The organism is Photobacterium nomapromontoriensis, assembly GCF_050336815.1.
Classification (GTDB): domain Bacteria; phylum Pseudomonadota; class Gammaproteobacteria; order Enterobacterales; family Vibrionaceae; genus Photobacterium; species Photobacterium nomapromontoriensis.
In genome coordinates this window covers 115,344-210,422 of record NZ_JAKJSL010000019.1, presented here as the reverse complement: position 1 = coordinate 210,422, position 95,079 = coordinate 115,344, and the positions used below count along the sequence as shown (strand labels likewise).

General features: G+C 46.3%; 84 protein-coding genes, 2 tRNA genes and 1 other RNA gene. 43 read left to right on the top strand and 44 right to left on the bottom strand.

The genetic code is table 11. The features are described from left to right. Positions 1-99: 99 nt before the first annotated feature. Positions 100-184: transfer RNA gene (locus tag L4D12_RS06100), tRNA-Tyr, on the bottom strand. A gap of 147 nt (positions 185-331) precedes the next feature. After that, positions 332-416, bottom strand: a tRNA-Tyr gene (locus L4D12_RS06095). Between the two features lie 236 nt (positions 417-652). Between L4D12_RS06095 and L4D12_RS06090 the strand changes: the two genes are divergently transcribed. The 4 genes from L4D12_RS06090 to aroC all read left to right on the top strand — a co-directional run bounded on the left by L4D12_RS06090 (position 653) and on the right by aroC (position 7,701). Continuing rightward, positions 653-1,738 (top strand): efflux RND transporter periplasmic adaptor subunit, encoded by a 1,086-nt coding sequence (locus tag L4D12_RS06090; protein ID WP_428446931.1) that lies wholly within the window; start codon positions 653-655, stop codon positions 1,736-1,738. Beyond that, entirely contained in the window at positions 1,738-4,872 is a 3,135-nt protein-coding gene (locus tag L4D12_RS06085) for a multidrug efflux RND transporter permease subunit (RefSeq protein WP_428446930.1), read from the top strand. The genes L4D12_RS06090 and L4D12_RS06085 overlap by 1 nt, the downstream gene beginning before the upstream one ends. A gap of 263 nt (positions 4,873-5,135) precedes the next feature. After that, entirely contained in the window at positions 5,136-6,347 is a 1,212-nt protein-coding gene (gene rluF, locus L4D12_RS06080; protein ID WP_428446929.1) for a 23S rRNA pseudouridine(2604) synthase RluF, read from the top strand. A gap of 268 nt (positions 6,348-6,615) precedes the next feature. Further along, the gene (gene aroC / locus L4D12_RS06075) at positions 6,616-7,701 is read left to right on the top strand and encodes a chorismate synthase (RefSeq protein ID WP_428446928.1); all 1,086 of its coding nucleotides are present in this window, start codon (positions 6,616-6,618) and stop codon (positions 7,699-7,701) included. Between the two features lie 180 nt (positions 7,702-7,881). Here aroC and L4D12_RS06070 read toward each other — a convergent pair whose 3' ends face one another. From L4D12_RS06070 to L4D12_RS06050, 5 genes are all read right to left on the bottom strand, one after another. Continuing rightward, entirely contained in the window at positions 7,882-8,526 is a 645-nt protein-coding gene (locus tag L4D12_RS06070) for a trimeric intracellular cation channel family protein (RefSeq protein ID WP_428446927.1), read from the bottom strand. A gap of 410 nt (positions 8,527-8,936) precedes the next feature. Further along, positions 8,937-10,244: an outer membrane protein transport protein gene (locus tag L4D12_RS06065; protein WP_428446926.1), complete on the bottom strand. Its 1,308-nt coding sequence runs from the start codon at positions 10,242-10,244 to the stop codon at positions 8,937-8,939. 346 nt (positions 10,245-10,590) lie between these two features. Next, positions 10,591-11,853: an outer membrane protein transport protein gene (locus L4D12_RS06060; RefSeq protein ID WP_428446925.1), complete on the bottom strand. Its 1,263-nt coding sequence runs from the start codon at positions 11,851-11,853 to the stop codon at positions 10,591-10,593. 292 nt (positions 11,854-12,145) lie between these two features. Next, entirely contained in the window at positions 12,146-12,862 is a 717-nt protein-coding gene (locus L4D12_RS06055; RefSeq protein ID WP_428446924.1) for a DUF3379 domain-containing protein, read from the bottom strand. Then, positions 12,855-13,421, bottom strand: a complete 567-nt coding sequence (locus tag L4D12_RS06050) for a sigma-70 family RNA polymerase sigma factor (protein WP_428446923.1) — start codon at positions 13,419-13,421, stop codon at positions 12,855-12,857. Before L4D12_RS06050 ends, L4D12_RS06055 begins: the two co-directional genes overlap by 8 nt. A 607-nt stretch (positions 13,422-14,028) precedes the next feature. Here L4D12_RS06050 and fadI point away from each other — a divergent pair. Next, positions 14,029-15,339 carry an acetyl-CoA C-acyltransferase FadI gene (gene fadI / locus L4D12_RS06045; RefSeq protein WP_428446922.1) on the top strand — a complete coding sequence of 437 codons (1,311 nt, stop codon included), beginning with the start codon at positions 14,029-14,031 and terminating at the stop codon, positions 15,337-15,339. Beyond that, complete coding sequence (fadJ, locus tag L4D12_RS06040) at positions 15,339-17,456, top strand: fatty acid oxidation complex subunit alpha FadJ (RefSeq protein ID WP_428446921.1); 2,118 nt, start codon at positions 15,339-15,341, stop codon at positions 17,454-17,456. The genes fadI and fadJ overlap by 1 nt, the downstream gene beginning before the upstream one ends. A gap of 88 nt (positions 17,457-17,544) precedes the next feature. Here the strand turns inward: fadJ and L4D12_RS06035 are convergent, their stop codons facing one another. Further along, a complete protein-coding gene (locus L4D12_RS06035) occupies positions 17,545-20,310 on the bottom strand; it encodes an insulinase family protein (protein ID WP_428446920.1) in 2,766 nt (921 codons plus the stop codon). 241 nt (positions 20,311-20,551) lie between these two features. On the opposite strand from L4D12_RS06035, the gene sixA reads away from it, so the two are divergent. Together sixA and L4D12_RS06025 are read left to right on the top strand one after the other, a co-directional pair. After that, a complete protein-coding gene (gene sixA / locus L4D12_RS06030; protein WP_428446919.1) occupies positions 20,552-21,025 on the top strand; it encodes a phosphohistidine phosphatase SixA in 474 nt (157 codons plus the stop codon). A 101-nt stretch (positions 21,026-21,126) separates the two neighbouring features. Next, complete coding sequence (locus L4D12_RS06025) at positions 21,127-21,486, top strand: hypothetical protein (protein WP_428446918.1); 360 nt, start codon at positions 21,127-21,129, stop codon at positions 21,484-21,486. A 112-nt stretch (positions 21,487-21,598) separates the two neighbouring features. On the opposite strand, the gene smrB is transcribed toward L4D12_RS06025, so the two are convergent. Further along, complete coding sequence (gene smrB / locus L4D12_RS06020; protein WP_428446917.1) at positions 21,599-22,129, bottom strand: endonuclease SmrB; 531 nt, start codon at positions 22,127-22,129, stop codon at positions 21,599-21,601. A 53-nt stretch (positions 22,130-22,182) separates the two neighbouring features. Here smrB and prmB point away from each other — a divergent pair, with 53 nt between their 5' ends. Continuing rightward, a complete protein-coding gene (gene prmB, locus L4D12_RS06015) occupies positions 22,183-23,115 on the top strand; it encodes a 50S ribosomal protein L3 N(5)-glutamine methyltransferase (RefSeq protein ID WP_428446916.1) in 933 nt (310 codons plus the stop codon). Between the two features lie 98 nt (positions 23,116-23,213). Here prmB and queC read toward each other — a convergent pair whose 3' ends face one another. Continuing rightward, a complete protein-coding gene (gene queC / locus L4D12_RS06010) occupies positions 23,214-23,912 on the bottom strand; it encodes a 7-cyano-7-deazaguanine synthase QueC (RefSeq protein WP_428446915.1) in 699 nt (232 codons plus the stop codon). Positions 23,913-24,279: 367 nt separating this feature from the next. Between queC and L4D12_RS06005 the strand changes: the two genes are divergently transcribed. The 3 genes from L4D12_RS06005 (at position 24,280) to L4D12_RS05995 (ending at position 28,452) form a co-directional block, all read left to right on the top strand. After that, positions 24,280-24,741: an Lrp/AsnC family transcriptional regulator gene (locus tag L4D12_RS06005; RefSeq protein WP_428446914.1), complete on the top strand. Its 462-nt coding sequence runs from the start codon at positions 24,280-24,282 to the stop codon at positions 24,739-24,741. Between the two features lie 148 nt (positions 24,742-24,889). Then, positions 24,890-26,629, top strand: a complete 1,740-nt coding sequence (locus tag L4D12_RS06000) for an ABC transporter transmembrane domain-containing protein (RefSeq protein ID WP_428446913.1) — start codon at positions 24,890-24,892, stop codon at positions 26,627-26,629. A gap of 23 nt (positions 26,630-26,652) precedes the next feature. After that, complete coding sequence (locus L4D12_RS05995) at positions 26,653-28,452, top strand: ABC transporter transmembrane domain-containing protein (RefSeq protein ID WP_428446942.1); 1,800 nt, start codon at positions 26,653-26,655, stop codon at positions 28,450-28,452. 53 nt (positions 28,453-28,505) lie between these two features. Here the strand turns inward: L4D12_RS05995 and tesB are convergent, their stop codons facing one another. Then, positions 28,506-29,375 (bottom strand): acyl-CoA thioesterase II, encoded by an 870-nt coding sequence (gene tesB, locus L4D12_RS05990; protein ID WP_428446912.1) that lies wholly within the window; start codon positions 29,373-29,375, stop codon positions 28,506-28,508. A 143-nt stretch (positions 29,376-29,518) separates the two neighbouring features. Between tesB and L4D12_RS05985 the strand changes: the two genes are divergently transcribed. After that, positions 29,519-29,938 carry a YbaY family lipoprotein gene (locus L4D12_RS05985; protein ID WP_428446911.1) on the top strand — a complete coding sequence of 140 codons (420 nt, stop codon included), beginning with the start codon at positions 29,519-29,521 and terminating at the stop codon, positions 29,936-29,938. 29 nt (positions 29,939-29,967) lie between these two features. Here L4D12_RS05985 and L4D12_RS05980 read toward each other — a convergent pair whose 3' ends face one another. Then, the gene (locus tag L4D12_RS05980) at positions 29,968-30,273 is read right to left on the bottom strand and encodes an MGMT family protein (protein WP_428446910.1); all 306 of its coding nucleotides are present in this window, start codon (positions 30,271-30,273) and stop codon (positions 29,968-29,970) included. A gap of 104 nt (positions 30,274-30,377) precedes the next feature. Here L4D12_RS05980 and L4D12_RS05975 point away from each other — a divergent pair, with 104 nt between their 5' ends. Both L4D12_RS05975 and ffs read left to right on the top strand, forming a co-directional pair. Beyond that, positions 30,378-31,112, top strand: coding sequence for a VP0952 family biofilm-associated protein (locus tag L4D12_RS05975; protein ID WP_428446909.1), 735 nt, complete (start codon positions 30,378-30,380; stop codon positions 31,110-31,112). A 164-nt stretch (positions 31,113-31,276) separates the two neighbouring features. Then, positions 31,277-31,373: signal recognition particle sRNA small type (ffs, locus tag L4D12_RS05970), an RNA gene on the top strand. Positions 31,374-31,750: 377 nt separating this feature from the next. Here the strand turns inward: ffs and L4D12_RS05965 are convergent. From L4D12_RS05965 to L4D12_RS05955, 3 genes are all read right to left on the bottom strand, one after another. Continuing rightward, the gene (locus L4D12_RS05965) at positions 31,751-32,302 is read right to left on the bottom strand and encodes an outer membrane protein (protein ID WP_428446908.1); all 552 of its coding nucleotides are present in this window, start codon (positions 32,300-32,302) and stop codon (positions 31,751-31,753) included. A gap of 653 nt (positions 32,303-32,955) precedes the next feature. Further along, positions 32,956-33,423 carry a hypothetical protein gene (locus L4D12_RS05960; protein WP_428446907.1) on the bottom strand — a complete coding sequence of 156 codons (468 nt, stop codon included), beginning with the start codon at positions 33,421-33,423 and terminating at the stop codon, positions 32,956-32,958. Next, positions 33,423-34,190, bottom strand: a complete 768-nt coding sequence (locus L4D12_RS05955) for a M15 family metallopeptidase (RefSeq protein ID WP_428446906.1) — start codon at positions 34,188-34,190, stop codon at positions 33,423-33,425. The genes L4D12_RS05960 and L4D12_RS05955 overlap by 1 nt, the downstream gene beginning before the upstream one ends. 649 nt (positions 34,191-34,839) lie before the next feature. Here L4D12_RS05955 and L4D12_RS05950 point away from each other — a divergent pair. After that, complete coding sequence (locus L4D12_RS05950; protein WP_428446905.1) at positions 34,840-35,091, top strand: hypothetical protein; 252 nt, start codon at positions 34,840-34,842, stop codon at positions 35,089-35,091. 176 nt (positions 35,092-35,267) lie between these two features. On the opposite strand, the gene L4D12_RS05945 is transcribed toward L4D12_RS05950, so the two are convergent. From L4D12_RS05945 to L4D12_RS05935, 3 genes are all read right to left on the bottom strand, one after another. Then, positions 35,268-35,717: a MarR family winged helix-turn-helix transcriptional regulator gene (locus L4D12_RS05945; protein ID WP_428446904.1), complete on the bottom strand. Its 450-nt coding sequence runs from the start codon at positions 35,715-35,717 to the stop codon at positions 35,268-35,270. Positions 35,718-35,848: 131 nt separating this feature from the next. Further along, positions 35,849-38,998 carry an efflux RND transporter permease subunit gene (locus L4D12_RS05940; RefSeq protein WP_428446903.1) on the bottom strand — a complete coding sequence of 1,050 codons (3,150 nt, stop codon included), beginning with the start codon at positions 38,996-38,998 and terminating at the stop codon, positions 35,849-35,851. A 2-nt stretch (positions 38,999-39,000) separates the two neighbouring features. After that, complete coding sequence (locus L4D12_RS05935; RefSeq protein WP_428446902.1) at positions 39,001-40,137, bottom strand: efflux RND transporter periplasmic adaptor subunit; 1,137 nt, start codon at positions 40,135-40,137, stop codon at positions 39,001-39,003. Positions 40,138-40,396: 259 nt separating this feature from the next. On the opposite strand from L4D12_RS05935, the gene L4D12_RS05930 reads away from it, so the two are divergent. Next, positions 40,397-41,023, top strand: a complete 627-nt coding sequence (locus L4D12_RS05930) for a DUF305 domain-containing protein (protein WP_428446901.1) — start codon at positions 40,397-40,399, stop codon at positions 41,021-41,023. A 99-nt stretch (positions 41,024-41,122) separates the two neighbouring features. On the opposite strand, the gene L4D12_RS05925 is transcribed toward L4D12_RS05930, so the two are convergent. Further along, entirely contained in the window at positions 41,123-41,404 is a 282-nt protein-coding gene (locus L4D12_RS05925; RefSeq protein ID WP_428446900.1) for a hypothetical protein, read from the bottom strand. Positions 41,405-41,742: 338 nt separating this feature from the next. Here L4D12_RS05925 and hflX point away from each other — a divergent pair, with 338 nt between their 5' ends. Together hflX and L4D12_RS05915 are read left to right on the top strand one after the other, a co-directional pair. Beyond that, positions 41,743-43,083 (top strand): GTPase HflX, encoded by a 1,341-nt coding sequence (gene hflX / locus L4D12_RS05920; RefSeq protein ID WP_428446899.1) that lies wholly within the window; start codon positions 41,743-41,745, stop codon positions 43,081-43,083. Between the two features lie 96 nt (positions 43,084-43,179). Next, complete coding sequence (locus L4D12_RS05915; RefSeq protein ID WP_428446898.1) at positions 43,180-43,461, top strand: hypothetical protein; 282 nt, start codon at positions 43,180-43,182, stop codon at positions 43,459-43,461. Between the two features lie 105 nt (positions 43,462-43,566). Here L4D12_RS05915 and L4D12_RS05910 read toward each other — a convergent pair whose 3' ends face one another. From L4D12_RS05910 to L4D12_RS05890, 5 genes are all read right to left on the bottom strand, one after another. Then, a complete protein-coding gene (locus tag L4D12_RS05910) occupies positions 43,567-44,112 on the bottom strand; it encodes a prepilin-type N-terminal cleavage/methylation domain-containing protein (RefSeq protein ID WP_428446897.1) in 546 nt (181 codons plus the stop codon). A gap of 30 nt (positions 44,113-44,142) precedes the next feature. Then, complete coding sequence (locus L4D12_RS05905) at positions 44,143-44,553, bottom strand: hypothetical protein (RefSeq protein ID WP_428446896.1); 411 nt, start codon at positions 44,551-44,553, stop codon at positions 44,143-44,145. Positions 44,554-44,860: 307 nt separating this feature from the next. Beyond that, complete coding sequence (locus tag L4D12_RS05900) at positions 44,861-45,868, bottom strand: DUF6929 family protein (protein WP_428446895.1); 1,008 nt, start codon at positions 45,866-45,868, stop codon at positions 44,861-44,863. A 307-nt stretch (positions 45,869-46,175) separates the two neighbouring features. After that, positions 46,176-46,847 (bottom strand): CatA-like O-acetyltransferase, encoded by a 672-nt coding sequence (locus tag L4D12_RS05895; protein ID WP_428446894.1) that lies wholly within the window; start codon positions 46,845-46,847, stop codon positions 46,176-46,178. A gap of 116 nt (positions 46,848-46,963) precedes the next feature. Next, on the bottom strand, positions 46,964-47,308 hold the full coding sequence (locus L4D12_RS05890; RefSeq protein WP_428446893.1) for a hypothetical protein: 345 nt from the start codon (positions 47,306-47,308) through the stop codon (positions 46,964-46,966). Positions 47,309-47,483: 175 nt separating this feature from the next. Between L4D12_RS05890 and nifW the strand changes: the two genes are divergently transcribed. After that, complete coding sequence (gene nifW, locus L4D12_RS05885; RefSeq protein WP_428446941.1) at positions 47,484-47,759, top strand: nitrogenase-stabilizing/protective NifW family protein; 276 nt, start codon at positions 47,484-47,486, stop codon at positions 47,757-47,759. 14 nt (positions 47,760-47,773) lie between these two features. On the opposite strand, the gene L4D12_RS05880 is transcribed toward nifW, so the two are convergent. Continuing rightward, entirely contained in the window at positions 47,774-48,586 is an 813-nt protein-coding gene (locus L4D12_RS05880; protein ID WP_428446892.1) for an enoyl-CoA hydratase/isomerase family protein, read from the bottom strand. 135 nt (positions 48,587-48,721) lie between these two features. Here L4D12_RS05880 and L4D12_RS05875 point away from each other — a divergent pair, with 135 nt between their 5' ends. Continuing rightward, entirely contained in the window at positions 48,722-49,699 is a 978-nt protein-coding gene (locus L4D12_RS05875; protein ID WP_428446891.1) for a LysR family transcriptional regulator, read from the top strand. A 438-nt stretch (positions 49,700-50,137) separates the two neighbouring features. Next, positions 50,138-51,409 (top strand): dicarboxylate/amino acid:cation symporter, encoded by a 1,272-nt coding sequence (locus L4D12_RS05870; protein WP_428446890.1) that lies wholly within the window; start codon positions 50,138-50,140, stop codon positions 51,407-51,409. Between the two features lie 61 nt (positions 51,410-51,470). Here L4D12_RS05870 and L4D12_RS05865 read toward each other — a convergent pair whose 3' ends face one another. Further along, entirely contained in the window at positions 51,471-52,043 is a 573-nt protein-coding gene (locus L4D12_RS05865; RefSeq protein WP_428446940.1) for an HdeD family acid-resistance protein, read from the bottom strand. A gap of 274 nt (positions 52,044-52,317) precedes the next feature. On the opposite strand from L4D12_RS05865, the gene L4D12_RS05860 reads away from it, so the two are divergent. Beyond that, a complete protein-coding gene (locus L4D12_RS05860; protein WP_428446889.1) occupies positions 52,318-52,851 on the top strand; it encodes a peroxiredoxin-like family protein in 534 nt (177 codons plus the stop codon). Positions 52,852-52,871: 20 nt separating this feature from the next. On the opposite strand, the gene L4D12_RS05855 is transcribed toward L4D12_RS05860, so the two are convergent. Then, positions 52,872-53,759 (bottom strand): LysR family transcriptional regulator, encoded by an 888-nt coding sequence (locus L4D12_RS05855; RefSeq protein WP_428446888.1) that lies wholly within the window; start codon positions 53,757-53,759, stop codon positions 52,872-52,874. 168 nt (positions 53,760-53,927) lie between these two features. On the opposite strand from L4D12_RS05855, the gene L4D12_RS05850 reads away from it, so the two are divergent. Next, positions 53,928-54,440 carry a lactoylglutathione lyase family protein gene (locus L4D12_RS05850; RefSeq protein ID WP_428446887.1) on the top strand — a complete coding sequence of 171 codons (513 nt, stop codon included), beginning with the start codon at positions 53,928-53,930 and terminating at the stop codon, positions 54,438-54,440. Positions 54,441-54,508: 68 nt separating this feature from the next. Next, a complete protein-coding gene (locus L4D12_RS05845) occupies positions 54,509-56,143 on the top strand; it encodes a phosphoethanolamine transferase (RefSeq protein ID WP_428446886.1) in 1,635 nt (544 codons plus the stop codon). Between the two features lie 272 nt (positions 56,144-56,415). On the opposite strand, the gene L4D12_RS05840 is transcribed toward L4D12_RS05845, so the two are convergent. Continuing rightward, a complete protein-coding gene (locus tag L4D12_RS05840; protein ID WP_428446885.1) occupies positions 56,416-57,411 on the bottom strand; it encodes a LacI family DNA-binding transcriptional regulator in 996 nt (331 codons plus the stop codon). 177 nt (positions 57,412-57,588) lie between these two features. Between L4D12_RS05840 and nhaC the strand changes: the two genes are divergently transcribed. From nhaC to L4D12_RS05820, 4 genes are all read left to right on the top strand, one after another. Beyond that, entirely contained in the window at positions 57,589-59,031 is a 1,443-nt protein-coding gene (nhaC, locus tag L4D12_RS05835; protein ID WP_428446884.1) for a Na+/H+ antiporter NhaC, read from the top strand. Positions 59,032-59,112: 81 nt separating this feature from the next. Further along, positions 59,113-60,282, top strand: coding sequence for a MalY/PatB family protein (locus L4D12_RS05830; RefSeq protein ID WP_428446883.1), 1,170 nt, complete (start codon positions 59,113-59,115; stop codon positions 60,280-60,282). Positions 60,283-60,309: 27 nt separating this feature from the next. Further along, a complete protein-coding gene (locus L4D12_RS05825) occupies positions 60,310-61,212 on the top strand; it encodes an ROK family protein (protein WP_428446939.1) in 903 nt (300 codons plus the stop codon). 152 nt (positions 61,213-61,364) lie between these two features. Then, complete coding sequence (locus L4D12_RS05820; protein WP_428446938.1) at positions 61,365-62,306, top strand: Dyp-type peroxidase; 942 nt, start codon at positions 61,365-61,367, stop codon at positions 62,304-62,306. Between the two features lie 153 nt (positions 62,307-62,459). On the opposite strand, the gene L4D12_RS05815 is transcribed toward L4D12_RS05820, so the two are convergent. After that, entirely contained in the window at positions 62,460-62,840 is a 381-nt protein-coding gene (locus L4D12_RS05815; RefSeq protein WP_428446882.1) for a YgiW/YdeI family stress tolerance OB fold protein, read from the bottom strand. 545 nt (positions 62,841-63,385) lie between these two features. Between L4D12_RS05815 and L4D12_RS05810 the strand changes: the two genes are divergently transcribed. Beyond that, positions 63,386-63,877 carry a hypothetical protein gene (locus L4D12_RS05810; RefSeq protein WP_428446881.1) on the top strand — a complete coding sequence of 164 codons (492 nt, stop codon included), beginning with the start codon at positions 63,386-63,388 and terminating at the stop codon, positions 63,875-63,877. Positions 63,878-64,234: 357 nt separating this feature from the next. Further along, entirely contained in the window at positions 64,235-64,747 is a 513-nt protein-coding gene (locus L4D12_RS05805) for a glycine cleavage system transcriptional repressor (RefSeq protein ID WP_428446880.1), read from the top strand. Positions 64,748-64,897: 150 nt separating this feature from the next. On the opposite strand, the gene lpxM is transcribed toward L4D12_RS05805, so the two are convergent. From lpxM to dinG, 10 genes are all read right to left on the bottom strand, one after another. Beyond that, on the bottom strand, positions 64,898-65,836 hold the full coding sequence (gene lpxM, locus L4D12_RS05800; protein ID WP_428446879.1) for a lauroyl-Kdo(2)-lipid IV(A) myristoyltransferase: 939 nt from the start codon (positions 65,834-65,836) through the stop codon (positions 64,898-64,900). A 260-nt stretch (positions 65,837-66,096) separates the two neighbouring features. Then, positions 66,097-66,684: a cupredoxin domain-containing protein gene (locus L4D12_RS05795; protein WP_428446878.1), complete on the bottom strand. Its 588-nt coding sequence runs from the start codon at positions 66,682-66,684 to the stop codon at positions 66,097-66,099. A gap of 58 nt (positions 66,685-66,742) precedes the next feature. Continuing rightward, positions 66,743-69,871, bottom strand: a complete 3,129-nt coding sequence (locus L4D12_RS05790) for an efflux RND transporter permease subunit (RefSeq protein ID WP_428446877.1) — start codon at positions 69,869-69,871, stop codon at positions 66,743-66,745. Further along, the gene (locus L4D12_RS05785) at positions 69,868-71,436 is read right to left on the bottom strand and encodes an efflux RND transporter periplasmic adaptor subunit (protein ID WP_428446876.1); all 1,569 of its coding nucleotides are present in this window, start codon (positions 71,434-71,436) and stop codon (positions 69,868-69,870) included. Before L4D12_RS05785 ends, L4D12_RS05790 begins: the two co-directional genes overlap by 4 nt. Positions 71,437-71,444: 8 nt before the next feature. Then, on the bottom strand, positions 71,445-72,758 hold the full coding sequence (locus L4D12_RS05780; protein WP_428446875.1) for a TolC family protein: 1,314 nt from the start codon (positions 72,756-72,758) through the stop codon (positions 71,445-71,447). Between the two features lie 71 nt (positions 72,759-72,829). Next, the gene (locus L4D12_RS05775) at positions 72,830-73,264 is read right to left on the bottom strand and encodes a hypothetical protein (RefSeq protein WP_428446874.1); all 435 of its coding nucleotides are present in this window, start codon (positions 73,262-73,264) and stop codon (positions 72,830-72,832) included. A 240-nt stretch (positions 73,265-73,504) separates the two neighbouring features. After that, positions 73,505-74,791 carry a hypothetical protein gene (locus L4D12_RS05770; protein ID WP_428446873.1) on the bottom strand — a complete coding sequence of 429 codons (1,287 nt, stop codon included), beginning with the start codon at positions 74,789-74,791 and terminating at the stop codon, positions 73,505-73,507. A gap of 296 nt (positions 74,792-75,087) precedes the next feature. Then, positions 75,088-75,258 carry a pleiotropic regulatory protein RsmS gene (gene rsmS, locus L4D12_RS05765; protein ID WP_428446872.1) on the bottom strand — a complete coding sequence of 57 codons (171 nt, stop codon included), beginning with the start codon at positions 75,256-75,258 and terminating at the stop codon, positions 75,088-75,090. 78 nt (positions 75,259-75,336) lie between these two features. Further along, positions 75,337-75,888, bottom strand: a complete 552-nt coding sequence (priC, locus tag L4D12_RS05760) for a primosomal replication protein PriC (protein WP_428446871.1) — start codon at positions 75,886-75,888, stop codon at positions 75,337-75,339. A gap of 50 nt (positions 75,889-75,938) precedes the next feature. Then, a complete protein-coding gene (dinG, locus tag L4D12_RS05755; RefSeq protein WP_428446870.1) occupies positions 75,939-78,017 on the bottom strand; it encodes an ATP-dependent DNA helicase DinG in 2,079 nt (692 codons plus the stop codon). Between the two features lie 542 nt (positions 78,018-78,559). Here dinG and L4D12_RS05750 point away from each other — a divergent pair. After that, the gene (locus L4D12_RS05750) at positions 78,560-79,573 is read left to right on the top strand and encodes a porin (protein WP_428446869.1); all 1,014 of its coding nucleotides are present in this window, start codon (positions 78,560-78,562) and stop codon (positions 79,571-79,573) included. Between the two features lie 104 nt (positions 79,574-79,677). After that, positions 79,678-80,319, top strand: coding sequence for a YccT family protein (locus L4D12_RS05745; RefSeq protein ID WP_428446868.1), 642 nt, complete (start codon positions 79,678-79,680; stop codon positions 80,317-80,319). A gap of 114 nt (positions 80,320-80,433) precedes the next feature. Here L4D12_RS05745 and L4D12_RS05740 read toward each other — a convergent pair whose 3' ends face one another. After that, positions 80,434-80,802 carry a conjugal transfer protein TraR gene (locus L4D12_RS05740; protein WP_428446867.1) on the bottom strand — a complete coding sequence of 123 codons (369 nt, stop codon included), beginning with the start codon at positions 80,800-80,802 and terminating at the stop codon, positions 80,434-80,436. A gap of 279 nt (positions 80,803-81,081) precedes the next feature. Here L4D12_RS05740 and L4D12_RS05735 point away from each other — a divergent pair, with 279 nt between their 5' ends. Next, positions 81,082-81,462, top strand: a complete 381-nt coding sequence (locus L4D12_RS05735; protein WP_428446866.1) for a YbaN family protein — start codon at positions 81,082-81,084, stop codon at positions 81,460-81,462. Here L4D12_RS05735 and L4D12_RS05730 read toward each other — a convergent pair. After that, positions 81,457-81,594 carry a hypothetical protein gene (locus L4D12_RS05730; protein WP_428446865.1) on the bottom strand — a complete coding sequence of 46 codons (138 nt, stop codon included), beginning with the start codon at positions 81,592-81,594 and terminating at the stop codon, positions 81,457-81,459. The genes L4D12_RS05735 and L4D12_RS05730 overlap by 6 nt on opposite strands. 54 nt (positions 81,595-81,648) lie before the next feature. On the opposite strand from L4D12_RS05730, the gene apt reads away from it, so the two are divergent. The 4 genes from apt to recR all read left to right on the top strand — a co-directional run bounded on the left by apt (position 81,649) and on the right by recR (position 85,483). Next, positions 81,649-82,194: an adenine phosphoribosyltransferase gene (apt, locus tag L4D12_RS05725; protein WP_428446864.1), complete on the top strand. Its 546-nt coding sequence runs from the start codon at positions 81,649-81,651 to the stop codon at positions 82,192-82,194. A 139-nt stretch (positions 82,195-82,333) separates the two neighbouring features. Then, positions 82,334-84,520 carry a DNA polymerase III subunit gamma/tau gene (gene dnaX / locus L4D12_RS05720; protein WP_428446863.1) on the top strand — a complete coding sequence of 729 codons (2,187 nt, stop codon included), beginning with the start codon at positions 82,334-82,336 and terminating at the stop codon, positions 84,518-84,520. 27 nt (positions 84,521-84,547) lie between these two features. After that, the gene (locus tag L4D12_RS05715; protein WP_428446862.1) at positions 84,548-84,877 is read left to right on the top strand and encodes a YbaB/EbfC family nucleoid-associated protein; all 330 of its coding nucleotides are present in this window, start codon (positions 84,548-84,550) and stop codon (positions 84,875-84,877) included. A gap of 3 nt (positions 84,878-84,880) precedes the next feature. Then, complete coding sequence (recR, locus tag L4D12_RS05710; RefSeq protein ID WP_428446861.1) at positions 84,881-85,483, top strand: recombination mediator RecR; 603 nt, start codon at positions 84,881-84,883, stop codon at positions 85,481-85,483. A 110-nt stretch (positions 85,484-85,593) separates the two neighbouring features. On the opposite strand, the gene L4D12_RS05705 is transcribed toward recR, so the two are convergent. Together L4D12_RS05705 and L4D12_RS05700 are read right to left on the bottom strand one after the other, a co-directional pair. Then, positions 85,594-86,142 carry a regulatory protein ToxS gene (locus L4D12_RS05705; protein WP_428446860.1) on the bottom strand — a complete coding sequence of 183 codons (549 nt, stop codon included), beginning with the start codon at positions 86,140-86,142 and terminating at the stop codon, positions 85,594-85,596. Beyond that, positions 86,133-87,005: a winged helix-turn-helix domain-containing protein gene (locus tag L4D12_RS05700; protein WP_428446859.1), complete on the bottom strand. Its 873-nt coding sequence runs from the start codon at positions 87,003-87,005 to the stop codon at positions 86,133-86,135. Before L4D12_RS05700 ends, L4D12_RS05705 begins: the two co-directional genes overlap by 10 nt. A 228-nt stretch (positions 87,006-87,233) precedes the next feature. On the opposite strand from L4D12_RS05700, the gene htpG reads away from it, so the two are divergent. From htpG to L4D12_RS05675, 5 genes are all read left to right on the top strand, one after another. Further along, positions 87,234-89,132: a molecular chaperone HtpG gene (gene htpG / locus L4D12_RS05695; RefSeq protein WP_428446858.1), complete on the top strand. Its 1,899-nt coding sequence runs from the start codon at positions 87,234-87,236 to the stop codon at positions 89,130-89,132. A 203-nt stretch (positions 89,133-89,335) separates the two neighbouring features. Beyond that, positions 89,336-89,980, top strand: coding sequence for an adenylate kinase (gene adk / locus L4D12_RS05690; RefSeq protein ID WP_428446857.1), 645 nt, complete (start codon positions 89,336-89,338; stop codon positions 89,978-89,980). Positions 89,981-90,138: 158 nt separating this feature from the next. Then, positions 90,139-91,134, top strand: a complete 996-nt coding sequence (hemH, locus tag L4D12_RS05685) for a ferrochelatase (RefSeq protein ID WP_428446856.1) — start codon at positions 90,139-90,141, stop codon at positions 91,132-91,134. 200 nt (positions 91,135-91,334) lie between these two features. After that, a complete protein-coding gene (locus tag L4D12_RS05680; RefSeq protein ID WP_428446855.1) occupies positions 91,335-92,639 on the top strand; it encodes an inosine/guanosine kinase in 1,305 nt (434 codons plus the stop codon). Between the two features lie 141 nt (positions 92,640-92,780). After that, positions 92,781-93,317 carry an outer membrane beta-barrel protein gene (locus L4D12_RS05675; protein ID WP_428446854.1) on the top strand — a complete coding sequence of 179 codons (537 nt, stop codon included), beginning with the start codon at positions 92,781-92,783 and terminating at the stop codon, positions 93,315-93,317. 82 nt (positions 93,318-93,399) lie between these two features. Here the strand turns inward: L4D12_RS05675 and asnB are convergent, their stop codons facing one another. Next, on the bottom strand, positions 93,400-95,070 hold the full coding sequence (gene asnB, locus L4D12_RS05670) for an asparagine synthase B (protein WP_428446853.1): 1,671 nt from the start codon (positions 95,068-95,070) through the stop codon (positions 93,400-93,402). Positions 95,071-95,079: the final 9 nt, after the last annotated feature.

Genomic DNA, 95,079 nt, shown 5'->3' with positions numbered 1-95,079 from the left:
ACAGTCTGATCCCTTTGGCCACTCGGGAACCCCTCCACGGGGTATTGCTAATTGTCTTGGCTTTACAGCCAGAAACGCCGGAGCATTTCTTTAGAAAGATGGTGGAGGGAGAAGGATTCGAACCTTCGAAGGCGGAGCCGTCAGATTTACAGTCTGATCCCTTTGGCCACTCGGGAACCCCTCCACGGGGTGTTTCGTTTTTTGGCAAACCATTGCTGGTTAAATCACTATTGGATAAAACCATCATTGTACAATCAATCATGGCTAATGACCGATTACTTTGCCGGAAAGACGTACCATACACCAAGTAAGGAACAGCTTTCAAGAATAATGGTGGAGGGAGAAGGATTCGAACCTTCGAAGGCGGAGCCGTCAGATTTACAGTCTGATCCCTTTGGCCACTCGGGAACCCCTCCACAAGTGCGGAGCGAATAGTAGCAAACAGATTGGAACTGTAAACCTTTTTCCGTCCTATTTTTGTCTGCTTGCTGCTATTTTCACCATATTGTTGATTGAGATGCCGTTATTTGATGTGGCAGCCGTTTATGCTGGTCACACGTAAACGGAATATTGCTTTTCTTTACACTTCTTTACCCTGCATTAGCCTTGGTTCAGATATTATTCCGGCAGTTTATATTTTATGGATAAAAGCATGAAAAAAGTCCTTGTTGCGGCCTTGGTAACGGCGGCGCTATCGGGTGGTGGTTATTTTTATTTTCAGGGCACATCTGTTGCTGCTGAACCTAAGCCTGGTCCGGGAGCAACCCGTCAGATCCCTGTGACTATTGGCGAGGTGATGGCACAGCCAGTGGCGCAGTCTCTGTCATTGGTGGGCAAGCTTGAAGCACAGCGTTCGGTGAATATCGCCACCCAAGTGGCCGCAAGAGTGGATCGCATCGTGGTTGGGATAAATAGCACGGTGGAAAAAGGGGACTTACTTATCCAGCTTGATGATGCTCGAGGGCAGGCAACGTATGCCGAGGCGCTGGCGTATTTCAATGATGAAAAGCGTAAGTTAGGTGAATTTAAACGCCTTGCTAAGCGTGGTGCGATCACTCAAACGGAGATCGATGCGCAGCTGGCAAGTGTGAATATTGCCCAAGCGCGTTTGCAAGCCGCAAAAGCCGATTTAGATGATCATGCTATTTTAGCGCCATTTTCAGGGACTGTCGGCCTGATTGATTTCAGTGAAGGTCATATGCTCAATGTGGGTAGTGAACTGTTTTCGCTTGATGATCTCTCTTCGATGCGACTGGATATTCAAGTACCCGAGCAGTATCTCTCTTTTTTGTCTGCCGGTATGACAGTAAAGGCCAGCAGTCAGGCATGGCCAGATCACGAATTTAGCGGTGAAATTCAAGCCATTGATTCTCGTGTTCAGGCCGATTCACTCAATATTCGTATTCGGGTGATCTTCGATAATCGCGACGGAAAACTGAAGCCGGGCATGCTGATGGCGGCCAATATTGGTTTTGTGCCGCAAGACGCGGCGGTGATCCCAGTACAGGCATTGGAGTATTCCGGTACTAAACGTTTTGTCTACTTGGTGGATGCGGTCGGCAAGGCACACCGTACAGAGGTGACATTGGGGGCTCGGGTTGATAATGAAGTGGTGATTGAATCGGGTATCACTGTTGGTGACCGAATTGTGGTGCAGGGGTTAGTGAACATGCGCGATGGGGTACAGGTGAATGACTTAACGGCCAGCACGCCTAAACTGGCTGGAGATAAAGCCTAATGTGGTTGTCGGATGTGTCTGTTAAGCGGCCTGTGGTCGCGATTGTACTGAGTTTGCTGCTCTGCGTGTTTGGTTTAGTCTCTTTTAGCAAACTGTCTGTACGGGAAATGCCGGACGTTGAAAATCCGGTTGTTAGTGTCTCGACCAGTTATAAAGGCGCGTCAGCGTCGATCATGGAAAGTCGGATCACCACGGTTTTAGAAGATCAATTATCCGGGATCAGTGGCATCGAGAATATCACCTCGACCACGCGTAATGGATCATCGTGGATCAAAATTGAATTTGAGATGGGCTGGGATCTGACAGAAGGGGTCAGTGATGTCCGTGATGCCGTCTCGCGTGCTCAGCGCCGTCTACCGGATGAAGCTAATGATCCTGTAGTGTCAAAAGATAATGGTTCTGGTGAGCCGGCGGTGTACGTCAACTTGACATCGAGCACCATGGACCGTTCTCAGTTGACCGATTACGCCGAACGGGTATTGATGGATCGGTTTAACCTGATCAACGGCGTCAGCTCGGTAGATTTGAGTGGTGCACTATACCGCGTGATGTATATCAAGCTACAACCCGCACTGATGGCCGGGCGGGGCGTGACCAGTAGCGATATCGTCAAAGCCCTTAATGATGAAAACGTTGAGTTGCCGGGCGGTGAAGTGCGTAATGACACCACTACCATGTCAGTGCGAACGGCGCGTCTTTATCGTACTGCGGCGGATTTTGAGTATCTGGTTGTGCGTACTGCAGAAGATGGTTCACCCATTTATTTAAAAGATGTTGCTAACGTCGCGATTGGTGCGCAGAACGAGAACGCCACCTTTAAAAATAACGGTATTGCAAACCTTAGCCTGGGTATCGTTGCCATGAGTGATGCTAACCCGCTGAATGTCGCTGCAGATGTTTATGCCGAAGTGGATCGCATGCAGCGTTTCTTACCAGCAGGTACATCGTTGTTTGTTGATTATGACTCAACGGTGTTTATCGACCGTTCTATTGAGGAAGTGTATAGCACCTTATTTGTCACCGGTTTGCTGGTGGTGTTGGTACTGTATATCTTTATCGGACAAGCTCGGGCGACCCTGATCCCAGCTGTGACCGTGCCAGTGTCATTGATCTCTGCGTTCATGGTGGCGTATTTCCTTGGTTTCTCAATAAACCTGTTAACCCTGATGGCATTGATCCTGGCTATCGGGCTGGTGGTCGATGACGCCATTGTGGTGGTTGAAAATATTTATCACCACATTTCAAATGGTGAATCACCGCTATTAGCAGCCTATAAAGGCACCCGAGAGGTTGGATTTGCGGTCGTTGCGACGACCGTGGTGCTGGTGATGGTGTTCCTGCCGATTTCCTTTATGGATGGCATGGTCGGCCCACTGTTCACCGAGTTTTCGGTATTGCTGGCGATGGCGGTGATCTTCTCATCAATCGTGGCCCTAACGTTAAGCCCAGTAATGGGCAGTAAATTACTGAAAGCCAATGTGAAGCCAACCCGATTTAACCTCTGGGTTGATCGGATGTTTGGTAAGCTCGAACAAGGCTATCGCAAAGTGGTGACAGCCTCGGTGCGTTACCGTTATGTGGCACCATTGATCATTCTGGTGTTCATTGGCTTGAGTGTGGTGATGATGAAAATGGTGCCAGCGCAGTTGGCTCCGCAGGAAGATCGCGGCGTTATCTTTGCTTTTGTTAAAGGGGCAGAGGGCACCAGTTATAACCGCATGGTGGGTAACATTGAAGAAGTAGAAGGTCGTTTACTACCGATGGTGGGTAAGGGCGTTCTGAAATCAGTGTCTATCCAGACGCCTGCCTTCGGCGGTCGAGCCGGAGATCAGACAGGTTTTGTTATTATCCAGTTGGAAAACTGGGAAGATCGTGACGTAAGTGCCGCTGACGCTTTGGCGATGGTCCGTAATTCGTTACAGGGGATCCCAGATATTCGTGTTTGGCCATTTATGCCGGGTTTCCGTGGCGGCTCATCAGAGCCAGTGCAGTTCCTGCTTAATGGTGCTGATTATGTCGAACTGTTCAAGTGGGCAACCAAGCTGAAGGTGTTAGCAGAAGATAGTCCGATGATGGAAGGGGTGGATTTGGATTACGCCGAAACCACACCTGAGTTGGTGGTAACAGTAAACCGTCAGCGGGCCGCTGAGCTTGGGATCCCTGTCGCTGACATTGCGGAAACCCTGGAGATCATGCTGGGTGGTCGGAGTGAAACCACGTTTGTCGATCGTGGTGAAGAATACGATGTCTATCTGCGTGGTGACGAAAACACCTTCAATAATGCGACAGATTTAAGTCAGATTTATGTGCGAACCAAATCAGGGCAGTTGATCACCCTTGAATCGGTGGCCAGTGTGGAAGAGGTGGCGTCTGCTCAGCGTTTGAGTCATAACCAAAAGCAGAAATCCATCAAACTTAAAGCTAACTTAGTCCCTGGCTATACCTTGGGTGAAGCATTGGATTTCCTCGATAACAAAGCGCTAGAGATGTTACCGAGTGATATTGTGATTGACTATTCCGGTGAATCGAAAGACTTCAGAGAAAACCAGAGCAGTATCTTGATGGTGTTTGGTCTGGCCTTGTTGGTGGCTTACCTGGTACTTGCCGCTCAGTTCGAAAGCTTTATTAACCCAATGGTGGTGATGTTGACGGTACCAATGGGGATCTTTGGTGGCTTAGCGGGGTTGATGCTATTGGATCAGAGCCTCAATATTTTTAGTCAGATAGGAATGATCATGCTGATAGGTATGGTAACCAAAAATGGTATCTTGATTGTTGAGTTTGCCAACCAGCTGCGTGATAAAGGGGTCGAGTTCGAGCAAGCGATCATTGATGCGTCAGAGCGTCGTTTGCGTCCTATATTGATGACCGCATTTACCACCCTGTTTGGTGCTGTACCATTGATCTTTTCTACAGGAGCGGGATCAGAGAGCCGGATAGCGGTAGGCACCGTGGTGTTCTTTGGGATGGCATTTGCGACCTTAGTTACCTTGGTCGTGATCCCGGCAATGTACCGATTGATGTCCGCCAAAACCAAGTCACCCGGTTATGTTGCCGAGCAGCTTGATAAAGCCTTGCTGCACGATGCGGCGTCGAAAGGACATCAACCTGAATCCGTTATCGAACAACATTGATTGTTAGCGTGATGATGTTAATTAAGCCACCGTCGGGTGGCTTAATTTTATGCCCTATATCGATACGTTAAGCACGAGCAAACAGAGCTGAAGAGTTAAGGTGGATTAAGTAAGGGAGGTTTTCTTTCCCAATACGTAAGCCAATTGCTAGAATACTGGGTCATATACCCAAGCTAGCTCAAGATTCAGAGTGAGATAACTTGGGTATACTTATTTCCGACTAACCTTGATGCGTTGCGAAACGCTTAGAGTAGAAGAACATCATGTCTCAGAATCAGCCTCAAGATAATGCAGGTAATGGCGATCAGGCCAAAGCTGTGCGTTTAAACAAATTCATCAGTGATACGGGCTATTGCTCACGCCGGGAGGCGGACAAGCTAATTGATCAAGGACGAGTGACCATCAATGGTCAAGAGCCGGAAATGGGGGTTAAGGTCATGCCGGGTGACGATGTCCTGATTGACGATAAGCCACTGCGTGCGAAAGAGCAGCCAATTTATATCGCACTGAATAAACCGACCGGGATCACCTGTACCACCGAGCGCCATATTAAAGATAATATTATTGATTTTATCGGCCACCGTAAGCGTATTTTCCCGATTGGTCGCTTAGATAAACCCTCTGACGGTCTGATCTTCCTGACCAACGATGGCGATATTGTCAATAAAATCCTGCGTGCAGGCAACTCGCACGAGAAAGAATACGTGGTACGTGTCGATAAGCCGATCACCGATGAGTTCATTGCCAAAATGGCATCAGGTGTTGAGATTCTTGATACCGTGACATTGCCATGTAAGGTCACCAAAGAGACCAATTACTCATTCCGTATTATTTTGACTCAGGGCCTTAATCGTCAGATCCGCCGGATGTGTGAGGCTCTGGGTTACGATGTATTTAAGTTGCGCCGTGTCCGTATCATGAACATCAGTATTGATGGGCTGCCAAACGGAAAATGGCGTTATCTGACTGATGCTGAAATTGCTGAAATTAACAGTTTGATTTCAGATTCAAGTAAAACAGAAGAAGCATCACGTACCGATAGTCAGGGCCAGAGTATTAAGAAAGCGACGGATGCCAAGCTGTATGACAGCCGTCAGCAAGAGAGCCGTGACGAAGGTAAGATCAAGTATAAAACATACGAGGGTAAGGGCGACTTTAACCGTAAGCGTATAACTGGCGATCGTGATGGCAGCCGCCGTGCAGAGCCTCGCCGAGAGGGTAACCGTTATTCAGAGAACCGTTATTCTGAAAATCGAGGCGCAGACAATCGTCAAGATAGCCGTTCTGGCAACCGTCAAGACCATCGCCAAGGTGGTCGTACTGATAGCCGTCAAGAGAACAACCGTGGTAATGCCACTCGACCTGGACGTGGTGTTCAGCCGGGTCATCATCGTACTCAGCGTGATGATGAACCAAGCAACCGTTCTGGTGGCTCAAGCAGCATTAAAAAGTGGAAATCAAAGAAAGGCGCATAAGCTGCCGCTCTGTATACGAGACCAAATAGAAACGGGTGCCCAAGGGCACCTGTTTTTTTATCAGCACTATCGATCGCAGCGTATGATTGGGCTGGATTATCATCATGATTGAGCGTGATTGTCGCTTGCAATCCCAGCTGCGAATTTGCACTATGTACTCACTGATGAAAACACACAAACCGAACAATGCCGGATTCATCGCTGTATATAATGTAGCGATCCTAACGGACTAGGCTGGATGCAACGGTAATAGAAGACAGAGGAAGTAATGGCAGGCAATACAATTGGACAATTATTTCGCGTCACCACCTTTGGTGAAAGTCATGGGCTAGCACTAGGCTGTATCATTGATGGCTGCCCTCCTGGTCTTGCGTTGACAGAAGCTGATATGCAGCATGACTTGGACCGTCGTCGTCCCGGCACCTCAAAATACACCACTCAGCGCCGCGAACCGGATGAAGTGAAGATCCTTTCGGGTGTATTTGAAGGTCAGACAACAGGCACTTCGATTGGTTTATTGATCGAAAATACCGATCAGCGGTCTAAAGATTATTCCAATATTAAAGATTTATTTCGTCCCGGCCACGCTGATTATACCTACCATCAGAAATATGGTGTTCGAGATTACCGCGGTGGTGGTCGTTCTTCGGCCCGAGAAACGGCGATGCGTGTCGCAGCCGGTGCCGTCGCGAAGAAATACCTTAAGCAAGTCCATGACATTGAAGTACGTGCTTACTTGTCGCAAATGGGCGAGGTAAAAATTGATAAAGTCGATTGGGCGCAGATTGAGCAAAATGCCTTCTTCTGTCCTGATGCCGATAAAGTGGATGCTTTTGATGAGCTGATCCGCAACTTAAAGAAAGAAGGTGATTCCATCGGTGCCAAATTAACCGTGGTCGCCAAGAATGTCCCTGTCGGGTTAGGCGAGCCAGTGTTTGATAGGCTCGATGCCGATATTGCCCATTCACTCATGAGTATCAATGCCGTGAAAGGAGTCGAGATTGGTGACGGTTTTGATGTTGTCGAGCAGCGCGGCAGTGAACACCGTGATGCGATGACGCTGGATGGTTTTAGGTCAAACCATGCGGGCGGTATCTTAGGCGGCATTTCATCAGGGCAAGACATTGTGGCACACATTGCGCTCAAGCCGACTTCAAGCATTACCATACCGGGTGAAACCATTACCCGACAGGGTGAAAGTGCAGAGGTGATCACCAAAGGCCGACATGATCCGTGTGTCGGGATCCGTGCAGTACCCATTGCCGAAGCGATGTTAGCGATCACTTTAATGGACCATTTATTACGACATCGTGGACAGAATGCAGATGTCGTCACGGAAACCCCGAAGATTTAAAGTGCGAGACGCGTTTTGAGATAGAGCAGGGACGAGAAAAAGCAGGTTCTAGAATTGATGAAACGTCGATTTGAGAAGCGAGACCCATCTGCTTGAAAGACAGGCTTGAAAAATGTGTTAGATAGACAAGAGAGAGCAGGCGGGTTGTCTGCTCTTTTTTTGACTATTAATGGTGATTTTTTAGCCTCGAGAGTTAGCACTATCTTGGTTGGTTTCTACGTCTTCGAAATGAAAGACTGGCAAGCTCCAGCCAAATTGTACTGCGGCAGCACGGATACTGAAGCCGACGATCAAGGTCGTGATGGTCACGATGGTTTCGCCAACCCCTAAGTAAAGTAGTCCGTAATACATTCCACCGGCAATAAAAGCGACCGAGGCATAGAGCTCTTTATGCAGCACCATCGGTGGGCGGCTGGTGATCAAATCTCGCAGTAAACCACCGAAGACCCCAGTGACGACTGCCGCGACGATACAGATCAATGGTGAGAGTCCCATATCCATTGCGACTCGACAGCCGATAATGCTAAAGACGATCAATCCGAGCGAATCCAACAGAACGAAAATTTTATGAAAACGCACCACGAGTGGAGCGACCAACGTGGTAAATAGGCCCGCGATACACGTAATGACTAAATATTGAGGATGCGCAACCCAACCCAATGGGTAGTGGCCAAGAAGAATATCGCGAACGGTACCACCACCAATGGCGGTAGCGCTGGCAACGAACATAACACCAAACCAATCCATATGACGCTTACCTGCCGCTAACGCGCCGGTCATGGCTTCTGCTGTTATTCCGATAATGTAAAGAGTTGTTAATAGCATGAATGTAATCGATGTAAATATGAATGCATGAGTAATGACCTGATTTTAGGTGGCGTTATTAGCGGCGTCTAATGAAATGATTTCTGTAACACATGAATTGATTTCATGCTTGAGGTGCGAGGTGCGAGGTGCGAGGTGCGAGGTGCGAGGTGCGAGGTGCGAGGTGCGAGGTGCGAGGTGCGAGGTGCGAGGGTGGTTTTATGGGAAAAGAGGTCCTGTGACCCTGTGGGAAGAGAATGTTATTAGGGCGTAGGAAAACGAGGGTGAAAACGTCATCTATAAAAATAAAAAAGAGGGTGCTTGTGAGCCCCCTCTTTTTGATACTTCTAGAAACTAGAAACTAGAAACTAGAAACTAGAAACTAGAAACTTAGAACTCGTTCCTCGGGGCGAAGCCCACCTGACGAAGTCTTAGAAACGGTAGTTAGCCTGAACACCGACTAGCCATACGTTACCCGTGGTTTCACCTTTGAAACTAGCAACAGGTTTCTTATTAATATCAATCGACTCTTCCATCGCTGCATCTTTTGCAAAGATATAGGTAAAGCCTGCATCGAAGCTTAGATTTTGGGAGTACTGGTAGCCAGCACCCATGCTTAGCCAGATACGATCCGTTTCTGGGATTGTCTGGGTACGGTGCTCATCATCGACAGCTGACATGTCATAAGCGACACCCGTGCGCAGTGCTAGCTTGTTAGTGTATTGGTAAGTTGTACCCACAGCAAAACGGTAGTTATCTTCCCAGTTCTCTTCTTTGATAAGATCTGGGCTCGATGGATGGCTAGGGATCACGGCAACCAATTTTTCAAAGCTGCTCCAGTCGGTCCAGTTAAAGCTAGCATGCATAGCCAGTTTATCGGTTAGCTGGTGGAAGCTAGCAATTTCTGCGGTTGCAGGTAGGGTTAACGCCATGCTTCCTGGGAAATTACCGCCATAAAGCACGCCTGATGCTTCACCCGCTAGTTTTAGGTCAACCGCAGAACGGTAATTAACACCGATACGGTTAGCATCGTTGATCTGCCATGCTGCACCTAATTGCCAGCCCCACGCGGCGTCATCGCCTTCCATGTATTTTAGGTCTTGGCCTTTTAGTGGGCCGAATTTCTGCTCAAGTTGGCTAACGAGAGCATTAAGCTTTGGTGACAAGTTAGTTGGTACTGACGCGCCAAAGTGGCCTTCGCCCATTACATAGCGAACACCACCACCAATGCTAAATTGGTCGTTGATTTTATAAGCCACATTCGGGTTGATTTCTACAGACATCACTTTGGCTTGGTTTCCAAAAAGGGTACCTAAGAAGTTGCCGCCAAGTTCTGTTTCCATGCCGTAGTTTGTAGAAAAAGCTAAACCAACAGCCCACTGTTCATTAACGCGGTGAGAGAGGTAGAAGTTAGGGATCACAGCAGAGTGAGCAATATCGTCAGCCTTGGTTGTTCCTTTCATACCAAGCATGTCGACGCTTACGTCACCTTTTACATTGATATTTGGATCAACATAGATAGCACCGGTTGATACTTGAGTGCCGTCAAGGTAAGTCAGCATGGCTGGGTTACGGAACTGGGCACTTGCGTTATCAGCCATTGCTGCTTCACCTGCAAATGCGCGGCCAAGGCCGGTTGCAGAGTATTCCGCTAGTTGGAAACCCGCAGCTAAGGTGTTGGCACTCGCGCCAAGTGCTAATGCTGCTACTACTGAAAGTGTAATTTTATTCTTTTTCATCAGTCTACTGTGTTCGCTGAAATCTAATAGCGCGAATCATACGCTTTAGAGCAAATGCTTTAAGACATTCTTACAAATTTTCATTAGTTTGAAGTTTTATCTTAAAATATTTAAAAGTTGTAGTTTTTTATCTGGTAATAAGTGTTCTATTTATTCTGGTCGGATGAGATTTCAGCGTACACGTGTGCAGGAGATGGCGTATTTCAGCGATGGTATGTATGCTCAACAAGGCGACGCATAAGAAATGTTTTTGTGTTTTTTGTTATTTTTTTCATTGGGTTATATTAAACACAAAAAGGGAGCCATAGGCTCCCTTTGTAACGTTCAGGTATAAATGTTCGCTGAATTAGAATGAGCGGCTGTACTGAATACCGTATAGCCATGCATTAGCACGGGTTGTTGCGCTAATGGTAGAAATACCATTATTCTCAACGACATCAACATCTTTACCGATTAGGTAAGTGACGCCCACATCAATGTTAGATTTGTTGTCTAGGTGGTAAGTGAAGCCGCCTGAGAACCACTGACGATCTGAGTCAGGTACTGAGATTGATGTCTTTTCATCTTGGGCACTGGTGTCATACATATAACCAGCGCGTAGCGTCCAGTCGTTGTTCAGGTAATAAGTACCACCTAACGCGTAGTGCCAGCCGTCTTGCCAGTCGTAAGTGTTGAGCTCTTTATTGCCGGTAGTTGCCAACTTGTCAAACGTACTCCAGCTAATCCACTGTACGCTATAGTGTACTGCGAACTGTTGGTTCAGACGGTGGTAGCCCGAGAATTCTGCCATGTCAGGCAGTGGCATAATTAGTTTTTCATTGCTGATATCGCCGCCGCCGGTTTTGAAGAACATGTCGCCTTCCGCTTCCAGTTCAGGGCTGTAGCGGTAAGACAGACCAAAGCGGTTGTTGTCATTCAGCTCGTAAACTGTACCGATATTCCAACCCAGTGCAATACCGTCAGCATCGACATCAAGCAGTTGTCCTTTAGGCGCCGTACCTTGGCTAAGTTTGTCAAGTAGTCCTTCAATATTTTTGTTTGAACGCTGTAGCTTACCTGCACCGTAGATCACATCCAGACCCGCACCGACGCTCCATTGCTCATTAATACGGTATGAACCGCTTAGGGCAAAGTTAACGCTCTTAACGTCAGTCAGGCCGCCGTATTCATTGGCTTTATAATCATCACTGAATTCAGTTTTTGTGCCGAAGTTTGAGTAGATACCAACACCGACTGCAAATTTGTCATTAATAGGGTGGATGTAGAAGATGTTGGGAGCATAAGAGGTATCACCGGTCTGCTGGTCATTCAGATCAACAGCTTTACCTAGTGTAAATGGTGAAGCATATTTCGCATTTTTTACGTCAATATCGGTATTAATAGCATTGATACCCAGCGAGATAGCGGGTGCATCAAACAGTGCCATGGCTGCAGCATTACGTGACATTACCGTTGCGTTATCAGCGATAACCGCATCACCGGCGAATGCACGGCCAAGGCCTGTTGCTGATTGCGCATTGAGCTGGAAACCCGCCGCCAGTGCTTGTTGTGAAGCCATAGTAATGGCGATCGTAACCACTGATTTAGTAAACAGACGCTTCTTGTTCATATTATAGTTATTCCTAATTATATTTAGTGCTTATTTCTGCTTTTTCCTACAGAACAGGAAGATTGTATGGGGGGTCAACAACGCATCAAATCTGACCAGTTAGCCAGTTTATTTAATGTTTTTTTTAATGTGTTGATTTTAAATGATTTGTTTGTTTGTTGAGGATTGTTGATGGGTTAATTAAACATCAGTATTGTTAACTTAGTAGCAAAAAAGACGTATTAGGGATGAGTTTAGGTTGCACCCCCCAAAAAATATCCCTTTAAGATATTAATTGGAGGGTTTTCTTGATTTAAATCTCCCACTGGAGATCTGATTTCAATTTTTGAGCAACAGGCGTTATATCTTGTCCTTTTTCCCCTACCACAATTAAGTCAGCATTATGGGCAGGAAGTACAACACCTTGCATATTGCTATCGGCAAAGGTCGTCAATGCCGATGATGTATCCGTTGGTACGATAAATACCGTGACTTTACCATGTGCAGTACCCATGATCATATGCAATGCATTCTGATCGCCAAATCCACAGTGGTTCACGTAGTAAACATGTCCGGGTAACCGATCAAACTGGGAACCGAATGGTGTCATTTTGGCGTTGACCTGAGTCAGTGAAACGGCTTCATCAATATTGTTCACAAATGGCGACTCTTGATAGATATGCTCTAACGCCATCTGTGCCAGCTTGGGTTGCGAAGTGGCTGGATTAATAAACCCCGTAAACTGGCCGACAAATAGTCCAGCAATGAAGACGACAGAAGCTGCAAGACCTAAGAAGGCTTTTGTTTTGTATTCTTTTTTATCTGGCTGCCCCGTTTGGTGAAATAAGATCCGATCAGCTAAATCATCAGGTACATCCACTTTCATCGTACGCTCAAGTTTATTATCAAGTGATTGTAATTCGTCAGATAGCTTTCGGTTAGCTAATGATGCATTTCGGGTTTCAATCATCTCTGGACTGATGTCATTTGGATCAGCAAATAGACGCCGACGGAATTCTAAATCATCCATTGTGTTGGCCTCTCCGGTCGGATTGTTGTTCTAATTGGTCTTTTAATTGGTTTCTGGCGCGAAATAGTCGCGTCATCACCGTATTGCGGTTCAAACCGAGAATATCGGCAATTTCCTCACCGCTGAACCCCGCCATGACTTGTAACACGAGGGGTTCTCGGTATTCAGGCGCCAGCTTCATGATTTGTTTGTGCAGCATTTGCTGCTCAAGTTCCATTTCGCTCCCGTTATGCTGGGTATCGGCGATGGCATAATCGTCAATATCAACCAGATCAAGCTGCTTGCGTTCAAACCGACGGGCGTTTTCCCGACGTAAAATGGTAATTAACCATGCTTTCGCCGCATTATCATCTTGCAGACTATCGAGTGAGCGCCATGCCCTTAAACATGTCTCTTGCACCAGATCTTCAGCAATATGCGGATCATGGCACAACCAGTAGGCATAGCGGTAGAGATCCCGATGCCACGCCCTGACAAGGGCTTCATATCGTCTTTGTTTATTCATATCTACAGAGACCGAGGCATTAGGCTTTTTCTTTCGAAAAAAAGTTTTAATCATTAATTTGCCCGTTAACAGGTCGAACACTGCTACTATTTTGCGTCTTTTAGGCAATGTTCTGACGATTCATCGAATAATTCGCATTAAAATTGATCTGGTTCAAATTGTGATTTGCTGAGAAAGCTATAGTAAGCGGGTCATCTGATAGTCAATGTTGGCGTTTGTACCGAGGATTAGGTATGAAAACCAAGGTTCACTATCTGTTGAGCAAGATGACAACTTCCTTTTGAAGGCTGACTTTACTTTCTCCTATCAGGCTTGCCTGATTTGCAATTGGCTTTAGGTTAATTGACTTATACTGTACATGGATTGCTTTCCGTGTAGATTACGACCATACCTTGCGGTATGGTTTTTTTTTGTCTCTATTTTTCTATATTAGTTCGATATATTTACTATCAACGCTACTTTTTGTGTTTTCGCACCTCGCACCTTATCTACCCATTCATCATACATGCTCATTAAGCATCGTTTGCTATCAAGTTCTCATTTTTTAAACATTTGTTTGATAATAATAACAATCGGGTTACAATTGATTGTGGTCTGACCTCTGTTTTCGTGTGAGGACGGAATCTTATCAGTACTCGACAAACTAAAATAAGGAGTTGCGATGACACGTCTCCAGAACCTCACAACCCGTCAGGGTGAACGCATCGCCGTTGTAAGTGGATTACGTACCCCTTTTGCCCGCCAGGCAACTGCGTTTGATGGTGTGCCAGCACTGGATATGGGGAAAATGGTTGTCAGTGAAATGCTGCAACAGGTTGATATCGATCCTAAGTTGATAGAGCAGGTGGTGTTTGGCCAAGTGGTACAAATGCCTGAAGCGCCGAATATCGCCAGAGAAATTGTCCTTGGCACGGGAATGGATATCAGCACCGATGCCTATAGTGTGACCCGAGCTTGTGCGACCAGTTTTCAGGCTGCAGCCAATGTGACAGAAAGTATTATGGCCGGCACGATTGATATAGGGATTGCCGGAGGGGCAGATTCGTCATCGGTTCTGCCTATCGGAGTTTCCAAGCGTATGGCCGCCACCTTGCTGGCATTAAGCAAGGCCAAGACCATGAGCAAACGTCTTTCGTTGCTGAGTAAGCTCAGCATGAAGGATTTGATGCCCGTTCCGCCAGCGGTGGCCGAATATTCGACCGGACTGAGTATGGGACAGACTGCCGAGCAGATGGCCAAGAGTCATGGTATCACCCGAGAAGAGCAAGATGCCTTGGCGCACCGCTCCCATACATTAGCCGCCCAAGCGTGGCGTGATGGCTTGATCCAAGGTGAGGTGATCACCGCATTTCCCGCCCCTTACCGACAGTGGATCGATAAAGACAATAATATCCGCGAAGATTCGACATTGGCCTCATACGCTAAATTGCGCCCGGCCTTTGATCGTAAATTTGGTTCTGTAACGGCGGCCAATGCCACGCCGTTGACTGACGGTGCGGCGGCGATCATGCTGATGCGAGAAGGCCGAGCGGCAGAGCTGGGCCTAAAACCTCTGGGTTATATTCGTTCGTATGCTTTTGCCGCCATCGGGGTTGAGCATGACATGTTGATGGGGCCGTCTTATGCGACGCCGTTGGCACTGGATCGCGCAGGGATCACTCTGGCTGATTTAACCTTGATTGATATGCATGAAGCATTTGCTGCTCAAACATTGGCAAACGTGAAAATGTTTGGCTCAGCGCAGTTTGCTAAAGAGAAGCTGGGGCGATCCAACGCGATTGGCGACATTGATATGGATAAATTTAATGTGCTTGGTGGTTCGATTGCCTATGGTCACCCTTTTGCGGCGACAGGCGCACGAATGATCACTCAAACCTTGCGTGAACTTCAGCGCAGAGGCGGCGGGTTAGCCCTGAATACGGCGTGTGCGGCAGGTGGCCTAGGTGCAGCTATGATCTTGGAGGCAGAATAATGACAGAACAACAATCCGCATTTTCCCTGACCTATGCTGATAACGGGGTCGCTTGGCTCAAAATTGATGTGCCAAACGAAAAAATGAATACCTTACAGGCGGCATTTGGCGATCAAGTTACCGCTGTCTTGGATGAGCTTAAAGGCCAGTCCGGTATTAAGGGCATGGTGGTTTATTCCGGTAAGCCGGATAATTTTGTCGCTGGTGCCGATATTCGGATGCTGGCAGCTTGCACCACTGCAGAGGAAGCTCGCGCACTGGCTGAAAAGGGCCAGCAGCTGTTTTCTGAGCTGGAAAACTTGCCGTTTCATACGGTGGCGGCGATTCATGGCCCTTGTCTTGGCGGTGGGATGGAGCTGGCATTAGCATGCCATAGTCGGGTGTGCTCGGATGATGACAAAACCCGCCTCGGGTTGCCGGAAGTTCAGCTCGGGCTACTGCCAGGATCGGGAGGGACGCAGCGTCTGCCGCGTTTAATTGGCGTTGCCGGGGCATTAGATCTGATTCTGACCGGTAAGCAACTGCGAGCAAAAAAAGCGAAGAAGTTGGGGGTGGTTGATGAAGCGGTCCCATTGAGTATTTTGCTTGATGTCGCAGAAAAGCGAGCACTTAAGCCTAAGCCTAAACGGCATTTGTCACTGCAAGATCGTGCCATGGGCAGTAACGTGCTGGGACGTTCCTTGGTGTTTGATCAGGCGGCCAAGAAAACCCATGATAAAACCCGAGGCAATTACCCGGCAGCCGATGCTATTTTGGATGTGATCAAGTACGGTTTACAGCATGGTATGACTAAGGGGCTTGCGCGAGAAGCGACCTTGTTTGGGGACTTGGTAATGACACCCGAATCTGCGGCTTTACGCAGTATTTTCTTTGCGACCACCGCAATGAAAAAAGAGACCGGATCAGCATCGGAACCTAAACCAATCCAGCATGTTGGCGTCCTCGGCGGCGGCTTGATGGGCGGTGGGATCAGCCATGTCACAGTGGCTAAGGCTGGGTATCCGGTACGTATTAAAGACATCGCCAATGATGGTGTCCTCAATGCGATGGCATATAACTACAAGTTGCTGGATAAGCAGCGTAAGCGCCGCATTATCAATACTGCGAACTTACAAAAGCAGATGCTGAATATTTCCGGTGGTACTGAGTACACCGCATTTGATCGGATGGATGTGGTGATAGAGGCGGTATTTGAAGACTTAGCACTTAAGCATCAGATGGTGAAAGAGATCGAGGCCCATGCTAAGCCGGAAACGATTTTTGCCACTAACACGTCATCATTGCCTATCCACCAGATCGCGGAAGCGGCCGAGCGGCCAGAGAATGTGGTCGGGTTACATTATTTCAGTCCGGTGGAAAAAATGCCGCTGGTGGAAGTGATCCCGCACCAGACCACATCCGATGAGACCATTGCGACCGTGGTGGCATTGGCGAAGAAGCAGGGCAAGACCCCGATTGTAGTGGGGGATACGGCTGGTTTTTACGTTAACCGCATTTTGGCACCGTATATGAATGAGGCCGCCAATGTGTTGCTCAGTGGTGAGCCGATTGAGCACTTGGATAATGCCTTGCTTGATTTCGGCTTTCCGGTTGGCCCGATCACCTTGCTTGATGAAGTCGGCGTCGATATTGGCGCCAAGATCATGCCAGTATTAGTCGGGGAGTTGGGTGAGCGTTTTCAGGGGCCGGATGTGTTTGAGACTCTGCTCTGTGATGGTCGTAAAGGCCGTAAGAGTGGAAAAGGTTTTTACCGCTATGACAGTAAGAAGAAAGCGGTCGATAAGAGTGTCTACAAGTTGCTTAACTTGAATCCTGAGCAGCAAGCGGATGCAAATACACTGGCCTTGCGCTGTACCTTAATGATGCTCAATGAAGCGGCTCGCTGTCTCGATGAAGGGGTGATCCGTTCCGCCCGTGATGGTGATATCGGAGCGATTTTCGGTATCGGTTTCCCGCCGTTCCTTGGTGGACCATTTCGCTATATGGATCAGCTCGGGATCAAGCAAGTGGTTGAGATGCTTAGCCAGCATGCTGATAAATACGGTGAGCGTTTTGTACCTTGCGACAAGCTGGTGGCGATGGCAGAAGAAGGGCAGTGTTTCTACCCTGACAATTAAGCGTTGCCGGAAGTGAAATAAAATAATATGGGGCCTGTCGAATGACAGGCCCCGTTGTTATTGTGGATGGTTAACCCGTGACGGGTATTTAGTAAGCGTTGCGTTGGAATTCAGTAATCGAGCCAATCGGTTTACCGATCTGGAGTGGGGCCTGATTGCTGTGGGCTTGCCCTTGGCAAGACATGACAATACGGTCAGCCGTACGAGGTTTGACGATATCAACAATGAATTTCACCATGTTAGCCCGACTAAGCGACGTTAGCGCTTCAAGCACTTTTTGCCGTTGGTTAAACTCGGTATCCTTGTTGCCAATGCTAACCCAGTAGCGTTGAGCTCGGGCGCGGAGGTTGGTATCGGGCTCGGAAATTTGAGCTATTAGTCCTTGTTTGCTGGCCTCCCACTGCGCTTCATTGAGCTCGAGTAATACCAGTGCGAAGGCATTGGTAAATTCATCAATGGCCTCCAGCAGCTGACTGGGTGCGGCCACGGGAGACTGAATATACAAGATCAGTCCCGGATGACGGTTAAGGGGCAAGTTTGCGGTACCGACCATATATCCGAGTTGCTGACGAGTGCGCAGTTCATGAAAAAAAGTGGTCGACATCAGATGGTTTGCCAAGGTGTAAATGGCGATTTTTCTTGGTGTCGTTTGCCGTGATTGGTAATACATCAGCAACGCAGAGTCCGCATGGTTACAGCTGATCTCATGGCTTAATGTACCAGAATGATTGAGGTGGACTAGTGGACGCTGGGCTTCACCATAGAGCTGTTCGCTGACTCGAAAAGCGTTCTTTAGGGTTTCCGCCAGCGCTAATGCATCTTCTTTTAGCCAGTTACCATAGATAAAGGTATCAATGTGCAGTTCAGCAAACATGGCCGAGACAAAGGCTGGGAGTTCATCGACTTCGATAGATTCCAGCGCTTCAATCAGCACCGGGTATGGTGGATTGTTAGGCTGAAGAACCCCGGTTAATTCATTAAAGAGCTGGGATATGGGCTTATCTTTGGCAGCGTTGCGCCAGTGACGCAGCATTTGTGCCTTAATGTTCTCAAAACGGTCAGGGTTAAACTCACGATTAGCAAAGCGTGTTAGCAATAAATCGAGCAATAGCGGCTGTTTCTCACTGAACCCGGAGAGCTGCAGGGTTACCCCTCCCTGGTGAGCATACAGGTTGTAGGACATACCCGCGATTTCAGCCGGGTAGGCGGATTCATTGATCGCATCTAAGAGCATTTCGACACAAAGTCGGGTCTTGACGATATTACGTGGTGTACTGACCGCATGAGGGCTATCAATGGCGACATAGACAATCCCTTTCGGTACCCGAAATTCATGCTCTTGTTTAAACCATAGCCGGAACCCGGGCAACTCTTGGATCAATTGAGGCGGCTGTTCAGCATCGGCCGCCAGCGGAAGGGGATCGAGCTTGTCGCAGAGGTACGGGTTTTTATGTGGCAACGTGAGCTCAGGATCGTGACCCGGTGATCGCCAAAGTTCAAGCTGTTGCTCGGTAAACGGGGTGATGCCATAAGGGGTATGGTACCAGCTGGCGATGTGATTATAGGCTTGATCTTGTGCGACCAGCACCAGACGCATGTTATCAGGCGTCAGCATATCGAGAAATTGTCGGATCAGTGGCTCGTTATACCCGAGCATCATGTAATCGCCATAGACAATGTCATCCGGCTCATAGTGGAGCAAGTTCATGACCAGATAGCTAACAGTATCAAGAGGTCGGCTTTTCTCTTGATAGCGGAACGCCATTTCCAGTACTGAGCGTTTTTCTTCATAACGCCATTCGGCAAACCCCTGATCGCGGATCAGCGCGATGTACTGGAATGTAGAGGCAACAATGTCATCAATGTTATCTAGCCCTTTAGGCGTCAAGTTGAGGCTGATGGTAAATTCACGGAAATTACTGCCATTTACCCCGCCACCGGCGGCCAAAGAATTGATGAAACCTTGTTTTTTGAGTCTAGCCATCAGGCTGCCACTGCCTTCGTTACCCAGCAGGTTAGCAATGTAGGAGAGGGGTTTTTGGCGGTAATATTCATCAGTGGCTGGCAGGGTAAAAGACAGCGTGAGTTTGCGCACTTCTTTGATTGGGTCAATGGTAATAAATTGGCGTTTTTCGCGCTCGGTCACCAAGGGAACCGGGATTGCAGGCTTAGCCTTGTGGCTGTTAGGGATCCCTTTAAAGAATGTCTCAGCGTAAGCTTCCAGTTCATCGAGTGACTGTGGTCCAAGTAACACCAGCCCCATGAGATTCGCTGAATAATGGGTCTGGTAAAAGGCGATGAGTTCATCACGAACGGGGTGTTCATGGCGATCCTCGAGCGTTGTTAGATCTCCCACTGAGAATTTAGCAAAGGGATGATCTGGATTGACAGTTTCTTTGTGCACTTGATACAGACGACGGACATCGTCTTTAAGTTTGAGCTTGTATTCAGAATCGACCGCGTTGCGTTCTTTATCAACCGCTTCTTCATTGAACAGTGGGGCAGTAAAAAACTGACCAAAGCGATCCAGCCCTTCGCTAAACGCATGAGGACTTACTTCAAAAAAATAGGTGGTATTTTCTGTGCCTGTCCAAGCATTGTTGCTGCCACCGCTTTGGTTGATAAAAGTTTGGAACTCTCCGACCTTCGGGTATTTTTCGGTGCCCAAGAAAAGCATATGTTCAAGGAAATGCGCCATACCCTGACGGTCTTTCGGATCATCAAAATGGCCGACATTGACTGACAGCGCTGCGGCTGAACGGGGGGCGTCAGCATCGTGTACCAGCAGTACTTTCAGTGCATTGGCAAGAGTAATATACCGATACTGCTTAGGGTCATTGGGACTTGTATGCACAGGAAGCGCCTATTTTCAAAGGAAAGTAAATTAATTATACCTAAGTTACCTCAATATGCAGGACTGAGAGTGAGCTTAGCGTTCGCTTTACAGTACATATTCTACAACGGTCACGGAAAAGTAACAGAGTGTGACGAATACCTGTTTTCAGGCTGATGATCTTGCTAGCATAGCCCAGCACCTTACCGTCGCATGAAGATGTGAAAGGGTGGGGATATCTACTCGTGATATTGGAAAAATTATGCGAATTTATATTATGCGTCATGGTGAAGCTCATAACTTTGCCGCCAGTGATGCAGAGCGACCATTGACTGAGAGAGGACAAGCGCTGTCACAACAGATGGCGAGTCAATTAGTACACCAGCTACACAATGGTCTAGATATGGTCTGGGTTAGCCCGTATTTACGGGCGCAGCAAACGTGGCAGGCGATGGCAAGCGATCTTCCTGCGCCGAAGCAGCTAGTGACGGTTGATGATATTACCCCTTATGGTGATGCCGAAAATGTTGCCGCTTATATTAAGGCGGTTATTGCCACGGAACAGCCAGAAACATTGCTGGTCATTTCGCACCTACCTTTGGTTGGCTACCTCACGGCTGAACTGGTACCCGGCCTGCAGGCCCCCATGTTTATCACCTCATCGATTGCTGCTCTCGACTACCAGCCCGAAAGTGGATCCTGTGAACTGCTTTGGCAGGCAAATCCGGAAGGTTGATCCCATTATTGCGCCCCGGACAGACTGGAGATGATAAAATATTAAGGTTTTGTCTGGGGATGTCGATATCTTCAAGAACTACTTCAGCAATAGATATTTCGATGAAAGCAAAGTTAGCACTCATTTTTAGCGCCGCATTACTCGCTGGATGTGTCCAAGCGCCTTTGTCACCACGCATTAGTGCCAATGGTGCAATCAAGTGGGCCAATGGCATTAATGAAGAGATGCATATCTCTACTTCAGGCAGTACATTGACATTTGCTGCGCCACAAAGCTTATTTAGCCAGGCGGGCATTACCATTTTTTCTCGGATTGACAGTGCCCGTAATGGTAACTGTGAGCACTATTACAGTGAGCAGGCCGTTAAAACACGCATGCAGATCTGTGATAATGGTGAAGTGACTTTGATCGTTGAAGGGCAAGTCGTCAATGTCGGTGCATTAGCGCGTTATGACTATTGATGGGGCGAGGTAGTAGGGACTCGTTACGAGTAAGAGCTTGACAGGGTTTTGCCGTTACGCAAGCATGACCCTCGACCCTCGACCCTCGACCCTCGACCCTCGACCCTCGACTTTATCTTTCCGGAATATCCAGCAGAACCAGCAAGGCACCGGCACCACCAAATTCTAGCGGCGCTTGGTGAAAGGCCATCACATCCGGATGCTGTGCCAGCCATAGTGGGGCTTTCTGCTTCAAAATATGCTTGCCAATGCCATGCATTACACAGCAACAGGCGATATTTTCCTTAATACAGGCTGCAATCATGGCGGCGAGTTCACGTTTTGCTTCTCGTTGAGTCATACCGTGCATATCAAGATGCATGTCTGGCACATATACCCCACGACGCAGTTTTTTTACCTCATACTTAGACACACCTGTACGAGCATATTGTGTCGGGCCCGTTTCATTCAGGTGTGGTTCGAATTCATCAGAGAAGTAAAACTCATGATTATCAGCTTCTTTTGCTGAGAGTTTAGGCTTATCCTTCTTTGTACTCTGTTGGCGCGGCGTGATTATGGTATCATTGGTGATCTTTTTTGCACCCTTAACCGCTTCCTGGAAAAGTGTTAGATCATCATCCAGGGTAAAAACTTTTTTGCTCATAGTGAAATTCCAACAACTTTATAGCGGTATTGTAGCGCCATTCGGAGTCTATTTTGGATAAGATTTTTGTCGACGAAGCCGTCAACGAACTTTCTACATTGCAGGACATGCTACGTTGGACGGTTAGCCGTTTCAATGCTGCCGGTCTATTTTATGGTCACGGCACTGATAATGCGTGGGATGAAGCGGTACAGCTTGTATTGCCAACCCTGTACCTCCCACTAGATGTTCCAGCGGACGTGCGTAATTCTCGCCTACTTGGCAGCGAGCGTCAGCGTATTGTTGAGCGTGTGATCCGTCGTATTAACGAACGCACACCAGTGGCATACCTGACCAACAAAGCATGGTTCTGCGGTCTTGAATTTTTCGTTGATGAGCGCGTACTTGTACCTCGCTCTCCGATCGCAGAGTTGATTGATAACTTCTTTGAACCGTTTCTGAAAGAGCGTCCAACCCGCATCATGGATCTTTGTACCGGTTCTGGCTGTATTGGTATTGCTTGTGCTTATGCATTCCCAGAAGCGGAAGTTGATGTGGTTGATATTTCGGTAGACGCGCTAGCGGTTGCTGAGATGAATATTCAGGATCACGGTCTGGAGCAGCAGGTAACTCCGCTGCGTTCAGATCTGCTGCGTGATGTACCAAAGGATAAGTACGATCTGATCGTGACGAACCCACCGTACGTTGATCAGGAAGACATGGACAGCCTGCCAGACGAATTCCGTCATGAACCCGAGCTAGGTTTAGCGGCAGGTACCGATGGCTTGAAGCTAGTTCGTCGTATTCTGGCTAATGCACCAGATTACCTGACAGACGATGGTGTACTGATTTGTGAAGTCGGCAACTCGATGATCCACATGGAAGAGCAGTACCCGAATATTCCGTTTACCTGGATTGAGTTCGAAAACGGTGGCCATGGCGTATTCATGCTAACCCGTGAGCAGCTGATTGACTGTAAAGATGAATTCGCGCTATACCGCGATTAATTTTATCTTTTTCAAATAAAAAAACCGAAGCCTAGGCTTCGGTTTTTTTGTCTTGTCATCTGGTTAACGGTGCTTAGCAAACGGCTTGTTGTAACCTGTTACGCTTTACCCGTTTGCTGCTTATGCGTCAGTTCCGCCATGATGGCCGCCTGATTGGCAAGGTAGCTATCAAGTCCGGCTTTGCGTAAGTCGCATGATGGGCAATCACCACAGCCATCGCCGATCACACCGTTATAACAGGTCAGGGTGTGCTCACGTACGAAATCGAGCTGACCATATTGATCGGCCAACGCCCAGGTTTCAGCTTTATTCAGCCACATCAGTGGGGTTTCAATCTTGAATGAACGATCCATCCCCAAAACTAGAGATTGATTCAGTGATTTTACAAATGCGTCTCGGCAGTCCGGGTAGCCGGAGAAATCCGTTTCACAGACACCCGTGATCACCGATTCAGCGCCAATTTGATAGGCGTAAATTCCCGCCAGAGTCAGGAACAAAATGTTGCGGCCAGGAACAAAGGAGTTAGGCAGGCCATTTTCCTGCAGTTCATGCGATACCGGGATACTGTCGCGGGTGAGTGAGCTGATAGCCAGTTCGTTCAACAGACCCACATCCATTACTTTGTGCGCAGTAACACCCAGTGTTTTACAAATGGATTCCGCCACTTCAATTTCCAGCTTATGGCGCTGGCCGTAATCGAAGGTGATACAGTGAACTTCGTCATAATGGGCAATGGCTTGGATCAGGCAGGTCGTGGAGTCTTGGCCGCCACTAAAAACAACTACGGCTTTGCGCATGGTTTATTTCCTTGATTGTTATCGTACCGAAAAACAGTCGGTAGGGTGATACCCAGTTAGTTCAAGAGTGCATCGAGAGGCCTCTGGATATATATCTTATCTGTATAAGATAGGCCAATAGCAGGTTTTCTATTGGCCGCGCCATGCTACCGCAGTGCTGGAAAAGAGAAAAGTACTGTCATGGCCACACCCTGAAAAAAAACAGCAAGATATACCTAGGCGGTACCAAGAAAGACAGCGGAATGTGACACCTGTAGCACGTTGGCTATACGAGTGTGGTGGTTGAGTGAATTGTGTTACCTAGCTTTCTTTATATAGCATAAAATAGAGGAAATAATTCTCTGGTTCTATAAATAAGGGTAATGCAATGGCTGAGCTGGATAAAACCGATCGGACGTTATTACGGTTGTTACAGCAAGATGGCACCTTGGCGTTGGCAGAGCTGGCAGACGCGGTAAACTTAACCACCACACCATGCTGGAAGCGTTTGAAGCGGCTTGAAGAGAATGGCATTTTACGCCAGCGTGTAGCCTTGTTGGATCCGGTGAAGCTAGGACTGTCTTTTACTGCCTTTGTGCAGATAAAAACCAGTAACCATTCTAAAGAGTGGTATCACAAGTTTGTTGAAACGGCTGCTGATTTTCCGGAAGTGATGGAGTTCTACCGAATGGCGGGTGAATACGACTATATGATGAAAGTGCAGGTGGCCGATATGTCTGCGTTTGACTTGTTCTATAAGAAGTTGGTCAACAGTATTGAAGGGCTTACCAACGTCACCTCGACGTTTGCCATGGAGCCCCTGAAATACACCACCGCACTGCCAGTCTAGGAACGGTGTGAGCAGGCGAAAAATAAAAAATAGCACTATCTGCTGAATACGCAATTGCGCTATTTAAGTGATTGATCTTCAGTGGGTAATGTCTTCATAATGCGACTTATGCTTATACAGGGTTAACAGTCGTAGGGAGACGGTGCTAATGCAGGTTTTTTGGCAGCTAAAATGGTATTTTCAACAGCAATGGCGTCGCTATGGGGGGGCCATTGCTATTCTGATTTTGGTATCCCTGTTTGAACTGCTGCCGCCTCGTGCGATTGGTTGGATCGTCGATGGTGTCGTCAGTGGCGACATGTCCTTGTCGACCATGTTGTTCTGGCTGGCTAGCCTTGTCACTATCTGGTTTGTCGTTTATTTTCTGCGCATTCTCTGGCGTTGCTGGTTATTTGGTGCGGCCTACGAGCTAGGCACCGTCCTGCGTAATCGGCTATATAAACATTTCTCGTCTCAGCCCCCGATCTTTTTTGAACGCTACAAAACTGGCGATCTGATGGCACGTTCAACCAATGACGTGAATGCCGTGATGATGACAGCTGGTGAAGGCGTACTGACCGCTGCCGATTCGGTGATCACTGGTACTGCGGTGTTACTGGTCATGACCACGTTTATCAGCTGGGAGCTGACCCTGCTGGCCTTGGCACCCATGCCATTAATGGCGATTGCGGTCTTTTTTCTCGGCCGTCAGTTACATGGCCGTTTTTCGGCATCGCAGGCAGCATTTTCTGATCTGACCGACAAAACCCAAGAAAGTCTCAATGGGGTGCGAATGATCCGCGCCTTTGGCCTAGAGCGTCGCCAGCAACAGGATTTTGCCGAGGTGGTGGATCACGTGGGTGAGAAAAATCTTGCAGTGGCACAGGTCGATGCCAAGTTTGATCCGGTGATCCAAGTGGCGATTGGGCTGTCATTTTTCCTCAGTATTGCGGGAGGTGGGTATATGGTCGCTCAAGGGCAACTAACCCTTGGCGATTTGACTGCTTTTACCTTGTATCAGGGGTTGATGATTTGGCCGATGCTGGCGATGGCATGGTTATTCAATATTCTTGAGCGAGGTTCGGCGGCCTGGAATCGGTTGCAGCATATTTTTGACCAGAAGCCGGAGATTGTCAGCGGCGATAAGCCGCTTGATTTGCATCAGCAACCGTTGCAGGTGGCTATCGAACAGTTCTGCTGGCAGGGGCAATCTGTTCCGGCATTATCGGATGTGCATTTTCAACTGACCAGTGGCCAGATGTTGGGGTTAGCCGGACCCATTGGCAGTGGTAAGTCGACGTTGCTGGCTCTGTTACTACGCCAGCATGAACTGGAGCAGGGCCATATTCGTTACGGTCATACGGTACTGCGTGAGGCTGAATTAGATCACTGGCGCAGCCGTTTTGCTGTCGTCAGCCAAGCCCCATTTTTATTTTCCCGTTCTATCGCAGATAACATCGCGCTGGGTAAGCCTGATGCGACGATGGACGCGATCCGGGCGGCGGCAGTAGCCGCTTGTATTGACAGTGATATCATACAGTTTCCTCTCGGATATCAAACTCTTGTCGGCGAAAAGGGGATCACCCTGTCAGGCGGACAAAAACAGCGTATGGCGATAGCACGAGCCCTGTTGCTGGATGCGGAAATATTGGTATTGGATGATGCCCTGTCAGCCGTAGACGGTAAGACTGAGCACCTGATCCTGACGAATTTACGGCAACAACAAGGACGTACCGTGATCATTATTGCCCACCGCCTGACGGCGCTGGAACAGGCCGACAACATTATTGTTCTGCAGCAGGGAAGGGTGGCCGAGCAAGGTAATCATGCCCAATTGCTTAAAGAAGATAATTGGTACGCCGAAATGTACCGCTATCAGAAACTGGAACGGGCTATCGAGGGCGCGTAATGGCTGATCAGACAGAGCACCATATCAATAATAAAGCCGTGATCAAGCGCTTGCTGAGTTATGCGCTGGCGGATAAACGCAAACTGGCCCTCGCGATTGGGTTATTACTGTTGGCATCTATCGCCGATGTTTCTGGCCCGTGGTTGATCCAGCATTTCATCGATAACAATATTGCCCAAAATCACTATCCGGCTTACACCGTGGGTAGCTTGGCGGTGACATATATCTTATTGATGATAGCAACAGCATGGTTTCGCTACCTGCAGGCGCTGCGTTTTAACGAGATTGCCATTGGGGTGGTGCAAACAGTGCGTAAACAGCTGTTTGATAAGATCATAAATCAGCCATTATCCGCATTTGACTACATGCCGTCGGGTAAGCTTATTTCACGGATCACCAATGACACGGAATCGCTTAAAGATTTTTATGTTCAGGTGATCGGCACCGTACTCAAGAACGTCACCTTGATTGTGGTGATGGTCATAGTCATGAGTTTGTTGAGTTGGCGTTTAACCTTAGTGGTACTGGTTTTATTGCCTATCGTAATTGGGATCATGGTGTTGTATCAGCGTAAGAGTTCAGCGGCATATCGGAAAATGCGCGATCTGCTTGCTGACATCAATGCCTCAATGAGTGAGTCAATTCAGGGGATGAGCCTAGTGCAGCTTATGCGTCAGGAAAAAGCGTTCTATCACCAGTTTTCCTCCTTGACTGATGCGCATTTGCAGGCCCAGCGGAGTGTGATTTCCCTTAATAGCTTTTTGCTCCGACCATTGATCGATTTTTTGGCGGGTGTGGCTTTGGTTTCGTTGGTGGCCTTATTCGGTGTCACGGGTACCGAGCTGATTGGTGTCGGGGTGCTCTATGCGTTTATTAGCTATCTGGGGCGGGTCACCGAGCCGTTAATCGAACTGACCCAGCAACTCTCCTTGCTTCAGCAGGCGCTGGTGGCCAGTGAGCGTATTTTTGGTTTCATTGATGCCCGTCAGCAGAACTATGGGAATGATAATCAGCCGTTAGCCACGGGTAAGTTGGAGTGCCGTAACCTGAATTTTAGCTACGATGGTTCACAGCCGGTATTGGAAGACATTGACGTTATATTACCGCACCGTGGGTTTCTGGCTCTGGTTGGTCATACGGGTAGTGGAAAGAGTACTCTGGCATCGTTAATGATGGGGTTCTATCCATTAGGCCGTGGCGAGATCCTGCTTGATGATCGAACGTTACCGAGTTTGTCTCATTCTGTGCTGCGACGTGGAATTGCCATGGTGCAGCAAGATCCCCACATTCTCAGCGCCTCAGTGCGAGATAACATTACCCTTGGACGTCATTCTGATAGCCAGCGTGTGGCAGGAGCGGGGCAACCGGCTGATGATGATGCGCTCTGGCTGGCGCTGGAAAAGGTCGGTTTAGCCGAACAGGTCAGGGCGTATGGTAATGGTCTGGATACCTTATTGGGGGGCGGTGGTGTGAACCTGTCTGCTGGACAGAAGCAGTTGTTGGCACTGGCTCGTGTACTGGTCGCCAAACCAAAAATACTGATCCTCGATGAAGCAACTGCCAATATCGACTCGGGTACCGAGCGACATATTCAGCGGGCTCTGGATACATTGCGGGAAGACATGAGCATCGTTGTGATCGCTCACCGTCTATCAACCATCATCGATGCCGATGAGATTTTGGTGCTAAGTCACGGCAAAGTATTAGAGCGAGGTAGTCATCTGCAGCTGCTGGCGGAAAAAGGACATTATTGGCAGATGTATCAGCTGCAGCGGGTGGGTGATCATTTGCAGCAGCTCGAAGCCGAAGGGCTGAATTCCTAATAGTAAGTGTATAACAATGAGGCGGCATTGAATGCCGCCTCAAACAGAATGGTTTAGCCTTTTCTTTTGGCGCGGCGCATCAGGCCTTCCTGTACCGCAGAAGCGACCAGTTCACCTTGTTGGTTATAGATCTCTCCTCGTACAAACCCTCGAGCGCCACTGGCTGATGGGCTATCGATGGCATAAAGCAACCATTCATCCATCCGGAACGGACGGTGGAACCACATCGAGTGGTCAATGGTTGCCACCTTCATTCTCGGAGTCATAATGCTGATCCCATGCGGCTTCATCGCGGTGGTTAAAAATCCCCAGTCAGAGGCATAAGCCAATAAATATTGGTGGATCCGCGGATCATCAGGCATCGTCCCCGTGGCCTTTATCCAAAGGTACTGTTTGGCCGGTTTCAGTTCAGGGGCGAGGGGATTCACCGGATCAACCGGACGCACTTCAATTGGGCGAGTTCGGCCGAAGGTATCAACCACCATTTTAGGCAGTCCTTGGGCCATCTTTTGGATCAGTGCTTGCTCAGACAGTAAGCTGTCGAACGAGGGAACCTCAGGCATGGTTGCCTGATGATTAAAGCCTTCTTCTTCTATCTGGTAAGAAGCGGTGAGGTAGAAAATAGGCCTACCAAATTGCATTGCTTTAACCCGTCGAGTGCTGAAGCTTACGCCATCACGCAGGTTTTCAACATCGTAGTCGATAGGTTGGTGTGGATCACCAGGGCGCAGAAAATAACTGTGAAAAGAGTGAACTTGACGATCTTCGCTGACTGTATTTTTAGCTGCCGATAAGGCCTGGCCTAACACTTGACCGCCATAAACTTGTGGCAAACCTAAGTGCTCACTTTGACCGCGGAATAATCCTTGATCAAGCTGCTCGAGATCTAGCAGAGTGAGAAGCTCATTCAGTTCTTTGCTCATCGGAACTCCAAAAATAATGTTATCATTACGCAATATGGGGATATTGCTAGTTTCTTTAGCGGTAAACGGATAATCAGCTAGTTTAATTATTAGTTCAAGTGTTGATCACACTCTAAAATAACAGGCAAGTAACGGGAGATAAAATGAAAAAGGTTTTTGCACTGATTACAGCATTGGCTGCTGCGTTGATCATTTCAGCGTGTACAAACCTTGGTCAGCCGGGGGCTGATCTAGAACAAGTGACTGGTACCTTAACCTATCGAGAGCGTATTGCGCTGCCAGATAATGCCCGAATTACGGTCACCTTAGCGGATGTTTCAAAAATGGATGCCCCAGCAGAAGTGATCAGCCGTCAAGTTTTCTTGGCTGAAGGAAAGTCGGTGCCATTTCATTACGCATTGAATTTCACCCGCGATGAGATCATCCCTAGCCATACTTACACCGTGAGTGCACGCATTGAAGTGGGTGATAAGTTGATGTTTATTACCGATACGGCTTACCGTGTATTGACCGATCCAGCCAAGAGCCAACAGCAAAACCTACTGTTGGTCAAAGTACAGTAAGCGTACACACTGGGTTACGGGATGGCTGCTCACCGGCCATCCCACTGATACATTTTTAGTTTTACTTTTCCTGCCGCGGTGACATCAACACCTTCAGCAATTAATTTACTTCGCTGGCGTTGTAATCCTTCTCCTGTTAATGATATTTCGCCTTTTGCGTTGATCACCCGGTGCCAAGGCAACGTGGAACCTTCAGGCAGGGTTGCCATTAGCCGCCCAACCTGTCGTGCATAGCCTGGAAATCCGGCCCATTTTGCTATATCACCGTAGGTTGAGACTTTTCCATACGGAATTTGGTGTATTTGGCTATAGATTTGACTGCAAAAATCATCCATATTTATAATTACCTTTAGAAAAACACCCGTTTAACTCATTAAGCATGACAGATTAGTGCTTTGATTTATTTAGTGATTATCAGTTAACGCAAGGAGGTGCTGCCATGTTGTATGCCGCGTTACTTGTTATGGCCAGTATTGCATTAACCATTATTGGTGTCAGTGCATTAGGGCAGAGTCAAGGAGACTTACCCGCTCTGGCCCTTGCCATTCCCGCCTTATGGTTGTTACCTCAAGGTGGCGTATCTGCTTGGTTGCTCTTAATTGGGCTTGGCTCTTACGGCTTTGTGTTACCAGAACAGCCCATTGCTCTGTCCATCAGTATTTTTATGATGCTACCTGTTTTTGCCGTGAGTTTCTCGTCAAAAGGTACTTGGCAGTTGGGGGCATTACTGGTGGCTATTGTGCTGGCCATGGATGTCGGTTTAATGGCCCTGCAGAGTGAAGGTAAGTTAGCAGGAAGCCCAAGTTATACCATCGTGCAAATCATCGCTGTCGGCATCATCTGGATAGCGGTACGAAGTTGGCGTTTGGTAGAAGGGAACACGTGGTGGCCAATATTTTTAGTGGTACCCCTGTGGGTTGGTGGTATGGAGCATGCTGCATTGGTTGCCTTATGCGTCACCGGGTTGATCGCCACTGTCCAAGAAATGCAGAAGAAAAAAATGCAAGAATGGGTAACCCGAATGCTCTGGATTTTGCCTGCAGTCGGTTTTGCAACGTTGGTGGTTATTCCATGGCTAGAGGTGCCCAGCCCTATACTGGTCGCATGGTTATTGATACTGGGCGGTGCTTTGCTTGGCGAATACTTACTTGAAGATTTAGAAGAAGAGGTTTAACGAGCAGGCAGCTTTGTTGGTGATAAATACTTAATCCACCAAAGGGTTGGGTAATAAATCGGCAGTCAGTCATCACTAAGGTTAAGAAGCCTTGCAATCTCATCAGCCTTGACGGATAATCGCTCTCGTTCTCGCAAGAGACACAAAGAATCTATGGAGGCCCCCATTGGTCCTCCCGCAACACTAACCTGTGAACTCGGCCAGGCCCGGAAGGGAGCAACCGCAGCAGGCGTCGTGTGTGCCGGGATGTGGCTGGTGGGGGCTTCCACCCATCTGGCGTTTATGAATTCTCACTAAAATCATAGTCTTATCACCAATACTTTTTCAAAGTATAGTTCAGTTCTCTCTATTTTCATGTTTCATTTTAGTTATCGTAACAAGCGCCATTTCGATCGCTGTTTGTGTGTGATTTTCTCTGTTTACTTTATCTAAGCTGTAATGCTTGTGCATTCACCGCGATGCTTTATAGCCCGAATAATCGTGAAAGTGAAGTTTGCCTTAATCAATCAAGGTAATTGTAATTGGGCCAATCGAAGATTGACTTTGAGGTACTAAATTACGGCACAATAATATTCAATCATGCGTATTAAAAGAGGTCGCCGAAGCGACTTCTTTTCTTCTATTTAACGTGGAGTATATTAAAAGTTATAACGAACCCCAGCAGTAACACCATGAACGGACATATCGACACCATCGAAATCAGCAATTTGATAGCGATATCCAATGGCGATATCAACATTCTTGATCATATATCCAGCTTCAACGCCGACTTGATACGCTATTTTTGAATCAGAATAAGATTCATTGAATCCAGTCGTATCTACAGATAAATGACCAATGCCAAGAATAAAGGCAGAATATAAGTTATTCCCATTATCTATAAATTTTGGTCTGGCATTGATATAGAATGCTTGTCCGTCACCTTTTATACCATCAGAATAGCTAGTCTCGCCAAATTTTCTGTATTCAGCCTCGATCCCTAGATTGAAGCTTGAATTGATGTCAAAATTATACCCAGCAAATAAATTTGCACCTAAATCGTTAGTCTCATCAATGGATAGATCTTTATATTCTAATTTTGTGGTGTTGCTGATGGCGGCATCTGCGCCAATATAGATATTATCAGCAGCAAAAGTATAACCACTGATAACTAACAGTCCCATTGATATCGATAAGTTGACGGCTTTCATTTTTTGTCCATTAAATCAAAATATTACCGTTGAGATCATACTCCTATTAACTAACTATGAAAAGCGATTGCATAAGTACCTAGTCTGTCCGTTATTCTTATTGGATATCCGGGTAGCTATGCAGAGTTATTGGGAAAACAAAAACAGGCAAGAAAGGAGCTATTTCAGACAATGCGCGTAATATTGTCTCCCGTCTAGGCCTGGCAGAAGAGAACCGGCTCGAATTAACGCGCCATTTAGAGCGAAAATTTTCGGGTACGATTGGTAAGGCGCATTTACTACTTGAGTACCACCATCATATTGGTCAGCAGCGTGCTTACGGGGTAAGTGCCAGTCGGCGACGGTTAAACGCCGCCTGATCAATCGCATTTATATTCTTTCACTGGCTATCCTGTTATTGTCATGCAAGCAATTTGTATAAATTGTCAAATAACTGTACTTTGTTTGAGAAGAACGATGAAATAAACCAATGATACAGAATGTATTATGAAGATGTGAAATATTGCAAATAAAGAGATGTGTTTTTAATATGTTTTAGGGTGAGTTTAATGTTTGTTCACAGTTGAGGCTAATTATATAAACATATTACTACATATTAATCCATTTTAGCTTGGAGTTTTTAATCCCCCTCTTATAGTTTTAGGGGGATTATGTTATTTTATGTTTTTTAATATGTATATGGCTCTATTGTATTCTGTGTTGAGTTCTGAGCTATTTGGGTAATTCGGATTTTTCTCATTGCAAATTATGAACTTGAACTCACTCACTGAAGCGACATCAGATGATTTATCATAAATAGGAGATGTATAGTATGTATTTTTTAAATTAACAAAATAATTGCCATCTTTTGGGTAATAAGATATTTCAGATTTTCCAGTTTCTCCAAAATAATCAACTGTAATTTTCTTTAATTTATCTTTATTCCAGTACTCAGTGACTAGACCTCCTTCTGTTGACTCTTCTAAGGAAGGCTTTTCGATTGATGTTAGTTTTGTAATGTCAATGTTGATTTGATTACTTAACATTTTGTAATTACAGTTAGGTGTATCTAAAGCTATAGCTTGGTTTATAGGGATTATTGTAAATAAGATTACGAAAACCACCCTGATAAAGGCGCTCATTATGGTCGTTCTCCATTGAGTAGTTGTTGAATGGATAGACCAAATGTCATTTGAAAGTGAGGTTTATCAATAAAGGTTTTCCAATTTCCACCCCACTCAAAGCCATGGCGAATACCAATTTTAGCAATAGCCTTCCAATCTGGGTTCCAGTTTGCATTTTTATCTTTAATTTCAACAATATCTATAGCTAAGCCATAATTGTGGAAGCTATATCCACCCTTTACTTTTGTAACTTTATTACCATCAGTGGTTCGACCCTGTGCATATAGTGCATTTTGCTCCTCTATAGTTCTTCGTGCTTGTGTAATTCGTAACGTGATACCAAGCTCATTTTCAACTGTATTAATAAATGATGCTGCAGGTGCTTTAACATAAGGATGTAGAGTCAAAATACGTCTATTTGTATGGACATCCCATGTTAGTGCTGAATTTTTTTCTATTTTAGCCGGTTCGATTATTTTTACTTTAGCAGATGAGTTGGCTTTCTTCTCTAAAATACAATTATTTAATTTTTTGATTGTCTTACCATTTGGATCAATACGCCCATCTGGGCGGACCATATTGAGTACTTTTTTTTGAAAAATTTTAATTGCAGCAACGGTTTTTGATTTTTCTGGAAAACGCCCAAGTTTACCATCTTCACTTAGTCGCTTTGTTGGTGTGATGAGATTAAGGACTTTATTTAGATTAATTTGAATTGTTTTTATATCGTCATAAGTGTTTACACCACCAATGCCAACTGATTTGATAATTTTCACATTACTCACAGTATATGCTCTTGATAATAAAAAGTTGATTAAAGTTAAGTGAATATAGGGGAATTTCCTATAAGCTATAATAATGGTTGGGAGATTATTCACTAAAATATATGTATTTTTTGTAAATAGCAGTGAATGTTTGAGTAGATAATCGCAAGATTTTTTTTAATTGTTAGCAGAAACAAATTACAGGAAGTCATGATCCCACATTTTTGTACTTTCTTGCCCTGTGCTCTAAGTGTCTTGTTACATTGATGAGTAAGGGATGCGTTGGTCATATCAAGACAAGGCTAATGCAAGCAAGTAAGCTTGAACGGTACTCCGTATTACTATGAACCCAGCCCTGGCTGGGTGGAACGACCTTCGTATCTAAGAGGGTACACTTTGTATTTATGGACAATTTTTTATTGGTGAATGAGACAGGTCGTGCCAGTCGGCGACGGTTAAACGCCGCCTGATCAATCACATTTATCCTATCTTTTTCGGCTAACCATCGGGTAAAGCTCTGTGTTGCTCGTTAACTCATTAAATCAGTAGTCTATTTAATTTAGACGTTTAAATTTGAAATTAAAGGTTGATTGTTTGCAAGTAAAGTCGCCTAGATTTTATGAATGAAAGGAGTAGAGTCGTAGCAAGTATTTGCAATGAGGACAATATAATGTCACCACAAGATAAATGGCTATTGGATCAGATGCTAGAGTTAGAAGGTAAAGACCTGACTAAGCTCACTAAACAAGAAAAAGAAGTCTTCGATGCATTTGAAGCTCGCGCTCATGAATTTGGTGTAACCATTGAAATTGCCACTGAAGCGCCTATTGGAGATGTTAAGCAAGGAACTTCATCTTATATTGTTAATCAAATTGAAAAACATTTTCCTAATCAGATTATTATTAAGCGTGCTTTAGATTAATAAAATAAAACGAATAATCAAGGCAGACACCTATACCTTTGTACTTTCTTGCCCTATGTTTAAGGCTGTCTTTTACATGGATGAATTCGGGAGCCATCAATCATGCCAAGGGCAAGGAAAACGCAAGTGAGTTTAACCTATACCCGTATTATCATGTGTGTCGCGTTGTGTCGCCACTAAATATTGGCTTGCGTCAGCTTTCTCACTAAGCGGGTGAACGCTTGAGATTCCTGTTCAGATAAGCAAGCGAAGAAGTCATTCTGTAAGTTTGTCATCGTTTGATGAGCATATTGCAGCGCTGTGGTTCCGTCTGGCGTGAGTGACAGCATTTTGAGTCTGTGGTTGCTTTTACATTTGGATACTTGGACGAAGCCACGCTTTTCTAAGTTATCGACCATGCGTTTGGCTACGCTACGCTCGGTCATGACCGCATCGGCCAACTCCTGCTGGCTCATCGGTTGAAACTCTTCTAAGGCCGCTAATGCGCTCGCCATTTCCAATGTCATCTGGTGTGGATCCGATAGTTCAACCAGTGCGCGGTTGCGATACATACGCTGCATAACACTACACACATACATTGGGCTTTGATCCAACGCTGAAATGGGCGAAATTTTTTGTTCTTTCATCTTGGCCTACTTGTTCTGTGTTTCTTTATGGATACAAAAAGAAAGAGCGCTGAAAGCTGCAGCGCTCTTTTTTCGTATTACATGACGGTAGTATAACTCAGCCTTATTGGCGAAGTCTCAAGCGTGACGTCTTAGTCGGCTAATGGTGCCGAATCGACTGACTTGACTTGGTCTTTTTTCTTGCTGTGACGGTCGAACAGACGTTCAACCACCACAAAGAACACAGGGACGAAGAAGATCCCCAGCAAGGTCGCACTCACCATACCGCCCAGCACACCAGTACCGACCGCATTTTGACCGGCAGAGCCTACGCCCGAACTGATGGCTAGCGGCACAACACCCAGACCAAACGCCAGTGAGGTCATGATGATTGGACGAAGACGCACACGTACAGCGTGTAACGTTGCTTCAATCAACCCTGCACCTTTTTCGTAGTACTCTTTGGCAAATTCCACGATAAGGATGGCGTTTTTGGTTGCAAGGCCAACGGTGGTCAATAAGCTTACTTGGAAGAACACGTCGTTATCCATACCGCGGCTCATGACTGCCAGTACCGCGCCCAGTACGCCAAGCGGTACTACAAGCACCACCGCCAGTGGGACTGACCAGCTCTCATACAAGGCAGCAAGGACTAAAAAGACAACCAGTATCGAGAGAGCGTAAAGGGTCGGCGCTTGGTTACCAGACAGACGTTCCTCGTAGGAAATACCGTTCCAGTTTACCGTGAAACCAGCAGGAAGCTGCTTCACCATCGCTTCGATTTCTGCCATGGCTTCACCCGTACTCACACCCGGAGCGGCGCCACCTTGGATATTCATCGCTGGCAGGCCGTTGAAACGCTGTAGTAGCGGCGAACCATAACTCCACTCGCCAGTGGCGAAGGCAGAGAAAGGTACCATTTCACCTTGTGCATTGCGCACATACCATGAGTCAAAATCTTCCGGCTGCATGCGGTGTGCAGAATCACTTTGCATCAGAACTTTTTTCACTCGGCCACGATCAATGTAATCGTTGATGTAAGCACCACCCCATGCCGATGACAGGATCTGGTTGACATCATTGATACTGACACCCAGAGCGCGCAGCTTACTGTGGTCGATATTCACTTGGTACATCGGCGCATCCGCCTGACCGTTAGGTCGTACACCTACCAGTTTCGGGTTTTGCGCGGCCATCCCTAACAGCTGGTATTGCGCGCCGACTAATGCCTCATGACCTAAGCCCAGCGAGTCTTGGAGGTAGAAGTCAAAACCGGTCGCGTTACCCAATTCAGGAATCGCCGGTGGCGCAAAGGCAAACACCATTGCTTCTTTAATCGTTGAGAAGTACCCCATGGCACGCCCTGTCAGTGAGGCAGCGTCGGAACCGGGTGCTTCACGTTCAGACCAGTCTTTCAAGCCGATGAACGCCATACCCATGTTTTGACCTTGGCCGGCAAAGCTAAAGCCCGCAACCGAGAATACTGATTCCACGTTGTCTTTTTCTTGTTCTAAGAAATAGGTACGGATTTTATCCAGCGTCTTTCCGGTCTGCTCTTGGGTTGAGGTCGGCGGTAAGATGGCCATCGAGAATATCGTGCCCTGATCTTCATCCGGCAGGAATGAGGTTGGCAGATTCATGAATAACCACCCCGTACCAGCACTCATGGCGAGGAATAGCAATAGCATTCGGCCAGTACGCTTGAGCATTTTCGCCACGCCTGCTTCGTAGCCTGCGGTCATTGCGTCGAACTTACGGTTGAACCAACCAAAGAAGCCGGTCTTCTCACCAAATTCGGCGTCACTTTTCTTCAATAACGTTGCACAAAGGGCGGGGGTTAGGATGATCGCCACCAATACCGACAGCGTCATCGCCGCCACGATAGTGATAGAGAACTGACGGTAGATCACACCGGTTGAGCCTGACATGAATGCCATCGGTACGAATACCGCTGACAGTGTCAGACCGACCCCGATCAGTGCGCCAGTGATCTGTCCCATTGATTTTTTGGTGGCTTCTTTGGGTTCAAGGCCATCTTCGTGCATCACACGTTCGACGTTCTCAACCACCACGATCGCATCATCCACCAGCAAGCCGATGGCCAGTACCATCGCAAACATGGTGAGGGTGTTAACGCTAAAGCCAGTTGCATACAAGACCGCAAACGTGCCGAGCAAGACCACCGGTACCGCAATCGTCGGAATTAGCGTCGCACGGAAGTTTTGCAAGAACAGGTACATGATCATAAAGACCAGCAACACCGCTTCGAGCAGAGTTTTGACCACTTCGGTAATCGATGCTTCAACAAATGGCGTGGTTTCAAACGGGTAGGCGATCTTCAATCCTTCAGGGAAGGTTTCGCTGATCTGTGCCAGACGCGTTTTTACTGCTTCAGCTGTTTCCAGTGCGTTTGCCCCAGTGCCCAGCGAGATCCCCAAACCAGCGGCAGGGAAGCCGTTGTACTGGCCTTTAATATCGTAGCTTTCTGCACCGCGTTCAACATTCGCCACATCTTTCAGGTACACGTTTGAACCATTCGCTTCTGATTTCAGAATGATATTTCTGAACTCTGCCACACTGGTTAAACGGCTGGCCGAAGAGATGGTTGCGTTGAGCAACTGGCCTTTTTGTGCGGGTGCGGCCCCCAACTGCCCAGAAGACACTTGCGCGTTTTGCTCACGAATAGCGTTAGCCACATCAAGCGCGGTGAGGTTGAACTGGGTCAGTTTGAACGGATCCAGCCAAACACGCATGGCGTATTGCGCACCAAACGCTTGCACCTGACCTACACCACTAATGCGGCTGATCGGATCTTGAATATTGGTGACAACGAAGTCACCGATGTCATTTTCGGTGAACTCCGGGTTTTCAGAATAAACCGCGACCACCATCAAGAAGGAGCTGTTGGCTTTGTTGACGATGATGCCCTGGCTTTGTACTTCCATTGGCAGTGAGGTCATCGCCAATTGCAGTTTGTTCTGCACCTGAACCTGGGCAATATCCGGATCGGCTTCGCTGTCAAACGTCAGCGTGATGGTGGCGTTACCAAACGCATCACTGCTGGCGTTGAGGTAACGCAGGTAGTCCAGACCGGTCATGTTTTGCTCGATAACCTGTGTTACCGAGTCTTCTACTGTTTTCGCAGATGCACCCGGGTAACGGGCATTAATCGTGATCGTGGTCGGTGAAATGGTCGGGTATTGCGACACTGGTAAGTTGAACAAGGACATGATGCCCGCCAACATCGTCAGGATTGCCAGTACCCAAGCAAAGACCGGACGATCAATAAAAAATCGTGCCATGATTATGCCTGCTCACCGGGTTGAATTGTGACAGCGCTACCCGGACGCACCATCTGCAGGCCGGTGGTGATCACTTTGTCACCGGCTTTCAGGCCATCAGTAATACGCCATTGGTTGTTGATCGCTTCTGCCGTGGTAACAGGGCGGACAGACACTTTGCTGTCTGCACCCACCATCATGACAGAGGCTTTACCTGTCGCATCACGGCTAATGATGTTTTGTGGGATCAGAATTGCGTGCGGATCCACACCCACCGTGACGGTGGCACGGACGAACATTCCCGGTAGCAATAAGCTGTCTGGGTTGGCAAATTCCGCACGGAGTGTGACGCTGCCAGTGCTTTCATCGACGTTGACTTCGGTGAACTTCAGGGCACCTTTATGGGCGTATGTTGAACCGTCTTCAAGGGTCAGTGTGACTTGGGCAGATTCATCTTTTTGCAGGTGACCTTGCGACATCGCGGCTTTTAAACGCAGTAACTGTGCAGAGGATTGCACGATATCGACATTGATCGGATCAAGCTGCTGAATCGTGGTCAGCGTGGCGGCTTGGTTGGCGGTCACCAACGCACCCGCTGTTACGTTTGACTTGCTGATCACACCACTGATCGGTGCTTCCACTTTTGCATAAGACAGATTGATTTTCGCGGTGTTGATCTTCGCTTTGGCCACAAGCACTTGTGCTTTTGCTTCTTTGTAAGCGGCTTCTGCGTTGTCGAGATCTTGCTGGCTGATCGACTTTTTCGAGATCAAGGTGCGGAAACGTTTGACGGTAGCGTGGGTTGACTCTTCAGCGGCTTGCGCGCGGATCAATTCGGCTTCTGCACTTAATAGTTCAGCTTGGATCGTTGAATCATCAATTTGGTACAACGATTGACCTTTTTTGACGACGCCACCTTCGATAAAGTGACGTTCCGCAATAATGCCCGTGACCTGCGGACGCACTTCGGCTTCCATATAAGCACGGCTGCGCCCGGGCAGCTCAACCGTTAGTGTTTGACGAACAGGTTCTACGGTCATTACCGTCACTTCCGGTGTCGGGGCGGGACCACTTGGGGCTTGTCCCTGTTCGTTTTGCTCACATCCGACCAAAAAAAGGCTCGACGCGATCAAAAGAGATAGCGTGGTTCTACGTATCATGAAAACTCTCTCGTTTATAACGAAAACAAAATGACCCAATAAAAAGTCACCCATACTTAGACGTTATAATAATTGCAAAGAGTGTTGTACATGCAACACCCTTACACTTCTTTACAAAACAAGCGCAAAGACCGCTGACTGTCTGCGTATGCAGGCACTGTACTGTCTATTATTGATAAGTTGATAAAATACTGCCTTGACCTTCCACTTACTGGATACTTTAATGTTCTGGCAATCCAGAAACAGTGAGATTTTTATAATGAAAAAAGTCAGCCTATCCCTTCTTATTGCTGCATTACTGTCATCGTCAGCAGTATTTGCCCACGACACTCATTCTGACAGCCATAACAGTTTGGCGGCATCCCAAACGATGATGACTGATTCTATGGCCGCGATGCATGGCATGCACACCCTGAAGTTAACGGGTGTGCCGTCGTACGACTTTGTGGCGGGGATGCTCCCACATCACGAAGGGGCCATTGTGATGAGTGAGAAGATCTTGCCGTCTTTGACTGATCCGCAAATCAAGCAACTGGCGGAAAACATCATCAAAAGTCAAAAAGAAGAAGTGGCGTTCATGAAGCAATGGCTGGCGGATCATAAAACCATTAATCCAAAAGATGTGGATATGAAAGCGTCACAAGCAATGATGACTCAATCAATGGAGGTGATGCATGGTATGTCGACAGTGAAGCTAACGGGTAATCCGAATGTGGATTTTGTTGAAGGGATGATCCCCCACCACGAAGCGGCCATTAAGATGGCGGAAGTGGTGATGCCATACCTGAAAGATCAGCAGATTAAAACGTATGCTGCAAACATTATCAAAGCGCAACAACATGAAGTGGCTTTCATGAAAGCGTGGTTGGCTAAGCAAGCATCATAAGCCCCGCCAATGTTCCGTTCCTGTACTCGGTTTGCTGCCGGTGTGCAGGGCGGTTCAGAATGATGCAACTTGGGTATATATCCAAATAATGTCCGAACATTATTCGTCATGCTGTTTAATGTTTGTTTTTGATCCATCAATTTCAGGGTGACCAATTAGTCGGCCATGAAATTTGGATAAACCAATAGTTCTCCGAGTTTTTTCCGCCCAAGCAATCCCTATTACCAATCCGATTCCAGAAAAACTGGCTATGAGATAAATATTAATATCATCACGAACAATACAAATAATCATGGCCATAGTGAAACCAATAAGCATTGGTGAGAGAGTTGTCTTCAACCACAATAATACATGAACCCATCCTGCAATGAATTTAAGCATTGTTAAACCTTCTATATTCAAGAACCACTCTGTTTACAAATCTCTGCTTGATTAGCCGCCAAGACATTCTCGCTGAAACGAGCATATTGAGGTTGCTTGGGTATTAGCCATAACGAAATCAGACAGCACAGTATGTTACCAGACACCTAGACGATTGCGATGACATTAATCACCTGTTTGATCTAAAAGCTATTCCTATTTTCTGGATGATAACGAGGGAACGCTGAGCCTCATTATTTAGCATGCTTTTACCCTATAAAACTCACCGGTAACAGCGTAGGATTAAACCACTTTCGATATAAATTGGGCTGCACTCGGGTGCAGTTACATGAGAAATTATGCAAATAACGGCAAAAGCATCACTTAATCACGCATTACTTATTTCTATTTGCACGCCGCAGTTTAAAGGCGATGAGGCAACAGAATCTCTGGCAGAGTTGGCTCGCCTCGTGACGACCCTCGGGTTTAAAGTGGTTGGTACGCAGTCGCAAAAGCTCAGTTCGACTCAGAAGATGAATGTGCTGGGGGTCGGAAAGCTGGCTGAAATTGCACGCCTGACGGGTAACCAAGGGACGATTGAAGAAGAAATTGACGCAGAAGACTTATTTGATGAGATGGAATTTACCGATATCCCCTCAGAAAACCTGCCGTTTGCCTGTGCTGATGTGGTGGTGTTTGATTGCGATTTAAGCCCATCACAATTGCGTAATGTCGAGAATCAATTAGGCGTTGAGGTGTTTGATCGTACCGGGATTATCATTGAGATCTTCAGCCGCCACGCACGTACCCGAACTGCACGGTTACAGGTTGAAATTGCTCGCCTTAATTATTTAGCACCACGATTGAGAGAGTCCACCAGTGGTAATAAAGAACGTCAGATGGGTAAAGGAGCGGGTGAAACCACGCTAGAGCTTGACCGCCGTAAAGTCCGCGACCAACTGGCAGAACTTCGCCGCGAGTTGGTGAGTGTGCAAGATGAAATGAAAGGTCGGCGTACTCAACGTTCTGAGCTTTTTTCTGTTGCCTTGGTAGGGTATACCAATGCGGGTAAATCATCGATGATGCGCGCCATTACAGGAAGTGATGTCGTCGGTGAAAATAAACTGTTCGCGACGCTGGATACCACCGTGCGTGCGTTACAGCCGATCACTCAACCTCGGATCTTAGTGTCAGATACTGTCGGGTTTATTAAAAAATTACCGCACGACTTAGTGGCTTCATTCCATTCCACCTTGGCCGAAGCGCATGATGCTTCCTTATTGTTGTATGTGGTTGATGCCGCGGATCCGTCTTTCCGCTCACAACTTGAGGTGGTACACGAGGTCTTGGAAGAGGTGGGCGTAGACGGGGTCAAAAAGCAATTGGTATTGAATAAGTCCGATCAACTGAGCCCAGAGCAACAACAAGCACTGATGGACGAATTTCCTGATGCTATGATGATGTCAACGCGCAACCCACTTGATATCAAGGCGCTGCACAAATACATCGTCAGCGTTGCTGAGCACGATATGATCGAAGATGAGATCATTGTGCCGTATACTGCGAAAGGTATTATCGGTGAAATTCGCTCGAGCATGAGTATTACGAAAGAAGAATATGAATATGATCATATTAAACTCACGGTACGCTCAAGCGCGATTGATTTAGCAAGGTTAAAAAAGCGGATGCTGAATTTATAATACAGAATAAGGAGGCTAAAGCGGTCTCCATTTCGATGATGGCTTACGTAGAATTGCTCGATATTGTAAAACATTGATCACCACAAGGATTCAGTTATGAATGTGGATAAAGCGAAAAAGCGTATAGCAAAGCAAGTGAAGAAAGGGTTTAAAGGGTATCCTCAGATCTCTCTTGCCTATTATGGGAAAACAACGGAACTTGCAACTGAAGTGATCGTCGGGTTTATTCAAGAAGAGGGGACTGAGCCTCAGGAGCAAAAATTCGTAAGTGAAAATGATGTGCGAGACGATGAGACGATCCAATCTGTTTTGGTGAAAATAATTGAACGCGCTGGTGCGAATAGTGTTATTGAACGCGAAGGCGTTGCAATTATTTAACAAGGTGACGATAAAATAAAACTTACATGTTTTATCGCCTTCTTATTCTCAGTGTGTCTTTACATATACAGGGTGGGTGAGGCGCTCATTAAGCGCCTTTCTTATTTAGCACCCTTTACTGATGATCTGGTAAAAGGGAGTCTCATAGTCTTTTTTGTTAAATCCATAAGCCATATAACATTGGCTGTTGATGATATCGGTAATGGTGTCATTATCAAATCCGGGTGCACCTCTTGGGACGAGATAAACGGGGCCAAACACACCGCCTGCTGCAATGACATTCCAGTCATCATTACTGAGTCCTAGCAGCGTACGTACATTCCAAGCGGTTGGCTGGATATGGCCAAAGTGGAGACTGACTTGCTTGTTGTTAATCAGTAATTCTGCTTTTGTCTCGTTATTATAGTGGCTAAATTCCTGGTCTTGAATACCTTTAATGACCGCTTTTCCATACACTAGCTCGTTAGCTGATTGTAGTGAACCATCAATAAAATCCAGATCAGAAATGATGGCATCATCAGGGATATTGATATATATAGGAATAGAGATGGCGGCTAAAATACCGATTATAACAATAACGGTAATTAATTCTATAAGAGTAAAGCCGTGATTGTTATTATACGCTGATTGGTCGCATATTTTGTGTTTCATACCCAATTCCTGGTGTTGTTAAAACACAAATTATGCCGGGAAGCATGTATTGTCGAGCCATTGCATTGCAATTTCACCGGCGTTTAAAATAGCATCGATATCTGGCTTTGTTAGCTTTAATGACGGGATGCTATCACCGAGACATAAGGCAACTGAAGCCATTTTTTCTGATAACACATCAATATCCCCGGTAATGTCTTCACCATTCTCGCGTTGTAATAATGCTTTTTCTAAAAATTGAGCTGTAAACCATGCGAGTCCGCCGTAATTGGATAATCCCATGGATTTAGTGTGAGATTCAGCATCATGAAATAGGCTTGTACTGGTTACCATGGTTAACATTTCGGGGCTTAATTCTTGCCCTACACCCAAAACACGATGATGTTGTTGGCAATATTCAAGTGCAGATTGTAAGTTGTTGTTATGGCTAAATGGGAACATTTAATACATCCTTTCTTGATTTGTCTGTATTGTGGGTTATTGATATACGATAGTTAATTCAGACTTATACTATTAGCAGTATGAAACTATATAAATAACATTAATCTGGTTGCGATATTATTACAATATAAAGTAGAGAATTTATATTGGTCGTTTTTGATTTATTTGTATGCAATTTTGCTACTTGTTAATGGGTATTGTTATCGATTGATTATTAAGTCCGATTGGGACTGTGAAAAAGGTCGCTAATAGCGACCTTTTAATATTATGTCATCAGATAACATGACGAAATCAGACAGCTACAAGATTACTTATCGATTGTGAATGTGAAGAATTGGCTAGTACCATTATCATTATCACTTACAATATAACCGTTCGCTTGCTGTTTTGTTTGTGTTGCAACTGCAATTGATTCAATCTTAGTGATGACCGCCTTACCTGCATGTTCAATTTCTTGGCTGTAAGGAATTAAATTTAGAACAGAGGTATTTTCTAATGTTTGCAATGGTAGAACACCAACAAAGCTGCCTTGAATTGCACCATCATTTACGCTGCTTTGGTTATTACCTTCAACCGATGCAGTGAAAATCAAACTATTATTATCTTTCCAGTAATCTGCACCAGAGAAGCAAGCTTGCACGCCGTTAATGGTTGGTAGCTGAGCTTGATAGACTTTTAAAGAAGGCAGTGTTGTTGATTTTCCTTCTAAATATTGCATTAGATCAGTTGTTTTCATTGCAAAAATGGCATTTTTACCTTCATTACCTCGGTTGAAGATGAAAATTTCATTAGCAGTATTTGCAATACCTTCGATATTGATTTTTTGCTCTTGAGTGAATCCAGCAGATTGATGCAGCTGTGCATATAGGTTAGATAGAGACAGTTTTTGATTCTCTCCACCATTTACGGGAATAAGGTAAGCATTTTCTCGTAATGTTTTTTTGCTACCTGAACCAATTACAAAGTAATAAGGCTGATTGTTGTAGTCAATCATTGTCATCGATTCAAAATCAGGTTTGATCTTATGATTAATACGTTTTTGTGCATTAACTGGGAAGTTATCAATCAGAGCTTTCTTTTCAATTTTGAAATCATGATTAACGGTAAACAACCAAGGAGAATCATCTCCTGCCACAATTAATTCTCCGTTATGCATCACCATACCAGAGCCTGAAGACAAGTTATGGTTAATGGTTGAGTTTGCAATGTCGAATGTAAATTGTTCTGGTGAGGCAGCTGCTGTTTGTGCGCAGCCATTTACAAGTAATGCGACAGCACTTAGAAGGCCAATGGTAGCGTATTTTTTTGTTTTCATTGTTATATCTACATATTGATGAAGACTGAAAGTAAGCGAACTCTACACCTGTTTAATGTTGATAAGAAGATACGAAAACGTAGATTTTAGGTGATATATGTTTTTTGAGATTTCTTTATATTTAACATATTGAAAATAATGTGAGTTTTGTAAATGTAAAATTATGCATGCATCAAAAAAGTTGTTAATGGTTAGTGAGTTAGTATTGAAAGCAATGTTTTAAGTGAGTCAGAAACTGTCTCATATCAAGAAAGCATTCAATATGCACGTTTTGGTGAGGAGTGATCGGCTGCTAAAAAAGGTCACCTCAGTGACCTTTTTGTCCATTATCTAATAATGATGGCTGATTGAACAGCTCCTGCAAGGTATTAATGAACTGACCAACATGCAGGCCGTCCATCATACCGTGGTGTACTTCGACAGAGAGCGGCATTCGCCAGCTATCACCTTGTTGGGTCAGTTTCCCGAGTGCCATTTTGGGTATGCTATCGGGAAAGTTGGTGTCTCTGGCGTGGCTCATACTGGTGAAATCAACCCAAGGTAATACCGTCATGTGAATGGTTTCCTGACGGATTGTCTGGCCAATAAACTGCTCGACAATAAACGGTGTTTTTTTGATGTTGATTTCGCTTTCAGTCGCCCGCTGACTGAACTCGCTAAAGGTTGCGGCATAGGGCAAGTCGCAAAATCTGACGGTATTATCATCGGCGAGTAAGGCAATGCTGACACACATGGGCGAGTAGATACGCACCTCATCATCCACAATGCGATAGGCCATGGGTTCACAGTGGTTTAAGGCTTGCTGGGTCAGATAAAGATAGGCATGGAAAAAACGGTGTCCGTGTTGCTTGCAGTATTGATAGAGCGCTGTCATATCAATCTGTGAGCAGACGTTATACCAAGGGTGGCTAAAGCTCTGGTAAAACTTAAAATGTTCAGCGCGTGACCAGGTTGTGGTGTCTAACACTGTGTATGCCATGGAATGTCCCTTTACATCGTTGCATCGGCGTGAAGAAGAGCAAACCTGACTATATCGCTGTAGTCAGGTTTGAATGGGTATCGCGAAACCGTATTAGCCCGGTCATCTTTGAGGGGTCAGTGTTTAAAGGTATTTGCTTCGTTGTTACTGGTGGCGGTGAGATCGCCGGCCGGATTCACAAGGTGCGGCAGAATCTTGGCAAGATTAAGTTCGATATCTTTATCTTCTACCGGGTTAATGAATAGGTTATACCAACCTAATAAGCCCAGTACCGCATAGCCAATGGCATCATCGCTTTCACGGTGCTCTATGATGATCTGCATAAAGCGTAAAATTGCCTTATCATTGGTTTTAGCTTGCTTGAGGGTTGCTTGAAAGATATCAGTCGCTTCAGTCACTAAGCCTTCGTATTCAGTTTCAATTGCGACTTTAAAAGAACCACCATCAACGGAAATTTTCATATCAATGTAGCCTGTTGTTTTAATTGGATAGGATAGTAGCGAATAACGAACCACTTGTCGCTAAGCGCTGTTGCGGTGAATACGATTGAGAAAAACTTTTCAGATGAGGGGTGATATCAAGGATTGAAGCGGCCAGTTTTTTTACACTGATGAAAATTTCACTGCGGTATCGATGATGAGCCAGACCGACATCCAACAGACTATTGCGAAATTTACTTCTATGGAGCAAGCGTTAAGGTATTTTGAGATTGATTTCGATAGCCGCTTTATTGATGAATACCGCATTCCTTTAATGAAGTGTTTTAACGGTTATTTGTTGCTGACGAAACCCGATGACTGGTTTTCAGCCCGTCGTGCACTTAAAAATGCTTACTGTAAAATACAACGCGGCCGACTTGATCCGCATACCCGCTCTGCCTGTCGCGGGTGTACCTCATGCCAGCGGCGTTGAGTACTACTGGGAAATTATTTTGAAAGCTCAGCCGCTGTATCAACAAAGATCCCTTGGATATCTTTGGCCTCACGTTCAGTTTGCCCACCATGCTTGAGAAACGCAGTAATGATGGCTTGGGTTTTATTCTCTTTTGCCCGATCGAGGAAGTAGCGAAGTTCTAGTTCTGCGCCAGCCTGTTCATCTTTAATAGACGTCTCGATGATGTCTTTGTACATCACAATGTCACGGACTTCTAATTGACTGATGATCCCTAGCGTTTGAGCAAGGAAGGTATCCATCTCTGCTTTGGGGACGTATTGAGTAATAATATTTAAGGCTTCTGCTTGCTGGGCGGTGAAATCATTACCCAGAAGCAGCGCTTGTAATGCTTTGTTTTTCCCCAGTCTTCTTGCAAACTGCACCGCACCTTGACCACCGGTTGGGATATTCACATGAATTTCTGGTTGAGCGAAAGCTGCGTTTTCAGTGCCATATGCTAAATCACACGCCATCACAAATTCATTACCGCCGCCACGCGCTACGCCATCAACTACCGCAACAGAGATCTGTTTCATTGCCTTAATATTGGTGATCATGTGATTAAACTCAATAGAGGCAGCTTGACCACCCTGAGTGCCATTGATCACATTGAGATCCAAGTGCGCCAAAAAGAATGTGTCATGCAGTGATTTGAATACCACTACTTTTGTATCACGATCATTGCTTAACGATAGAATAAACGTATTTATTTCGTTGATAAGATCTATTGTTAATACATTGACGGGTGGGTTATTGATAGTAACGCTAGCAATGCCATTGTTGTGGGTGATTGATAATTTATTCATGAATATTTCCTCATTTCTCTCAATGGGCTTTTTCACTCAAGCCCTCAATGTGCAGCTACTATAAGTTTGTCATAGGTTGAGAAAAATGCTCAAATTGGCACATTATTGGTGCTAAAAATGCAACAAAGGTGCTGTATGGATTTTCCCAGTCGATTATTACTGTTACTAGAAGTGGTTGAGCTTGGTTCTTTTACGAAAGTGGCGGAGCAAAGAAATGTAGATAGATCGGTGATCTCAAAGCATATCAGCCGCTTAGAAGAGGAGCTTGGCGTTCGTTTGCTTAACCGCACAACTCGCTCGCTATCGTTAACCGCAGCGGGTAATGAAATGGTCAATCAAGCGCAGTCTTTACGCACTCTGCTTAGTGAGACGCATCGGTTGGCACAGAATTACCATGCGCAGCCTAAAGGGGTATTGCGGATCACCAGCTCCTCCTTGTTTGGCCGGCAATATGTACAGCAGGCAGTATTAGCGTTTCAACAGCGCTACCCTGATATCGAGATTGAACTGCGATTAGAGGATCGGATCATGGATATGGTGAAAGAGGGCTTTGATATTGGTTTTCGTATAGGTAAGCCGAAAAATTCGAGTTTGATCACCAGAAAAATTGCTCGTAATCGGTTATTAATTGTTGCCTCTCCTGCATTCATTGCTAAGTACGGAAACATTGAAACGGTTGAACAGCTGGAAGCTTTACCTGCTGCAGTGTACGCCGCTCCGGGGTTGTTGATTGATAAGTTTCGCTATTTTGATGAAAGTGGGGAGTGCCACTATCTTCAGTTAAAGGCGACTTATAAAGTGAATGATGTCGAAATGATGACCAAAACCGCCGTGGCTGGAAATACATTCGCCGTTGTAACGGCCCAGATGATTGATAATGAAATTCTAGATGGCAAACTTATTCCGATCATGACGCAGCTTCATTTAGATGATTTCGGGACATTCTATGCCGTATACCCTCACCGAGATGCCCCTATCAAAACAAAACTATTCATCGATACGTTGAAAACGCTCATCGGTGAAAAGTGCCCGATATGGGAAAAAAACATCCCTCATTTCAATGAAATATATGGTCGAACTAATGAGGGAACGCTACCCGATATCCAGCGCTGACAGGATTAGCACTACGGCCAGTATGATGGTGAGCAACCCGCACAAGAACAGAGTTAAGAACCACTCCAGCATTTGAAACCAGTATCTTAAGGTGGCTTGGAGGTAATGTATTCCGTTATTGGGAATATTGTTTTACGTATTGTTATAAAAACCGTTTCAATAATTTGTGTTGATTTCATCAAAGATTTTATTTAGTGATTAAGTTTTGAATGATAGCGATGAAAACGAAATTCCGTACAGGTATTATCTATTCATCAAGTTTGTATTAATAACAGTTAGTTGCTTTTAATTATGTATTAGCTTGATTAAGTTATAATTAAAATAAATTCTGACTGATAATGAAATATAAAATATAACGTAAACAGCCATACAAAAAGTAATGATTATTAAGCGTTCTGTATTGAATATAACATTAACCATAATCAATGGAGCCGTATTATGTCTATCAGTATATCGGGAAGCAAACCTAGAGAGAAAATGTCACTGACCACACAAATTCTTATAGCAACGGTAGGGGGAATTGTATTTGGTGCCGTTGTTGGCCCATGGGCTGAAAATATAAAGTTCATTGGTGATATATTTATTCGACTTATTCAAATGTCAGTGGTGTTATTGGTCATGACCGCAGTGGCTGCTGCTATTGGTAATGTCGATAATAAAGGGGCAGGCAAAATGAGTTTGCATACCTTTAAATGGATTATCATATTCACCGTATTATCTGCGTTTGTCGGGCTGTTTCTGGCCTTGGTTATTCAGCCTGGGGTTGGTATTAGTCTGGTAGATAGCGCAATGGCAGGAACGGTGGCCGCGCCTGAAGCGTCACTGCAAGAGACTATACTCGGTTTCTTTTCGACCAATATTGTCGGATCGATGGCATCAGGGGCCATGATCCCGTGTATTGTGTTTGCGGTTATTTTTGGATTGGCGATGGGATCCTATACGCGCAGTACGGGTAAAACCGTGATCAGTGATTTTATTGTCAGCTTTAATGCCGTGATCATGAATATCATCAAGCTGGTAATGAATTTTGCACCTATCGGTATTTTCTGTTTATTGGCGAATGTCTCTGGTGCTGTCGGGTTTCAGGTGGTTGTGCCAATGCTGAAATTCCTGGCGGCACTGGCGATTGGTGACATTATTTTGCTACTGATGTATGGGCCTTTTACCGCTTTTGCGACGAAAGTTAATCCGTTTAAAATGCCAAAAAAATTCGCTAAGTTATCCATTATGTCGATGACAACAACATCATCTGCAATATGCTTACCGACGAAAATGGAAGATTCTGTGACCAAGTTTGGCGTGAGCCGTAAGGTGGCTGATTTTACCGGGCCGATCACCATGTCGATGAATGCGAATGGTGCCGTAATGTGCTACGTCTTGGCCATTTTCTTTATGAGTCAAGCGACAGGTATTGAGCTTGAGGCTTACCAAATGGGAATGGCTATTTTGCTGTCAGTACTCATGTGCATGGGGACGATTGTGGTCCCAGGTGGCATGATCATCGTCTATACCTTCTTGGCGACATCCATGGGGTTACCCCTTGAAAGTGTGGCTATCTTGATTGGTATTGACTGGTTCTCTGGTATGTTCAGAACGCTGCTTAATAATGTTGTCGATGTGATGATCGCGATGCTTGTTGCTGACAAGATCGGTGAATTTGATCGAGATGTCTATAATGATCAAAAAACAGCAGAATATCTAAACGTGTAATTGTGCCATTGTATCAAGCCGCCCGTTAATGGTATTAACGGGCGGCTTTTTGTTTGGTGGATTATAAAAGATTATTTGCGGCTTTCTTCATCTGTGTACCGATAAAAGCAAAGCTGATCCCTTCAATAAATAAAGAGACACCCGCAAAAATACCCAGTAGAGATAGAGAGAACTCAGGATCATCAAGCATATTGAAGAAGTATGCGCCGATGAGTACTGAGATCAGGCCGCTGAGTGCTATCCACAGGCTGCCAGGTAGTGCGCGGCTGCCTAGGCCAAAGATCATCCGGCTAACACCATTACAAATCATCACCAGTACCATCAACATAGTGATGGTCATCAGTCCTGACAGAGGCTGACAGAGAATGAAGACCCCGCCAAGGATATAAAGCAATGCGCCGATCACGTACCAGACTTTGGCTTTCCAAGGGTGAATATTGAAGGTGTGGTAAGCCTGGACCAAGCCGCTGAATAAAAAGATCGCGCCAACGATGGTGGTAATGGTAACCCCTGCCATGATTGGTAGGCTGATAGCGCCTACGCCAGCGAGCGCAACCAGTATTCCGACAATAACAAACCATTTCCAGCCTTTAGATAAGAACGTTTGTCCCAGAGATTGAGCGGAAAACTCGATAGATGTGTGTTGATTGTCACTCATCATTAATACCTTAACGTATTGAAATTGTGTGTTGATCCACAATGTACGCCTATGACTCTCTGCGGCAACCCTCTAAAACTCAACTATAAATTCCATTTATGAGCGTTATCGCGCTTGTTAGGTACATGAATACCGTGGATACCGTGAATACATCGTTGTTTGGGTATATAACTATATTCGGGTGTAAGCCTTACGCGCTCGCGGTATGTGGGCACCAAATATGATGCAGGCATAAGAGGAGAGTTATCTGATGACAACAACAAAATTCACCGCAGGCGATCCGTTTCCTCGTATTGAATTGCCAACATTAGACGGGGATACCGTTGCGATTGGTACGCCTCAGGCCGGTGCAGACTGGCGGATGGTGGTGGTATACCGAGGGAAACACTGTCCGCTTTGTACTCGTTATCTCAATGAACTGGAAAAATACAAAGCGGATCTGGCCCAGCTAGGCATCGATATTATTGCGGTATCTGCAGACAGTGAGATTCAGGCTCGTGAGCAGCTGAGCAAGCTGACGGTGAGTTATCCAATCGCCTACGGCCTTAGCCTTGCGCAGATGAAAGCGCTGGGGCTGTATCTGTCTTCCCCCCGCTCGGCGCAGGAAACGGATCATGTGTTTGCCGAGCCCGGATTGTTTGTGATTAATGATCAGGGTGGGGTACAGCTTATTGATATTTCTAATGGTCCGTTTGCACGACCTGAACTGAGCACCTTAGTGTCAGGTCTCGGCTTTATTCGTAACCCAGAGAATCACTACCCGATCCGAGGTACTTATTTATAGCTGAACTGAATATGAGGGATTCAGCGAAGCAGGCTACGGAGCAGCGTGGCGACGGTTTGATAGCGGTGAGGGAGATCCCGGTTGCGTTTTTGTACCATATAGAGGGTCTCTTTAACCGGCTTTGCTGTCGGCACAATGTATAGCTCTTTTTGTTGCGAAAAATGCTTGATGGCGCTTTCAGGCAATACAGTAAACCCCAAGCCTTTCGCAACAGGCAGTAAAATTTGATACAGCTGATTGATATAGCCTGATGTTGGTATGGTCTCCAGATTGATCCCTGCAATGGCTGCTTCACCGCACAGATCGAAGAACAGCGCTAGGTAGTGTTTGGCGTCGGGGTGATCGATTAAGCCACAGTGTTGTAGTAACTCAGGTGTGATACGACTGCCATGATATTGCGCAGGCAGCACCAGACATAGGGCTTCACTGCCGATATCCGTACTCTGATAGCGCTGACTATTTGGCTGATGAGTGACGATCCCCATATCGAGCGTATCGGCGAGAATATCCTGCAGAATTTTTTGATTAGGGGCGGCTTCAAGGTGGACGGCGAGATCAGGGTGCTGTTGTTGCAATGACAGTAGTGGCGGATATAGCCGTAATGCTAATGACCCGGAGCAAGACAGTTTGCACTGCCCGGCGTAAGGATTATCAAAGCGAAGGCTTGCCAGCAAATTGACTTCATCTTGCGCGACTTTTAAGGCGTATTCATACATCAGCCGACCTTGTTCGGTGAGTGTGAAGTGCTTCTTTTCACGTTTGATCAGCGAGTGTCCACAGGCTACTTCCAGTTTTTGGATATGCTGGCTGACACCAGGCTGGGTCATGTGGAGTATTTCCGCTGTCTGGGTAAAGTGGCCAACGTCAATCAGCGTTTTGAAAGTATGGAGCCAAAGGGGATTCAACATAAGAGAGAGATACTAAGTTGATAACAGGAAATTATGATAATGAGAATATATGATAATTTCCGGTTTGTATTGGTCAGATTTATAGTGACGACATTGAACGCACAGTCCGTCGGGACGGTGTTATTACGCCCTATAATCATTTAACCATACACCGAGGTTATTATGTCGATGTCTGAATCCATGCCGTACCCAAGAACGTTTTCTCATATTGGTATTTCTGTGCCAGATCTTGATATCGCCGTTAAATTTTACACCGAAGTGCTTGGTTGGTATCTCATTATGGAGCCAACAGACGTCACAGAAGATGACAGTGCGATCGGTGAGATGTGTACCGATGTATTCGGCGCGGGCTGGGAGCGATTTCGTATCGCTCACTTGTCTACTGGTGATCGTATCGGGGTTGAGTTGTTCGAATTCAAGAACCAACAAAACCCGGAAGACAACTTTGAATACTGGAAAACCGGTATCTTCCATTTCTCTGTGCAAGATCCTGATGTTGAAGGGTTAGCAGAGAAGATTGTCGCAGCGGGCGGGAAGAAGCGAATGAAAGCCCCGCGTTACTACTACCCAGGCGAAAAGCCTTACCGCATGATTTACATGGAAGACCCGTTCGGTAATATTCTGGAGATTTATTCTCACAGCTACGAGCTGCACTATTCAAGTGGAGCGTATACCGGCTAATCGCATCGCTGCGCAGATCCAAAAGTGATCTACTATCATAGTTAGTCTTTGTTTGGTCGGGGCCAACTATGCTTAGTCGAAATCGTCGTCGGTTTACTTTGTCGATCAATAAGCTGCCATTGATACTGGCGGCTTATTACATGCTGATTATCAACGTGCCGATCTGGGCAGCCATGCATAGTATATTAACGGCATTGGACAGCGTGAAAATTGGTTTTGTTATCTCTATTCCGATCTTTTTTGTCGCAGCTTTTCACTTTATATTCCAGGTGTTTAACTGGCCGTATTTCAGTAAGCCTTTCTTTATTTTTCTCTTGCTGACATCAAGCCTAGTCAGTTTTGCCATGTTTAATTATGGGATTTATGTTGATTACGGCATGATTGAAAATGTGTTTGAAACCAATCCCGCCGAAGCGAGCAGTTACCTCAGTGTCTATTCTGTAGCGTGGTTTGTGTTGATGGGGGGGCTACCCGCGATAGCCCTTGCGCTAACGCCTTTGACGTTGACCAGTATGGGCCATTTCCTTAGCTGGAAGATCATCGGCATGCTGTTCTCACTCGCCGTGATTGGCATTATTGCGGCACTGTATTACAAGGATTATGCATCGGTTGGCCGCAATAATTCGTATTTGAAAAAGATGATCATCCCGACGGAATATCTCGTCTCGACATTTAAATATATCAACAATACTTATCTGACCGAGCCGGTTCCTTATAAAGAGATAGGACTTGATGCCAAGCAGGCAACCGCAGCGTTACAGGCCAGTAAGCCAACCTTGCTGATGTTTATCGTCGGTGAAACCGCCCGAGTGTATAACTACCAATTGCACGGTTACGCCAAACCCACCAACGCCTATACCATTCCTTATCATCCTATTTTTTTCCAGAATGTCACCTCATGCGGTACGGCAACGGCAGTCTCTGTGCCTTGCATGTTTTCACAGCTTAACCGAGACAATTATGATAAACCGACGGCGTATAATCAGGATAACGTGATCGATATCTTAAAGCGGGCAGGCATTACGGTGACTTGGTGGGATCATGACGGTGGTGATAAAGGGGTCGCGCACCATATTAAAAAGATGACATTACTGCCTAATCGCGTTGATCCGTTGTGCAATAGCGAACATTGTTTTGATACCGCATTATTGGAGCATTTTGATCAAGAGACGGCTAATCTGACCCACAATACGGTGATGTTTTATCACATTATGGGGAGCCACGGCCCGACCTATTTTGAACGTTATCCCGAGAGCCACCGAAAGTTTGTCCCCGATTGCCCCCATGCGGATATCGAAAACTGCACCAATGAAGAGTTGGTGAATACCTACGATAACACCATACTGTTCACCGATTATTTTATTTCGAAAGCGATAGAAGACTTAAAATCGGTATCGGACAAATACAATACCGCTCTGATCTATATTTCCGATCATGGTGAATCGCTGGGAGAAAATGGGATCTACTTACATGGGATGCCGTATTCCGTCGCACCGAAAGAGCAAACCCATATTCCGCTGATGATGTGGTTTTCGGACGGATTTATTAAACAGAAACACCTCTCGATCTCTTGTTTAACACAACGCGCGAAAACGGACCATTACTCTCAAGATAACGTGTTTGATTCACTACTGGGGATCATGGATGTCGAAACCAAAGCGTATCGGGTGAATCAGGATATTTTTGTGCCCTGTCGCAAGTGATGGGCCAAGCATATGAGCGGTGGATGGTGCTCGTTCAGCGGGGAGGCAGTTGATGCGTTTTGTCGCAAATCTTCAATATATTCTCGCTGAAACGAGCATCTTTAAGTAGCTTGAGTATATAGGTTTTCTGCTAGGGGACGGTGGATCATGCGATAGCAGCCTTTCGATCTATTGCTCAGTCCTTATCGCATTAACGTCTGCACCCCATGAATACATCATCAATGGGGCGTGTATTTCTAAATAGAACATTTCGCCATGGCTCATCTGATTGATTAAACTGTTTGCGGCGGTTGTACTGACTCGCGCTTGATGAGTAGCGGGTGGAAAAAGCGCGACAGTGAGCTATCGGTACCTTCCAGTGATAAGCGTGCGGCATTGATGGCCATGCTTTCAATTGGGCTACGAATAGTGGTTAGTTTGGGGCTGAAATAGCATTGTGGCAGTACATCATCGAACCCGACAACAGAGAGCTGCTCAGGGATGGCGATCCCCTGCTCTTTAAATACTTGGATTGCAGCCGCGGCATAAAAATCATTGAAGGCCACTAGCGCCGTCACAGGTAAGCCTTTATTTAATAGGTTAGACGCCGCTAAAGCCCCACCAGGCTCACCGAATGGCACCTCTTCGATCCAATCTGGATTCAGATCAATATCGGCTTCATCCAACGCCCGTCGATAGCCATCAAACCGGGTAAATTTGTCATCGATATCCATCTCGCAAGAGAGATAGGCAATACGTTGATGGCCCTGTTCAATTAAATGACGGGTTGCTTTGTATGTGCCTTCGCTATTGTCTAACCAGACACATTGTGACGCGATCTCGGGAACATGGCGATTAACCACAATAAGGCCAGGGAGCTGCTGAGCGTAGCGGATTAGTACCTCATTGCTCATGGCTTTACTGTGTATCACTATGTTGCGGCATCCCTTGCTGAGCATGAATTGAATAGCATTATCTTCACACTCTGCATCATATTCTCCACTGGCAACAATGAGTTTACGGTCATGCTTGCGAGCAATCTTTTCAACCCCCTGAGTCAGCAAGCCATAAAACGGGGAATTGAAGCGACTGACAATCAGACCGATAGTGTCATGGCCCTGATTGATGGTCAGGCGTCGGTTGCCTTTTACCTTGTAACCCATCTCTTGCATGACCGCTTCCACCTTAGCAACCGTTTCTGGTAATACGCTGGGAGACTGATTGATCACGCGTGATACCGTTGCGTTGGAAACGCCCGCTGCTTTTGCAACCTCATTCATAGTTGGCATATGTGGCCTCGATCTCACTTTTCATCCATGTAATTTACATCTCATATTATTGTTTTCTATTGGTGAAAGCCATCACATTTTACCCGTCAGTAAGCCATTATGCTGCGCTTGTGACTCAAAACTGGTTTTAGATGTTGTTCTTCTTTGTTTCCTTACGCAAATCAGGATGTAATTTACATGAATAATAAAGCTATCTCGACACCATCAGCAGGGTTAGCATTGCTTCCTATTGTTGCCATGCTGTGTTTTCTCGTTATTGGTTACGGCATGTACGGCCTACCAATTGAAAGTCTGCTGCTTTCTTCTGCTATTGTGGCAGCAGGGGTTGCCTGGAAGCTGGGTTATTCTTGGGATGATATTCAAGAGGCAATCGTTGAACGCCTGGCTAAAACATTACCAACCGTTTTCATTTTAGTCTTAGTCGGTGGACTGATCGGGAGCTGGATGGTCGGTGGAACAATCCCGATGCTGGTGTATTACGGCTTGCAGATCATCAGTCCTGAATATTTGGTCCTAACCGCTTTCTTGGTGACCTGCTTAGTCTCTCTTTGTACTGGTACCTCGTGGGGATCGGCTGGTACGGTCGGTGTCGCACTGATGGGCGTGGCCGCAGGGATGGATGCAAATCTTGGCGCAGTTGCCGGTGCCGTGGTATCAGGCGCCTATTTCGGTGACAAGATTTCACCGTTATCTGATAGCACCAATTTTGCTCCAGTTGTGGCAGGTACGGATCTCTATTCTCATATCCAGCACATGCTGTGGACCACAATACCAGCTTTCTTATTGTCGTGTGTGGTGTTTTTCTTTGCCGGCAGCAGCGATATCAGTGCCGATACCCCAGAAAAAGTACTGGCTATCTTGGCCAATGTGCGTGAATTGTTCTCTATGAATATTCTGCTGCTATTGCCACCCGTTCTGATTTTGTTTGGTGCGGTTCGTAAGATGCCAACCATTCCACTGATGCTGGCTGCGATTGCGTTGGGCGTATTCAATGCCGTTGTGTTCCAGGGCTTCAGTTTGATCACTGCATTGACCGCGATGCTAAGTGGCTTTAATGCCAGCATGTTTGCTGATGCGGGTCTGGGTCACGTGACGATTGTTGGTGACGTACTAACGCTGGTGAACCGCGGCGGTATGGGCTCAATGATGGGTGTTGTATTGCTGATCTTCTGTGCATTCTCATTTGCTGGCGCATTGGCGCTAACCGGTGGCCTGAAAGTCTTGGTTGATATGTTGTCCAAAGGCATTACTGGCACGGCAAGCTTGATTGGTGCCACGATTGTGACCACCTTTGCCGTTGTGTGTACCACGTCTGACGGTAAATTAGCGCTGCTGATCCCTTCTGAGCTCTTCCGTGATACGTACAAGAAAATGAATCTGGATGCGAAAAACCTGTCTCGCACCATTGAAGATGCGGGCACGGTGATTGAACCGTTGGTGCCGTGGACCAATGCCGGGGTCTTCATGGCTGCGACACTGGGTGTGTCGACGCTGGATTACCTGCCATGGGCGGTGCAGAACTACTCTGCGGTGTTCTTCGCCATGATTCTGGCTACCACCGGTATGGGTATTGCAAAAACAGTCAAGACAGCTCGCGCATCTCAGCCTGTGACGGCATAAATACGCGATAGCTTATAACCATATAATAAAAAGATTGAAGCCTTGCTAAGTACAAGGCTTCCCTGATTACACGAGGATATTATGGCGCACGAACTCGATACAATTATTAATCGCTACGGTACAGATTGCTTGAAATGGGATTACATGGAAAAGTGGCTGGGTGTACCGGAAGGCGAAGCGCTGCCAAGTTGGGTGTCTGACTGGGATTTTAAAGCCCCTGATTTTATTACGGATCCTCTGAAAGAGCGTATTGAACATGGGATCTTCGGTTATTCCGAGCGCGGTGATGAGTATTTCAACTCGGTGATTGACTGGTGGCAAGAACGCCATCAGGTCACCCTGAAAAAAGAGTGGTTCCATACTACGCCGGGCAGCTTGCCTGCGATTGCGATGCTGGTGGAGCGTTGGAGTCAACCTGGTGATAGAATATTGGTATTAAGTCCGGTTTATCATGCGTTTTACCGTACTATCGAAAATACCGGTCGTACCGTGGCGGCGTCGTCGCTGCATAATGACAATGGTTACTACACCATTAACTTTGAGGATCTTGAAGCGCAGTTTAAAGATGGGGTGAAGATCATGATGTTCTGTAACCCCCATAACCCAGGTGGTCGGGTGTGGACTGAAGATGAAGTCACGCGTGTGTGCCAGCTGTGCCATCAGTATGGCGTATACCTGATCTCAGATGAAATATGGGCTGATATTGTTTTCAGTGGCCATGCATTCTTCAGTTGTTTACGGGTTGACCCTGCCTATTTCGACAAGATGGCAGTGTGTATTGCGGGTACTAAATCGTTTGGTTTGCCATCAATGCGATTGACCAACACCATGATCCCGAACGAGATCGAAGCCGCTGCGCTGAAGTCAAAGTTATTGGCGTACGGTATTGATGTATACAGTGCGTTCAGCATTCTAGCGAACCAAGCCGCTTACCGTAACGGTCAGGCGTGGTTGGATAAAACCATCCGTTATTTGGAAGTGAACAATCAACTGTTGACTGATTTTATCGCTAACGAGCTGACGTTGGTAACATACCGTCCGCAAGAGTCGACGTATCTAGCGTGGGTGGATTGTCGGGCAATGGGGCTGGATGATGAGACGTTAGAAAAACAGTTGCATCAGGCCGGGGTTATTCCGACCATGGGATATAGTTTTGGTGAGGAAGGTCGCGGCTTTATTCGCCTTAACTTGGGGTGTCCTAAGCCGATTCTGGAAGAAAAAATCAAGCGGTTACGTACTGTCTTGAAATAATGACTGGCGAACAGTGGTGAGGTAATGATGCGATTCGGTCTCGATATTGGCGGCACAAAAATTGAGTTGCGCGCTTTCAATGATGTTAATGAAGAACGGCATAAAGAGCGTATAGCAACACCTAAAAACTATGACGATTTTATCATTGCAGTGACGGATTTGATCCGTCGTAACGAGGTGTCGCTAAACACCCGTGCCAGTATTGGGATCGGGTTACCCGGTGCGATGTGCCCGCGTACACAGCGGATCAAAAATGCGAACTGTACCTTTTTGAATGGTACTGATCTGCAGGGTGATTTAAGTCGCCTGTTAGAGCGGGAGGTGTATATTGCCAACGATGCCAACTGTTTTGCGTTGTCGGAAGCCATTGATGGCGCCGCTGCGGGAAAAAAAGTGGTGTTTGGCGTGATCCTCGGCACGGGCTGCGGCGGCGGGCTGGTGGTTAATCAGCAGCCGATTGTCGGTGCCAATGCGATTTGCGGTGAGTGGGGACACAATGTCTTGCCGGATTATCATCCTGACCGAGACGGTGCTCATCAGCCTTGTTACTGTGGGCGTAATAACTGCATTGAACGATTTATCTCGGGTTCTGGGTTTGAAATGCAGTATCTACAACGGTTTGGTGACGCTAAATCGGCTCCGGAAATCGTTGAAGCACTGGCAAATGGCGATCAAAAAGCCAGACTAGCCTATTACCAGCTGGTGGATCAAATCGCACGCAGCTTTGCCTCGATCGTCAATATCCTAGACCCGGATGTTATTGTGGTCGGTGGAGGGTTGTCGAACATCACGACGCTGTACGATGATGTTGCACGACAGATGAAACAGTATGTCTTTAGTCCAGATAGCGAAACATTATTGCTCCCAGCGAAGTATGGTGACAGCAGCGGAGTTCGCGGTGCCGCTTGGTTACCGCAAGGTGTATATTGATTGAATGAGCCCTCTTCAGAGGGCTTTTTTTATAGGTTACAAAAGGGGGATCTTAATTCCCATAAAGCATGTCTATTCTGGGGGGCGCTATACTTGTTTCTGCAATAATTAAGCGTATAAATTAAAGAAAAACGACAAAAGGCTTCATTATGATGACTCAATCTGTTGCAGAATTAGCACAAGCAGGTGCTCTATCTAACCCCTCGACGTTTGCTGAATATCTTACTTTTGTAATAAAAGATGACGCCGATCCTGACGTACTCCAAGACGCCTTTACGCTGATTGCAGGGGTGGAAAAGTCTATTGCACAGAAAGATTTAATTGCTGATCTTAATATTACCGTCGCTGTCTCTAAAAAGGCTTGGTCCAGTGTGTTTCCGGATGTGGCCATGCCGAAGTTACTGACGACCTTCACTGAAATGCAAGACGGTCCTCGTCACTTCCCGAGTACGGCGGGTGATATCTTTTTCATGATCAAATCGGAAAGAATGGATCTCAATTATCAGGCCGCTAAATATCTGCTGAACGCATTCCGCGCCTCTGCCGATTTGGTAGAAGATATTCAAGGTTTTAAATACTTGGATAACCGAGATCTGATCGATTTTGTCGATGGTACCGAAAACCCGAAAGATAAAGCCCGTATTGAAGCGGTGTTGGTAACCGATGATGAAGAGATCCTTCAAGGCGGCAGTTACCTTACTGTTCAGCGCTATGTGGATCGCGAACTCGATTGGGAGAAGCAGACCACCGATTATCAGGAAAAGGTCATTGGCCGTACTAAGATGGATAACATCGAACTGGATGATGAAACCAAGCCAGTTTGGGCCCATAACAGCAAAAGTAAAGTTATCATTGATGATGAAGAAATTAAGATGCTACGCCAAAACCGTCCTTTTGGTAATGCATTAGAGCACGGTACTATGTTTATTGGTTTTGCGGCTTCACCAGTGGTTATTGACACATCGTTACATCAGATGATCTACGCTGATGCGGAAGGTCATTATGATCGGTTGCTGGATTTTGTTGAAGCTAAAACCGGTGCGAACTATTTTGTGTTGTCACAAGCGCTGCTTGATATGTTCGATGACGAATAATGCTACCAATCTAGATAGGTAAGTGGCCAGATAATTGCGCAAGAAAACCGGCTGGGAACTAGGTATAAGTTGCCAGTAACGAGAAAGGAGCACTGAGGTGCTCCTTTTCACATCTGCAATCAATCGCTTAGTTGCGTTGATAAACTAAATTGATCAGTTATTCAGGATCTGTACTGAATCGACATCAACCGCATTAATGCTGTCGTTCTTTTCAATTTCCCCGTTAATTTTCACTTTGAGTTTTGGGGTAATTGTTTGACCATTCCATTCATCGTTATCGATTTTGACTGGCATTTTTCCCGTATCATCGGCAAATACATAGCGCTCATCGCCCAGAGAGTGCGTCAGATGACCAATAAGGGTGACAGGGGTGCCATCAGTCAGCCAGCTGGCATTCATGACATCCTCAACGGTATTGAGGTTGTCGTTGAGGCTTGGCCCTTGAAAGCCACCACCGGTAGAAGCATTGTTGGCAGCCAAAACAGAAGTAGAAAGCAGTAACGCGCCGAGAGTCACAATTAGTTGTTTTTTCATCTTTATTTCTCCTTTTGGGAAGGTAGTTGAGTATGTCGCCACGAAGATGAATCAAGGATGAACGAACTATTCCTATTCGGGATTTAGTGACGTGGATACGCGTACCCTCGTCGATATTAAATAAGCTTGGAAGGGAATTGCCATTCACACGCTTATTTTCCTTCAATTGAGTGCACTAAGCTCACTTTTAATCCTGCGTCTGGCGCTAACTTGGGTATATATGAACGTGTTGAACGCCTCACAACAGCAACGATTTTGACTGTAGTTCATGATGGTAAATAACACCAATAGAGTACCAATCGCCGCTATATCAGTTGTGAATGACTTAGTGTTGTTGTGTCATTGCTAGGTGGCTGTGGTTCCGGATACAATGCGTGACAATGACATTTCCTTACTCGGCTCAGTGTGACTTTGTGCGGGCAGTCACTAAACCTTGAACTCTGTCACTCAATTTGAATGAAAAATTGATAAAGCGCATAGTTCTAACGGTAAGGAGTGCATAATGTTCCAGTGTTCCGTTTCATAGAAGTTAAAGGTTACTTAATATGTCTGATGTACCAGTATCTGTTACCCATGCCGCCGCTGAGGTGATCCAGCCTGTAGCTGAATCGTCTGGCTCTATCTGGGGCTATGTAGCAGGTGGTGTCGCTTTGTTGATCTTAGCTGGCTACTTTGGCTATAAGAAAATCAACAAGCCTGCTTTTATCATTAATCAGGTACGTAAGCGCAACCTGAAAGAAGTCAAAAAGCTGGGAATGGAGAATTCTGAATTTGTCGTTGATCTGGATAAAATGTTGGACTCTGTTCTAGCGTATGCCAACGAGAACGGCAAAACTGGCGGTGATGTGGTTAAGATCATCAGCCCGCTGAATGATACCGCTCGAATCAAGAGTGCGCGTGATATGTATCAATCTATGATTTATATTGCTACTTCTATCAATGATACTTCGTTAGCTCGTGAGTTCAAGAATAAAGCTAAGCAAGTGAAAGCAAGCTCTCCATTGATGGCGGGTCTGTTTAAGCGCGCAGGTATTTAATCTACACCAGTATAGATATGGCTCGATAGTCATTGATAAGCCACGTATGGGGTGACATACGTGGCTTTGTTTTATCTATCCTCCCGTCTGCACAGTATGTAGCTTCATGGGACTTGCTCCTGCTTCTGATCTATTCATACTCTCTAGCACCTAGCACCTAGCACCTAGCACCTAGCACCTAGCACCTAGTACCTTGCCCTCGTTCCTGTCTATTTTCTTTTTTGTGACGGTATCATTAAATAGTGGCCATTGATCCGACAGAGGGAGAGCCTTATCACGGCAGTGTCATAGAATGCTTGCTAGGCTGGATTATATGCAGCAGGTATTTTCTGGCTGTTTTACAGAGGGGGAAAGCATATGAATACGCAGTTAACCATCACTCTGGCGGGACAAGATCACCCTCAGTTGATCAATATGCTGGCAGCCAAGACCCATGCCCTGGGGGGGAAGTGGCTTGTCAGTAAAATCAATCGATTCGATAATCAAGTGGTAGGGATTATAAAAGTTGATATCCCTGAGGCGGCAGTGAGCGAGCTTAAACAGCTCTTTCTGGCGCAAGAGAATGTAGATGTTCGTGTGATTGATACACCGCTGTCATTGGTCCCAATGAAAACCGATCACCTTACCTTGAAGGTGGAATCGAGAGACCGTCCGGGGATCGTGCATGATATTACTGATATTCTTGATGATATCGGTATTAGCATTGTGAAGATCGAAAATCACCGAATTGGTGTGCCGGACTTAAGACAAGCATTGTTTTTTGCGGAATTGCAGCTGGATGTCCCGGCTGAAATTAATCCCGAGCAATTACTCGAAGCGTTGCAGCAAGTGGATGAAGGGATGATCATTAAGATCTTTGAAAACGTGTAGAGCGAACTATTGCACGCATCTTGCCATTATATTGAGCGTATGAGCTCACTCTAAATTCTGTACGTTGAGGTTGCATGGGTATAAAGGGCTTAGTTAATAACTAGGCCCTTTTGTTATTCCGGCGAGCTTAAGGTGCTCAGTGTTAGTCTATTAGTAGCGGCGGCTGCCATCAGGGTGAGTGCGAAGGATTTTGAGGATCCACATGTACTGTTCGGGTTGTTCGCGGATCATGGTTTCCAGCATCTGGTTGATATGGCAGGCATCGCTGTATTCATCACCAGAAGGGAAATTCTTCAGGGGGGCGCGAATATCAATTTCAAATCGACCATTTTCAATGTTGTAGGATGGAAATACTGGGAGTATCGCCGCGTTCGACAGTTTGGCTAATTTCCCGACCCCTTTAACGGTGGATTTATCATGGCCAAAGAAGGGAGCAAAAACACTTTGCTGGATATGATGCTCTTCATCTGGCAAGTAATACGCCAGATAGCCTTCTTTAATTGAACGCAGATACGGTTTGATGCCTTGGTTGCGTTGGTAAATTCGGCCGCCAAATTGCTTGCGCTGGACATTCATCAGCCAGTCGACAATAGGGTTTGATTGCGGTTTGATCATCGCCACCATCGGCATATCATTCGCGGCAAAATACAGTGCTGAAAAGTCGATTGCCCAGTTATGCGGGACTAGCATGATGATATTTTTTCCCTGGGCTTGCAGTGTTTCAAGATGCTGTTTGCCTTTAATGTCATGGCTATCGATGACATAGCGGCGACCTTTAATAAACGGTTGAGCAAATCCCAGTAATACGCAGCCTGCAATGGTGAAGGTGCGTTCAAGTAATTCTTGCCGTTGAGTGTTATTTAAATCGGGGAAGCAGAGTTCAATATTTTTGAGTGCGCGTCGCTTGGCCCCTCGCTTTCGGGTCAGGATCACCTTGGCCGCCAGCCGTGAAATAGCCAGCCTGAATTGATGAGGCAGAAGTGCTAAAAGGAAAATCAATGGCATTACAATCCAGGTAAGCCAGTGACGAGGATGTAAAAAGGTCGATTGAAAGGTGGGGTTATATTGGCTGTAAGTTGTATCACTCATTAGTCATATCCGATGTGGGCTAACCACTCATTAGTGTCGATAGTCCATGCCCCATGTTGCGAGTGCATAGTCATGCTGTTCAGCAAAAATTCAGGATTGTATGTAGAATGGCATTTGACGCAACGGCTTAATGACAAAAGTAATATTTTTGTGATCACAGTCGCCAATTTTCTGGATAAATGAACATGAAAGGTTAGCGGTTCGGGGCGAATGTGACTCCGATGCTACTGAGAGATGCAGCACCGGAGGGGACGGCAAAGTTATTTCAAAATCGTGTTACGTTTCATACCCGCTTCTGAATGGCCGGGGATATTACAGGCAAACTCCACAAAACTAAGGCCCATGAAGTGCCAGCCCATTTCTGTTGTTGTACCAGGTGCCAGCGTGACGGTTGTGCCATCATGGTGTTCCATATCAGGCATGGCTTGCATCATCTCACGGTGCTTGTTTTGCTCATCGAGACTCCCGATGGAAAATTCATGCGCCATCTTCCCTTTGTTCGTGACAATGAAGCGAACGACCTCGCCTTGCTTGATCGACAACGCCGGTGAAAACTGCATTTTCATGCCATCGGTTAAGGTGACGTGATAGGTTTGGCTTGCTTGTGCAGCAGGGGCCGGCATCCCGACCGCAGAGGCCATATTGCCATGGCCCATTCTGCGGTGATCTATTCCACTATGATCCATTGACTCATGATTCATCGTACTGTGACTCATTGAGTCATGATCCATTTGGCTATGCTCTATCTGATCACTGTTTGTATGATGGCTATGATCTGAGTTGCCAGCGGCAACGCTGGTGGTGCTAACGAGCAGGATGGCAAGTGGCAGTAGTTTGGATGTATGCATGTTACTTTACTCCTTACCCGATGCGATAGCACCGGGTCATAGTGGTGATAATGAAGGGTTAGTCAGCCAGTTTATGACTGTGGTTTTTCCAGAGCTTGAAGACAGCAGGTAGTACGACCAGAGTTAATAGCAGTGCGGACGACATACCGCCAATCATTGGTGCGGCAATACGCTGCATGACCTCTGAGCCCGTTCCTGAGCCATACATGATAGGGATCAGGCCAATGATCACGGTGGCAACCGTCATCATGATGGGTCTGACCCTGAGCCCCGCACCTTCTTGAATGGCGCTGATCAGGTGTGACGCCGTCAGTGGTGTCTGTGTTTTATCGGCATCTTGCTGGTGGAAAGCCCAGGCCTGATTAAGGTAGACCAGCATGATCACCCCAATCTCAACCGCGACCCCGGCCAAGGCGATGAACCCGACCCCGACGGCAATGGAGAAGTTGTATCCAAGGATCTCCATCAACCATAAACCGCCCACCATGGCGAGAGGCAAGGTCCCCATGATGATCATGACCTCGCCGACCCGGCGGAAACTCATGTACAACAGCATCATGATGATGGCGATGGTGGCAGGTACGACGACACTCAAGCGGGCTTTGGCGCGCTCCATATATTCGTATTGGCCTGACCATGCCAGTGAGTAACCAGCAGGCAGCGCCAGTTGTTTCGCCACGATCTGCTGAGCGTCTTGAACGTAAGAGCCCAAGTCTCTGTCTTCAATATCGATAAAGACCCAGCCGTTAGGACGGGCATTTTCGGTTTTGATCATCGGTGGCCCATCTTCGAAACGAATATCGGCGACATCCGCCAGTGCGATACGGGCACCGTTTGGGGTTACCAGTGGCAGATTTTTCAGTGCATCCAGTGAGTCACGATAACGTTGCGGGTAGCGTACATTGATCGGGTAACGTTCTAATCCTTCGACTGATTCACCGACATTCATGCCGCCAATGGCGGTACTGATCACTTGCTGGATATCACGAATATTCAGGCCGTAGCGGGCGGCTTCACGGCGCTTGATATCCATGGTGATGTAGCGTCCGCCTGCCACGCGTTCAGCATAGACCGATGCTGTACCCGGTACGTTTTTCAATATCGTTTCTAATTGGGTGCCGATCTGTTCGATTTGCTTGAGATCCGGCCCAGCAATTTTGATCCCGATAGGGGTCTTTATTCCTGTTGCCAGCATATCGATGCGGGTTTTGATTGGCATCACCCAAGCGTTGGTTAGGCCTGGGAACTGGATCAGGTTGTCCAGTTCTCGGCGCAGACTTTCCGTGGTTACCCCTTCTCGCCACTGATCCTTGGGTTTGAGCTGGATAATGGTTTCGATCATGGTCAGTGGGGCCGGATCGGTGGCGGTATCGGCCCGGCCAATTTTTCCCCAGACGGTTTTGACTTCGGGGATAGTTTTGATCAGTTTGTCGGTTTGTTGCAGCAGTTCTCTGGCTTTACCTATAGAGATCCCCGGGTAGGTGGTCGGCATATACATCAGATCCCCTTCATCAAGTGGTGGAATAAATTCACTGCCCATTTTATGGATCGGATAATACGCTGAGGCCATCAGTGCGATGGCGATGATAATGACCGTTTTGGGGAATCGTAGGCTGATATTGAGCAGCGGACGGTAAAGAGCCGTTACTGCACGGTTAACCGGATTTTTATGCTCAGGTAAAATGTTACCGCGGATCAGATAACCCATCAGTACCGGCACCAGAGTGATGGCTAAGCCCGCAGAAGCAGCCATGGCATAGGTTTTGGTGAAGGCCAATGGTGAGAACATTTTGCCTTCTTGGCCTTCGAGGGCAAAGACGGGAACAAAACTCAAAGTGATGATGATCAGTGAGAAGAATAGCGGCGCGCCGACTTCCTCGGCAGCCTTACCTATTACCTGCCAGCGATTTTTGTCGGTTAGCGGCGTGCGCTCAATGTGTTTGTGCACGTTTTCTATCATAACAATGGCACCATCAACCATGGCGCCAATCGCAATCGCAATACCACCGAGTGACATGATGTTGGCATTGATTCCTTGCCAGTGCATGACGATAAAGGCGGTGAGAATACCGATAGGCAGGCTGATCATGACCACTAGAGATGAGCGGATATGGAATAAGAACAGCGCACAGACGATAGCGACAACAAAGAATTCCTCCGCCAGCTTTTTATACAAGTTAGTGACGGCGCTATCGATTAAGCCTGAACGATCATAGGTGGTGACGATTTCGACACCATCGGGCAGGCTGCGCTGTAGCTCGGCGAGCTTATCTTTGACCTCACTGATCACCGATTGGGCATTCTCGCCAAATCGCATGACCACGACACCGCCGACGGCTTCGCCCTCACCATTGAACTCAGAAATACCGCGGCGCATCTGTGGGCCGAGATTGATATCAGCAATGTCACCCAACAACAGTGGGGTCCCTTTATCGTTGACCTTCAGTGGCAGGTTTTTCAGATCATCCACGGTTGAGATATAACCGGTCGCCCGGATCATGTGCTCGGCTTCAGCCATTTCCACAACTGAGGCACCGGATTCTTGGTTACCGGCCTGAATTGCCATATTGATCTGTTGCAGCGTGAGATCATAAGCCCGCAGTTTATCGGGATCGATCTGAACCTGATATTGTTTAACCATACCGCCGACGGTGGCAATTTCCGAGACGCCATTGACGGTCTGGAGTTCATATTTGAGGAACCAATCCTGCAGGCTGCGAAGCTCACTCAAGTCGTGCTGGCCTGTTTTATCCACCAGTACATAGCTGTAGATCCAGCCCACTCCCGTTGCATCCGGCCCGAGCGTCGGTTTCGCACCATCAGGTAGTTTCGGTGCAACTTGGCTGAGGTATTCCAATACCCGGGATCGCGCCCAATACATATCAGTATCATCATTGAAGATGATGTACACATACGAGTCACCGAAGAATGAATAGCCTCGAACGGTTTCCGCGCCAGGCACGGCAAGCATGGCGGTCGTTAGGGGATAGGTTACCTGATCCTCTACCACTTGTGGGGCTTGCCCCGGGTAGCTGGTCTTGATGATCACCTGAACATCGGAGAGATCAGGAATGGCGTCTATAGGGGTCTTTTTTACGCTATAGATCCCTGCTGCGATCAGAAATACCGTGGCCATCAGCACCATGAATCGGTTTTGAATTGACCAGCGAATAATGGCGGCAATCATAGTGCACCCACTTTATTTGCTTGCGTCATAACGGAGTGATTCATGGCACTATGATCCATTTGGCTGTGGTCCATGGTGCTGATGTCTGCTGGGGTATTTTGAGTGCTGTTATCCAAGGTGATGTCCGACACAGTATATTGTCCGTCATCTTGCTTGGTGATCAGAAACCGGATGGATTGGCCCCCCATAAGCTGATTGAGATCGCCGTCATCGGTGACCGTGAAGTCCATGGTCATGGCTGGCCAGCCCCATTCTGCGATAGCAGAGTGTTCGATGGTGATCATCTGATGATCTGGCATGATATTTCTCACCAGCCCGTTGACCATTACGCTGTTGGTGGGAACGGCGCTTTGGTCTATGCGGCTTAAATCAGCACTTTTGCTCGATTCAGAGTCGATCATAAACTGGGCTGAGGTGACGACCTTATCGTTGGCGGATAAGCCATGGGTGACTTCCACCATGCCTCCTGCACTGCGGCCGATGCTGATGCGTGTTGAACGGTATTTCCCATCACCTAATGCCAGCACGACACGTTCCATATTGCCGGTGCGGATAACGGCTTGCTCTGGGATAACCAATACATTGTCATCGCTGCGCGGAGTGAGAGTCAGGTTGGCAAACATGTTGGGTTTTAGCTCACCATTTGCATTGTTGAATTTAAGACGGACGCGCAGGGTACGAGTTTTGGCATCCAAGATCGGGTAGACATAATCCACCTTGCCTTGCCAGCGCTGGCCGGGCAGAGCATCAATCTGCATGGTTGTTGATGTGCCGATTTTGACCCAGTGCGCTTGCCGTTCAAGCACTTCGGCATCGACCCAGACATTATCCAGCGAACCGCCGCTGATCACGGTTTGCTGTGGTGATAAATAGGCGCCATCACGCACATTCAAGGCCGTGATCACGCCATCGGCAGGGGCTTTGATGGCAATGTTCTGACTGGTTCTGCCACGTTTAAGCAGGGCATTGATTTGGGCATCATCCACCCCCAAAGCACGGAGCCTGTCTTTTGCCCCCTGTACCAGTATGGTTTTGCCTATGCGTTTAGCGTTTAGCAGTTCTTCTTGCGCACGAACGAGTTCCGGTGAATAAATTTCAAACAGGACATCGCCTTTTTGTACTTTTTCACCGACGGTATCGACGTTCAGCATTTGGATCCAGCCACTGACCCGGCTGTTGATCTGCCAAAGTTGGCTGCCATCAAAAGCCACGTAGCCAACGGTATCAATCTGCGGTTCGAGGTTTTGTCGGCTGACGAGGGTAGTTTTAACCCCGAGATTATTTTCCACTGCTGCGTCGATGGTGACCGTACCCGGTACATCTTGTGTCTTAGTCTCAATATCGTCGGCATACACAGGAATGAGATCCATGCCCATTGGTGATTTACCTGGTTTATCTCGTTGGTAGTTAGGATCCATCGGGGCGACCCAATAAAGCGGTTCATTATTCTCTGGCGCGGTCTGCGCCGGAGAGACTGAGGTTGTGTGATTAGCAGACGTTGCGTAGTAACCCAGTGCGCCACCTACTGCGAGTGCAAGTACAGCGACGGTAATCGTTTGTTTCATGGTATCCCTTAATATTTGTTCAGCAGGTAGGCGAGGTTATTGTTGGCCTGATGGAGATCGGCATCAAGACGAGCTTGTTCGAGTTTTATTGCCAGTTCGTCACTGGCTGCCCTGATGTATTCATCCAATTGGCTGGTATTGTTTTGATAGCCACGCTCGACAGCGCGGGTTTTTTCCTGAGCCTGCTTGAGTAAGGTTTGCTGATAGCGCGCTAGACGCTGCTGAATATTGTTACGATCAATGATCAGACTGCTGATTTTGGCGTGCATAGCCTTCAGCTGTAGATCGCGTTGGGTTTTGACTGCCCCGACTTGGTACTGAGCGGCTGACAGTTTTTTGTCCTGTCGCTTGTCGGTAAATAGCGGGATATCTATGGTCAGGTAAGCACTGACCATATCCGGAGCGGGGGAGCCATTCATGCGATTTGCCTGACGGTAGGCATACATCACTTCAACCCCGAATTGAGGCTGATAAGCTTCGTTGGCGATATCAACGTTGATCTCCGAGCTTTTGATCAATGCATCGGTGACCATAATGGCCGGATGAGAGGCCAATGCGGGATAGTAATCCGCCGGGCCTGTGGCTAAATACTGGTTGAGTGTTTGCCAAACCGGGTAGTCATGCACGTTCAATTGCGTTGCTTGGTTACCTAACCATTCGGAAAGTTGGGCTTTCAGGCGATCTTGCATTTGTTGATTGGCTTGCAGCTGATCATCAATGCGGCTGATTTGCACTTCTGCTTGGATCAGATCCTGAGCCTGATTGGCCCCTACGCCATAGTTGGTACCCAGATAGTGTTCCAGTTCATGAAATAGTCGCTGGTTCTGCTGTATGATCTGACGGGCTTGGTTGAGATAGGCCAGCTCAATCCACGCTTGGGTGATTGTTTTCGTGACATCCAGCTCGCGAACGCCAGCTTTTTCTCGCAGGCTGTCCGCTTGTTGGTTGCTTTGCTTCTGTTGGAGAGAGAGCGTATCGCCTCGGCCAAATTGCTGCATCAGGCCGATAGAGATATTGGTCATTGGATCTTCATCGAAAGCAAAGCTATCAACGGGTAGCCCGCCAACACCGACTTTCGCTTTCGGATCCATGAGCTGGCTGTTAGCTACTCCCAGATCGGCAATAGCATCTGCCTGGTATTGGATTTGCCGTTGTCCGGCATCGTGCTTGATGGCCCATTGAATGAGCTGCTGAAGATCGGACTGGGTATTCATTGGAATTGCGGCAGCACTTTCCTGGGCGTATGCCAAGGTAGAAAGCGGCGTTGCAAAACCAATGATTAATGCCATGCCAAGGGCACGGGAAATCATGCTTTTTTGCATTGTTTATCCACTACATCAAAGTTAAAACATGCTGTTGTCGATCGACAGACAGCTGTGATGACAATTGACCGTTAGTGAATTGGGGGGCGCAGGAAATCTTCGTTACGAGAGATTGTCTGTACGGTGATCAAGGACGGGGTAAGGATATCGCCATAAGAATCGGTGAGGCTGGTTAACAGAGCGGGAAGATCGCTGTACTGACAATGACGGCTGTCGCAATGGCTGCAATTGGCCATCATTTCCATCGAAGAACAGTCGTTATCATTAGCGGTAAATGAGGTCGGGCAGTCACTGCAGTGCTGACCATTATTGCTCATTTTATGATGACTAGGGTGTTGATGGGGGGATGAGTCGTGGTGCTGGCTGGTGGTTGTGATTGATTTTTGGGTGTCATCCAGCGGCAACGACATATGTGATGACATCGCAAAAACCGGATTGGCGATCAGGCTGATCAGCAATATCAGAATCAGGGCAAACAGATTGTGAGAAGTTCGCAAGTATGTCATGTCACACCGATAAATACATCCGGACAACCATTAACCGGAATACTAGCACTTAAAAACTATAAACCTTTCCCTTAGGGTAAGGTCAAGTTAGTGTGTGAACTTTTTTGTGTTGAAAAAGAGTGAGTAGATGTGAGCTGGCATGGATAATTAAGGTGCGAGGTGCGAGGTGCGAGGTGCGAGTGAGAAAGAGAAGCAAGCGATCTTACTTCCCTTCCTCGGATTCACTCAGGAAAGTGTGAGTTAACCCGTTATTTTGTCATTGTTATTTTCGACGGCTTTTACATCTGATGTTTTTTCCGCGGGATTTGCCGCTGGTGGTTCTGGTGCAATAGCCGGTGCTGCCTCAACTGGCGTCATTTTTTCAGCCGCTGTGTTGTTCTGATTGGCTTTTACTGGGGTGACCGGTAACGTTTCATCCTTTACGGTGAGTTGTTTTGTGGTTAATTGGGCAATTTTTTCTTTCAGTAGCGCGACTTGTTTATCTTGGGCGGCTAGCTGGGCAAGCAGCTGTTGTTGGGACAGTTGCTTATCGGTTGAATCAAGCTGTTGCGTGCGAATATAAGAGACCAGTGTTTTACCTTGTTCACTGATCGCTGTATCTCGTAGGTCGTCAGCACCTAAAGCTTGGCTAATATTCAAGAGAATACTTTCAAACTTAAGCACATAGCGTTCGTAGTCTTGTTCTGACAGTGCTTTTAGCTGCGTCACGCCATCTGCAATATGGCCAGCGTGGTGAAGGGCAAACATGGCTTCGTCAGCTTTGTCTTGGATCTTAGCGATAGCGCGTGGTTCTGCGGCAATAAAGGTTTCTGCTGCTGGAATAGTTGCTGCGGCGGCTGCAAGCGTATCCGGTGCGTGCAGAGATACATGAGCTTGTTTCAAGCGAGCCAATTCTTCTTTAGCCGGAGTCAGGTAGATACGCGTAATTGTTTTAACTTCCAGTGCACGTTGCTTGGTCACCAGTGTCGGTTGTGCTTTTGTTGCCTGTTCAATATCGCCATCCGCAATATAGCCAACGAGCTTCTTCAATTCACTCTCTACACCTTTGCTGTTGCTTGGGTAATATTTTGCGGCATTGATATATTGTAATTGCTTACGATATGAAAAAGCTTCTTCTAACGTAGATAGTGACTGAGTGCGAATGGCTTTTGCTTTATTCAGGCTTATCTCAAACTGCTGAATTGCCTCGTCGGCAGCCTGCAAGTTCGTTGTTGAGCTAAAAAAGCCACTGCTGTTATGCGCTTTTGAGGGATCCTTTTCAAATACCGTATAGTATTCTTTCGCTTCCTGCAGGGCTTTCTCGGCATCATTCATACTTGAGGAAGCAAACCAAACCAGTTCATCTTGTTGAGCTTGGGATAATTGCTCTTCTGAATGCTGAATAGACTTTGCCAGTGATTCTGTTTGGCTAATTGTTTCTGAAATATTGGTTTCTGTCGGTAGGCTGGCCGTAGAATTAGAGTCTGACGCACAGCCAACAAGCAAAAGTGCAGCTGCAATGGCTGTGATTTTTAAATCCGTTTTCATGATGAACCCCGAAAAAATAAATGCGATAAAAAAAGTTAAAAAACAAGTAACTAAATCTAAAATTTGGATCAGTTTAAAATATTTGTGCATCTATTTTAGAACGATATAAAAATTAGGTGAAGTCACTCTGAATATAAATTTAATTATTTAATTAAATTTATATTCAGACGAAAAAAAATTGGCGTAAGAGGGATGCAATAATAGAGGGGTAGTCATTTTTTTGACGACGTGCTCACAGTAAATGGCGTGACTTTGGTGTAAATACCCAAGACTCTATCTTGGGTATATCAGGGGGGTTATGCGTTGTTTATTTTACGGAGTAAATCAGCTTTCACTATTTCAAGAGCAGAAAGGGCAACGTTAGGTGCGATCTCGTTACTTTCCAGTAGATAGATAAGATCAACCGCCAATTTGATATCTTCAGGGGCATTATCAAGGGGGGTTGGTTCAGGCGTCGGCTCTGACATGTTTTTCTCCGTGTATCATTTTGTGCTGGGTAATGGGTATGCAAAATACGACCAAAGGCCGTGAAGCAATCACTCTTGCTAGCCTTTGCGTTCTTGAATGTTAATGTCATGCTCTATTTTTTTTCTAGCCTGTTGGCAGCGAGCGAGCCGCCCTTCCAGAGCGAGGATTTCTTGCTGTATGCGGCGTTGCTCATCGAGTGTTGTGCAGCGTCCGAGCATGAGCGATTTATCTTTTTGCATGGCGGATAGACGGCGTTCCCATTCTTGGTGCTGGGTTAAGTCTTGGTGCAATTGATGGATAGGTTTCCCCCAGCTTTGGCTCCGCTTTGGTTCGTTTTTCCGGATAGCCTGAGTCGCCAGTTCGCGTTGGATCGCCTGAATTTGAGCGACGATCTTTTCACAGAGGTGTTGTGTGCGTGTCAGCTGAAGTTTTCCTGCCAGTTGTTCATTGATCAGAGCACTAATTTCATGGCGGATCTCATTGACGCAAGGCATCAGCAGTTTGCTGCGGCTACGAAATAACTGCTCATCAAACAGAGGACGACTAGCTTCGCCCCGTTTGCGATCAGTACTGGCGGCTTCATGGGCCAGCTGGCTAACGATGGCCTCTAGCCGTTTCAAATCAGGCATTGGATTGCACTCCTTCGCCACGCTTGGTCAGAAACGTGGCGAGTGATTCATTATGGATATTCAATAATACGTTTAAAGGGCGGCAGTGAGTCAAGCAGCGCTTTGCCATAGCGGCGAGTAATTACCCGGCGATCAAGCAGCACAACTCTACCGGTATCTTGCTCTTTACGCAGCAGGCGTCCGGCGGATTGGATCAGTTTCTTACTCGCTTCGGGAACGGAAATCTGTAAAAACGGATTCCCGCCTCTGCTTTCAATGTATTCTGCGTGGGCTTCTTCAACGGGTGATGTCGGCACGGCAAAGGGAATTTTAGTAATGATCAGGTTGGTCAGTAATTTTCCTGGTAAATCAAGGCCTTCTGAAAAGCTGCCTGTGCCAAACAAGATACTGGTTTTGCCTTTTTCACAGTTTTCTTTATGTTTTTTTAGAATTGCATGACGAGATTCCTCGCCTTGGATGAGCAGTTCCCATTTGTTTTTCTTGGCAAGTGGCTTGAGTTTGTCGGCGACTTGGTTCATCTGCCAATACGATGAGAATAGCACAAGGCTTGATGTTTCCCCTTCAAGGTATTCAGGAAGTATCTCGATGAGCAGGTCGGTGAACTTCTCTGCCTGTGGCTCCAAAGGTAAAGAGGGGATCACCAGACGTGCATTGTTCTGGTAGTCAAATGGCGAAGCCAGTGCCAGAAAACGGGTTGCTTCTTTTTCGAATATCCCGGCTTGTCGACAAAAGTAGTCAAATTGATTCAGTGCACGTAATGTGGCTGAGACTAAGATGCAACCCACTGCCCGGCTCCACAATAGTTGGTCAAGGCGATGGCCTACTTCTAGAGGGGAAACTTCAATAATATAGTCATTTTCCCGATCTGGGCTTTTTTCTATCCAACGAGCCAATGGGGCTCCTTTGTCTCTATTAGGCTGTGCCATGAGGTGCCACACCTTTTCGAGGTTTTCAAGGCGCTGTAAATAGAAACCTGACTCTGTTAACGCTTGCTCACCAAGCCGAGGTTGGATTTCATTTTCTTTTGTTCGTTCTGAAATAAGATCGTGAATTTTGCCTAATGCCTGGAGGGCTTTTTTGCTGGTCTCTTTGCAGCCTTTGGCTTCTTCATGCAACCAAGCAGGTAGTTCCCCATACTCAAAACGATAAACGCCATCTTTATTGAACAGTGAAGGGTCAATATGACTGGCTATCTGATTTAGCGCCGGGATCAGCTGGGCAATGTTTTCATTTAAGCTGGTTTGAAACCGACCTGATTTCTTGTAGTCAGCCAGTTCAGCCAGTTTACCGGATGATTGATTCAGCTTTTCCAGCCAGCTCGCCGCGCCTTTCAAACTGGCTGATGCCGATGAAAAATCCCGCGCGACCTGCGGTAGGTGATGCGCCTCATCAATGACATAAATGGTTTTCTCGGGCTCAGGCAAAATAATACCGCCACCTAATTCGAGGTCCGCCATCAAAAGAGCATGATTGGCAATAATGACATCTGCTTTTTCAAGGTGCTCACGGGCTTTGGCGAATGGACAGTCTCGGTGTGCAGGAAGACCAGCATGGCAGCTATGCTTATCTGCCACAATTTGCTGCCACACCCGATCGGGGATAGTGGTTGGCCAGCTATCACGGTCACCGTCCCATTTTCGGCTCTCGCTGGCTGTTAGCATACGGGTCAAAAGTTCTAAATCAGACTTTTTAGGTTTTTCTTCCCATAAGCTAACCTGTTGATCTGACTCTGAATTGCAACTTGCTGCTAACTTATGATTACAACAGTAACGTTGGCGGCCTTTGGCCAAAATAAAACTGAATTCTTTTGGGTATACACGATTGAATAGTGGTAGGTCTTTATTGATTAACTGCTCTTGTAACGCGACGGTAGCGGTTGAAATCAACACTTTTTTGTTATTGAAGATGGCAAACGGGATTGCACCCATTAAATAAGAGAGTGATTTGCCAATGCCAGTTCCTGCTTCTGCAACCAGCATTCGGTGTTTGGCATGGTATTCACCGCCCAGTGTTTTAGCGATTTCAGCAACCAGATAATTTTGAGCCCTTCTAGGTATAAAGTTATCAAGTTGGTTACCAAGATTTTCATAGCACTGCTTGATATCTTGCTTTATCTGGTTCTGTAACATATCTGAAACATCATAATGGTATGGAATGGCATTATAGCATGAACAACTGAATGTGAGCGGCCGCATATTTTGAGTAACTTATTGCCAAAAATGCGAAATACTTCACGAAATAAGATTGAACTTGTTCTACGCAGAGTTAGTTGTATATGGCTAAGCAGAAAATGACTATCGTAATAAAGAATTTGTGGTGTTTTATTCTGTATTGGTACTTTTTATAATAATTTTGTAGTTTTTTATGCTGATAATTTTGAACTTTAAGTAAGGGAGACCATCTCGTGATAGCACAATAACTTGCTTAAACAGTATACTGTCAACACGCTAAGTCGTTGAAAGTCTAATTGTTTGATGTTTTTTTAGTTTGAGTTTAGAAGATTTGACATCTAGAGGAATATTCTGTCAGGATGAGTTGCACTAATTACTAACCTTCGGTTTTCACAGTGTTCTTTATGTTTATAGGGCATTAAGTAACCGGGGGTGACATAAAGAAAAGGGATTCTGGAAACAGGAATTCCAATCTAATATAAGAAAAGGCAGTGGATATCATGAAAAAGACTCTTCTAGCACTATCAGTACTAGCAGCAGGTTCTGCTCAAGCGGGCATCAACCTATACAACGCAAACGGTGTTACAGTTGACCTTTCTGGTGCAGCTGAAGTTCAGTATCTGCAAAACATTCAAGATAAAGATAGCAATGATGATGCAGGTCTACACCTAGATGATGGTGATCTACAAATTAACTCAACAATTGCCATTAACGACCAGCTAAATGTTGTTGCTGGAATGGGCTTTGCTTTCGAAAAAACTGATGTAACTAACGACAAACTATTTGTTGGTCTAGCTGGTGATTTCGGTACTCTGACTTTTGGTCGTCAGCTTTATGTTTCTGATGCAATGGGTATCGGTCGTGACTACGAGCTAGGTTTCGGTCAGGTTGATTTTGTTCAAACTGAAGGTAACGAAGCAATCAAGTATGAATACGACAATGGTCAGTTCTACTTTGGTTTGACTCATGATCTAGATTCTGATGGTTCAGGCGCAAGTGATTTCCAAAACACTGACGGTACTATTACCGATGCTCGTCTAGGTGCACGTTTTGGTGACCTAGATGTTCGTGGTTACTACTACACGGGTGATGATATTCAACGTAGCGAAACTAATCCATCAGGTACTCCAGTTTTCAACTCTGGTACCGATGTTGATGGTTTCAATCTAGAAGCTAACTATGCAATGGGCCAGTTTGCATTCGCGGCATCTTACGGTGATCTTGAATACACATCTGCAAAAAATAGTGCAAACAAGTCTGATGTTGCTGTATTCGAAATTAACGGCGCTTACACTATGGGTAAGAACACGTTTGCTCTAGGTTACAACCGTGCTGACGTATCGATTGACGGCGCTGGTGCATATCTAGAAGAAGGCGTTACTGATAACGTATACGCGAACGTTACTCACCAGCTTCACAGCAACGTGAAAGTATACGGTGAGCTTGGCTGGGCAGACCAAGATGGTGCTGACCTAGACCTAGGTTACTTAGTAGGTATGGAAGTTAAATTCTAATCGTTTCTTAACGTTTAGCGTTACTTCAAAAAAAGCCGCCTTTATGGCGGCTTTTTGCTATCTTGCGCGATGAGAATATATTCGGTTTAAAAGGAAATAGCATAATGAAAAAATGGTTAGTTGGTGTCGGACTATTGATGCTACCGCTAGGGCTTCAGGCCGCGACATTGAGTATGGGCGATAATATCAAGTTGTTAGTGGTAGATGGCAAAAAAGTGGCTTCTTCTTTCTGGACAGAAACTGAAAGCGTGCCATTGGCGGCGGGTAAGCACCAGGTCGTGGTACAGTTTGATGGTGAGGTTAAAAGTGGATCAAAAACCACGATTTATACAACTCAGCCATATTTGTTTGAATTGGATGTTCCTAATGAAGATGCCACGATTGTACTCCCACGTCTGACATCGCTATCTCAGGCTAAAGCGCATTTTCAGCGAGGCCCACAATGGCAGCTGGAATTAGCCAATGGAGCGAAGACTAAATTAGATTATGTGGTGCTTGAAGGAAACGGTTTTGCCGCGTATCGCGATATGGAAGCCTTGGTGGCTGAGTATAACCGTAAGCAGGGCATTACTTTTGAGCAGGGGTACGCGGTTGATTTAGAGAAAACGGTCGTTGATGTCAGCGATAAAGGTGAAGTAAGTATTACCGGTGATGCTCTTGCTCAGTTAAAGCTGTGGTACAGCAAGGCCAATGTGAAAGAGAAGGTCGCCTTTGAGCAGTGGATGGCGACACAGTCTGCTCAGTAAGTGGATGTTCGTTGGCCGAGTAAGTGACAGCACAATAGGCGAACCTTAAGATCGCCTATTGTGCTGCAGAAGTGGGTGATCAGCTTAGTCGCAGATGACAGACGATAATGCTGATTAGTTTGCTTCGTGGTGATAGCGGCTGTGATCACAGCAGCTGTGGCAGCGGGGTTGAGCCGGATCATTATCAAGATCAGCCAAGGCAATTTCTTCTTCACAATCAACACATAACCCATACATGCCGAGTTTGATAGAGCAGACGGCGGCATCCACTTTTTCCATTCTCATTGCAATATCAAATAGGTTGGGAATAAATGATGATTTTGCCATTAAGATGAGTTCGCCAAGCTCGGCATCTTCGATTGCAGTGGCTGACGGCACCAAGGTATTGAGTAACAGTTCATGCTTTAGCTCACGAGCTAGCATGGTGTGCTCTTGTTCTAGGCGCTGCTGCAGCTGTTCAAAAGTAATATCTGACGTTGTCATAAGATCATCATTATTATTGTCGGTGAAATCAGTCTAAGGTGATTGTAGAGTTTGATTGTGATTTGAATCAAATAAATACGGAGTTATTAGGTAATAACTTTCATCCCCCTCAGTTTTTGTTACTTTTTATCTTCGTTATATTGACTGGGGTAGCACTGATACTCTGAACGCTGTTCGGCATGATTTTATCCTTGCTAATTTCACTGATAGCGCTTTACCGTTGGTATTTCCTGTTTTGCTGGTACACTCGATCCCATGGTGACAAATAGGCAGAGATGCATGATCAAAAAGACCGTATTGTTGTTATGTGGTTGGCTATGTGTTGCCCTTGGTGTGATAGGCGCATTTTTACCGCTATTACCGACTACGCCTTTCTTGTTGCTGGCTAGTGCGTGTTTTATGCGTGGCTCTCCCCGGTTAAATCACTGGTTGTTACAGCATCCCAAATTTGGTCCAATGCTGCAAAATTGGCATCTTCACCACGCTATTTCCCGGACTGTGAAACGTCGAGCAAATATTATGATTGTCATTAGTTTCGGGGTATCGATATCGTTAGTGGCATTGTTGTGGCATAAGATGATGCTCATTCTGATACTGACGGTATTGCTGATATGGTTTAACCGTTTACCAGTGCGTGATAACCCTTCTATCGAGTCATGATCTCACTTGAATGTCGATGAGATCATCCTCTTGTTCTCGATTCACTGCCAGTTCTTGCCCCGGGTGACGAAAATCACTACTATTTGCTTCTGATTTTGTCGGTAGGTTCATGATTAGAGCCTGCCGTTTCATTTAGTGTCGGCTCTTGTGTGTAAAGCGCAGTCAGAAGGAGCCTGGAAAAAGATTATGACTCAAGAAAAGCTCGCGTTGATTAGAAACAGCATCAAATCTATCCCTGATTATCCTAAGCCAGGGATTTTATTTCGTGATGTGACCAGCTTGATGGAAGATCCTGAAGCCTACCGCGCAACGATGCAGGTATTATTGGCTAAATATCAGGGCAAGGGGATCACCAAGGTTATTGGTACTGAAGCGCGTGGTTTTTTGTTTGGAGCGCCGTTAGCACTGGAGCTGGGTGTTGGTTTTGTCCCTGTACGTAAGCCCGGTAAATTACCGCGTGCCGTTATTGGCGAAAGCTATGAACTGGAGTACGGCCAAGATACGTTGGAAATTCATACCGATGCCATTAATGAAGGTGATAAGGTCCTTCTTGTCGATGATCTTCTCGCAACAGGTGGCACGATTGAAGCGACCACCAAACTGGTTCGCCGTCTTGGCGGCGTGGTCGAAGATGCTGCTTTTGTTATTAACCTACCAGATATCGGTGGTGAAAAACGCCTTCAGGGTATTGGTCTGAATGTGTACAGTATTTGTGACTTTGATGGACACTAATCACGCCTGTGATTAGAACTGCATTGAGCCAGCTATTGACTATCGCTGGCGAATCATTGGGCGCTTGTCATAGCGCCCTCTCGCTCCAAAACCCTCCCTGTGCTAGCATTGAGTTCTTGATTCTGTAAGGTTAGTTAACATGAGTTATCAGGTTCTGGCACGCAAATGGCGTCCGCACCAGTTCGATGATGTGGTGGGGCAGTCCCATGTCTTGACGGCACTGGAGAATGCGCTTGCCCATAACCGTCTTCACCATGCCTATTTATTCAGTGGCACACGCGGTGTGGGCAAAACCACTATTGCCCGTATTTTTGCTAAAGGTTTGAATTGTGAGCAAGGTATTACTGCATCCCCATGCGGACAGTGCGAAACATGCCGTGAGATAGATGAAGGCCGTTTTGTTGATCTGCTTGAGATTGATGCGGCCTCGCGAACCAAGGTTGAAGATACTCGGGATTTGCTTGATAACGTGCAGTACAAGCCGACACGAGGTCGCTTTAAGGTTTACCTGATTGATGAGGTGCATATGCTCTCTCGTCATAGTTTTAACGCCTTGCTGAAAACCCTTGAAGAGCCGCCAGAATATGTGAAGTTTATTTTGGCGACCACGGATCCACAGAAGCTACCGGTGACGATTTTGTCCCGTTGTCTGCAGTTCCATCTTAAACACCTTGATAATACCCAGATCCAATCGCAGCTTGAAAATGTTCTGACACACGAACAGATTGCCTTTGAACCACGGGCGCTAGGGTTGCTAGCTCGGGCCGCTGAAGGCAGCATGCGAGATGCATTGAGTCTGGCGGATCAGGCGATTGCATTGGGTAACGGTAACGTTGCGGTTGATACCGTGTCGGAGATGCTGGGTACGCTGAATACAGAGCAAGCGCTTTACTTGCTTGAGGCCGTCGCAAAAGGTCAGGCGCAGCCTGCGATGAGCTGCCTCGAAGAGTTGGCGGCGATTGGGGTGGAGTGGGACAGTTTACTGCGTGAACTGGCGTCACAGTTGCATCGTGTCGCGATGCACCAAGCCCTGCCTGCGTCACTTGATGAGTCTGCGCCAGATGCCCTACGTGTTATTGCCTTGAGCCAATCAATGTCACCACAGGAAACTCAGCTGTGCTATCAGATTGCGTTACAGGGCCGGCAAGATTTGGCATTTGCCCCTGATGGTCGAACGGGGCTGGAAATGGTGCTACTACGTATGCTGGCTTTCCGTCCGGTATCAGCCTCTACGGTTACTCCGCAGGCGATTGCTGTTCCTACAAGTCAGCCCGTTGCACCATCTGTGGAGCAGGTTGCGCCGTCAATGACGCCACCGCAGCCTCAGACTCAAGGGGTTCAACGAGTACAGGCGCTAAAAGCACAAATGCATGACGCTCAGCATCATGATCAAGCACTTGTGAGTCAGGCTGGACGGTCATCATCGATATCTGTTCCCACGGCTCCTGCTATGATGCCTGAGCAGAGGAATTATGGGGGGCAGGAGCCGCCGCAACAAGCGATGCCTTCAGTCAGTCAGCCTGCCCCACAACCTGTTTCTCAGCCACCCGCTATGGATGAGGTACCCTCAGCCGCGTCTGGTTTAATGGCCGCGAGAAACAAACTACGCAGTCAAACCAAGCGAGAGGGCGTCACACCCGCTAGCGGAAAAAAGGCTGAACCGGTACAGACTAAAAAAGTCGCATCCAGTGTTTTAGATCGTATTGCCGAAAAGCAAAACGGTCAGGCTGCATCAGCAGCCAGTGCGATGTCGGTACCGGGCGCACGAAACGTGCCATCATCAACATTTGATGCGGTACCGGATCCGGCTCAATCGGATGAATACCAATGGAAACCAATGCAGGCTCCTACGGTTGAAGCCGTGAGTCAGGACGTTGCACCAGCGAAACTTAAACAAGCGCTGGAGCATGAAAAGACACCTGAAATGGTGAAATTACTTGTCAAGGAAGCGGCAAAACAGGATAGTTGGTCCGATTGGGTGACTAAGCTTAATGTAGGACGTTTATTACAGCAGTTGGCACTGAATTCAGCGTTTGAGCGAGATGGCAGTATGATCCGGCTCAGTCTTCGTCCTACGCAAAAACACTTAAATACGGCTAAAGCTTGTGAGCAACTTGAAACTGCATTGGCTGAACTGTTTGCAGAGCCCGTAACATTAGATATTGAATTGAGTGATAAAGGGCGTTCGCCGCTTGAGTGGCGTGAGGCGCTTTATCAGCAGAAACTGGATCAGGCAAGGCAGAGCTTGCAGTCTGATCCCAATGTGAACTTCATTTGTCAGCGGTTTGCCGCTGTGCTGGATGAAGAGAGCATAAGACCCTTATAGATCAACCAGACCACAGAGAGAGAAAATATGTTTGGTAAAGGCGGTATGGCTAACATGATGAAGCAGGCGCAGCAAATGCAAGAGCGCATGCAGAAAATGCAGGAAGAGATCGCAAATATGGAAGTAACCGGCGAGTCTGGTGCTGGCCTGGTAAAAGTGACGCTAACGGGTAGTCACAGCGTTCGTCGTGTCGAGCTTGATGATAGCTTGATGGAAGATGATAAAGATATGCTGGAAGATCTGATTGCAGCTGCATTTAACGATGCTGCTCGTCGTATCGAGGAAACGCAAAAAGAAAAAATGGCTGGCGTTACTGGCGGCATGAACTTGCCTGCTGGTTTTAAAATGCCATTCTAATTAATGCGTACTAGCCCATTACTTGAACAACTGATGGAGGCATTACGCTGTTTGCCTGGGGTTGGCCCTAAGTCAGCACAGCGTATGGCCTTCAATTTGCTACAACGAAACCGCCAGGGTGGCTTGCATTTAGCTGACGCGCTGAGCAAGGCGCTGACGGAGATCGGACACTGCCGCGAATGCCGGACGTTTACAGAAGAAGAGGTGTGTGCAATTTGTGCTAATCCTCGTCGACAGGAGAACGGCCAGATCTGTGTGGTAGAAAGTCCTGCAGATATTGTGGCGGTTGAGTCAACAGGGCAGTTTTCTGGTCGGTATTTTGTGCTGATGGGGCATCTTTCACCACTTGATGGTATTGGCCCTTCGGATATCGGTCTGGATACACTTGAATTTCGTATGCAGAGTGAGCGGATAAGCGAAGTTATTCTAGCAACCAACCCAACGGTTGAAGGTGAGGCAACCGCCCACTATATCGCTGAGTTGTGTAGTGAATATGATATTGATGCGACTCGGATTGCCCATGGTGTACCCGTAGGCGGTGAGCTTGAACTGGTTGACGGTACAACCTTGTCTCATTCATTAGCGGGCCGGCAAAAGATATATTAATAGAATACGTTTAGCTTAATGGCTGGCACTAAATTAAAAACACCAACAATAGCTTGATGCCATTGTTGGTGTTTTTTTATGCGTGATTATATGCCACCCATTAATGCAACTTAGAGTGAATATAGGATATTAGAGCCGTAATCTAGGCTGGTTAACAAGATAGATTTATCATTAATGATATCGATACGGCGGCTTTGCTGGGCATCCATACGATAGATCTGCTTGATGATTTGCAGTTGCTTTGGCTGGAAATCTTGGTTCTGGCCAGATGTCATATCTTTAAATTCTAACGGCTCGGTCTGTAAGTAACCGCCACTAATATCCCAATTACCCAATTCAGTGATATGTAACACTAGAGGTTGGGTATTGTCACTGAAGAGCTTCATCTTAGTGATTCGGGAATAGGTGTGATTAGGTAGGTAGATCATATGGCTGGTCTGCTCAACCTGACGCAACATCCTAAGCTCATCAAGTTTAGTGGGCTCAATTCGACTGATTGTAGTCGTTTGCCACTCAAGAGACATGAGTAATTGTTCTTGCTTGTAATCACTGACGTAATATAACCAAGCACTAAAAATGACAGAAAAAGCCAGCAGGATAAATGCCCAATATTTCATCACTATCGCGAGTGCAGAGTGTAACTTATTCATTACTGACATAGTGTTGTGTTGTCCTTTTGGCTGGAGAGCAAGCGCAGTGTCACGTTTTCATTCGGGGTATAGCTTGAGTGAATATAATTGAGCCATAGCTGATCCGCTTCACCACTGGCAATCACCTTAAGAGGATGTTTCTTTCCCGTATGATGCTTCAAATAGTTATTGACGCACTGTGAAATAGTTGCTTTCCATTGGCTGAGATCGGGTTGATTTGTTGGTGTCATAACGGATACGCCATCAACGGTTGTAAAAGGCGTAAAGGCGACAGATTTTGGGGGTAGGCTCGTCTTAATGATGAGAGGTAGCAACACCGCAATCAGGCATGCTATTACACTCAAAATAGTAAACAGAGGTCTTTTTGATGTGATTGATGTATTTTGTGAGTCGGGCTCAGCATGCTGCTGTGGTTGACGTGAAGATTGTTCCGGCTTAGGGTTGCTAACCACTTCTGGTTGAACGGCGGGTATGTCATCGGTGTCAATGCTATCAGTGTTATCGACGCTATCAGTGCTCTGTCTGTCTGAAAGACATTGAACATCAGCAATCATCTGATAGCCCCGTTTGGGAACCGTTTTGATAAATGCCGGTGATTTTGTGCAGTCTTTCAATGCCTTACGTAGGGTGGAAATAGCTTGAGTTAGGCTGGAGTCATCAACTTCAAAGCCTTGCTCTCTCCACACGTGGTTATGTAGCCGGGTACGGGTAATGATAGCTCCCGGTTCCTCTATCAGCAAACTAAGTGCTCGGCTTTCATTACAACCGAGTCGGGTAAGTTCATTATTTTCTGCTTGGTCAATTAAGCTGTTGTCGTAGGGGTCAAATAGGAATCGCTGACCAATTAACAATTTGCTGTTTAATCTATTCATATCGATATTCGTGGTGCTGTGGATATGCTTTTATAGCATTACGAATCTGAATCTTATCTGAATATCAAAATCTATCTAAAAAAAACTCAATCACATAAAAAGAGTGTTTTAGGTTGAAATGGCGTGGTTTGCCCATATCTCTATGAATAAGTAGCAGGGAATCAATGACCGGAGTGGCTACTTTGTATTTTGTTCCCTAAATGTATATGTACCTGTTTCGGAGTTGAAATGAGCGAACAAACTATCCATAACAATAAAGAAACCCGTGGATTTCAGTCTGAAGTTAAGCAACTGCTTCAGTTGATGATCCACTCTCTTTATTCCAATAAAGAGATTTTTTTACGTGAATTAATTTCTAACGCCTCTGATGCTGCTGATAAGTTGCGCTTCCGCGCCTTGTCTCAGCCTGATTTGTATGAGAATGATGCCGAGTTGGGCGTTAAGTTATCGTTCAATGAGCAGGCGGGTACATTGACTATCAGTGACAACGGTATCGGTATGACCCGTGACGATGTGATTGATCATTTAGGCACGATTGCTAAGTCGGGCACCAAAGATTTCTTTGCCAAGCTGAGTGATGATGAGTCAAAAGACTCACAACTTATTGGGCAGTTCGGCGTTGGTTTCTATTCCGCCTTTATTGTGGCTGATTCGGTGACGGTGAATACGCGTGCAGCGGGTGTTGCGGCAGATCAAGCCGTGTCATGGCAGTCGGGCGGTGAAGGCGATTACACGGTTGAAGATATCGAGAAAGCCAGCCGCGGTACCGAGATCATTCTTCACCTGCGCGAAGACGAAAAAGAGTTTCTTAGCGAGCATCGTCTGCGCAGCATTATCAGTAAGTATTCTGATCACATCGGCATCCCGGTTCAAATCCAGACCATTGAGCGCGACGAAGAAGGCAAGGAAACAGGTCGAAAATGGGAGCAAATCAATAAAGCTCAGGCGTTATGGACCCGAAATAAGTCAGAGATCAGTGATGAAGAGTACAAAGAGTTCTATAGCCATGTCTCGCATGACTTTGCAGAGCCGCTAAGCTGGAGTCACAACCGCGTTGAAGGTAAGCAGGATTATACCAGCCTGCTGTATATCCCATCGAAAGCGCCATGGGACATGAATAACCGTGATAGCAAACATGGTCTGAAACTGTATGTTCAGCGTGTTTTCATTATGGATGATGCAGAGCAGTTCATGCCATCTTACCTGCGTTTCATGCGTGGTTTGATTGATTCAAATGATCTGCCGCTGAACGTATCGCGTGAAATTTTGCAAGATAACAAGGTGACCCAATCATTGCGTAAGGCATGCACTAAACGTGCTCTGACCATGATGGAGCGTCTGGCGAACAATGACAGTGAAAAATACCAAACCCTGTGGAATGAATTTGGTCAGGTACTAAAAGAAGGACCTGCAGAAGACTACGCTAACCGTGAGAAAATCGCGAAGCTATTGCGCTTTAGTTCAACCCATGCCGAGACAGTAGAGCAAACAGTTTCTTTGGATGGCTACATTGCACGAATGAAAGAAGGTCAGGATAAGATTTACTTCCTGACGGCCGATAGCTTTACGGCGGCGAAGAATAGCCCACACCTTGAGCAGTTTCGTGCGAAGGGCTTAGAGGTTATTTTGATGTATGATCGCATCGATGAATGGTTGATGGGCCACCTGCCTGAATTTGATGGTAAGGCGTTCCAGGCAATCACCAAAGCAGATCTTGATTTATCAGCATTTGAAGATGCAGAGGAAAAAGAGAAGCATAAGGAAACTGAGGCGGCTTTCCAATCGGTGGTTGAGCGCACTAAAGCCTATTTGGGTGATCGTGTGAAAGATGTACGCACGACATTTAAGTTAAAAGATACCCCAGCCGTTGTCGTGACCGATGAGAACGAAATGGGCACCCAGATGGCGAAGCTGCTGGCTGCAGCGGGTCATGATGCCCCAGAGGTGAAGTATATTTTTGAGCTAAACCCTGATCACGTGCTAGTGACTAAGATGGCTGATGAAGCTGACGAAGAAGCCTTTGGCCGTTGGGTTGAAATGTTGCTGGGCCAAGCGATGTTAGCCGAGAAGGGGACGATGGATGACCCATCGCAATTCTTGGCCGCGGTCAATAAACTGTTAGCATAAGCATTGTTGATTGAGTAAAAGTAAGGGGGATATGACTAAGGTTTTATCTCCCCCTTTGTTCAGTCTGCCATGTCTGATTGTATGCTGAGACAGGATGTAATCCAGCGGGTTACAAAGCGTCGGGCTTGCGACTAAACGCTAATCAGTGTATTTTTCATTTTTTAAAATTTTTGAACACGCCATTCAAAATTAAGGGGATCAAAATGCGCATCATTCTTCTGGGCGCTCCAGGTGCAGGTAAAGGTACTCAGGCACAATTCATCATGGAAAAATTTGGTATTCCACAAATTTCCACTGGTGACATGCTACGTGCAGCAATCAAGGCAGGTACAGAGCTAGGTAAGCAAGCGAAATCCGTTATTGATGCTGGTCAACTAGTGTCTGACGATATTATCCTTGGTCTGGTTAAAGAGCGTATTGCTGAAGACGACTGTGCAAAAGGCTTCCTTCTTGACGGTTTCCCTCGCACTATTCCTCAGGCTGATGGCCTGAAAGAAATCGGTGTTGAAGTTGATTACGTTATTGAATTCGATGTGGCTGACGATGTTATCGTTGAGCGTATGGCTGGCCGTCGTGCTCACCTAGCATCAGGTCGTACTTACCACGCTGTTTACAATCCACCTAAAGTGGAAGGTAAAGATGACGTGACGGGTGAAGATCTGGTTATTCGTGAAGATGACAAAGAAGAGACCGTTCGTGCTCGTCTAGGTGTATACCACAGCCAAACTGCACCGTTGATTGCTTACTATGGCAAAGAAGCGGAAGCTGGCAATACTAAGTACCTTAAATTTGATGGTACTCAGCCTGTTGCAGCCGTCAGTGCAGAGCTAGAAAAAGCACTGGCTTAATCGACAGTCTGCAAATTGTTAAAAACGGGCGAACCCTTTTTGGGGTTCGCCCGTTTTTTTGTCGTTCAGTATTTAAGTTAGGCGAGTTTTGAGATAACACGAACAATTGAAACCTGATAGAGTATCTATCTAATAGAGTCAGCCAATGAGAGGGTGCAATGAACGAACAAAGCATCAATGATAATAAAAAAGCGTCTGACTATGGCGTACTGTTGGTGAATTTAGGGACCCCAGATGAAGCAACGGCTTCAGGTGTAAAACGATTTTTATCTGAATTCCTGCACGATAAGCGCGTGGTCGATATGACGCGGTGGTTATGGTGTCCAATTTTACATGGTGTCATCTTACCTATCCGCGCGCCCAAAGTCGCCAAACTTTACCAGTCGGTATGGATGGACGATGGCTCACCCTTGATGGTGTATTCCAAGCGGCAGCAGCAACAATTAGCACAAGTCTTGAATATCCCCGTTGAACTCGGTATGACCTATGGCAACCCCAGTATTGATGCGGGATTAGCCGCGCTTAAGCAACAGGGATGTAAAAAGGTATTGGTGCTACCACTATATCCACAGTATTCCCGAACCACTACGGCAGCAGTGTTTGATAAAGTGGCCAAGGTATTAAAAAACCAGCCATTTATTCCTGAGTTACGTTTTGTTAATCAATATTTTGACCATCCTGATTATATTGCGGCATTGGCAAAATCGGCCACTGATTTTTGGCAGCAACAGGGTAAGCCTGATTATCTGCTCTGCTCGTATCACGGGATCCCTAAGCGTTATGCCGATAACGGTGATCCCTACCCTGAACATTGCCATCGTACAACGGCGTTATTGGCGGAAAAATTAGCCATGCCCCGAGAACAAATGAGCATGAGTTATCAGTCAATTTTTGGCCGCGAAGAGTGGCTAAAACCTTACACTGAGACCACAATTCGAACGCTTGCTGAAAAAGGCGTGAAACGATTGGATGTGATGTGCCCAGCGTTTTCTGTGGATTGTTTGGAAACCCTTGAAGAAATTGCAGAAGAGTGCAAAGAGACATTCATTAATGCTGGGGGGGAGAGCTTTAATTTGATCCCTTGTTTGAATGATGATCCTGCACATATTGCATTGATGGCGACCTTGGTGAATCAGCATACCCAAGGCTGGTGATGCCTGATTTTTAGCTTACCCTATAGCATACGATTTATGGGTGCAGTGTGTTGATTAATATAGACACTCTGTACCATTTACTTGCCTATTAGACGGCCATTAGAGTGATAAAGCCACAGATTCTATGAGAGCTTTTGCTTTTCTGTTCTATATTCTGTGATAGAATCCGCAAAAATTCTCTCAACAGACAGTTCATTGACATGAAATTTCCAGGCCAACGCAAATCCAAGCATTATTTTCCTGTACATGCTCGCGATCCACTTCTGAGTCAAGCCAAACAAGAAAAGCGACTAGCGCGCACCCATATTGTCGGTATTGATCAAACTTTGGTTGATATTGAAGCCTGTGTTGGGGATGAATTTCTGGAGCGTTATGAGCTGAGTAAAGGTCATTCGTTGGTGATTTCTGATGAAAAAGCAGAAGCGCTTTATCAGGAGCTGAAGGAAAAAGAACTGATCAGCCACGAATTTGCGGGTGGTACGATTGGTAATACGTTGCACAACTATTCTGTATTAGCGGATGATAAATCCGTTTTACTGGGTGTAATGAGCAAAGATATCGAGATCGGAAGCTACGCTTACCGTTACTTGTGCAATACTTCCAGTCGTATGGATATGAACTATCTGCAGCCCGTTAATGGTCCTATTGGTCGCTGTTTTGCGCTTATCTCTAAAGATGGTGAGCGTACTTTTGCGATTAATGAAGGGCGAATGAACCAGTTGGAGCCATCTAGTATTCCAGAGGCGGTGTTTGAGAATGCATCGGCATTGGTACTGACAGCCTATTTAGTTCGTTGTAAGCCGGGCGATCCGATGCCAGCTGCAACCATGCAGGCTATCGAGTACGCCAAGAAGTATGATGTGCCTGTTGTATTGACGCTGGGTACTAAATTTGTCATCGCAGATGATCCACAGTGGTGGCGTGATTTTTTACGTGATCATGTAACCGTTGTTGCGATGAACGAAGACGAAGCGGAAGCACTGACTGGTGAGTCTGACCCATTAATGGCTTCAGAAAAAACCCTTGAGTGGGTTGATTTGGTTCTGTGTACGGCGGGCCCTGTTGGTTTGTATACGGCAGGCTATACAGAAGATGAAGCCAAGCGCGAAACAAGCTTACACCTGCTGCCGGGTGATATTCCTGAGTTTAATCGCTATGAATTCAGCCGTCCGATGCTGAAGAATGATTGTAGTACACCAATTAAAGTATATTCACACATCGCGCCGTATATGGGTGGCCCCGAGCGAATTAAAAATACCAACGGTGCGGGTGATGGTGCGTTATCAGCTCTTTTGCATGATATGTCTGCAAACCGTTACCATCGAGAGAATGTACCGAAATCAAGTAAGCACCAGTTTGACTTTCTGACGTATTCCTCATTCTCGCAAATTTGCCTGTACTCGAATCGAGTGAGTTATGAAGTACTGGCTCAGCATTCACCGCGACTTTCTCGTGGTTTGCCTGAGCGAGAAGTGAGCTTAGAAGAGGCGTACTGGGAGCGCTAATTTGTGCGCTGCTAAATTGAAATAAGAAAAGAGAGCGATGTAGGCTCTCTTTTTTTTATTGATAAATTAATAATTTTTAGAAAAATGCGGCATTCACTTCTACGCTTATTTTGCAATATCAATAAGGAAGTGGAGAGCAATATGAAAAAAAATGCAGTGGCTGTAGCTTTAATCGGTAGTTTATTTACTCCTGCGATTTGGGCTAGTGTGAATTTACCAGAAGGTACTCAGGAGTTTGCTTTACAAGGTAACCTCGATTTAGATTATGTCGATGACTACTTGTTTGTCCTTACCACCTCTTACGGATATTTTATTCGTGAAAACTGGGAAATCGGTGGGGTGCTGGACGTCAATATGAGTGATAGTACCCAGCAGTTCCAGCTTGGTGGCTTCACTGAATACAACTTTGTGAATAATTCTAATTGGGTGCCATACTTGGGCGCTGCCGCGCAGCTCGCTAACCTGTCAGGTGATGACGGTGACTTTGATTTTGATTTTGAAGATGCGACCGCACTGAATATAAAACTGGCTGGTGGCTTGAAGTACTTTATCAATCCCAATGTGGCCATCAGTGCAGAGGTCAATTACAACATTTCGACAGATGATATTAATGTGAGTAAAGATGGGGTGAAAGACAGCTTTACCCGATTTGTGTTTGGTACCCGTTTCTACTTCTAGCGAATAATAGACTTTTTTAGTCAAAAGCGAGAGCCTCGGCTCTCGCTTTTATTATCTGGTAATCTTGTTGTACCAAAGGGAATTATTTTTTATACGCTTCGTTATGGACTGCTGCAACCGCACGGCCTGATGGATCTGCGCTGTTTTTAAAGCTCTCATCCCATTCAATCGCTTTCGCACTAGAACAGGCGATGGATGGGCCTCCTGGGACACATTTCGCGGCATCGTCTAGCGGGAATAGCTCTTCGAAGATCTCACGGTAGACATAGGCTTCTTTGGTTGTCGGTGTGTTATACGGGAAGCGGAATTTGGCCGTTTCCAGTTGCTGTGCCGACACTTTTTCTTCTGCCACTTCTTTTAGGGTGTCAATCCAGCTGTAGCCGACACCATCAGAGAATTGTTCTTTCTGGCGCCAGGCAACAGATTCAGGCAGATAATGGCCAAAGCATTCACGCAAGATGTGCTTTTCCATTTTGCCGTTGCCGCACATTTTGTCTTTAGGGTTCAGGCGCATTGCCACTTCCAAGAATTCTTTATCAAGGAACGGAACACGGGCCTCTATTCCCCATGCTGCCATGGATTTGTTGGCGCGAGCACAATCAAACATGTTCAATGCCAGTAGCTTACGTACGGTTTCTTCATGAAATTCTTGTGCGTTAGGGGCCTTATGGAAATACAGGTATCCGCCAAAGACTTCATCAGCCCCTTCGCCTGAGAGTACCATTTTGATCCCCATCGCACGGATTTTACGTGACATCAGGTACATTGGCGTCGATGCGCGGATCGTGGTGACATCGTACGTCTCGATGTGATAAATCACGTCGCGGATAGCATCAAGCCCTTCCTGAACGCTATAGGTTAATTCGTGGTGGACAGTGCCGATACTATCCGCAACCACTTTCGCAGCTTTGAGATCAGGCGCTCCTTCCAAGCCGATGGCAAAAGAGTGCAGGGTTGGCCACCAAGCTTGCGATTGTTCATCATCTTCAATACGGCGAGCCGCAAATTTCTTCGTAATGGCTGAGATAACAGAAGAATCAAGGCCGCCAGAGAGGAGCACGCCATAGGGAACATCTGTCATTAACTGGCGTTTCACTGCACTTTCCAGTGCATCGGTCAGGGCTGCTTTATCACTCTTGGCGTCCATAACAGCATCAAATTCCATCCAGTCACGCTTGTAGTAACGTACCGGTTCACCGGCTTTGCTCCAGAGGAAATGACCAGGAGGAAATTCACTGATGGATTTACAAACAGGGACCAGTGCTTTCATTTCAGAGGCGACATAGTAGTTGCCATGTTCGTCATAGCCCTGATATAGCGGAATGATCCCGATGTGATCACGGCCAATGAGATAGGCATCTTCTTGCTCATCATAGAGGATAAACCCGAATATCCCGTTGAGGTAATCAAGCAGTTCAGGGCCTTTTTCTTTGTAGAGAGCCAGAATGATTTCGCAGTCAGATTCTGTTTGGAATGGGTAATCTGCCGCAAACTCGGCCCGCAGTTCTTTGTGGTTGTAGATTTCGCCATTCACGGCAAGGGCATATGTTTTATCTGCGTTATACAGAGGTTGCTCGCCACTGTTAAGATCGACGATAGCCAGACGTTCATGAACTAGAATGGCTTTTTCTGATGAATAAATACCAGACCAGTCAGGGCCTCGGTGACGCATTTTTTTAGACATAGCCAGTGCGGTTTCGCGCAAGGTAGTGGCATCACTTTTGATGTCTAGGATCCCGAATACTGAACACATACTTATTAC

What these genes read in the sequence shown, in the direction of transcription:
- L4D12_RS06090 (WP_428446931.1), top strand. Translation starts at nt 653, where the DNA reads ATGAAAAAAGTCCTTGTTGCGGCCTTGGTAACGGCGGCGCTATCGGGT.
- L4D12_RS06085 (WP_428446930.1), top strand. Translation starts at nt 1,738, where the DNA reads ATGTGGTTGTCGGATGTGTCTGTTAAGCGGCCTGTGGTCGCGATTGTA.
- rluF (WP_428446929.1), top strand. Translation starts at nt 5,136, where the DNA reads ATGTCTCAGAATCAGCCTCAAGATAATGCAGGTAATGGCGATCAGGCC.
- aroC (WP_428446928.1), top strand. Translation starts at nt 6,616, where the DNA reads ATGGCAGGCAATACAATTGGACAATTATTTCGCGTCACCACCTTTGGT.
- L4D12_RS06070 (WP_428446927.1), bottom strand. Translation starts at nt 8,526, where the DNA reads ATGCTATTAACAACTCTTTACATTATCGGAATAACAGCAGAAGCCATG.
- L4D12_RS06065 (WP_428446926.1), bottom strand. Translation starts at nt 10,244, where the DNA reads ATGAAAAAGAATAAAATTACACTTTCAGTAGTAGCAGCATTAGCACTT.
- L4D12_RS06060 (WP_428446925.1), bottom strand. Translation starts at nt 11,853, where the DNA reads ATGAACAAGAAGCGTCTGTTTACTAAATCAGTGGTTACGATCGCCATT.
- L4D12_RS06055 (WP_428446924.1), bottom strand. Translation starts at nt 12,862, where the DNA reads ATGGATGATTTAGAATTCCGTCGGCGTCTATTTGCTGATCCAAATGAC.
- L4D12_RS06050 (WP_428446923.1), bottom strand. Translation starts at nt 13,421, where the DNA reads ATGATTAAAACTTTTTTTCGAAAGAAAAAGCCTAATGCCTCGGTCTCT.
- fadI (WP_428446922.1), top strand. Translation starts at nt 14,029, where the DNA reads ATGACACGTCTCCAGAACCTCACAACCCGTCAGGGTGAACGCATCGCC.
- fadJ (WP_428446921.1), top strand. Translation starts at nt 15,339, where the DNA reads ATGACAGAACAACAATCCGCATTTTCCCTGACCTATGCTGATAACGGG.
- sixA (WP_428446919.1), top strand. Translation starts at nt 20,552, where the DNA reads ATGCGAATTTATATTATGCGTCATGGTGAAGCTCATAACTTTGCCGCC.
- L4D12_RS06025 (WP_428446918.1), top strand. Translation starts at nt 21,127, where the DNA reads ATGAAAGCAAAGTTAGCACTCATTTTTAGCGCCGCATTACTCGCTGGA.
- smrB (WP_428446917.1), bottom strand. Translation starts at nt 22,129, where the DNA reads ATGAGCAAAAAAGTTTTTACCCTGGATGATGATCTAACACTTTTCCAG.
- queC (WP_428446915.1), bottom strand. Translation starts at nt 23,912, where the DNA reads ATGCGCAAAGCCGTAGTTGTTTTTAGTGGCGGCCAAGACTCCACGACC.
- L4D12_RS06005 (WP_428446914.1), top strand. Translation starts at nt 24,280, where the DNA reads ATGGCTGAGCTGGATAAAACCGATCGGACGTTATTACGGTTGTTACAG.
- L4D12_RS06000 (WP_428446913.1), top strand. Translation starts at nt 24,890, where the DNA reads ATGCAGGTTTTTTGGCAGCTAAAATGGTATTTTCAACAGCAATGGCGT.
- tesB (WP_428446912.1), bottom strand. Translation starts at nt 29,375, where the DNA reads ATGAGCAAAGAACTGAATGAGCTTCTCACTCTGCTAGATCTCGAGCAG.
- L4D12_RS05985 (WP_428446911.1), top strand. Translation starts at nt 29,519, where the DNA reads ATGAAAAAGGTTTTTGCACTGATTACAGCATTGGCTGCTGCGTTGATC.
- L4D12_RS05980 (WP_428446910.1), bottom strand. Translation starts at nt 30,273, where the DNA reads ATGGATGATTTTTGCAGTCAAATCTATAGCCAAATACACCAAATTCCG.
- L4D12_RS05975 (WP_428446909.1), top strand. Translation starts at nt 30,378, where the DNA reads ATGTTGTATGCCGCGTTACTTGTTATGGCCAGTATTGCATTAACCATT.
- L4D12_RS05965 (WP_428446908.1), bottom strand. Translation starts at nt 32,302, where the DNA reads ATGAAAGCCGTCAACTTATCGATATCAATGGGACTGTTAGTTATCAGT.
- L4D12_RS05960 (WP_428446907.1), bottom strand. Translation starts at nt 33,423, where the DNA reads ATGAGCGCCTTTATCAGGGTGGTTTTCGTAATCTTATTTACAATAATC.
- L4D12_RS05950 (WP_428446905.1), top strand. Translation starts at nt 34,840, where the DNA reads ATGTCACCACAAGATAAATGGCTATTGGATCAGATGCTAGAGTTAGAA.
- L4D12_RS05945 (WP_428446904.1), bottom strand. Translation starts at nt 35,717, where the DNA reads ATGAAAGAACAAAAAATTTCGCCCATTTCAGCGTTGGATCAAAGCCCA.
- L4D12_RS05940 (WP_428446903.1), bottom strand. Translation starts at nt 38,998, where the DNA reads ATGGCACGATTTTTTATTGATCGTCCGGTCTTTGCTTGGGTACTGGCA.
- L4D12_RS05935 (WP_428446902.1), bottom strand. Translation starts at nt 40,137, where the DNA reads ATGATACGTAGAACCACGCTATCTCTTTTGATCGCGTCGAGCCTTTTT.
- L4D12_RS05930 (WP_428446901.1), top strand. Translation starts at nt 40,397, where the DNA reads ATGAAAAAAGTCAGCCTATCCCTTCTTATTGCTGCATTACTGTCATCG.
- L4D12_RS05925 (WP_428446900.1), bottom strand. Translation starts at nt 41,404, where the DNA reads ATGCTTAAATTCATTGCAGGATGGGTTCATGTATTATTGTGGTTGAAG.
- hflX (WP_428446899.1), top strand. Translation starts at nt 41,743, where the DNA reads ATGCAAATAACGGCAAAAGCATCACTTAATCACGCATTACTTATTTCT.
- L4D12_RS05915 (WP_428446898.1), top strand. Translation starts at nt 43,180, where the DNA reads ATGAATGTGGATAAAGCGAAAAAGCGTATAGCAAAGCAAGTGAAGAAA.
- L4D12_RS05910 (WP_428446897.1), bottom strand. Translation starts at nt 44,112, where the DNA reads ATGAAACACAAAATATGCGACCAATCAGCGTATAATAACAATCACGGC.
- L4D12_RS05905 (WP_428446896.1), bottom strand. Translation starts at nt 44,553, where the DNA reads ATGTTCCCATTTAGCCATAACAACAACTTACAATCTGCACTTGAATAT.
- L4D12_RS05900 (WP_428446895.1), bottom strand. Translation starts at nt 45,868, where the DNA reads ATGAAAACAAAAAAATACGCTACCATTGGCCTTCTAAGTGCTGTCGCA.
- L4D12_RS05895 (WP_428446894.1), bottom strand. Translation starts at nt 46,847, where the DNA reads ATGGCATACACAGTGTTAGACACCACAACCTGGTCACGCGCTGAACAT.
- L4D12_RS05890 (WP_428446893.1), bottom strand. Translation starts at nt 47,308, where the DNA reads ATGAAAATTTCCGTTGATGGTGGTTCTTTTAAAGTCGCAATTGAAACT.
- nifW (WP_428446941.1), top strand. Translation starts at nt 47,484, where the DNA reads ATGAGCCAGACCGACATCCAACAGACTATTGCGAAATTTACTTCTATG.
- L4D12_RS05880 (WP_428446892.1), bottom strand. Translation starts at nt 48,586, where the DNA reads ATGAATAAATTATCAATCACCCACAACAATGGCATTGCTAGCGTTACT.
- L4D12_RS05875 (WP_428446891.1), top strand. Translation starts at nt 48,722, where the DNA reads ATGGATTTTCCCAGTCGATTATTACTGTTACTAGAAGTGGTTGAGCTT.
- L4D12_RS05870 (WP_428446890.1), top strand. Translation starts at nt 50,138, where the DNA reads ATGTCTATCAGTATATCGGGAAGCAAACCTAGAGAGAAAATGTCACTG.
- L4D12_RS05860 (WP_428446889.1), top strand. Translation starts at nt 52,318, where the DNA reads ATGACAACAACAAAATTCACCGCAGGCGATCCGTTTCCTCGTATTGAA.
- L4D12_RS05855 (WP_428446888.1), bottom strand. Translation starts at nt 53,759, where the DNA reads ATGTTGAATCCCCTTTGGCTCCATACTTTCAAAACGCTGATTGACGTT.
- L4D12_RS05850 (WP_428446887.1), top strand. Translation starts at nt 53,928, where the DNA reads ATGTCTGAATCCATGCCGTACCCAAGAACGTTTTCTCATATTGGTATT.
- L4D12_RS05845 (WP_428446886.1), top strand. Translation starts at nt 54,509, where the DNA reads ATGCTTAGTCGAAATCGTCGTCGGTTTACTTTGTCGATCAATAAGCTG.
- L4D12_RS05840 (WP_428446885.1), bottom strand. Translation starts at nt 57,411, where the DNA reads ATGCCAACTATGAATGAGGTTGCAAAAGCAGCGGGCGTTTCCAACGCA.
- nhaC (WP_428446884.1), top strand. Translation starts at nt 57,589, where the DNA reads ATGAATAATAAAGCTATCTCGACACCATCAGCAGGGTTAGCATTGCTT.
- L4D12_RS05830 (WP_428446883.1), top strand. Translation starts at nt 59,113, where the DNA reads ATGGCGCACGAACTCGATACAATTATTAATCGCTACGGTACAGATTGC.
- L4D12_RS05825 (WP_428446939.1), top strand. Translation starts at nt 60,310, where the DNA reads ATGCGATTCGGTCTCGATATTGGCGGCACAAAAATTGAGTTGCGCGCT.
- L4D12_RS05820 (WP_428446938.1), top strand. Translation starts at nt 61,365, where the DNA reads ATGACTCAATCTGTTGCAGAATTAGCACAAGCAGGTGCTCTATCTAAC.
- L4D12_RS05815 (WP_428446882.1), bottom strand. Translation starts at nt 62,840, where the DNA reads ATGAAAAAACAACTAATTGTGACTCTCGGCGCGTTACTGCTTTCTACT.
- L4D12_RS05810 (WP_428446881.1), top strand. Translation starts at nt 63,386, where the DNA reads ATGTCTGATGTACCAGTATCTGTTACCCATGCCGCCGCTGAGGTGATC.
- L4D12_RS05805 (WP_428446880.1), top strand. Translation starts at nt 64,235, where the DNA reads ATGAATACGCAGTTAACCATCACTCTGGCGGGACAAGATCACCCTCAG.
- lpxM (WP_428446879.1), bottom strand. Translation starts at nt 65,836, where the DNA reads ATGAGTGATACAACTTACAGCCAATATAACCCCACCTTTCAATCGACC.
- L4D12_RS05795 (WP_428446878.1), bottom strand. Translation starts at nt 66,684, where the DNA reads ATGCATACATCCAAACTACTGCCACTTGCCATCCTGCTCGTTAGCACC.
- L4D12_RS05790 (WP_428446877.1), bottom strand. Translation starts at nt 69,871, where the DNA reads ATGATTGCCGCCATTATTCGCTGGTCAATTCAAAACCGATTCATGGTG.
- L4D12_RS05785 (WP_428446876.1), bottom strand. Translation starts at nt 71,436, where the DNA reads ATGAAACAAACGATTACCGTCGCTGTACTTGCACTCGCAGTAGGTGGC.
- L4D12_RS05780 (WP_428446875.1), bottom strand. Translation starts at nt 72,758, where the DNA reads ATGCAAAAAAGCATGATTTCCCGTGCCCTTGGCATGGCATTAATCATT.
- L4D12_RS05775 (WP_428446874.1), bottom strand. Translation starts at nt 73,264, where the DNA reads ATGACATACTTGCGAACTTCTCACAATCTGTTTGCCCTGATTCTGATA.
- L4D12_RS05770 (WP_428446873.1), bottom strand. Translation starts at nt 74,791, where the DNA reads ATGAAAACGGATTTAAAAATCACAGCCATTGCAGCTGCACTTTTGCTT.
- rsmS (WP_428446872.1), bottom strand. Translation starts at nt 75,258, where the DNA reads ATGTCAGAGCCGACGCCTGAACCAACCCCCCTTGATAATGCCCCTGAA.
- priC (WP_428446871.1), bottom strand. Translation starts at nt 75,888, where the DNA reads ATGCCTGATTTGAAACGGCTAGAGGCCATCGTTAGCCAGCTGGCCCAT.
- dinG (WP_428446870.1), bottom strand. Translation starts at nt 78,017, where the DNA reads ATGTTACAGAACCAGATAAAGCAAGATATCAAGCAGTGCTATGAAAAT.
- L4D12_RS05750 (WP_428446869.1), top strand. Translation starts at nt 78,560, where the DNA reads ATGAAAAAGACTCTTCTAGCACTATCAGTACTAGCAGCAGGTTCTGCT.
- L4D12_RS05745 (WP_428446868.1), top strand. Translation starts at nt 79,678, where the DNA reads ATGAAAAAATGGTTAGTTGGTGTCGGACTATTGATGCTACCGCTAGGG.
- L4D12_RS05740 (WP_428446867.1), bottom strand. Translation starts at nt 80,802, where the DNA reads ATGACAACGTCAGATATTACTTTTGAACAGCTGCAGCAGCGCCTAGAA.
- L4D12_RS05735 (WP_428446866.1), top strand. Translation starts at nt 81,082, where the DNA reads ATGATCAAAAAGACCGTATTGTTGTTATGTGGTTGGCTATGTGTTGCC.
- L4D12_RS05730 (WP_428446865.1), bottom strand. Translation starts at nt 81,594, where the DNA reads ATGAAACGGCAGGCTCTAATCATGAACCTACCGACAAAATCAGAAGCA.
- apt (WP_428446864.1), top strand. Translation starts at nt 81,649, where the DNA reads ATGACTCAAGAAAAGCTCGCGTTGATTAGAAACAGCATCAAATCTATC.
- dnaX (WP_428446863.1), top strand. Translation starts at nt 82,334, where the DNA reads ATGAGTTATCAGGTTCTGGCACGCAAATGGCGTCCGCACCAGTTCGAT.
- L4D12_RS05715 (WP_428446862.1), top strand. Translation starts at nt 84,548, where the DNA reads ATGTTTGGTAAAGGCGGTATGGCTAACATGATGAAGCAGGCGCAGCAA.
- recR (WP_428446861.1), top strand. Translation starts at nt 84,881, where the DNA reads ATGCGTACTAGCCCATTACTTGAACAACTGATGGAGGCATTACGCTGT.
- L4D12_RS05705 (WP_428446860.1), bottom strand. Translation starts at nt 86,142, where the DNA reads ATGTCAGTAATGAATAAGTTACACTCTGCACTCGCGATAGTGATGAAA.
- L4D12_RS05700 (WP_428446859.1), bottom strand. Translation starts at nt 87,005, where the DNA reads ATGAATAGATTAAACAGCAAATTGTTAATTGGTCAGCGATTCCTATTT.
- htpG (WP_428446858.1), top strand. Translation starts at nt 87,234, where the DNA reads ATGAGCGAACAAACTATCCATAACAATAAAGAAACCCGTGGATTTCAG.
- adk (WP_428446857.1), top strand. Translation starts at nt 89,336, where the DNA reads ATGCGCATCATTCTTCTGGGCGCTCCAGGTGCAGGTAAAGGTACTCAG.
- hemH (WP_428446856.1), top strand. Translation starts at nt 90,139, where the DNA reads ATGAACGAACAAAGCATCAATGATAATAAAAAAGCGTCTGACTATGGC.
- L4D12_RS05680 (WP_428446855.1), top strand. Translation starts at nt 91,335, where the DNA reads ATGAAATTTCCAGGCCAACGCAAATCCAAGCATTATTTTCCTGTACAT.
- L4D12_RS05675 (WP_428446854.1), top strand. Translation starts at nt 92,781, where the DNA reads ATGAAAAAAAATGCAGTGGCTGTAGCTTTAATCGGTAGTTTATTTACT.
- asnB (WP_428446853.1), bottom strand. Translation starts at nt 95,070, where the DNA reads ATGTGTTCAGTATTCGGGATCCTAGACATCAAAAGTGATGCCACTACC.